General features: G+C 64.4%; 108 protein-coding genes (1 of these 108 only partly in view). 57 read left to right on the top strand and 51 right to left on the bottom strand.

All coding sequences use genetic code 11. The annotated features are described in order from the left end of the window. Both sodB and xseA read right to left on the bottom strand, forming a co-directional pair. Positions 1-426, bottom strand: partial view of a superoxide dismutase [Fe] gene (sodB, locus tag WBR68_RS21725; protein ID WP_050445200.1) — the 5' portion only. 153 nt of this gene lie to the left of the window's left edge; only the first 426 of its 579 coding nucleotides appear in the window; it begins with the start codon at positions 424-426; its stop codon lies off the left edge, out of view. Between the two features lie 109 nt (positions 427-535). Continuing rightward, positions 536-1903 (bottom strand): exodeoxyribonuclease VII large subunit, encoded by a 1368-nt coding sequence (xseA, locus tag WBR68_RS21720; protein WP_050445199.1) that lies wholly within the window; start codon positions 1901-1903, stop codon positions 536-538. 350 nt (positions 1904-2253) lie between these two features. On the opposite strand from xseA, the gene WBR68_RS21715 reads away from it, so the two are divergent. The 3 genes from WBR68_RS21715 to lpxK are packed head-to-tail and all read left to right on the top strand — an operon-like array spanning position 2254 to position 4327. Next, positions 2254-2877, top strand: a complete 624-nt coding sequence (locus WBR68_RS21715) for a MotA/TolQ/ExbB proton channel family protein (protein WP_050445198.1) — start codon at positions 2254-2256, stop codon at positions 2875-2877. Then, positions 2874-3287: an ExbD/TolR family protein gene (locus tag WBR68_RS21710; RefSeq protein WP_127185016.1), complete on the top strand. Its 414-nt coding sequence runs from the start codon at positions 2874-2876 to the stop codon at positions 3285-3287. The genes WBR68_RS21715 and WBR68_RS21710 overlap by 4 nt, the downstream gene beginning before the upstream one ends. Beyond that, entirely contained in the window at positions 3284-4327 is a 1044-nt protein-coding gene (lpxK, locus tag WBR68_RS21705) for a tetraacyldisaccharide 4'-kinase (protein ID WP_127185017.1), read from the top strand. Before WBR68_RS21710 ends, lpxK begins: the two co-directional genes overlap by 4 nt. On the opposite strand, the gene WBR68_RS21700 is transcribed toward lpxK, so the two are convergent. Then, positions 4324-6567 carry an IgaA/UmoB family intracellular growth attenuator gene (locus tag WBR68_RS21700; RefSeq protein ID WP_230695231.1) on the bottom strand — a complete coding sequence of 748 codons (2244 nt, stop codon included), beginning with the start codon at positions 6565-6567 and terminating at the stop codon, positions 4324-4326. The two genes, lpxK and WBR68_RS21700, sit on opposite strands and share 4 nt — an antisense overlap. A 190-nt stretch (positions 6568-6757) precedes the next feature. Here WBR68_RS21700 and WBR68_RS21695 point away from each other — a divergent pair, with 190 nt between their 5' ends. The 7 genes from WBR68_RS21695 to rpsT all read left to right on the top strand — a co-directional run bounded on the left by WBR68_RS21695 (position 6758) and on the right by rpsT (position 12738). After that, positions 6758-6937, top strand: a complete 180-nt coding sequence (locus WBR68_RS21695; RefSeq protein WP_050445385.1) for a Trm112 family protein — start codon at positions 6758-6760, stop codon at positions 6935-6937. Positions 6938-6947: 10 nt separating this feature from the next. Beyond that, positions 6948-7712 carry a 3-deoxy-manno-octulosonate cytidylyltransferase gene (gene kdsB, locus WBR68_RS21690; RefSeq protein ID WP_050445195.1) on the top strand — a complete coding sequence of 255 codons (765 nt, stop codon included), beginning with the start codon at positions 6948-6950 and terminating at the stop codon, positions 7710-7712. 90 nt (positions 7713-7802) lie between these two features. Beyond that, positions 7803-8459, top strand: coding sequence for an adenylate kinase (gene adk, locus WBR68_RS21685; protein ID WP_050445194.1), 657 nt, complete (start codon positions 7803-7805; stop codon positions 8457-8459). A gap of 135 nt (positions 8460-8594) precedes the next feature. Further along, on the top strand, positions 8595-9353 hold the full coding sequence (locus WBR68_RS21680; protein WP_050445193.1) for a 3-hydroxyacyl-CoA dehydrogenase: 759 nt from the start codon (positions 8595-8597) through the stop codon (positions 9351-9353). Positions 9354-9462: 109 nt separating this feature from the next. Beyond that, positions 9463-11022 (top strand): murein biosynthesis integral membrane protein MurJ, encoded by a 1560-nt coding sequence (gene murJ / locus WBR68_RS21675; protein ID WP_050445191.1) that lies wholly within the window; start codon positions 9463-9465, stop codon positions 11020-11022. Positions 11023-11213: 191 nt separating this feature from the next. Further along, entirely contained in the window at positions 11214-12185 is a 972-nt protein-coding gene (locus tag WBR68_RS21670; RefSeq protein WP_230695230.1) for a FecR family protein, read from the top strand. Positions 12186-12474: 289 nt separating this feature from the next. Continuing rightward, entirely contained in the window at positions 12475-12738 is a 264-nt protein-coding gene (gene rpsT / locus WBR68_RS21665; protein ID WP_025135824.1) for a 30S ribosomal protein S20, read from the top strand. A 103-nt stretch (positions 12739-12841) separates the two neighbouring features. On the opposite strand, the gene WBR68_RS21660 is transcribed toward rpsT, so the two are convergent. Then, positions 12842-13765: a LysR family transcriptional regulator gene (locus tag WBR68_RS21660; RefSeq protein ID WP_230695229.1), complete on the bottom strand. Its 924-nt coding sequence runs from the start codon at positions 13763-13765 to the stop codon at positions 12842-12844. Between the two features lie 114 nt (positions 13766-13879). Here WBR68_RS21660 and lysA point away from each other — a divergent pair, with 114 nt between their 5' ends. After that, complete coding sequence (gene lysA, locus WBR68_RS21655; RefSeq protein WP_127185019.1) at positions 13880-15112, top strand: diaminopimelate decarboxylase; 1233 nt, start codon at positions 13880-13882, stop codon at positions 15110-15112. 79 nt (positions 15113-15191) lie between these two features. Here lysA and garL read toward each other — a convergent pair whose 3' ends face one another. From garL to WBR68_RS21630, 5 genes are all read right to left on the bottom strand, one after another. Continuing rightward, entirely contained in the window at positions 15192-15959 is a 768-nt protein-coding gene (gene garL / locus WBR68_RS21650; protein WP_127185020.1) for a 2-dehydro-3-deoxyglucarate aldolase, read from the bottom strand. Between the two features lie 76 nt (positions 15960-16035). Next, positions 16036-17037, bottom strand: a complete 1002-nt coding sequence (locus tag WBR68_RS21645) for a Bug family tripartite tricarboxylate transporter substrate binding protein (RefSeq protein WP_230695228.1) — start codon at positions 17035-17037, stop codon at positions 16036-16038. A gap of 109 nt (positions 17038-17146) precedes the next feature. Then, positions 17147-18259, bottom strand: coding sequence for an Ldh family oxidoreductase (locus tag WBR68_RS21640; RefSeq protein WP_050445184.1), 1113 nt, complete (start codon positions 18257-18259; stop codon positions 17147-17149). A 55-nt stretch (positions 18260-18314) separates the two neighbouring features. Next, the gene (locus WBR68_RS21635) at positions 18315-19016 is read right to left on the bottom strand and encodes a FadR/GntR family transcriptional regulator (protein WP_050445183.1); all 702 of its coding nucleotides are present in this window, start codon (positions 19014-19016) and stop codon (positions 18315-18317) included. A 176-nt stretch (positions 19017-19192) separates the two neighbouring features. Then, the gene (locus WBR68_RS21630; RefSeq protein WP_050445181.1) at positions 19193-20122 is read right to left on the bottom strand and encodes a dihydrodipicolinate synthase family protein; all 930 of its coding nucleotides are present in this window, start codon (positions 20120-20122) and stop codon (positions 19193-19195) included. A 189-nt stretch (positions 20123-20311) separates the two neighbouring features. Between WBR68_RS21630 and WBR68_RS21625 the strand changes: the two genes are divergently transcribed. The 3 genes from WBR68_RS21625 (at position 20312) to WBR68_RS21615 (ending at position 23446) form a co-directional block, all read left to right on the top strand. Next, a complete protein-coding gene (locus WBR68_RS21625; RefSeq protein ID WP_230695227.1) occupies positions 20312-21313 on the top strand; it encodes a Bug family tripartite tricarboxylate transporter substrate binding protein in 1002 nt (333 codons plus the stop codon). A 73-nt stretch (positions 21314-21386) separates the two neighbouring features. Continuing rightward, on the top strand, positions 21387-22358 hold the full coding sequence (locus WBR68_RS21620; protein ID WP_127185023.1) for a Bug family tripartite tricarboxylate transporter substrate binding protein: 972 nt from the start codon (positions 21387-21389) through the stop codon (positions 22356-22358). 131 nt (positions 22359-22489) lie between these two features. After that, on the top strand, positions 22490-23446 hold the full coding sequence (locus tag WBR68_RS21615) for a 2-hydroxyacid dehydrogenase (RefSeq protein WP_230695250.1): 957 nt from the start codon (positions 22490-22492) through the stop codon (positions 23444-23446). Between the two features lie 151 nt (positions 23447-23597). Here the strand turns inward: WBR68_RS21615 and WBR68_RS21610 are convergent, their stop codons facing one another. The 3 genes from WBR68_RS21610 to radA form a co-directional block, all read right to left on the bottom strand. Next, complete coding sequence (locus WBR68_RS21610; RefSeq protein WP_050445177.1) at positions 23598-23834, bottom strand: hypothetical protein; 237 nt, start codon at positions 23832-23834, stop codon at positions 23598-23600. A 241-nt stretch (positions 23835-24075) separates the two neighbouring features. After that, positions 24076-24903, bottom strand: a complete 828-nt coding sequence (locus WBR68_RS21605) for a sulfite exporter TauE/SafE family protein (protein ID WP_050445176.1) — start codon at positions 24901-24903, stop codon at positions 24076-24078. A 51-nt stretch (positions 24904-24954) separates the two neighbouring features. Next, the gene (radA, locus tag WBR68_RS21600) at positions 24955-26316 is read right to left on the bottom strand and encodes a DNA repair protein RadA (RefSeq protein WP_127185025.1); all 1362 of its coding nucleotides are present in this window, start codon (positions 26314-26316) and stop codon (positions 24955-24957) included. Between the two features lie 182 nt (positions 26317-26498). Here radA and WBR68_RS21595 point away from each other — a divergent pair, with 182 nt between their 5' ends. After that, positions 26499-27083, top strand: coding sequence for a hypothetical protein (locus WBR68_RS21595; RefSeq protein ID WP_230695226.1), 585 nt, complete (start codon positions 26499-26501; stop codon positions 27081-27083). Between the two features lie 121 nt (positions 27084-27204). Next, positions 27205-27672, top strand: coding sequence for a homoprotocatechuate degradation operon regulator HpaR (hpaR, locus tag WBR68_RS21590; RefSeq protein WP_230695225.1), 468 nt, complete (start codon positions 27205-27207; stop codon positions 27670-27672). A gap of 8 nt (positions 27673-27680) precedes the next feature. On the opposite strand, the gene hpaD is transcribed toward hpaR, so the two are convergent. Both hpaD and hpaE read right to left on the bottom strand, forming a co-directional pair. Continuing rightward, positions 27681-28532 carry a 3,4-dihydroxyphenylacetate 2,3-dioxygenase gene (gene hpaD, locus WBR68_RS21585; RefSeq protein ID WP_230695224.1) on the bottom strand — a complete coding sequence of 284 codons (852 nt, stop codon included), beginning with the start codon at positions 28530-28532 and terminating at the stop codon, positions 27681-27683. Between the two features lie 22 nt (positions 28533-28554). Then, positions 28555-30021 (bottom strand): 5-carboxymethyl-2-hydroxymuconate semialdehyde dehydrogenase, encoded by a 1467-nt coding sequence (gene hpaE / locus WBR68_RS21580; RefSeq protein WP_230695223.1) that lies wholly within the window; start codon positions 30019-30021, stop codon positions 28555-28557. A 194-nt stretch (positions 30022-30215) separates the two neighbouring features. Here hpaE and WBR68_RS21575 point away from each other — a divergent pair, with 194 nt between their 5' ends. The 4 genes from WBR68_RS21575 to hpaI are packed head-to-tail and all read left to right on the top strand — an operon-like array spanning position 30216 to position 33674. Beyond that, a complete protein-coding gene (locus tag WBR68_RS21575) occupies positions 30216-31268 on the top strand; it encodes a fumarylacetoacetate hydrolase family protein (RefSeq protein ID WP_230695222.1) in 1053 nt (350 codons plus the stop codon). A 10-nt stretch (positions 31269-31278) separates the two neighbouring features. Continuing rightward, positions 31279-32034 (top strand): fumarylacetoacetate hydrolase family protein, encoded by a 756-nt coding sequence (locus tag WBR68_RS21570; protein WP_230695221.1) that lies wholly within the window; start codon positions 31279-31281, stop codon positions 32032-32034. Positions 32035-32054: 20 nt separating this feature from the next. After that, complete coding sequence (gene hpaH, locus WBR68_RS21565) at positions 32055-32858, top strand: 2-oxo-hept-4-ene-1,7-dioate hydratase (protein WP_050445167.1); 804 nt, start codon at positions 32055-32057, stop codon at positions 32856-32858. A 15-nt stretch (positions 32859-32873) separates the two neighbouring features. Then, positions 32874-33674, top strand: a complete 801-nt coding sequence (gene hpaI / locus WBR68_RS21560) for a 4-hydroxy-2-oxoheptanedioate aldolase (RefSeq protein WP_050445166.1) — start codon at positions 32874-32876, stop codon at positions 33672-33674. 95 nt (positions 33675-33769) lie between these two features. On the opposite strand, the gene WBR68_RS21555 is transcribed toward hpaI, so the two are convergent. Together WBR68_RS21555 and alr are read right to left on the bottom strand one after the other, a co-directional pair. Then, positions 33770-34489 carry an SDR family oxidoreductase gene (locus WBR68_RS21555; RefSeq protein WP_050445164.1) on the bottom strand — a complete coding sequence of 240 codons (720 nt, stop codon included), beginning with the start codon at positions 34487-34489 and terminating at the stop codon, positions 33770-33772. Positions 34490-34664: 175 nt separating this feature from the next. Continuing rightward, positions 34665-35792: an alanine racemase gene (alr, locus tag WBR68_RS21550; RefSeq protein ID WP_050445162.1), complete on the bottom strand. Its 1128-nt coding sequence runs from the start codon at positions 35790-35792 to the stop codon at positions 34665-34667. A 128-nt stretch (positions 35793-35920) separates the two neighbouring features. Here alr and hpnC point away from each other — a divergent pair, with 128 nt between their 5' ends. From hpnC to hpnE, 3 genes are read left to right on the top strand one after another with little or no spacing between them, the layout of a single operon-like run. After that, positions 35921-36751, top strand: a complete 831-nt coding sequence (gene hpnC / locus WBR68_RS21545; RefSeq protein WP_050445161.1) for a squalene synthase HpnC — start codon at positions 35921-35923, stop codon at positions 36749-36751. Between the two features lie 16 nt (positions 36752-36767). Continuing rightward, positions 36768-37631 (top strand): presqualene diphosphate synthase HpnD, encoded by an 864-nt coding sequence (hpnD, locus tag WBR68_RS21540; RefSeq protein WP_050445159.1) that lies wholly within the window; start codon positions 36768-36770, stop codon positions 37629-37631. After that, positions 37628-38950: a hydroxysqualene dehydroxylase HpnE gene (hpnE, locus tag WBR68_RS21535; RefSeq protein WP_050445158.1), complete on the top strand. Its 1323-nt coding sequence runs from the start codon at positions 37628-37630 to the stop codon at positions 38948-38950. The genes hpnD and hpnE overlap by 4 nt, the downstream gene beginning before the upstream one ends. Before the next feature lie 87 nt (positions 38951-39037). Here the strand turns inward: hpnE and crcB are convergent, their stop codons facing one another. Next, on the bottom strand, positions 39038-39430 hold the full coding sequence (gene crcB / locus WBR68_RS21530; protein WP_050445157.1) for a fluoride efflux transporter CrcB: 393 nt from the start codon (positions 39428-39430) through the stop codon (positions 39038-39040). 245 nt (positions 39431-39675) lie between these two features. Between crcB and WBR68_RS21525 the strand changes: the two genes are divergently transcribed. Genes WBR68_RS21525 through WBR68_RS21505 form a run of 5 tightly spaced genes read left to right on the top strand, consistent with a single transcriptional unit; the run spans position 39676 to position 44114 of the window. After that, complete coding sequence (locus tag WBR68_RS21525) at positions 39676-40302, top strand: PepSY-associated TM helix domain-containing protein (protein WP_050445155.1); 627 nt, start codon at positions 39676-39678, stop codon at positions 40300-40302. 28 nt (positions 40303-40330) lie between these two features. Then, the gene (locus tag WBR68_RS21520; protein WP_050445154.1) at positions 40331-40846 is read left to right on the top strand and encodes a DUF2271 domain-containing protein; all 516 of its coding nucleotides are present in this window, start codon (positions 40331-40333) and stop codon (positions 40844-40846) included. Positions 40847-40877: 31 nt separating this feature from the next. After that, complete coding sequence (locus WBR68_RS21515; protein WP_050445153.1) at positions 40878-41678, top strand: DUF4198 domain-containing protein; 801 nt, start codon at positions 40878-40880, stop codon at positions 41676-41678. A 47-nt stretch (positions 41679-41725) separates the two neighbouring features. Continuing rightward, entirely contained in the window at positions 41726-42736 is a 1011-nt protein-coding gene (locus tag WBR68_RS21510) for an FAD:protein FMN transferase (RefSeq protein WP_370641263.1), read from the top strand. Between the two features lie 4 nt (positions 42737-42740). Then, positions 42741-44114 carry a sulfite reductase subunit alpha gene (locus tag WBR68_RS21505; RefSeq protein ID WP_230695220.1) on the top strand — a complete coding sequence of 458 codons (1374 nt, stop codon included), beginning with the start codon at positions 42741-42743 and terminating at the stop codon, positions 44112-44114. 34 nt (positions 44115-44148) lie between these two features. Here WBR68_RS21505 and WBR68_RS21500 read toward each other — a convergent pair whose 3' ends face one another. Beyond that, positions 44149-45105: a tripartite tricarboxylate transporter substrate binding protein BugE gene (locus tag WBR68_RS21500; RefSeq protein ID WP_370641265.1), complete on the bottom strand. Its 957-nt coding sequence runs from the start codon at positions 45103-45105 to the stop codon at positions 44149-44151. After that, entirely contained in the window at positions 45105-46580 is a 1476-nt protein-coding gene (locus tag WBR68_RS21495) for an N-acyl-D-amino-acid deacylase family protein (RefSeq protein ID WP_230695218.1), read from the bottom strand. The genes WBR68_RS21500 and WBR68_RS21495 overlap by 1 nt, the downstream gene beginning before the upstream one ends. 89 nt (positions 46581-46669) lie before the next feature. Between WBR68_RS21495 and WBR68_RS21490 the strand changes: the two genes are divergently transcribed. Continuing rightward, positions 46670-47641: a LysR family transcriptional regulator gene (locus WBR68_RS21490; RefSeq protein WP_230695217.1), complete on the top strand. Its 972-nt coding sequence runs from the start codon at positions 46670-46672 to the stop codon at positions 47639-47641. Between the two features lie 13 nt (positions 47642-47654). On the opposite strand, the gene WBR68_RS21485 is transcribed toward WBR68_RS21490, so the two are convergent. Both WBR68_RS21485 and WBR68_RS21480 read right to left on the bottom strand, forming a co-directional pair. Beyond that, positions 47655-48485 carry a phosphoenolpyruvate hydrolase family protein gene (locus WBR68_RS21485; RefSeq protein ID WP_050445147.1) on the bottom strand — a complete coding sequence of 277 codons (831 nt, stop codon included), beginning with the start codon at positions 48483-48485 and terminating at the stop codon, positions 47655-47657. A gap of 11 nt (positions 48486-48496) precedes the next feature. After that, entirely contained in the window at positions 48497-49717 is a 1221-nt protein-coding gene (locus tag WBR68_RS21480; protein WP_050445146.1) for a Tm-1-like ATP-binding domain-containing protein, read from the bottom strand. Between the two features lie 165 nt (positions 49718-49882). Between WBR68_RS21480 and WBR68_RS21475 the strand changes: the two genes are divergently transcribed. Then, positions 49883-50530, top strand: coding sequence for a TetR/AcrR family transcriptional regulator (locus tag WBR68_RS21475; protein WP_050445379.1), 648 nt, complete (start codon positions 49883-49885; stop codon positions 50528-50530). A gap of 104 nt (positions 50531-50634) precedes the next feature. Next, entirely contained in the window at positions 50635-52278 is a 1644-nt protein-coding gene (locus WBR68_RS21470) for an S-layer protein (RefSeq protein ID WP_050445144.1), read from the top strand. Positions 52279-52373: 95 nt separating this feature from the next. On the opposite strand, the gene clpB is transcribed toward WBR68_RS21470, so the two are convergent. Next, positions 52374-54980, bottom strand: a complete 2607-nt coding sequence (gene clpB, locus WBR68_RS21465; protein ID WP_050445141.1) for an ATP-dependent chaperone ClpB — start codon at positions 54978-54980, stop codon at positions 52374-52376. A gap of 149 nt (positions 54981-55129) precedes the next feature. Between clpB and WBR68_RS21460 the strand changes: the two genes are divergently transcribed. The 7 genes from WBR68_RS21460 to WBR68_RS21430 all read left to right on the top strand — a co-directional run bounded on the left by WBR68_RS21460 (position 55130) and on the right by WBR68_RS21430 (position 59724). Then, entirely contained in the window at positions 55130-55579 is a 450-nt protein-coding gene (locus tag WBR68_RS21460) for a gamma-glutamylcyclotransferase family protein (RefSeq protein ID WP_050445378.1), read from the top strand. 98 nt (positions 55580-55677) lie between these two features. Further along, positions 55678-56406 carry a helix-turn-helix domain-containing protein gene (locus tag WBR68_RS21455; RefSeq protein WP_050445140.1) on the top strand — a complete coding sequence of 243 codons (729 nt, stop codon included), beginning with the start codon at positions 55678-55680 and terminating at the stop codon, positions 56404-56406. Between the two features lie 14 nt (positions 56407-56420). Next, positions 56421-57623 carry a hypothetical protein gene (locus WBR68_RS21450; RefSeq protein ID WP_370641262.1) on the top strand — a complete coding sequence of 401 codons (1203 nt, stop codon included), beginning with the start codon at positions 56421-56423 and terminating at the stop codon, positions 57621-57623. Between the two features lie 65 nt (positions 57624-57688). Next, positions 57689-58162, top strand: a complete 474-nt coding sequence (locus WBR68_RS21445) for an ArsR/SmtB family transcription factor (RefSeq protein WP_127185035.1) — start codon at positions 57689-57691, stop codon at positions 58160-58162. Continuing rightward, the gene (locus tag WBR68_RS21440) at positions 58084-58512 is read left to right on the top strand and encodes an SRPBCC family protein (protein ID WP_083447239.1); all 429 of its coding nucleotides are present in this window, start codon (positions 58084-58086) and stop codon (positions 58510-58512) included. Before WBR68_RS21445 ends, WBR68_RS21440 begins: the two co-directional genes overlap by 79 nt. A gap of 77 nt (positions 58513-58589) precedes the next feature. After that, positions 58590-59291: a DUF899 domain-containing protein gene (locus tag WBR68_RS21435; RefSeq protein WP_230695215.1), complete on the top strand. Its 702-nt coding sequence runs from the start codon at positions 58590-58592 to the stop codon at positions 59289-59291. Between the two features lie 46 nt (positions 59292-59337). Then, entirely contained in the window at positions 59338-59724 is a 387-nt protein-coding gene (locus WBR68_RS21430; RefSeq protein ID WP_230695247.1) for a hypothetical protein, read from the top strand. 92 nt (positions 59725-59816) lie between these two features. Here the strand turns inward: WBR68_RS21430 and WBR68_RS21425 are convergent, their stop codons facing one another. From WBR68_RS21425 to tssB, 13 genes are all read right to left on the bottom strand, one after another. Then, complete coding sequence (locus WBR68_RS21425) at positions 59817-60149, bottom strand: 2Fe-2S iron-sulfur cluster-binding protein (RefSeq protein ID WP_230695214.1); 333 nt, start codon at positions 60147-60149, stop codon at positions 59817-59819. 25 nt (positions 60150-60174) lie between these two features. Next, positions 60175-60771: an NUDIX domain-containing protein gene (locus WBR68_RS21420; protein ID WP_127185038.1), complete on the bottom strand. Its 597-nt coding sequence runs from the start codon at positions 60769-60771 to the stop codon at positions 60175-60177. Between the two features lie 108 nt (positions 60772-60879). After that, positions 60880-62133, bottom strand: a complete 1254-nt coding sequence (locus tag WBR68_RS21415) for an Hsp70 family protein (protein WP_230695213.1) — start codon at positions 62131-62133, stop codon at positions 60880-60882. A gap of 181 nt (positions 62134-62314) precedes the next feature. Beyond that, a complete protein-coding gene (locus WBR68_RS21410) occupies positions 62315-62605 on the bottom strand; it encodes a PAAR domain-containing protein (RefSeq protein ID WP_230695212.1) in 291 nt (96 codons plus the stop codon). Beyond that, positions 62606-63433: a type IVB secretion system protein IcmH/DotU gene (gene icmH / locus WBR68_RS21405; protein WP_230695211.1), complete on the bottom strand. Its 828-nt coding sequence runs from the start codon at positions 63431-63433 to the stop codon at positions 62606-62608. A gap of 1 nt (position 63434) precedes the next feature. Continuing rightward, positions 63435-64772, bottom strand: coding sequence for a type VI secretion system baseplate subunit TssK (tssK, locus tag WBR68_RS21400; RefSeq protein WP_050445128.1), 1338 nt, complete (start codon positions 64770-64772; stop codon positions 63435-63437). Beyond that, the gene (gene tssJ, locus WBR68_RS21395) at positions 64769-65839 is read right to left on the bottom strand and encodes a type VI secretion system lipoprotein TssJ (RefSeq protein WP_230695210.1); all 1071 of its coding nucleotides are present in this window, start codon (positions 65837-65839) and stop codon (positions 64769-64771) included. Before tssJ ends, tssK begins: the two co-directional genes overlap by 4 nt. Further along, positions 65836-67248 carry a type VI secretion system-associated FHA domain protein TagH gene (tagH, locus tag WBR68_RS21390; RefSeq protein ID WP_230695209.1) on the bottom strand — a complete coding sequence of 471 codons (1413 nt, stop codon included), beginning with the start codon at positions 67246-67248 and terminating at the stop codon, positions 65836-65838. The genes tssJ and tagH overlap by 4 nt, the downstream gene beginning before the upstream one ends. After that, entirely contained in the window at positions 67245-68264 is a 1020-nt protein-coding gene (gene tssG / locus WBR68_RS21385) for a type VI secretion system baseplate subunit TssG (RefSeq protein WP_050445374.1), read from the bottom strand. Before tssG ends, tagH begins: the two co-directional genes overlap by 4 nt. Further along, positions 68228-69994, bottom strand: coding sequence for a type VI secretion system baseplate subunit TssF (tssF, locus tag WBR68_RS21380; RefSeq protein WP_050445122.1), 1767 nt, complete (start codon positions 69992-69994; stop codon positions 68228-68230). Before tssF ends, tssG begins: the two co-directional genes overlap by 37 nt. A 26-nt stretch (positions 69995-70020) precedes the next feature. After that, positions 70021-70449 (bottom strand): type VI secretion system baseplate subunit TssE, encoded by a 429-nt coding sequence (gene tssE / locus WBR68_RS21375; RefSeq protein WP_230695208.1) that lies wholly within the window; start codon positions 70447-70449, stop codon positions 70021-70023. A gap of 12 nt (positions 70450-70461) precedes the next feature. After that, complete coding sequence (gene tssC, locus WBR68_RS21370; protein WP_230695207.1) at positions 70462-71934, bottom strand: type VI secretion system contractile sheath large subunit; 1473 nt, start codon at positions 71932-71934, stop codon at positions 70462-70464. A gap of 47 nt (positions 71935-71981) precedes the next feature. Continuing rightward, positions 71982-72491: a type VI secretion system contractile sheath small subunit gene (tssB, locus tag WBR68_RS21365; RefSeq protein WP_127185047.1), complete on the bottom strand. Its 510-nt coding sequence runs from the start codon at positions 72489-72491 to the stop codon at positions 71982-71984. Between the two features lie 283 nt (positions 72492-72774). On the opposite strand from tssB, the gene tssH reads away from it, so the two are divergent. Genes tssH through tssM form a run of 5 tightly spaced genes read left to right on the top strand, consistent with a single transcriptional unit; the run spans position 72775 to position 83045 of the window. Then, complete coding sequence (gene tssH, locus WBR68_RS21360) at positions 72775-75378, top strand: type VI secretion system ATPase TssH (protein WP_230695206.1); 2604 nt, start codon at positions 72775-72777, stop codon at positions 75376-75378. An 8-nt stretch (positions 75379-75386) separates the two neighbouring features. Next, on the top strand, positions 75387-76964 hold the full coding sequence (locus tag WBR68_RS21355) for a sigma 54-interacting transcriptional regulator (protein WP_230695205.1): 1578 nt from the start codon (positions 75387-75389) through the stop codon (positions 76962-76964). Then, on the top strand, positions 76961-77695 hold the full coding sequence (locus tag WBR68_RS21350; RefSeq protein ID WP_230695204.1) for a type VI secretion system-associated protein TagO: 735 nt from the start codon (positions 76961-76963) through the stop codon (positions 77693-77695). The genes WBR68_RS21355 and WBR68_RS21350 overlap by 4 nt, the downstream gene beginning before the upstream one ends. Further along, a complete protein-coding gene (tssA, locus tag WBR68_RS21345) occupies positions 77692-79176 on the top strand; it encodes a type VI secretion system protein TssA (protein ID WP_230695203.1) in 1485 nt (494 codons plus the stop codon). Before WBR68_RS21350 ends, tssA begins: the two co-directional genes overlap by 4 nt. 11 nt (positions 79177-79187) lie before the next feature. Next, positions 79188-83045 (top strand): type VI secretion system membrane subunit TssM, encoded by a 3858-nt coding sequence (gene tssM / locus WBR68_RS21340; RefSeq protein WP_230695202.1) that lies wholly within the window; start codon positions 79188-79190, stop codon positions 83043-83045. Positions 83046-83123: 78 nt separating this feature from the next. Here tssM and WBR68_RS21335 read toward each other — a convergent pair whose 3' ends face one another. Beyond that, complete coding sequence (locus WBR68_RS21335; RefSeq protein ID WP_050445111.1) at positions 83124-83462, bottom strand: hypothetical protein; 339 nt, start codon at positions 83460-83462, stop codon at positions 83124-83126. A 188-nt stretch (positions 83463-83650) separates the two neighbouring features. Then, on the bottom strand, positions 83651-83887 hold the full coding sequence (locus WBR68_RS21330; RefSeq protein WP_050445110.1) for a DUF3820 family protein: 237 nt from the start codon (positions 83885-83887) through the stop codon (positions 83651-83653). A 134-nt stretch (positions 83888-84021) separates the two neighbouring features. On the opposite strand from WBR68_RS21330, the gene WBR68_RS21325 reads away from it, so the two are divergent. Both WBR68_RS21325 and WBR68_RS21320 read left to right on the top strand, forming a co-directional pair. Continuing rightward, positions 84022-84447: a copper resistance protein NlpE gene (locus WBR68_RS21325; protein ID WP_230695201.1), complete on the top strand. Its 426-nt coding sequence runs from the start codon at positions 84022-84024 to the stop codon at positions 84445-84447. Positions 84448-84579: 132 nt separating this feature from the next. Further along, positions 84580-85317, top strand: coding sequence for a transporter substrate-binding domain-containing protein (locus WBR68_RS21320; RefSeq protein WP_050445107.1), 738 nt, complete (start codon positions 84580-84582; stop codon positions 85315-85317). 75 nt (positions 85318-85392) lie between these two features. On the opposite strand, the gene WBR68_RS21315 is transcribed toward WBR68_RS21320, so the two are convergent. Then, entirely contained in the window at positions 85393-85725 is a 333-nt protein-coding gene (locus WBR68_RS21315) for an FmdB family zinc ribbon protein (RefSeq protein WP_127185052.1), read from the bottom strand. An 11-nt stretch (positions 85726-85736) separates the two neighbouring features. After that, positions 85737-86966: a formamidase gene (gene fmdA, locus WBR68_RS21310; RefSeq protein WP_050445105.1), complete on the bottom strand. Its 1230-nt coding sequence runs from the start codon at positions 86964-86966 to the stop codon at positions 85737-85739. Positions 86967-87202: 236 nt separating this feature from the next. Here fmdA and WBR68_RS21305 point away from each other — a divergent pair, with 236 nt between their 5' ends. Further along, a complete protein-coding gene (locus tag WBR68_RS21305) occupies positions 87203-87571 on the top strand; it encodes a hypothetical protein (RefSeq protein ID WP_230695200.1) in 369 nt (122 codons plus the stop codon). A gap of 69 nt (positions 87572-87640) precedes the next feature. Here WBR68_RS21305 and WBR68_RS21300 read toward each other — a convergent pair whose 3' ends face one another. Then, on the bottom strand, positions 87641-89128 hold the full coding sequence (locus tag WBR68_RS21300; RefSeq protein WP_230695199.1) for an aminotransferase class V-fold PLP-dependent enzyme: 1488 nt from the start codon (positions 89126-89128) through the stop codon (positions 87641-87643). 92 nt (positions 89129-89220) lie between these two features. On the opposite strand from WBR68_RS21300, the gene WBR68_RS21295 reads away from it, so the two are divergent. Further along, complete coding sequence (locus tag WBR68_RS21295; protein WP_127185054.1) at positions 89221-89706, top strand: Lrp/AsnC family transcriptional regulator; 486 nt, start codon at positions 89221-89223, stop codon at positions 89704-89706. A 247-nt stretch (positions 89707-89953) separates the two neighbouring features. Next, positions 89954-91642: an ABC-F family ATP-binding cassette domain-containing protein gene (locus WBR68_RS21290; RefSeq protein WP_230695198.1), complete on the top strand. Its 1689-nt coding sequence runs from the start codon at positions 89954-89956 to the stop codon at positions 91640-91642. Here WBR68_RS21290 and WBR68_RS21285 read toward each other — a convergent pair. Beyond that, positions 91631-92299: a methyltransferase domain-containing protein gene (locus tag WBR68_RS21285; protein WP_230695197.1), complete on the bottom strand. Its 669-nt coding sequence runs from the start codon at positions 92297-92299 to the stop codon at positions 91631-91633. The two genes, WBR68_RS21290 and WBR68_RS21285, sit on opposite strands and share 12 nt — an antisense overlap. 226 nt (positions 92300-92525) lie before the next feature. Between WBR68_RS21285 and WBR68_RS21280 the strand changes: the two genes are divergently transcribed. The 7 genes from WBR68_RS21280 to WBR68_RS21250 all read left to right on the top strand — a co-directional run bounded on the left by WBR68_RS21280 (position 92526) and on the right by WBR68_RS21250 (position 100598). After that, complete coding sequence (locus WBR68_RS21280; RefSeq protein WP_050445098.1) at positions 92526-93038, top strand: winged helix DNA-binding protein; 513 nt, start codon at positions 92526-92528, stop codon at positions 93036-93038. A 9-nt stretch (positions 93039-93047) separates the two neighbouring features. Continuing rightward, complete coding sequence (locus WBR68_RS21275) at positions 93048-94901, top strand: ABC transporter ATP-binding protein (RefSeq protein WP_230695196.1); 1854 nt, start codon at positions 93048-93050, stop codon at positions 94899-94901. A gap of 55 nt (positions 94902-94956) precedes the next feature. Next, entirely contained in the window at positions 94957-96489 is a 1533-nt protein-coding gene (locus WBR68_RS21270; RefSeq protein WP_230695195.1) for an ABC transporter substrate-binding protein, read from the top strand. Between the two features lie 46 nt (positions 96490-96535). Then, the gene (locus WBR68_RS21265) at positions 96536-97459 is read left to right on the top strand and encodes an ABC transporter permease (RefSeq protein WP_050445093.1); all 924 of its coding nucleotides are present in this window, start codon (positions 96536-96538) and stop codon (positions 97457-97459) included. A 5-nt stretch (positions 97460-97464) separates the two neighbouring features. After that, positions 97465-98334: an ABC transporter permease gene (locus WBR68_RS21260; protein WP_050445092.1), complete on the top strand. Its 870-nt coding sequence runs from the start codon at positions 97465-97467 to the stop codon at positions 98332-98334. A gap of 72 nt (positions 98335-98406) precedes the next feature. Then, on the top strand, positions 98407-100146 hold the full coding sequence (locus WBR68_RS21255; RefSeq protein ID WP_230695194.1) for a peptidase M14: 1740 nt from the start codon (positions 98407-98409) through the stop codon (positions 100144-100146). Positions 100147-100160: 14 nt separating this feature from the next. After that, the gene (locus WBR68_RS21250) at positions 100161-100598 is read left to right on the top strand and encodes an acetyltransferase (protein WP_050445090.1); all 438 of its coding nucleotides are present in this window, start codon (positions 100161-100163) and stop codon (positions 100596-100598) included. Positions 100599-101077: 479 nt separating this feature from the next. On the opposite strand, the gene WBR68_RS21245 is transcribed toward WBR68_RS21250, so the two are convergent. The 5 genes from WBR68_RS21245 to WBR68_RS21225 all read right to left on the bottom strand — a co-directional run bounded on the left by WBR68_RS21245 (position 101078) and on the right by WBR68_RS21225 (position 104869). Further along, complete coding sequence (locus tag WBR68_RS21245; protein ID WP_050445089.1) at positions 101078-101260, bottom strand: oxidoreductase-like domain-containing protein; 183 nt, start codon at positions 101258-101260, stop codon at positions 101078-101080. A 9-nt stretch (positions 101261-101269) separates the two neighbouring features. Then, complete coding sequence (locus WBR68_RS21240) at positions 101270-101848, bottom strand: GNAT family N-acetyltransferase (protein ID WP_230695193.1); 579 nt, start codon at positions 101846-101848, stop codon at positions 101270-101272. A 143-nt stretch (positions 101849-101991) separates the two neighbouring features. Continuing rightward, complete coding sequence (locus WBR68_RS21235) at positions 101992-103443, bottom strand: lytic murein transglycosylase (RefSeq protein WP_230695192.1); 1452 nt, start codon at positions 103441-103443, stop codon at positions 101992-101994. Between the two features lie 287 nt (positions 103444-103730). Continuing rightward, positions 103731-104093: a sel1 repeat family protein gene (locus tag WBR68_RS21230; protein ID WP_050445086.1), complete on the bottom strand. Its 363-nt coding sequence runs from the start codon at positions 104091-104093 to the stop codon at positions 103731-103733. 56 nt (positions 104094-104149) lie between these two features. After that, the gene (locus WBR68_RS21225) at positions 104150-104869 is read right to left on the bottom strand and encodes a hypothetical protein (protein ID WP_230695191.1); all 720 of its coding nucleotides are present in this window, start codon (positions 104867-104869) and stop codon (positions 104150-104152) included. Positions 104870-105027: 158 nt separating this feature from the next. Between WBR68_RS21225 and WBR68_RS21220 the strand changes: the two genes are divergently transcribed. Both WBR68_RS21220 and WBR68_RS21215 read left to right on the top strand, forming a co-directional pair. Next, positions 105028-105963, top strand: a complete 936-nt coding sequence (locus WBR68_RS21220) for a LysR family transcriptional regulator (protein ID WP_127185061.1) — start codon at positions 105028-105030, stop codon at positions 105961-105963. Between the two features lie 76 nt (positions 105964-106039). Then, positions 106040-106990 (top strand): adenosine deaminase, encoded by a 951-nt coding sequence (locus tag WBR68_RS21215; RefSeq protein ID WP_230695190.1) that lies wholly within the window; start codon positions 106040-106042, stop codon positions 106988-106990. Between the two features lie 47 nt (positions 106991-107037). On the opposite strand, the gene WBR68_RS21210 is transcribed toward WBR68_RS21215, so the two are convergent. From WBR68_RS21210 to WBR68_RS21190, 5 genes are all read right to left on the bottom strand, one after another. Further along, the gene (locus tag WBR68_RS21210; protein WP_230695189.1) at positions 107038-107763 is read right to left on the bottom strand and encodes a DUF6708 domain-containing protein; all 726 of its coding nucleotides are present in this window, start codon (positions 107761-107763) and stop codon (positions 107038-107040) included. A 277-nt stretch (positions 107764-108040) separates the two neighbouring features. After that, positions 108041-108541, bottom strand: coding sequence for a DUF6708 domain-containing protein (locus WBR68_RS21205; protein WP_127186401.1), 501 nt, complete (start codon positions 108539-108541; stop codon positions 108041-108043). Positions 108542-108840: 299 nt separating this feature from the next. Continuing rightward, on the bottom strand, positions 108841-112134 hold the full coding sequence (locus WBR68_RS21200; RefSeq protein ID WP_230695187.1) for a T6SS effector BTH_I2691 family protein: 3294 nt from the start codon (positions 112132-112134) through the stop codon (positions 108841-108843). Then, positions 112131-113093 (bottom strand): hypothetical protein, encoded by a 963-nt coding sequence (locus WBR68_RS21195; RefSeq protein WP_230695186.1) that lies wholly within the window; start codon positions 113091-113093, stop codon positions 112131-112133. Before WBR68_RS21195 ends, WBR68_RS21200 begins: the two co-directional genes overlap by 4 nt. Next, positions 113090-113646, bottom strand: a 557-nt coding sequence (locus WBR68_RS21190; RefSeq protein WP_230695185.1) for a bacteriophage T4 gp5 trimerisation domain-containing protein, incomplete at its 5' end; no start/stop codon positions are given. The genes WBR68_RS21190 and WBR68_RS21195, both read right to left, overlap by 4 nt.

The following is a 113646-nucleotide window of genomic DNA, read 5'->3' as shown; positions in this document are numbered from 1 at the left end:
CGCGTTGCTGGTGTTGACGATGTCAACCGAGCCGTCGGCCTTCTTGACCAGCCAGGTCCAGCCCGAACCGAAGTTGCCGGCTGCCGACTTGTTGAACGCTTCCTTGAAAGCGTCAAAGCTGCCCCACTTGGCGTTGATGGCGTCAGCCAGCTTGCCCGAGGGTGCGCCGCCGGCCTTGGGGGCCAGGCTGTTCCAGTAGAAAGTGTGGTTCCAGATCTGGGCGGCGTTGTTGAAAATGCCACCCGAGGACTTCTTCACGATGTCTTCCAGCGACAGCGTTTCGAATTCCGTACCCGGGATCAGGTTGTTCAGGTTCGTGACGTAAGTCTGGTGATGCTTGCCGTAGTGGAACTCCAGCGTTTCCTTGGAAATGTGCGGAGCCAGAGCGTCGAGTTCGTAAGGCAGGGGGGGAAGAGTATGTGCCATGTGTGGGTTCCTTCTGTTGAGTGCACGATCAAGCCGGTCAATTGTATCGGCAACTAATGAGGATACCGCGTTAACCCCGGGCCTGCGCGGGGTTAACGCGACGCCTGCTTCAGCCGGCGTCGCGCGTCTTGCGGGTCTGGCGCACATCGACCTGCGCGCCGCCTTGCGCAAAGCTCAGGTCCAGCGTCTGACCCGCTTCCAGCCCGGCGGCGTCGCGCACGATGCGGCCGTCGGCATCACGCGCAATGGCGTAGCCGCGCGAAAGGGTGTTGCCCGGATCCAGCGCGCGCAATTGCGCCGTGGCCGAGGCCAGGCGGTTGCGCCCCTGCACCAGCAAGCGGGCATGCGCCTGACCTAATTGGCGCGCCGCGCTGGCCAGGCGGTCAGCCGCGCGGCGGGTGTCGGGTACCCGATGCGTCAAACGCTGCGCCAGCAGATTGACCCGCGCGGTACGGCGGTCTTGCGGGCCGGACCAGGCGGACGCCAGGCGAAAGCGCAGGCTGTTCAGGCGTTCACGCTGATGCTCCAGCCGTTGCGCGGGCGACACCAGTTGGCCGGCGGCACGATCCAGGCGCTGCGCGGCGCGCTCCAGGCGGCGCTGCTGGCCGCGCGCCATGGCCTGGGCAGCTTGCATGACCTGGCCCAGCAATTCAGAGCGAGGTACGCAGGCCAGTTCCGCTGCGGCCGTGGGCGTCGGAGCGCGCACATCAGCCACGAAGTCCACGATGGTGAAGTCGGTTTCGTGGCCCACGCCGCTGATCACGGGAATTTCACTGACCGAGACCTGGCGGGCCAGGTCCTCGTCATTGAAGCTCCAGAGGTCTTCGATGCTGCCCCCGCCACGCACCAGCAGCAGCGTGTCGACTTCGGCGCGCGCGTTGGCAAGGCGAACCTGGGCCGCCAGGCGGCTGGCGGCGTCCGCCCCCTGAACCGGGGCCGGATAGATGATGACCGGCACCTGCGGCGCCCGGCGAGCCAACGCGGACAGCACATCCCGCAACGCCGCCGCATGCAGCGACGTGATGACGCCGATTGCGCGTGGCAGCCGGACGGGTTCGCGCTTGCGGGCTGGGTCAAACAGGCCTTCGGAGGCCAGTTGCTCTTTCAGCCGCAGAAACGCTTCATACAGGTTGCCCAGCCCCGCGCGGCGCATGGCGTCGGCCTGCAATTGGTAATCGCCCCGGGGCTCGTAAAGGGAAACCCGGGCGCGGATTTCGACCTGATCGCCCGCGCGCGGCACGAAACCCACTGCATTGGCGCGGCTTCGGAACATGACGGCGCGCACCGAGGCCCGGCTGTCCTTGAGCGTGAAGTACCAATGCCCGGATGCCGCCTGCGTGAAGTTGGAAATCTCTCCACGAACCCACAACGCCGGAATGCTGCGCTCCAGCAATTGCCCCACTGCTTGGTTTAGCTGGGCAACTGTCAGGATATCCCGCGTGAATGCGTTGTTTGTGACTGCAAATTCAATTGTCATGAGGCTTTCCGATGCGTATCTGTCCACAGGCCATACGGAGCGGGCCGCAATGATACCTTTTCCAGCGAATTTTGCAGCGACCGCCCCGAAAGCCAATAAAAATTACGCAAGCAATTGATTTATATGGATTTTTTAATTAAATCCCGCTGCGCGATTTTGAAGCAAACAAGCGCAAGCCCTGTGCCCACAAGCGTTCCGGGGAAGTTTTGCACAGAATTATCCACAACTTCTGTGGATAATTCCGGGGCTTCCCCGCCTTGCCACAAAGCCCTGGCCCCGTTACAGTTTCGGCTTGATCTGATTCCACGGCGCGAGCGCTTCGCTGCCCTGGCCCCCGGGAGTTGAACGCTTTGCTTTCCATTTTGCGCGAGGCCGGCTGGCCTATCTGGCCTCTGCTGGCGACATCCGTGCTGGGACTGGCGCTGATCTTCGAGCGCTTTTTCTCCCTGCGCCGCAACCTGATTCTGCCCCGAGGGCTGAACGATCAGGTGGTGGACATGCTGCGCAACCGCCAAGACACCCCTGAAGCCATCAATCGCCTGGAACGCAATTCCCCCCTTGGCCGCGTGCTGGCCGAGGTGATGCGGCATCGCCATCTGCCCCGCGAAGAGCTGCGCAGTGTGGTTGAAGACACCGGACGCGCTGTCGCGCACGACCTCAGCCGCTACATCCCCGCCATTGGCACCATCGCCGTCGTGGCGCCGCTGATGGGTCTATTCGGTACCGTGGTCGGCATGATCGAGATTTTCGGCTCATATACGCCCGGCGGCGGCGACCCCGCCCAACTGGCGCGCGGCATCTCCATTGCGCTGTACAACACCGGCTTCGGCATCCTGATCGCCATTCCCGCCATGATCGCGCATCGCTACCTGCGCAGCCGGGTGGACAACTACCTCAGCCTTATGGAGCAATCGGCCTCGCGGCTTGTCCGCACCTTGTCGCCGATACCCGCCGTGCGCGAGGGGCGTTCATGAATTTCCGTGGTGCCCGGGGGGACCGCGACGAGCTGGACATCAACCTGATTCCGCTCATTGATGTGTTGCTGGTCATCCTGATTTTCCTGGCCGCCACCACGTCGTTCACGCGATTCACGCAGTTGCAGGTGACGCTGCCCGAGGCCTCGTCGGAACAAGACACGCCTCCCGCACTGGAAGTGGCTGTCAGCCAGGATGGGCGCTACGCGTTGAACGGCACGCTGATCGACGTTTCCACGCCGCCCGAAATCGCCGACGCGCTGCGCCAGGCCGCGGCCGGCAAACCCGATGCGCTTGTCATCATCAACGCCGACGCCCAAGCCACCCATCAATCCGTGATCAACGTCATGGAAGCCGCCCGGATGGCCGGCATCGGCCGCGTCAACTTCGCCGCCCAGACTTCACGGTGAGCACCCCGCGTTCGTCCCCTTCGCTGCTGGCGCGCCAGTGGCAGCACGGCGGCTGGCTATCGGCCCTGCTGCTGCCTTTGTCCGCGTTGACGGCGTGGGCGGTGACCAGAAAGCGCGCCGCCTATCAGAGTGGCGTCAAACGCAGCTACCGCGCGCCGGTACCGGTGGTGGTGGTGGGCAACATCTATGTCGGCGGTACGGGCAAGACGCCCGTGGTGATTGCCACGGTGCAAGGGCTGCGCGCACGCGGATTCACACCCGGCGTGGTCAGCCGGGGCTACGGCGTGAAGATTGGCGCACGCGCCAGGGTGGGCGTCGGCGCGCTGGAACCCGCCCGCTTTGGCGACGAACCCGCATTGATCGCGCGCGCCACGGACGCCCCGGTGTCCGTGCACCCCAAGCGCGCGCTGGCGGCCCAGGCCTTGCTGCAAGCCCACCCCGAGGTGGACGTGATTGTCTCGGACGACGGCCTGCAACATCTGGCGCTGGCCCGCGATGTCGAAATCGTGGTGCAGGACGAACGCGGCGTGGGCAACGGCCGGCTGCTGCCCGCCGGCCCCTTGCGCGAACCCGCCAGCCGCTTGCGCGAGGTGGATGTGGTGGTCACCAACATCGGCACGCCCAACGGATGCCCGGTCGACACGGGCAATGCCCACCCGCGCCCGGTGCGCATGTGGCTGGAGCCTGGCGACACCCGCAACATCGAAAGCGGTGCGATGCGCCCGCTGTCGGCGTACGGGGGGCAAGCGCGCATCGCGGCGGCGGCCGGCATTGGCAACCCGGAACGCTTCTTCACCACACTGCGCGCGGCCGGCATCACGCTGGACGCGACGCTGCCCTTGCCGGATCACCACGACTACGCCGATTCCCCTTTCCGGGCGATGACGGCGGACACCATCCTGGTCACCTCCAAGGACGCGATCAAGTGCGCCGCGCTGCACGACGCGCGCCTGTGGGAGGTGCCGGTGCAGGCAGCGTTTTCGGATCCCCAGCTGTTCGATTGGCTGGCGCAGGCATTGCGCCAGCCCGCCCAGGCTTAAAAGAACGCGGGCTTGGCCGCGCCACGGCGCTGTGCGTACTCCCGCAGCGCCTTGTCGCGCGATGCGGCGGCGCGTTGGCGGATCACGGCAAGCGGCGCATGCACCAGGACCAGCAGCGCGGCCAGCAGCAGCCATGCCATCCGGGCGGCGGATGGCCAGGGGTCATCCAGGCTGCGCGTGGCATCCACGATGATCCGCGGCGCGTCAGACGCCTCTGCGCCCACGTCCAGCACCATGCCGTCGACCTTGAACGCCATGGCGCCCTCGGGCAGGAACATACGCACTTGCTGGCGCCATTCGGCCAGGGCGTCCGCCACACGGGTCCGCTTGAGCTCGGGCAATGAGGCATACGGGCCCGGCAGCACATCCAGCACCACCCCGCCCTTCTGCGTGCCCATCGCAAGGTCCGACGCGCGGTTCAGCGCAGCCCGGACGGCGGGTTCGGCGCTGGCACGGGCCAGGCGCCGAGCCTCGTCAACGGAACGGGACAACATCAAGCCTTCGTCGCCGCGGCCTTTCTCCGTCAAGGCGCCCGCTTCCACCAGCTTGAGCAATTCGAGCCATTCGCGCGGCTCTTCCCTGGCCAACATAACGCTATCGACAAACGCGCGCTTAAGCCGATCGCAAGCGGCGATCGCCTCGCCCGACATGGCCTCGCAGGCCGTCTCGATACCGAGCACCGTCTTGCTCAGCCCGACCACGCTCACCACCGACACCGACCGCGAGTTGTACATCCCCATCGGGTTATTGCGCATCTGGCCCAGGACCTGGCCCCGGACCAGCATATCCATCATCGGGTTCGGCTTGGTCTTGAGAAAATCACCGGAATACAAACGCAATAGCGGCTCGTCAACCTCTAGCGGCGCGGCTTGGGGCTGGTCTCCGCCCCAGCGCAGCCGGCTGCAATCGAACCCCGCCCCGCCATCGACGGCGACGCCATCGGTTCGGACCAGCTCGCAACGTGCGCGGCCCTGCAACGACACCAACGTACCGAAGCCGGGTAGATCTTTCGCCAGGTCGGCGGCAGAGCCGTAAGAGCGCGGCTGGGCGCCGCTGAGCCACGCCTGGGTCAACGCCGCATCCGCTTTCAGGTTGTCGGCCATGAACCACACCGCCGCGCCGGCCAGCAGCCCCACCAACGTCAACGTTACATGCCGCCCCCAATGGGCACGCGGGAACAGGCGCTGCTCTTCGTCCAGCGAGTGACTGCCGCCCAGGCGCACGACGGAGTAGTCCTGCACCCGCATGTCCACGTCGACGCGGCCGTCGTCCGGCAGCACCAGGTTGCTGCGCCAGTGTTCCGGCAGTTTGATTGGCAGCTTGTCGCCCAGGAAAAGCTGGGTGGACACGGCCTGCGTGTTGTCCGGGTTGGTCAGCACGATGGCGTTCAGCTCACCGCGCGCACGGTTGACCTTCTGCGGTTCACCCGGCGCGCGGCGGCGCCATGTCAGCCACAAGGCCAGCACCGCCAGCACGCTTGCCGCGCCGGCAAATCCCACGCCGCCACCGGCCCCAGTCACGGCCAGGCAGATGAAGGCCAGCAACCACACCACCGACACCCAGAAGGCAATGCCGGGGTGCTGACGCTCGGCGATTTCCGCTGGCGTTTCGTCGCGCTGGCTCAGAATTTCCACCCGTACCGCGTCAGCCAGACTGGGGTCACCCGGTCCGCCGGGCGGTTCAGACTGCTGGCCAGACAAAACGGCGTCGGACTCTGGCGGCACCACGTCCTGCAATGCCCCCAGCTTGCCGCTGGACCATTGTTGGTCTTGTTTTTGGCGGCGCTGATCGCGTTCGCGGCCGCTGGCGATGTCGAACTCCCCGTTCAAGGCCACGACGACGGCGAATTTTTCGGTCATGACGACTTCGGCAACGTTGTCCTCGCGCAGATAATTGCGGGCGTCGTACGGCAACACCACGTCAACGCCGCCCAGCGTGTCATGCATGGTCGAGCCGCCCTGGCCGGTTTCAAGGCCGTGTCGTACGAACGCGCCTTTTAGCGGGAACACGCGGTCATTGACCAGCGTGGCCGTCTTCTTGGGGTTCGCGGGGTGCACCAGGAAGGGCTGCACCAAGGCGGCCTCTTCGGCCGTCATGGCCCGTAGCGCCTGCCCCTCGTGCTTGAGCTCGCGCAGCGCGCCTTTGTTATCGCTGCGCCGCATCATGTACGTAATCCAGCTGATCAACGACCAAACCAGAATGATCAGCATCAAACCCAGCTTGAGGGTATTGGAATCCATCTCGCGACCTTCCTCCGCATAGAACGCGGCGGATGATAGCGCTGATGCGTCCCATATTTTGAAACGCATGATTCAATTCATGACATTAATTAACAAAGCGCATGTGTGCGCGTTTCCGGCATCGAGAAAATCGAAGTTCTCCCAGGGCAAGCAAGTCTGGGGCCACCCAAACTGTTTTAGAATCGCGGTCATGGAATCCCGCCTTCTCGACATCCTCGTCTGCCCCTTGTGCAAGGGCCGCCTTGAACACGACCGCCAGCAAGCTGAACTGGTTTGCCGTGCCGACCGCCTGGCTTTCCCGATTCGTGACGGCATTCCCGTCATGCTGGAATCGGATGCCCGCGTGCTGGACGAGACCGTCTCATCCTGACCGCCGCACCGTGAGTTTCATCGCCCTGATTCCGGCGCGCGCCGCCTCGACCCGCCTGCCCGACAAGCCGCTTGCCGACATCGCCGGCAAGCCGATGGTTGTGCGTACCGCCGACCGCGCCGCCCTCTCGGGCGCGTCGCAATTGTTCATTGCCACCGACGACGTCCGCGTTCAGGCGGCCGCCCAGGCGCATGGCCTGAAGGCCCTGATGACACGCGGCGACCACCCCACCGGCACCGACCGGCTGGCTGAAGCCGTGGAACAGTTGGGCCTGCCCGATGACGCCATCGTGGTGAACGTGCAGGGCGACGAACCGCTGATCGAACCCGAACTCATTGACGCCGTCGCGGCCAAGCTGCTGGCGAACCCCCAGGCCGATATCGCCACCTGCGCCTGCCCGCTGGCCGACGCCGACGCGCTGTTCAACCCGAATGTGGTGAAGCTGGTGTGCGCCGCGGATGACCGCGCCATGTATTTCTCGCGTGCCCCCATTCCGTGGGCGCGCGACGCGCTTGCCTCGGGCGAACGGGTGCTGGCCGACGGCCTGCCCGCCTGGCATCACATTGGTCTTTACGCCTACCGCGTGTCGTTCCTGCGCCGTTTCCCGATGCTGCCGCAAGGCATGCTGGAACGATTCGAGTCCTTGGAACAACTGCGCGCCATGGAACATGGCCATCAAATCGTCGTACACCGCACGTTCAACCCTCCTGCTGCTGGCGTAGATACCCCGGCTGATCTGGAACGCGTGCGGCAGTTCTACAGCAAACAGATGTAAGGGTTATTCCCATGGCGCAGCCCCGCATTGGCTGCTGCGTTGCGGCATAATTCCCCGGATCACAAAAAATAAACCCCATCAGGAGCACTCATGCGTCTCATCTTGCTCGGACCCCCCGGCGCCGGCAAAGGCACCCAGGCCGCGTTTCTCACCCAACACTTCGGCATTCCTCAAATCTCCACCGGCGACATGCTGCGAGCCGCGGTGAAGGCAGGCACGCCCTTGGGTATTGAAGCCAAGAAGGTCATGGATGCCGGCGGTCTGGTTTCCGACGAGATCATCATCGGCCTGGTCCAAGACCGCCTGAAGCAGCCCGACTGCGCCGGCGGCTACCTGTTCGACGGTTTCCCCCGCACCATTCCGCAGGCCGACGCGCTGAAGAGCGCCGGCGTCAAGCTGGACTACGTGGTGGAAATTGAAGTGCCCGAAGAAGACATCATCGAACGTATGAGCGGGCGCCGCGTGCACCAGCCCAGCGGCCGCAGCTACCACGTGCGTTTCAACCCGCCCAAGGTCGAAGGCCGTGACGACGTCACTGGCGAAGAACTGATCCAGCGCGACGATGATCGCGAGGAAACGGTGCGCCACCGCCTGTCCGTATATCGCGAACAGACCCGCCCGCTGGTCGATTACTACTCGACCTGGGCGCAGCAAAGCGCCGCCGAGGCGCCGAAGTACCGCAAGATCTCGGGCGTGGGCGCCGTCGACGAAATCAAGTCGCGCCTGTTCGAAGCCGTCAAGAGCTGATTGGCGCTTGGTTGGCCCAAAGGCCTTCGGCGCCGGCTGGACGCAATGCGCTCCGGCATCGGCCCGAAGGCCTTGTCGCATTCGGCGCCTGCCGCGCCGCTTTCATCCCCTTTGAATTGAACTGGTGGTAGAGACATGGAAATCGCGAACAAGGTATTCATCGTTACGGGTGGCGCTTCCGGATTGGGTGCGGGCACCGTGCGCATGCTGGTGGAAAACGGCGCCAAGGTCGTCATTGCCGACGTGCAGGACGAACCCGGCCAGGCCCTGGCCAAGGAATTGGGCCAGCGCTACGTGCATTGCGACGTCACCCAGGAAGCCGACGGCAAGAGCGCCGTGGCCGCCGCGCAAGAACTGGGCGCCCTGTTTGGCCTGGTGAACTGCGCGGGCGTGGCGCCCGCAGCAAAGATCGTGGGCAAGAACGGCGCGCATCCGCTGGACTTGTTCCAGAAGGTCGTGTCGATCAACTTGATTGGCAGCTTCAACATGATGCGCCTGGCGGCCGAAGCCATGAGCGCCAACACGCCCGAGCCCACCGGCGAGCGCGGCGTCATGATCAACACCGCCTCGGTTGCGGCATTCGACGGCCAGATCGGCCAGGCGGCCTATGCCGCGTCGAAGGCCGGCGTGGCCGGCATGACCCTGCCGATCGCCCGCGACCTGGCCAAGACCGGCATCCGCTGCATGACCATCGCCCCGGGCATTTTCGGCACGCCGATGATCTTCGGCATGCCGCAGGAAGTGCAGGATTCCCTGGCCGCCAGCATCCCCTTCCCCGCCCGCCTGGGCCGCCCGGAAGACTATGCCAAGCTGGTCTACAGCATCGTCACCAACGATATGCTGAACGGCGAAACGATCCGCCTGGACGGCGCCATCCGCATGCCGCCGAAGTGATGTAGTACAAAGGCCGGCCCACAAAGTGGGCCGCCTTTTTATCTGACAGACTTCACGTTTCACGCAGTCGTTTCGGGCCGGCCCGCACTTTTTTACGTAGTACCCATCCATGAGCCTGTTTCGTTCGGCGGCCACCGTCAGCAGCTTTACCCTGCTGTCCCGCATTTCCGGCCTGATCCGCGACATCCTTGTCGCCCGCGCGTTTGGCGCCGGCCCCATCACTGACGCCTTTTGGGTCGCATTCCGCATCCCCAACCTGCTGCGGCGCCTGTTCGCCGAAGGCGCGTTCGCCCAGGCGTTCGTGCCCATCCTGGGCGCCGCGCGCAATCAGCGGTCGGAAGAAGAGGTTCGTGTCCTGCTGGATCGCGTGGCGCTGCTGCTGACCGCCGCCTTGATGCTGATTACCTTGATCGGTATCGTGGCCGCGCCCTGGGTGGTATCGGCCATGGCCAGCGGCCTGCGCGGGGCGGCCCGCGATACCGAATTCGGCGCTGCCGTCTGGATGACGCGGATGATGTTTCCCTACATCTTCTGCATGTCCCTGATCGCCTTCGCCTCGGGTGTGCTCAACACCTGGCGCCGTTTCGCCGTGCCGGCCTTTACCCCGGTGCTGCTCAACCTGTCGATGATCGCCGCCTGCATCTGGCTGGCCCCACGCATGGACGTCCCTGTCTATGCGCTGGCTATCGGCGTGATGATCGGCGGCGTGGCGCAACTGGCCGTACAGTGGACCGCCTTGGCGCGACTGGGCCTGACGCCGCGCTTTTCGCTGCGCTTTCGCCAAGCCTGGGGTGACGCCACGGTGCAGCGCATCCTCAAGCAGATGGCGCCCGCCACGCTGGGCGTATCGGTGGCCCAGATTTCCTTGCTGATCAATACCAACATCGCCACGTGGCTGACGCCGGGCAGCGTGACCTGGCTGTCTTTCGCCGACCGGCTGATGGAATTTCCCACCGCCCTGCTGGGCGTCGCGCTGGGCACTGTGCTGTTGCCCAGCCTGTCGGCCGCCCACGCCCGCGACGACCAGGGCGGCTACAGCGCTCTGCTGGACTGGGGCCTGCGCCTGGTGCTGTTGCTGGGCCTGCCTGCCGCGGTGGGCATGGCGCTGCTGTCGGATGGCTTGGTCGCCACCCTGTTCCATTACGGCGCGTTCGGCGCGCAAGACGTGCTGCAAACCCGGCTGGCCGTGATTTCCTACTCGGCCGGCTTGATCGGTCTGCTGGCGGTGAAGATTCTGGCCCCTGGCTTCTACGCCAAGCAAGACATCCGCACCCCGGTCAAAATCGCCATCGGCGTGCTGATTTTGACGCAGTTGATGAACTTGATGCTGGTGCCGGTCATGGCCCATGCTGGCTTGGCGCTGGCGATTGGGCTGGGCGCCTGCCTGAATGCGCTGGCCTTGCTGATCGGCCTGCGCCGCCGCGGCGTCTATCACCCCGGCCCCGGCTGGACGGTCTTTGCCCTGCGCCTGCTGCCGGCCTTGGCGGCGCTGGCTGCCCTGCTCTGGTATGCCGATGGCAAGATCGACTGGATTGGCTTGCAGGCCAATCCAGGCTTGCGTGCCGCCTGGTTGGGCGGGGTGCTGGCCGCAAGCGGCGCGGTCTACTTCGGAATGTTGTTACTCTTTGGGTTCCGGCTTAAAGACTTCGGACGTCGTCCAAAAGCCTGATTTCAACCGTGCGGGCGACATTCCCACCAAAAAGCCGGCTTCCCGCCGGCTTTTTGCATTAGATTCATCAAGAATTGACAAGTCGCCGGTAATCTTTGGTAAAAAACCTTTATTATTTACAAATTGCCATCGAAAGGATTCCCGCGATTTGCGGGCGGGAAGATGAAGTGAAGTACGCCCAAGGACAACCCATGGCGGACCAGGTGATCAATTGGTTGCTCTTGCTGCGCTCAGGCAAGGCAACCGCGCAGGACTACAACGACTTCCTGGCGTGGCGCGCGGCTGACCCCCTCCACGAGAATGCCTGGCAGCAACTGACCGGCACGCTCGCAGGGTCCACGTTCGGACGCCTTGGTGACGCGTACCCGGCAGCGGGTTACACCACCGGAGCCGCGCCCACCGCGCCGTCGCTGATCCCTCCGCCCCCGGCCATCGCGCCGCCCCGCCGCCGTTTTCTGACCGGCGCGTTGGCGCTCGCCAGTACCGGCGCCTGCGCGGCCTACATTGGCAATGCCTTCTACCCGCTCAACAACATAACCGCGGATGCAGCCACGGCCACTGGCGAACGCCGCCGCTATCTGCTGTCGGACGGCAGCCAACTGCTGCTGGACGCCCGCAGCCGGGTCGACCTGGACTTCACCCCCGCTTACCGCCAAGTCCGGTTGCTGGACGGCGCCGTGACCGTGGCAGTCGCCCCGGACGCGCGCCGCCCCTTCCTGGTGCAGACCGCTGAAGGCACCGTTCGTGCGCTGGGCACCCGCTACATGGTGCGCCAGCAGGCTCAGCGTACGGTGGTGGTGGTGCATGAACACGAAGTCGAGGTCGAAACCATGGCCGGCGCCCATGGCACCGTCCGTGCCGGCACCGGCGCCCGATTCGATGTGTCCCGAATGGACACCCCGCGCGCCGAACTGATGGCCGAAGCGGCCTGGGAATCCGGCTGGGTCGATGCCCGTGGCCGCCCGCTGGCGGAAGTGATCGCCGCGTTGCGCCCGTACCGCACGGGCACGCTGCGCGTGTCCATGGCGGCCGGTGGTCTGCCGGTATCGGGGCATTTTCCGCTGGACGACACCAATGCCGCCCTCGACGCGCTCCAACAGATGATGCCCATTCACGTGCGGCGTTTAACCCCCTGGTTCGTATCCATCAACGTCGCGACCTGACAACGCTGCGCTGCGCATCTGTGCCTGGCGCTCGCTTCGTTGTATACTCGGTACCGTATTTTTATCCAGTAGGCGCCGCGGGTTTTCCTCAAGGCTGTGGTTCAGGCTTAGCAGGGAATTATCCGAAAGGGTTCTCCAGCTAGGACTCTTTAGCCCAGGGACTTTTCTGCCCCAGCGCCCCCCGCCCGGTTGACGGGCGCTCCATCGACAGATCTGACATTAAAAGCTTGCAATCCCACGGGGACTTGCTAAAATGTTGGACTTTGCCGAATTCAACTTATATAGCAACATGGCCAATACCGCCCAAGCCCGCAAGCGCGCTCGCCAATCCGTTGAGCGCAACAAGCACAATTCCAGCCTGCGCTCGATGCTGCGCACCGCCATCAAGCGCGTTCGCCAATCTATCGCCGCTGGCGACAAAGCTGCGGCTGGCGACGTGTTCCAGAAGGCCTCGAGCGTGATCGATCGCGTGGCTGACAAGAACATCATCCACAAGAACAAGGCTGCTCGCCACAAGAGCCGCCTGGCTGCCGCCATCAAGGCGCTGGCCTAAGATTCTGCCGCCCCGCTTTTTGGGGCGTCATGAATACGGCAAATGAAGAAGGATGCCCTTGGGCATCCTTTTTTGTTTTGCCTGATTTTTGCCTGATTTTTGCCTAGCGCGAACCGGCATGCATATCCGCCAGTCTGGCCTTGATGGCGCAAGCGGCATCCGATAAGGACGCCATGAACCCATCCACCAGTGGATTGGCAGGCCGATGCTCCGGAAAGACCGCATTGACGCGAAAGGGCAATGATCGGCGCAACGGCCGAATGTGCAAGCCGCGGCCCACGAAATCCAATGCCGTCAGAGGGTTCACGATCGCCAGGCCCAGCCCTAGCCGCACGAACGAGCAGACCGACACCGCGGTCGGCGTTTCCACGATGGACCGCCGCAATACCCCCGCTTCCGCAAAAGCTTCGTCGATCTGTATCCGATACGGGTCGCTGGCCGACAGGCTGACAAAAGCGTGCCCCTCGAAATCAGCCAGATCTATTTCCGAGCGCGCCAGCAGCGGATGCCCGTCCGGCAGCACACACACCTCATCCACCTGCAGCAGTAGCCGCACCCGCGTGCCCGCCGGAGCGGCCTCGCGCTCGGTCAAGCCCAGATCGTAGCGTTGGGCAGTCAGCCACTCTTCCAGAAACGGTGATTCCTGCGTCTCCACCGACAGGCTTACCCCTGGATGCTCGCCATGAAAGCGCCGGAAAGCATCGGGCAGGATGGAATGCGAAAAAGCGGGCAAGGCGATCACCGACAACTGCCCGCCCCGGAACTCGCGCAGCCGCGCCGCGGCCGACACCACGCGCTCCAGGCCCGCATAGGACTGCCGGATCTCGTCGTAGAGCGCCAGGGCGGGCATGGTGGGCCGCAGCCGGCCATGCACGCGCTCGAACAGCGCAAAGCCAATGCCCTGCTCCATGCGGGCCAGTTCGCGGCTGACCGTGGGCTGCGAGGTGCTGAGGAGCTCAGCGGCCCGCGTGACGCCGCCGGCAATCATCACCGCCCGGAACACTTCAATTTGCCGATGCGTCAGCATGCGCACCTCATATCAAGAATGAATGGATGTTCAACATATAAGCATTTTACTGGATGCCTTGAACCCGGCATCATGCTGCCTGGTTTCAACTCATCCATTCAAGGTCCGCCCGTCATGGCATTCGATCCGCGCCAACTCACCCAACTCGCCACGCAGCACGGCACGCCTTTGTGGGTGTACGACGCCGCCGTCATCCGCGAACGCATCGCGCAACTGCGCCGCTTCGACACCATCCGCTATGCGCAGAAGGCGTGCTCGAATCTGCACATCCTGCGTCTGATGCGCGAGGAAGGCGCGGTGGTCGACGCCGTATCGTTGGGGGAAATCGAACGCAGCCTGGCCGCCGGCTTCGACCCCAAGGGCGAGCCTGAAGGCATGGTCTTCACGGCCGACCTGATCGACCACGCCACCTTGGCCACCGTGCTCAAGCATGGCATCACCGTGAACGCCGGTTCGCTGGACATGCTGGACCGCGTGGGCCAGGCCTCGCCCGGCCATCGCGTGTGGTTGCGCATCAACCCCGGCTTTGGCCATGGCCACAGCAACAAGACCAACACCGGTGGCCCGCAAAGCAAGCATGGCATCTGGATCGACGACGTGGCGCAAGCCGTGGCCATCGTACGCCGCCACGGGCTGAAGCTGGTCGGCATCCACATGCACATCGGCTCGGGCGTGGACTACGGCCACCTGTCCAGCGTCTGCGACGCCATGGTGGACGTAGTGCGTTCGCTGGACCATGACATCGACGCCATCTCGGCTGGCGGCGGCCTGTCGATTCCTTATCGCGATGGCGAACCCCGCATCGACTGCGACCACTACTTTGAACAGTGGGATTCGGCCCGCAAGCGCATTGAACAGTTCCTGGGGCACGACGTCCGGCTGGAGATCGAACCGGGCCGCTTCCTGGTGGCCGAAGCTGGCGTGCTGGTCACCGAAGTGCATGCCATCAACCACCGCCCCGAGCGCGACTTTGCGCTGGTGGACGCGGGCTTCAACGATTTGATGCGCCCGGCCATGTACGGCAGCTTTCATCGCATCTCGGTACACGCGCGCGACGGGTCGGATCCGCAGGGAGTGGCGCAAACGCGCATCGCCGTTGCCGGACCGCTGTGCGAATCGGGCGACGTGTTCACGCAGGAGGAAGGCGGCGTGATGACCGATCAGTTGTTGCCGCAGCCGCGCATTGGCGACTTCATGGTCATGCACAACGCGGGCGCGTATGGTTCGTCGATGTCATCGAACTACAACAGCCGACCGCTGGCGCCCGAGGTCTTGCTGGATAACGGCGAAGCGCGCCTGATCCGCCGCCGCCAGACCGTCAGCGAATTGCTGGCGCTGGAAGATTAAGCTGATCAGTCTGAACGAAAAAGCCTGAACCACACGCCCCGCCTTAATCGCGGGGCGTGTTGCATCAGACGCGACGCAATCAAGTCGGGAATGCGTCGCGCAAGGCGAACGTGGCCTGCTTGAACACACCCAGGTCCGTACCCACGGCAACAAAGTGCATGCCCATGTCCAGATAGCGGCGCGCATCCGCATGCACGGGCGCAAGAATCCCCACGGCCTTGCCCTGCGCCGTGACGCGCTGATGCAGATGGCGGATGGTTTCTTGCACTTCCGGGTGGCCGGGGTTGCCGATATGGCCCAGCGCGGCCGCCAGGTCCGACGGGCCGATGAAGACGCCATCCACCCCTTCCACGGAGGCAATCTCGTCCACGGCTTCGATGCCCGCGCGGCTTTCGATTTGCAGCAACACGCAGATGTTGTCGTTGATGGTTTGCAGGTAGTCCGGCACCGTGCCATAGCGGTTGCTGCGCTGTGCGCCCGCCACGCCGCGTATGCCCTGCGGCGGATAGCGGGTGGCGGCCACGGCCAGGCGCGCGTCCGCTTCGGACTCGATGAACGGAATCAGCAAGTTGTAGAAGCCGATATCCAGCAGACGCTTGATCTGCACCGGATCATTCCACGATGGCCGCCCCACAGCCGCACTGGCGCTGCCCTGCAAGGCCTGCAACTGCTGCAGGAACATGGGCACTTCATTGGGCGAATGCTCGCCGTCCAGAAGCAGCCAGTCGAAGTCCGCCAGCCCGACCAGCTCGGCCGTGATGTGGCTGGACATGCACATCCAGAATCCGATGAGCCGTTCGCGGGCAAGGATGCGCTGCCGGAAGCGGTTGGGTAAGGGAGAGTTCATTGCCACCTTCGTCTGTGCAAGATAAAAATCCGAAAACGGGAAAGCACAAGCCGGGCCAACGCCCGGCCGCCCCGCGTCAATCCATGCGCGCGCCCGATGCCTTGGCCGCCTTGCCCCACTTGCTGATCTCGTTATCGACGAACGCCGAGAACGACTTCGGGTCGTCGCCCACCACGACAAAGCCCACGCTTTCCAGTTTTTTCCGGATGTCGGGCGACGACAGCGCCTTGACCGTGGCCTGGTTCAAGCGCTGGATCACGGCTGGCGGCGTCTTGGCGGGCGCCGACAAGCCAAACCAGGATTCCGCCGAGAAGCCCGGATAGCCCGATTCCGCCACCGTGGGCGTGTCGGGATAGGCCGGGTTGCGTTTGGCGCTGGCCACGGCCAAGGCGCGCAATTTGCCGGATGTCACCTGCGGCAGCAGCGTGTCCTGATTCAGGAACATGACCGAGACGCGCCCGCCGATCATGTCGGTAATGGCGGCGGCGCCGCCCTTGTAGGGCACGTGCACCAGGTCGATCTTGGCGTCCTGCTTCAGCATTTCCATGGCCAGATGGCCTGACGAGCCGCTGCCCGAGCTGGCGTGCGTGTACTTGCCCGGGTTCTCGCGTGCCAGCTTGATGAAATCGGCGAACGTCTTGCCAGGAAACTCCATGTTGGCGACCAGCACGTTGGGGCCGGTGGCCAGTAGCGAGATATGCGCGAAGTCGCTGTTGCGATACGGCATGTTCTGGTAGATGGCATAGCTGATGGCGTTGGAGCCCACCCCGGACAGCAGCAAGGTATAGCCGTCCGGTTCGGCCTTGGCCACCACATCGGACCCGATGTTGCCGTTGGCCCCACCCTTGTTTTCGACGACGACGCTCTGGCCCAACTCCTTGGACAATTCGGCCGCCAACAGGCGGCCCACGGAGTCGGTGCTGCCGCCGGCCGGGAACGGCACGACGAGCTTGATCGGCTTGCTTGGCCAGGCGTCAGACTGCGCCATCGCCGCCGTGGGCAGCAGCGCCACGGCGCCAATCGTGGCCGCGGCCAGCATGGCAAGGCGTCTGCGCGCCGAAGGTTTGGGTTGTTGCATGGTTGTCTCTTCCGTATGGTTTTTTAGGAGGTAAGCCCGGTGACCGGGTCTGGTGTTATGGGTAAAACAATTCGGGCAAAACAAAGTCAGCGCAACCAAGCGCTTGCGATCAGATATCGTCCAGCAGATAGGGCGTGCCCGCGCGTTCGCAGATGCCGCGCAGGCGCTCGGCCAATGCAGCCGAAATGGGAATCCCGGCACGCAACCGCCGCGCGCGCTCGGCCGCTTCAGGCTCACCCGCCACCAGCACGGGCTCATCGGGGTTGGCGGGCGGCGTGTCGTGCAGCGAATCGATCATGTCGTCCATATCGGATTCGAACGAGCCTGCCGCGCGGAACGCATCGGGGTTCAGGGCCAGGAAGAAATGGCCCACGTCGTCGGGTTCGCCCGGCTTGCGCGTCGGTGCGCGGCGCGCCGCGAACGCGCTGCCGCTAAGCGTGCCGCCAAGAATCTGCGCCATCATCGCCAGGCCGTAGCCCTTGTGGCTGCTCATGGCGGGCGTGCCGCCCAAGGGCGTCAGCCCGCCTTCGGGATGCTTGAAAATGAATTGCATCGCGGCATCCGCATCGGTCACGGCCCCGCCCTGCCCGTCCACCGCCCAGCCCGGCGGCAGCGGTTTACCCAGGAAGTCATACACCTTGACCTTGTTCGCGGCGACGGTGGTGGTGGCCATGTCCAGCACAAACGGTTCGTTGTGCGCGGCCGGTGCGCCGAACGCGATGGGGTTGGTGCCCAGCATGGGCATCGCGCCGCGCGTGGGCACCATGATGATGCCGTTGGCGCTGCTCGTGACCAGCCCCACCACTCCCCGCTGCACGGCGATACGCGCATAGACCCCGGCCGCGCCAAAGTGATGCGAGTTGCACACCGACACCGCGCCCACCCCGTGTTCCAAGGCCTTGTCCACGGCCAGGTGCATGGCTTGCGCCGCCACCGGATAACCCAGCCCGCCCATGCCGTCGATCAGCGCGCTGGCGCCGCCGTCGCGCACCACCTTCGCACGCGCGTCCAGCCGCAACGAGCCGGCGCGCCATTTTTCCTCGTACGAAGGCAGCATCGAAATGCCATGGGAATCAATGCCCAGCAAATCCGTCTGCGCCATCAGGCTGGCCGTGGTGTGCGCCAGATCTTCTTCCATGCCCCATGCTTGCAGCACCTGCAAGATTTGTTCAAGAACCTGCTCCACCGGCACGTCCCTGGCTGTTGCTCCGTTGCCTTGCACTGGTTTGTCTCCGTTTGATGTTGTGGGGGGCTGGCCCACCCCGGCGGGCAAGCGATCAATCTCGGTCGCGGTCCACCAGCCGGTGGCGCGCCTGCCCCAGATGAAACTGCATGGCCACGCGGGCGCGCTCGCTGTCCTGTTCGCGGATGGCGTCCAGGATGGTGGCGTGTTCGTCCACCACACGCTGCGCGCGCTGGCGCGAACCGGTGCGCGTCAGGCTCAAGGTCAGCCGCATGAAACCGTTGATGGATTCGTGGATGCTTTCCAGCACGCCCAGATAAAAGTCGTTGCCGCTGGCCTCGGCGATGCTGGCATGAAAAGCCAGGTCGGCTTCGGGCGACACCTGGCCCTGCGCCAGGCTGTCGGCAAAGGCGGCGTGCGCATCGGTGATTTTCTTGAGCTGCTCGTCGGTGCGGCGCAGTGCCGCCAGCCGCGCGGCATCGCCTTCCAATGCCACGCGCACCTCTTGCGCCCGCAGATAGGCACTGACGTTTTGCACGTCGTTGAACGTCTTCAGGCGCGGCGCGGGTTGATGGCTGACAAAGGTGCCCAGGCCCTGATGCGCGGTGATGAGGCCATCTGCCCGCAAGCGCAGCAGCGCTTCACGCACCACCGGCCGCGACACCCCGAAGCGCTCCGAGATCTCGTTCTCGGACGGCAGCTTGTCGCCCACGTTCAATCCGCCCGACACGATCTGTTCAAAGATCTGCCCGTAAACCTGGTCCGCCAGCCGCACCCGATGGCCGCGTTCCAGCACATGGGAGCCGGGCGCGTCGGCCGGCTCTGGTGCTTGCGGTTCGGCTGACGTTGTTGTTTTGGATCGGGCCACGAAACCTCCTGAATGCGTAAGGCCTGTCCGCCTTTACGCGGACAGCGCCCATCGTACCGCCAACACGCGAAACGATGAGCGAAGCGCGGCCATGCCGTTCACGCTCAGGCCGCCACGGCTTCCTTGTCCCAGGCCGCCAGGGCGCGCGCCACCGGCGCCACGCGCTCGCGCTCGGCGCTGGAAATGCCGGTCAGCAGCGGCAGCATGGGGCCCATATCGGCCACGCCGGACAAGGTCACTGCGTCGTGCAGCACGCGAATGGGGCTGATGCCATCGCGGCAGTCTTCCAGGCCCAGATAGTGTTGGCGCACGGCCTCGGCCTCGTCGTAGCGGCCTTCGCGCAGCAACTGCAACAGACGCATTGACCCGCGCGGCGCCACGCAAACGGAGCCAGACGTGAAGCTCTTCAAGCCGAAGTCGCGATAGTGCACGATGGCCGGACGTTCGCCGATGCCGCTGACGATCCAGCGCGCATCCACCGATTCCAGCAGCGACGACAGATACGCATCCTTTGCCGGATTGTCGCGCACGACGGCGTACTTGAACGCCACGATGCGGCCTTCCTCGATCAGGCGGGCAGCGGTTTCCGGCGCCAGGTAGTCGGCCGACTTGATGTACATGACGGCGGGCTTGCCCAGCGCGTCGGTGAAATGGCGCACCCCATCGGCCAGGCCCGCGTCCGTATACGGGAACGACATCGGCAGCAGCATCGCGGTGGGAAACGCACGCGATCGCAGGATTGCCGCCTGGTCCATCATCTTGCCGTAGTCGGGCCCCACGGACGGCAGGATCCAGGTGTCCGAACCGGCCAGGCCCGCCAGCATGTCCACGATGCGCGCGTATTCGCTGACCCCCACGTTGTAGAAATTGGCGTTGCCGCCGTACATCACGTTGCGCACGCCGCCGGCTTCCAGATGGCCCAGCAGCGCCTTGTTGGCGGCCTCGTTCAAGGAAAGATCGTCATGGCGGGCCAAGGGCGGCACGGCAATGACCGAACGCTGCAAATCCTGCGCGGTGACCGGGGAAGTTTTCATGGGCGGGGCTCCTGGCTGATCCACTTGTCAGATAAGTAAGGTGAAAAAAGTATACTTGGTTGACAAGCATATTCTCAATACCTATATTTGTTTGACAAGTGAAACGGCATCACAAAGCGGGGTGCGTTGCGGCACCTTGCGGTTGAAAAAAGAAAGCGCGGTCACGCGCACAACCAAGGAGACAAGACCATGCACGCCCCCCTCGCGCGACGCCGGCTGCTCGCGGCCGCCACCTTGACGGCCATCGCCTTGACGCTACCCGCCGCCCAGGCCCAGGCCGACTACCCCGAACGCGACGTGAAGATCATCGTGCCCTTTCCCGCCGGCGGCACAACAGACATCGCCGCGCGCGTCGTGGCCGCCGAGCTGGGCAAGACGTGGAACAAGCCGGTGGTGGTGGATAACAAGGCGGGCGCGGGAGGCAACGTCGGCACGGCGGAAGCCGCGCGCGCCGCCGCCGACGGCTACACCTTGTTGATGGGCACTGTCAGCACGCATGCCATCAACCAATCCGTGTACAGCAAGCTGCCCTATGACCCGGTGAAGGACTTCGTGCCCGTGACGCTGGTGATACCCGTGCCGAACATTCTTGAAGTGAATCCCAAGTTCGCGGACAAGCACGGCATCCGCACGGTGGCCGACCTGATCAAATACCTGAAGGCGAACCCGGACAGCGTCAACATGGCCTCAACCGGCAACGGCACGTCCACGCACCTGTCGGGTGAACTGTTCCAGACCATGACGGGCACGCGCATGACGCATGTGCCGTACAAGGGCAGCAGCCCCGCGCTGACCGACGTGATGGGCGGTTCGGCCGACCTGATCTTCGACAACCTGCCCTCGTCCATGGGCTATATCAAGGGCGGCAAGCTGCGTCCGCTGGCCGTGACCACCGCCGCGCGCTCGCCCGCCTTGCCTGACGTGCCAACCATGGCTGAAGCGGGCGTGAAGGGCTACGAGGCATCCAGCTGGTTTGGTTTGCTGGCGCCGGCGGGCACGCCGCCCGCCATCGTCGAAAAGATCCAGCGCGATGTGGCCGCCGCCTTGCAGCAAGCGCCGGTGCGCGCGCAATTGCAGGCGCAGGGCGCCACGCCGTCGGGCAACACGCCCGCGCAGTTCAAACAATTCATGGCGCAAGAAACCGCCAAGTGGGCCAAGGTAGTGCAAGCCTCGGGCGCCAAAGTCGACTGACCCCACGTAGATTCGGCCCGTGCGCAACGCGTGAGCGCCGGGCTTTTCATCACCACGCGAACCAGGAGACAACATGAATAAACTGTTCTGCGCGGCCGCTGCGGCGGGCGCTGTGCTACTGGCCGGGCCGCTGGCCCAGGCCGCCGGTTACCCGGAAAAGCCGGTCACCATGATTGTGCCGTTCGTGCCGGGCGGCTCGTCCGACATCACGGCGCGCTCGGTCACGCCGATGCTGTCCCAGACCCTGGGCCAGACCTTCGTGGTTGAGAACAAGCCCGGCGCCAACAGCGCCATCGGCGCGCAGGCCTTGGCCCGCAGCACGCCGGATGGCTACACGATGATGGTCGGCTCCATCGGCACCTTCGCCATCAACGAGGCGCTTTACAAGAACCTGGCCTACAACCCCAGTAAGGACTTCACTTACCTGACGCAGGCGGTGCGCAACCCGAACGTGCTGGTGGCAGCTACCAAATTTCCCGCCAGCACCGTTGCCGAACTGGTGGCCTATGCGAAGAAAAATCCGGGCAGCGTGTCTTACGCCTCGTCCGGCACGGGATCGTCGGACCACCTGTCCGCCGTGCTGTTTCGCCAGCGCACCGGCAGCACCGGCGTAGACGTGCCCTACAAGGGCGGCGGCGCCGCCATTGCCGACCTGCTTGGCGGACAGGTCAACGTGTCGTTCCAGAATCTGGGCGCGGTGCAAAACCACATCAAGGCCGGCAAGCTCAAGGCCCTGGCCATCACCGGGGATACGCGCGCAACCGATCTGCCCAACGTGCCGACGCTGGCCGAAGCCGGCATCAAGGACATGGTGGTGTATTCGTGGCAGGGGTTCGCCGTGCCCAAGGCCACGCCACCCGACGTCGTGGAAAAACTGTCCAAGGCCTTGCAGGACGCGCTGCGCGACCCGAAGACCAAGCAGACGCTGCAAGGGCTGGGCTTTGAAGTCGTGGCCAACACGCCGCAGCAGTTCGCCGCGTTCCAGCAGGCCGAAGTGAAGCGGTGGAAGGACGTCATCCAGAAGGCCAACATCCAACTGGAGTAAGCGCCGGGCCGCCGGGCCGCCGAGCTCTCGGGCCGTCACGCGAGGGGGGATGCCTTGGGGCATCCCCTTAAGCAGCTTTCGAGCCTGAATCAAGTAGCATGACCGTTTTCGCCACCCACACGTACGACAACATGACCACCAAGCATCGCATCATCCAGGTCGGCTCGCTGGCCGGCTCCCCCTCCGCCAACCAGAACCTTGCCGACGGCTATGACGTCGTCGAACTGTGGAAATTTCCCGACCGCAAGGCGGCGTTGGCCGAATACGGCAAGGGCATCACCGCCGTCGTTACGTCGGCCAATTTCGGCGCCGATGCCGAACTGATCAATGCGCTGCCCGACCTCAAAGCCATTTGCAGTTGGGGCGTGGGCTACGAAACGATTGATGTAGAGGCCGCCAAGAAGCGCGGCGTACAGGTCAGCAACACGCCCGACGTGCTGACGGATTGCGTAGCCGATCTGGCCTGGGGCCTGCTGATCGCGGGCGCGCGCCGCATGGGCCAGGGCGAACGCTTCGTGCGCGCCGGCCAATGGGGCCAGGTGCATGGCAGCATCCCGCTGGGCCAGCGTGTCAGCGGCAAGAAGCTGGGCATCGTAGGCCTGGGCCGCATCGGCGAGGCCATCGCCAAGCGCGGCACGGGCTTCGACATGGACGTGCGCTATCACAACCGCAGAAAGCGTGACGACATCCCTTATGGCTACGAGGCATCGCTGGTGGACCTGGCCGCCTGGGCCGACTTCCTGGTGGTTGCGACCGTGGGCGGACCCAGCACGCGCCATCTGGTGAATCAGGCCGTGCTGGAAGCGTTGGGCCCCAAGGGCATCATCGTCAACATCGCGCGCGGCCCGGTGATTGACGAAGCCGCGCTGGTGGCGGCGCTGGAAGCCGGCAAGCTGGGCTGCGCCGCACTGGACGTGTTCGAACACGAACCCAAGGTGCCGCAAGCGTTGATCGATACCGACAACGCCGTGCTGCTGCCGCACATCGGCAGCGCCACGCTGGAGACGCGCCTGGACATGGAAAACCTGATGCTGGACAACCTGAAGTCTTACTTCGACACCGGGCGCGTGATCACGCCGGTGGAGTAAGCATCACGCGGATTGCGCGCATAGACCGCTTATCGCGCGCAAATGAAAAAGCCTCTCGGCGCCCATACCGAGAGGCTTTCGACTTTCCGGCCCACAGCGGGGCCGGCAGTCTTCCTGCAAAGGAACCAGCAGGGCTATAGAAGCCCCTGCCTTACTTCGCCGGCGTGGTGCCGGATTGGCCCATACTTGAAGCCGCGCCTGATTTCGCGCCCGCGTGTTTGGCGGATGCCTTGTCAGACTTGTGATGCTTGTGCTGCGCGTGGGTCTTGGAATCACCCGTCTTGGCTTGCGCATCAGCGCCCGCCGCGAACGCAGAAGGCGCAGCAGCAAGACCGAGGCACAAGGCCGAAGTGGATAAGAACGCAGCGATACGGGAGTGTGTCGTCATTGCATGAACTCCTGGATAAACAAGGCCGAAGCCCGTGCGGCAGTGGGCGGCAACATCGCCGCTTATGCCGTACTCCGTTTGAAGAGCAGACATGCGGAAGGTTCAATGCGGAACCAGAAAATTTCGGCTGCTAACGCCTGGAAATATCGCTGTCGATACGCTGTCAGCGCACTATCAGGGGGCTGTCGATGCGTTGGCAATGCGTTGTCGACGCGTTGTCGACGTCCGATCGACATCAGCGCTACGACTCGAATACCAACAAAGCGACAGTGGCGAACAGCAGCAGCGCGAAGCAGACTCTAAGTTTGCGTTCGGGCAGCTTGTACGCCAAGCGCACGCCCACAGGCACGAACAGCAAACTGCCGATGGCCATTGGCAGGCCCACCATCCAATTCGCCTGCCCGGCCCAGGCGTAGGTGATCAGCGCAATGGTTGAACCAGGAATCACCATGCACAGCGCCAAGGCCTGCGCCGTGGTCTGCGACAAGCGAAACACCGTCGTGATGATAGGCACGGCCAGCACCGCGCCGCCCACGCCGAAGAAGCCGCCCAAGGTGCCGCACAGCATGCCCAGCACGCTGGCGCGCCGTGGCGTAAGGATCGGGACCGGGCGCGGCGGCGCGTGCTTGTTCGAAGGATGTTCCGACCGCGCTTCCGACGGCCGCTCCGGCCGCTGACGGCGCGCTGCCAGACGGCCGGCGCGCCAGGTCTGCCAGACGTAGAACAACGCAACAAAGAACAGGAACACGGCGAAGCTCTGGCGCAGCACGCTGGAATCAATGCCCAGCGCCAAGCGCGCGCCCACCCAGGTGAACACCACCGCACCCGCGGCGCCTGCCGCGGCCACGCGCCTGTCGATGCGCGCTTGCTGGTTGTACTTGCGCACCGCCACGGTAATGGCGGGCAGCACCATGATCAGCGCGGTGCCCTGCGCCAACTGCTGCGACATGCCCATCAACAACACCAGCGCGGGAATGGCGATGAGCCCGCCGCCGATGCCCAGCGCACCGCCCATGAAACCGATCAAACTACCCGCGGCCAGGCAGACGGCAATAATCAACAGACTCACGTCTTGCTTGCTCCAGCAGTCCTTGTCTTCACGACCAGGAGAATCAGCGCGTCAGCGCAACTTGTCCAACGCGGCGTCCAGGCGGTCCACCGCCCAGATCTCCAGCCCTTCGATGGGCTGGCGCGGGGCGTTGGCCTTCGGGATCAGCGCAATCGAAAAGCCCAGCTTGGCCGCTTCACGCAAGCGCTCCTGCCCGCGCGGCGCGGGGCGGATCTCGCCAGCCAGGCCGACTTCGCCAAAGGCGATCAGGCCGCGCGGCAGCGGTTTGTCACGCAGCGATGACATGATGGCCAGCAGCACCGGCAAGTCAGCCGCGGGCTCGGTGATGCGCACGCCGCCCACCGCGTTGACGAACACGTCCTGGTCAAACGTGGTGACCCCGGCGTGCCGGTGCAACACCGCCAGCAGCATGGCCAGCCGGTTGCCTTCCAGCCCCACCGTCAGCCGGCGCGGGTTGGGCGCGTGCGAGCTGTCGACCAGCGCCTGGATCTCGACCAGCAGCGGGCGCGTGCCTTCCTGCGTGGCCATCACGCACGAGCCTGCCACCTGTTGTTCATGCTGCGAAAGGAACAGCGCGGACGGGTTGGCTACGCCGCGCAGGCCGCGATCGGTCATGGCGAAGACGCCCAATTCGTTGACCGCGCCAAAGCGGTTCTTGAACGCGCGCACCAAGCGGAACGAGGAATGCGTATCGCCCTCGAAATACAGCACGGTGTCAACGATGTGTTCCAGCACGCGAGGGCCGGCCAACGCGCCGTCTTTCGTGACGTGGCCGATCATGACGATGGCGATGCCGGTCTGCTTGGCCAGGCGCGTGAGTTGCGCCGCGCATTCGCGCACCTGCGATACCGATCCCGGGGCGGCGCTCAGTTCGCCGCTGTACAGGGTCTGGATGGAGTCGATGACGGCCACGGTGGGCTTCTGTTCCGACACCGCCGCCTGGATGGCTTCCAGCCGAATTTCGGCCAGCAAGTTGACGTTGCCGGTTTGCAAGTCCAGCCGGCGGGCGCGCAAGGCCACCTGTTCGGCGGATTCCTCGCCGGTGACATACAGCACGCTGGTGGTCTCCGACAAGGAAGCAAGCGCTTGCAGCAGCAGCGTGGACTTGCCGATACCCGGATCACCGCCAATCAGCACGACCGCGCCGGCCACCAGGCCACCGCCCAGCACCCGGTCAAATTCATCCAGCCCGGTGGGCTGGCGTGGCGTTTCGCGGGCTTCGATTTCGGACAGGCTGCGAACCGGGCTGGCCGAGGCCAGCGGCGCGTAGCGGTGCGCGGCGGCGGCGGGGGTGGATGACTCCACCGTCTCTTCCAGCGTGTTCCAGGCATTGCAGTGGGGACACTTGCCCTGCCACTTGGGGGTGGTGCCGCCGCAGTCGGCGCACACATATACGGTTCGGGATTTAGCCATGCGCGAAAGTGTACTGGCAACCCACTTTTCCCGGGGCCGGGGCCGAACGTTACATCATGGCAATCGGCGAAATTTACCTGCCGGAAATGCCGCGAATCGCGCATAATCGTCGAGTACAGCGCCCGCCTAAGGTCAAACGCGTAGGCGTCTTGCCCCCGGACGCCACCGTTAGGAGCACGCGCATGAGCATTACCTATCGCCCCCCTTTCGACGAAGACGATGCACGGGAACTGCGCGCCCTGTACCGCAAGCACGGGCCTGGCAGCAGCCCTGAACTGGACGCCGCGGTGCGTCGCAGTTGGCACCCCGGACATAGTTGGCACCCTGGCTGGGCTGCCGCCGCCTGCGCCACGCTGGTGGCCGGCCTGTTCGTCTGGACCAACATGCGCGAAGCCGTCCCCCAGAACGAGGCCGAACCGCAGACGATGACGCAGGCAATGACTCAGGCACTGAGCCAGGCAATGGCCCCGGCTGCGCTGCCTGGTACAACCCCGGCTTCGGCTCTGGCTACGGCCCCGCTGACTCCGCTGACCCCAGCCGTGGAAGCCGTCCCCACCGTGGCCGCTCAGGAAGGCGAGCCCGCGGCCGTGGAAGTGGCGGCGTTCAGCGAACAGGACATCGAGGCCCGCGTGGCGCATATCCGGCAACTGGTGCAGGACGACCAGCAAGACGCCGCTGTGCTTGCGCTGCGCGAACTGCAGCAGGGTGCCCCGGACCTGGTCTTGCCGGATGATCTACAGGAACTGGCTCAGCAAAATCCCGCCTGACGGTGCTTACCCAGCCCAGCGCTATGGCCGCCTGCATGGCAGTGCCCAGCGTGCTGTTGCGCGCATGACGCACTGAAATTTGTGGTCAAAAAATGGGCGGCTTCTTGCTAACATAGCCGCCATGAGTCCCAGCTTCCACCACCGCAATCTTCCCCACCTGCTGCTATACGCGCGCGAAACCCTGATGGCGCATTTCCGTCCCGTTTTGCACGCGGCCGGCGTCACCGAACAACAATGGCGGGTATTGCGCACCCTGAGCGAAACGGGCGCGATGGAACCCAACCAGATCGCGCGCAGTTGCCAGATCCTCAGCCCCAGCCTGACCCGCATGCTGGCCGGCATGGAAGAACAAGGGCTGATCAAGCGCGTACGGTCCAGCGCCGACCAGCGCCGCCAGGAAATATCCCTGACCCCCAAAAGCCACAAGCTGATCGACCGCATGCGCCCGCATGTGGATGCGAAATACCAGGAAATCGAGGCGAAGATCGGCAAGGAATTGCTGGACCGCCTATATCACGACGTCGACACCATGGTGGCGCTGATCAAGCGCGATGCGCCGTCGTCAGCGGAACCTGGCGACTCGGCCTGACGCAGGCCTCAGTCAGGCACCGGGAAGATCGCGTTGATCTGGCCCGTGCCGGAACTGGTGAAGTAGTCGGTCACCACCTCTACCGGCTTGTCGTAGCCGTCCCACCCCAGCAGGCCCAGCAACATGGCCGTGTCGTGCATGCCGCCCTCGCCTACGCAAAGCTCGGCGTAGTCGGGCAGCATGGCGCAGAAGGTTTTCCAGTCGCCCTGGCGCCAGAGCTCAACCACGCGCAAATCCACCTGCCGGAAAAATTCGCGGCTGATCTGGTGCATGGCGGCTTCGGGGCTGTTGTTGTCGTTGAAGCGATGCGACAAGGACCCGCTGGCCAGCACCGCCACGCGGCTGTCGCCAGCGTCGATGGCCTGGCGCAAGGCCGCGCCGAAGCGCCGGCTGTCGTCCAGCGCGTGCCAGGCGCACCACGCGGCCACCGACACCACCTTGAAGCGGCCGTCGCCATTCATGTAGCGCATGGGCACCAGTGTGCCGTATTCAAGTTCCAGGCTATCGATTTCATGGCTGCGCGTGCCCACGCCCGCCGCATTGGCGCATTCGGCGATGCGACGGCCCAGCTCGGGATTGCCGCCGTAGGCGTAGTCCATGTCCTTGATGAAATGCGGTAGCTCGTTGCTGGTATAGCGGCCCTTGAAGGCGTGGTTGGCGTTCACGTGATAGCCGCCGTTCACCAGCCAATGCACGTCCAGCACCACGATCGTGTCCACGTCCAGGTCCCGGCAACGCTGGCCGATCACGCGGTGGCCCTCGATGGCGGCCTCGCGGCAGCCATGGTGCCTGCCGGGTAGCTCCGACAGATACATCGACGGCACATGCGTCACCTTGGCCGCCAGTGCAAGCTTACCCATGATGCTTGTCTCCTTTACGCATTCACACACCCCACTTGGGGATGTGGTGGCTGCCCATCGACACGCACACGTTTTTGATTTCGGCGAATACCTCGTAGCTGTATTCCCCGCCCTCGCGTCCGGTGCCCGATTCCTTGGTGCCGCCAAACGGCTGGCGCAGGTCGCGCACGTTCTGGCTGTTGATGAACACCATGCCTGCCTCGATGCCGCGCGCCAAGCGGTGCGCGCGGCCAATGTCGCTGGTCCAGATGTAGGACGCCAGCCCGTACTTGACGTCGTTGGCCAGCGCCAGGCCTTCGGCTTCGTCCTTGAACGGGATCAGGCAGGCCACTGGCCCGAAGATCTCTTCCTGCGCGCAACGCATGCGGTTATCCACGTCGGCCAGCACCGTGGGCCGCACGAAATTGCCGCCCGCCAGGTGGGCCGGCAAGCCCGCCGGCTTGCCTGCGCCGCCGGCAAGGATACGCGCCCCTTCCTGTTCGGCAAGCTGGATGTAGCCAGTGACTTTTTCCCAATGCTGGCGCGTGATCATCGCGCCCACGTGCGTGGCCTCGTCAGTGGGGTCGCCCACCACCAGCCGTTGCGCGCGTTCGGCGAATTTGCGCACGAAACCATCGTAGATGCTTTGCTGCACAAAAATGCGCGAACCCGCCGTGCAGCGCTCGCCGTTCAGCGAAAAAATCGTGAACAAGGCGGCGTCCAGCGCGCGTTCGACATCGGCGTCGTCAAAAATCAGCACGGGCGATTTGCCGCCCAGTTCCATCGAATATTTCTTGATGCCGCCCGCGCTGGCCAGGATCTTCTTGCCGGTGACGGTGCCGCCCGTGAACGAGATGGCGCGCACGCCCGGGTGACGCACCAGCGCATCGCCCGCCTGGGCGCCATAGCCCTGCACCACGTTCAGAACACCCGCGGGGATGCCGGCTTCCAGCGCCAGGCGGCCCAACTGGTCGGCCGTTAGCGGTGACAGTTCAGACATCTTCAACACGGCGGTGTTACCCAAGGCCAGGCACGGCGCCGTTTTCCAGGTGGCCGTCATGAACGGCACGTTCCAGGGCGACACCAAGGCGCACACGCCCACCGGCTGGTACAGCGTGTAGTTCAGCATCTGATCGTCCACAGGATAGGTGTGGCCATTCATGCGGGTGCAGACTTCGGCGAAGAAATTGAAGTTCTCGGACGCGCGCGGAATCAGTTGCTTGCGGGTTTGCGAGATAGGCAGGCCGGTATCCCGCGTTTCAAGTTCGGCCAATTGGGGGACGTTGGCGTCAATCAGTTCACCCAGGCGGCGCATGAGGCGGGCGCGTTCTTTCGCGGGTGTGTTGGCCCATTTGGGAAAAGCCTGGGCGGCGGCGGACACGGCGGCGTCGATCTCTGCCTGGCCACCCGCGGCAACCTCGTCGATGGCTTCGCCCGTGGCCGGGTTATAGGTGACGAAGCGGTCGGCGCTGTCGACCTCTTTGCCGTTGATCCAATGCTTGATGCTCACGTGCGGCTCCTCGTTTTGGTCGTGGGCCGCGGCGTTTGGGTCGCGGCTTTTTAATTAACACGTTAACTTTATGCCGGCATTCTGACGCTGTCAACGGCCGGTTATCTCGTTCGCACTGCCCTACACATTCGTTGCCGCCGATCCGCTTTCCCGCTATTCTAATTAACATGCTAACAATTTTGTCGGATGACTCCATGCCCCATATCTGGATTGAGTATTCGGGCAATCTGGCCCTGGATACGCACGCACTGATGCGCACGGTGCAGGACGCCGCCGTTGGCGACGGCAGCCTGTTTCCCCTGGCCGGCGCGCGCACCCGCGCCCTGCGCGTGGACGACTGCCTGATCGTCGACGGCCACCCCGACAACGCCTTCGTCCATGTCGTGCTGCGCATCGGCCACGGGCGCAGCGACGCGCAAAAAGCGGCCTTGGGCGAACGCGTATTCAAGGCGCTGAGCACCGCGCTGGCGCCGCACATGGCCATGCGGCCGCTGGGCATTTCGATGCAGATCGAAGAGGCGGATCCAATACTGAACTACAAGCAGAACAACTACCGCGACTACCTGGCCGCGCGCGCCGCGCAAGCCCACGCCGCCTTGGCCGCCCTGCCCCGCACCGTGGTCGGCGCCGCGCTCAATACGCGCCAGTCGCTGGACGCGCTGGGCGCCAGCGTCAACGCGCCGCCCTACAAGGCGGCGCCCCGCGCGCCCGTGCTCTACATCAAACCGGCCAATACCTATGCACGCGACGGCGACACCATCGCCCTGCCCGCCGATGTGGATGACATCGAGGTCGGCGCGTGCCTGGGCGTGGTGTTCTCGCGCCGGGCCACGCGCTTAAGCGAAGCCCGTGCGCTGGATCATGTGGCGGGCTACCGCGTCGTGGCGGACTTGTCCGTGCCGCACGCCAGTTACTTCCGCCCCGCGCTCAAACAGAAATGCCGCGACGGTTTTTGCCCCATGGGTGACACGCTGACGCCGGTCTCGGCCGTTTCGAACCCCGACGCGCTGGACATCGAAGTGAGCGTGGACGGCGTGATGGTGCAACGCGCCAACACGGCTGACCTTATCCGCCCCGTGGCGCGGCTGATTGCCGACGTGACGCAGTTCATGAGCTTCGAGGCCGGCGACATGCTGCTGGTGGGCGCGCCCCACGACGCGCCGCGCGTGCGCGCCGGGCAACGCTACAACATCCGCATCGCGCAGGTGGGCACGCTGGGCAACATGCTGGCCGCCGCCGCAACCTGAGGAATCCACCATGAAACACGCACGCATCGCCTACGAAGGCGCCATCCACCGCGTCACCGAGGCGGACAGCGCGCCCAACCACGTCCTGCTGCCGGATGGACGCGTTCTGGCCGAAGACGCCGTCACCTGGCTGCCCCCCATCGAGCCCCGCACAACCTTCACGCTGGCCATCAACTACGCGGACCACGCCAAGGAACTCGCGTTCAAGGCGCCCGACGAACCGCTGGGTTTCTTGAAAGCCGCCAACACCTTCGTCGGCCATCGCGCGCGCACGCTGCGCCCAGCCGACGTCGCGTTCATGCACTACGAATGCGAGTTGGCGGTGGTTATCGGCAAGACGGCGCAGCGGGTCCCGCGCGCTCACGCCTATGACTATGTGGCGGGCTACACCGTCGCCAACGACTACGCGTTGCGTGACTACCTGGAAAACTGGTATCGGCCAAACCTGCGCGTGAAAAGCCGCGACGCCTGCACGCCGCTGGGGCCTTGGCTGGTGGATCGCGACGACGTGCCCGACCCCATGAACCTGAACCTGCGCACCACCGTCAACGGCGTTGAAACGCAGCGCGGCAACACGCGCGACATGGTGTTCGACGTGCCCGCGCTGATCGAATATTTCAGCAGCTTCATGACCTTGTCGCCCGGCGACCTGATCCTGACCGGCACGCCGGACGGCATCGTCAACGTCATGCCCGGCGACGAGGTCGTGACTGAAATCGAAGGAATCGGAAGGCTGGTCAATACCTTGGCCGCCTGCCCGACATAACACTCACTTTCGGACTCACCATGCTAGACACCCAAACCGTACGCGCCATTGCCGCGCGCCTGCACGAGGCCGAGCGCACGCGCACGCAAATCCGCCAGATATCGCTGGACCACCCCGACATCGACATCGCCGACGCCTACGCCATCCAGCGCGCCTGGATGGACATCAAGCTGGCGGCGGGCCGCGTCAAGCGCGGCCACAAGATCGGCCTGACCTCGCGCGCCATGCAGCAGTCATCGCAGATCGACGAGCCTGATTTCGGCATGCTGCTGGACGACATGTTCTTTGAAGACGGCGGCGCCATTCCGGCCGGCCGCTTCATCCTGCCGCGCCTGGAAGTCGAGCTGGCCTTCGTGCTGGGCAAGCGGCTGCAAGGCCCGAACGTGACGCTGTTCCAGGTGTATGACGCCGTTGACTACGTGATCCCCGCGCTGGAAATCATCGATGCGCGCTCGCACGGCATCGACCCCGACACCCAGCGGCCGCGCAAGGTGTTCGACACCATTGCCGACAACGCCGCGAACGCGGGCGTGGTGCTGGGCGGACGACCGGTGAAGATAGGCGATATCGACCTGCGCTGGGCCGGCGCGATCCTGTCGCGCAATGCCGTCATCGAAGAAACCGGCGTGGCCGCGGGCGTCTTGAATCACCCGGCCAATGGCGTAGTATGGCTGGCTAACAAGCTGGCCGCCCACGACGTGGCGCTTGAGGCGGGCGAGATCATTTTGTCGGGCTCGTTCACCCGCCCCGTGGCCGCCCGGCCGGGCGACACCTTCCACGTCGATTACGGCGTGCTGGGTTCCGTCAACTGTCATTTCAACTAACACGGCACGCCGTCCATGGACATCCTGACCAATACCTTCAAGCAAGCCTTGCGCAACCGCGAGCCCCAGATCGGACTGTGGGCCGGACTGGCCAGCGCCTATACCTCTGAGATCATTGCGGGCGCCGGCTTCGACTGGCTGCTGATCGACGGCGAACATGCGCCGAACACCTTGCAGACCACGCTGTCGCAACTGCAATCGGTGGCGGCCTACCCGGTGGCGCCCGTGGTGCGGCCGGCCTGGAATGACCCGGTGCAGATCAAGCAGATTCTCGACACGGGCGCGCAAACCTTGCTGGTGCCCATGATCCAGTCGGCCGAGGAAGCCGCCGCCGCCGTGGCCGCGGTGCGCTACCCGCCCGCCGGCATCCGTGGCGTGGGCAGCGCGCTGGCGCGGTCATCACGCTGGAACCGCATCCCCAACTACCTGGAACGCGCCAACGACCAGATGTGCGTGCTGGTGCAGATTGAAACGCCGGCCGGCATCGACGCACTGGACGACATCCTGGCCGTGGACGGCGTGGACGGCGCCTTCATCGGCCCGGCCGACCTGTCGGCGGGCATGGGTTATCTGGGGCAACCGGACCACCCCGAAGTGCTGGCCACCATCGACCAGGCCGTCGCCCGCATCGTGCGTTCGGGCAAGGCCGCCGGCATCTTGCATAGCGGCGTGGCGCAGGCCAAGCACTACCTGTCGCTGGGCGCAACGTTCGTGGCGGTGGGCGTGGACGCCGTGCTGCTGGCGCGCGCGGCGGAAAAGCTGGCGGGAGAATTCAAGGACGTGAAGAGCGTGGCGGCGGGCACGGGGCCGTACTAAGGAAAACAACTAAGGAAAATAACTAAGGAAAATAACCAAGGCAAAAAAATGGCGCACCGTCAAAACGTGCGCCATTTTTTTTCGTCCCCCTGCAATCAGGAACGTCCGCCCAGGCTGCCGCCGCCGTCCACCCCCAGCACTTGGCCGGTGATGAAGCCGGCATCGTCCGACAACAGGAAGGCAATGGCGGCCGCCACTTCGGCCGGCGTGCCCAAGCGCTTCATGGGCACCGAAGCCAGCGCGCGCTTTTCACCTTCGCTGCCGGCCGGGCGGGTGGCGCGGAACATTTCCGTTTCGATGGGACCCGGGGCCACCGCGTTGGCGGTGACGCCGTATTCCGCCAGCTCAAGCGCCCAGGTGCGGGTACAGCCCACCAGCGCATTCTTGGCTGCCGAATAGGCCGTGCGGTCCAGGCCGCCGTAGATGGCGCGGCTGACCACGTTCACGATGCGGCCGGCGCGGCGCACCTTCATCGATTCGATAAAGGCCTGCGTCACCTGCACAGCCACGCGCACATTCAGGTCCAGCACGTTGTACAACGTGGCCAGGTCGATTTCGCCTAGCGGCTGGGGCGATGCGATGCCCACATTGTTGACCACCGCGTCCACGGGAAACTTGTCGCGGATTTCTCGCAAGACCTCTTCGGTGCGGCCGGCATCGGCCAGGTCACAGGGGTAGAGGTAGCCGGGAAAATCCACGTCGCTGGTATTGCGCGCAATGCCAACCACATGACAGCCCATGTCGGACAGCCGCTGCGTGAGCGCCCAGCCGATGCCCTTGGTGGCGCCCGTTATGAGCACGCATTTATCCTTCATGGATTGAAACCTCGTAGTCAGATTGCTCGGTCAAAAACGGGCGCGTGGGCGCCCGGTGTTCCAAGTAGACACCATCCTGAGATGGCTGTCTTGTAAATTGCGTAGCAATTCTTGCGCACCGGACACCCGCCGAAAAAGGCTCGCGAGTGGCTCGCACAAGGCACAAAGGCGGTCTTCAGGCGTCGCGGCTGACCGGCACGCGCGGCGCCAGCGCGCACAGCAATTCATAGCCGATGGTGCCCGCGGCCTGGGCCACTTCGTCCACCGAGGGGCCGTCTTCGCCCCACAGCACGACCGGCGCGCCGACACCGGCGGCGGGAATCGGGTCCAGGTCAACGATCAGCATGTCCATCGACACGCGGCCAACCAGTTGGGTGCGAATGCCGGCCACGACGACAGGCGTGCCGGTGGTGGCGTGGCGCGGGTAGCCGTCGGCGTAGCCGCAGGCCACGACGCCCACGCGCATGGCGCGTTCAGCGCGGAAGATGGCGCCATAGCCCACCGAATCACCCGCCTTGAGTTCTTGCACGGCGATGATTTCGGAACTGAGCGTCATGGCGGGACGCAGGCCGAACGAGGTAGCTTCGGCGTCAGCAAAAGGCGAGGCGCCGTACAGGCAAATGCCGGGGCGCACCCAATGCGTTTGCGTGGGCGAGCCCACCGCGACGTCGGCAAAACGCAGCGTGGCGGCCGAGTTGCAGACGCTGATCGCGCCCGGCATCTTATGCGTCACCGAATTAAACAGCGCCAATTGCTCGCTAACGCCCTGGGGGCCGTCCGCGCAGGCGAAGTGGGTCATCTTGCCCACCGACCCCAGCGTGCCTTGCTGTTGCAGCATCAACGCGCGTTCAAACGCGGCGGGGTAGGAAGCCGGGCTGAAGCCCAACCGGTTCATGCCGCTGTTGAGCTTGACCATGACGTCCACGCGCCGCGTGAAGCGGGCACGCGCCAGCATGTCCAGCTGTTCACGGTTATGCACCGTGGTGCTCAGGTGGTAGCGGTCGATCAGGTCCAGGTCGGCGGGTTTGAAAAACCCTTCCAGCAGCAGGATCGGACCGCCCCAGCCCGCCTCGCGGCAACGCACGGCTTCGTCCAGGTCCAGCATGGCCAGCCCCTGCGCCTTGGAAAATCCGGTCACGGCCTGCTCGATGCCGTGGCCGTAGGCGTTAGCCTTGATGACGGCCCAGATGGAAGGCGCCAGCCCGGAGGCGGCCTGGGCCGTCTGTTCAAGGTGGTGGTGCACGGTGGCAAGATTGTGCGCAAGCGCGGAAACGGAAACGGTGGCGGATATGGGGCGCGGCATGGTGTGAGATCCTGTGGCGCTTAAGTCTAACTGATCACCGCTGGCATCGGCGCGGCATCCTGCGCCAAAAGCCGACTACTCTAAAATGGTGCGAACCCGCTCCGGGGCCGCCCTCTGCACCACGACCCATGTCCATCGATCACTACGAGAACTTTCCCGTCGCCTCGCTGCTGTTGCCGCGCCGGCTGCGCGGCGCCGTGACCGATATCTACCGCTTCGCCCGCGCCGCGGACGATATCGCCGACGAAGGCAGCGCCACCGACGACGAACGCCTGGCGCAGTTGGCGGCCTATCGCACCGAGCTGCACCGCATTGGCGCCGAACCCAACCACACCCCCCCGCCCGGGCTGCCGCCGCTGGCCGACATTTTCACGCCGCTGGCCCGCACCATCGCCCGGCATCAACTGCCCATCACCCCGTTCTACGACCTGCTGTCCGCCTTCGAGCAGGACATCACCGTCAAGCGCTACGAAGACTACGCCACGCTGGCCGACTACTGCACCCGTTCGGCCAACCCGGTCGGCCGCCTGATGCTGCACCTGTTCGACGCTTCCAGCCCGCAAGACGTGGCCGAAAGCGACGCCATCTGCACCGGTTTGCAACTGGTGAATTTCTGGCAGGATGTGCGGGTGGACTGGCACAAGCAGCGCGTCTACCTGCCCCAGGAAGACCTGCGCCGCCACGGCGTCACCGAAGAAGACCTGGCCGCCTGCCGCCTGACCCCGCAATGGCGCGAACTGATGGCCTTCCAGGTGGAACGCACGCGAGCACTGCTACACTTCGGCGCTCCGCTGGCGCGCCGCCTGCCCGGCCGCATTGGCCTGGAACTGCGCCTGGTGGTGCAAGGCGGGCTGCGCGTGCTGGAGCGTATCGAGGCAAGCAGCTACGATGTATTCATGAACCGCCCCGAATTGGGCGCCAAAGACTGGGCCATCATGCTGTGGCGCTCTATCAAGTAACAGGCCCTGCCTATCTATGACCCCTGACGAATACTGCCAGGAGAAAGCCGCCAAAAGCGGTTCCAGCTTCTACTACTCATTCCTGTTTTTGCCGCCCGAACGCCGCCGCGCGATCACGGCGCTTTACGCCTACTGCCGCGAGGTGGACGACGTGGTCGATGAATGCACCGACCCGTCGCTGGCCCGCATCAAGCTGGCCTGGTGGCGCACGCAGGTCGACCAGATGTACGACGGCAAGCCCGACCATCCGGTAACGCGCGCGCTGCAACCGCACCTGGAAAGCTGTTCGATCACCCGCGAGCGCCTGCTGGCCGTGGTGGACGGCATGGAAATGGACCTGGACCAGACGCGTTACCTGGACTGGCCCGGCCTGCGCAAATACTGCTGGCATGCGGCCGGCGTGGTGGGCGAACTATCCGCCGGCGTGTTCGGCTATAGCGATCCCAAGACGCTGGTCTATGCCGAAAAGCTGGGACTGGCATTCCAGATGACCAACATCATCCGCGACGTTGGCGACGATGCGCGCCGTGGCCGCATCTATATTCCGGTCAACGACATGCAGCAGTTCGAGGTCAAGGCGTCGGACATCCTGAATGGCGAATACTCCGACCGTTTCAGCGCCTTGATGAAATTCCAGGCCGACCGCGCCCGCGAACTGTATCGCGAAGCCATGAGCAATCTGCCCGAGGTGGATCGCCGTTCGCAACGCCCAGGCCTGATGATGGCGGCCATCTACCACGCGCTGCTCGATGAAATTGAACAAGACAACTGGCAGGTGCTGCACCAGCGCATCTCGCTGACGCCACTGCGCAAGCTGTGGCTGGCCTGGAAAACGTGGGTGGGCGGCGGACGCGGACTGGTCCGCCGGTTGGCGCGGTGAAGGCGGCGGTTATCGGTGCGGGCTGGGCCGGCTTGGCGGCCAGCATCGCGCTGCGTGAGGCCGGCGCCAAGGTCACCGTGTTCGAAGCCGGCCACACGCCCGGCGGCCGCGCTCGCCGCGTATTCCATGAATCGTTCGACGCGCCGCTGGACAACGGCCAACACCTGCTGGCAGGCGCCTACCGGCAAACGCTGGCGCTGATGCGCCGCGTGGGACGCAACCCCGACGCCCTGCTGATGCGCCGGCCGCTGCGGCTGGCCAGCCTGGACGGCCGCTTCCGTTTGTCCGCCCCCCGGCTGCCCGCGCCCTTGCACATGGCGGTGGCCATTCTGCGCGCACGCGGCCTGACCTGGGCCGACCGCTATGCCGCGCTGCGCCTGATGCGCGGCCTGAAAGCCATGTCATGGTCGCCCCCGCGCGACTGGACCGTGCTGCAACTGCTGCACTATCACGCGCAATCCGATGTGCTGATCCGCCAGCTCTGGGAACCGCTATGCCTGGCCGCGCTGAACACACCGTGCGCCACCGCCAGCGCCGCGCTGTTTGCGCGCGTGCTGCGCGATAGCCTGGCCGGCGCCCGCGAAGACAGCGACCTGCTGCTGCCCTGCACCGACCTGTCGGCGCTCTGGCCCGACGCCGCCGCGCGCCAGGTCACCATGCGCTACGGCAACACGGTGCGCCAACTGCACCCCTCGGATGACGGCATTGTGGTCAACCAGGAACGCTTTGATGCCGCCGTGCTGGCCGTGCCGCCCACCTATGCCGCCCGGCTGCTGGACGCGCCCTTGCGCGAAGCCGGCGCCATGGGCTTGCTGGAAGCGCTGAAGGCGTTCGACTACCTGCCGATCGCCACGCTGAACGTGCGTCTGGCCGACCCCTGGCGCTTGCCGGAACCCATGATGATGCTGCGCGAGGAAGCCGCGCGCGGGCACGTCGGGCAGTGGGTGTTCGACCGCGCGCAATTGGCGGGTGACACCAAGGCCGGCGAACTTGCCGTGGTGGCCAGCGCCGCCACCCGCATCGCGGAACGCAACCGCCGCCAGGTCATCGAAGCGTTGATCGACCAGGTTGCCGAACAGGCGGCGCGCCACCCCGCGCGCCTGCCTGCCCTGCCCGAAGTGACGGCAGCCGAACTGTTGATTGAAAAGCGCGCCACCTTCGCCGCGGTGCCAGGTTTGACGCGCCCGCTGAACACCACGCCGTGGCCCACCTTGGCGCTGGCGGGAGACTGGACCGACACGGGCTACCCCGGGGTGTTGGAAGGCGCGGTGCAAAGCGGCCTGATGGCGGCTCGCGTGTTGAATCCCCGCGCGCATTGATGCGCGGGTGCGAAGGCGCAGGACCGCGCGGGAACGCTTCCGCCGCGTTTTGCCCCTCGCGTTTTGCCCCCCGCGTACCCGGTTCTTTCAGCGCAATACATGCACGGTGGCGATGCCCGCCGCCGTCAACGCCAGCGACCCCACCAGGCTGATTCCCGCATAGCCCAACGCGGTGCCATAGGCGCCGCGTTCCAGCATCGATACCGTTTCGGCCGAGAACGTGGAAAACGTGGTCAAGGCGCCCATGAAGCCGGTGATGACACCCAATCTGATCCACGCGGGCCATTCCGGATGGCCGGCTAGCAGCGCGATCGCCACGCCCACCAAATAGCCGCCCGCCAGATTGACGGTGAACGTGCCCCAAGGCCAGGACTCGACGTTCAACCACATGCTGAGCAACCAGCGTGTCCACGCGCCCAGTACGGCACCCAGGCCCACGGCCAGGAAGTTCAAGGGGATCAAGGTTTGATAAACGGACATGGGCGTCGGGGCGTCCGGCAAAGGCCAAGGCGCAAGAAAAAGACCTGGAGCAGCATAACCTGCCCACGCGCGGACCTGGCTAAAACGCGGACGCCGCTTGGGTCGAATCCCGTCAACAAGCGCTACGGTCTTCGCCTCGCCCGCACGTCGAAATCAATTGAAATCACCTTGCGCGCGCGGGCTGTCCTTTTATAAGAGTAATTCTCATTAAGTGTTAGAATCCGCCGCTTCAAACCGAATCCCGCATGGACAGTCCACCCACTCCGAAGCGCCGGGCCTACTGGCTCAAGACCTTGCATCAATGGCACTGGATCAGTTCGGCGCTATGCCTGCTGGGGATGCTGCTGTTTGCCATTACCGGCCTCACGCTGAACAACGCCTCGCACATTGAATCGAAGGCCGTGGTGACCAGCCGCCAGGCGCACTTGCCCGAAGCCGTGCTCAAGCAGTTGACGGCGCCGCCCAAGCAGAAGAAGGCGCCCTTGCCGGCCCCCGTGGCGCAATGGCTGGACGACACGTTCGATGCCGGCGCGGCAGGCAAAACCGCTGAATGGTCGGCCGACGAAATCTATCTGTCCTTGCCCCGCGCGGGCGGCGACGCCTGGTTGTCCATCGATCTGGGCAGCGGCGACGTGGAATACGAACGCACCGACCGCGGCTGGGTTTCCTACCTGAACGATTTGCACAAGGGCCGCAACACCGGCCTTGCCTGGAGCTGGTTCCTGGACATCTTCGCCGTTGCCTGTCTGGTCTTTTCGCTGACCGGGCTGGTGCTGTTGAAGATGCACGCCGGCAACCGCGGCGCGACCTGGCCCATGGTGGGGCTGGGCGTCGTGATCCCCGTCGTCCTGGCGCTGCTCTTCATCCACTGATTCCTTCGATCCGCCCCTGGAGATGTCCATGCGCAAACTATTGTTGTCGGCCCTGCTGGCCGGCGCGATCGCCCGAACGGCCAATGCGGCCGACATCGGCCTGTCCATCGAGGTGCCGCGCCTGGATGTGGCCGAATACCACCGCCCCTACGTGGCGATCTGGATCGAGAACCCCGACCAGAGCGTGGCCACCGATCTGGCCGTCTGGTACGACGTGGCCAAGAAGAACAACGAAGGCACCGAGTGGCTCAAGGACATGCGCCAGTGGTGGCGCCGCAGCGGCCGCAACCAGCAGTTTCCCGTTGACGGCGTCAGCGGCGCGACCAAGCCGGTGGGCAAGCATGCGCTGAACTTCGACGCAGGTTCCAAGCCGCTGGCCTCGCTCAAGCCCGGCCAATACGCCGTAGTGGTGGAAGCGGCGCGCGAAGTAGGCGGCCGCGAATTGCTGCGCATTCCCTTCCAGTGGCCGCCGCAAAAGGCCGAACAACTGACTGCGCAAGGCGAACACGAACTGGGCGCCATCGCGCTCAACCTCAAACCCTGATGCCCACCCCTTGCCTTCAAGGAGCACGACCATGAAATCCGCCGCCAAACTGGCCGCCGCCCTGGCACTGTGCCTGCCCTTCGCCGTCCACGCGCATGATGTGTGGATGGTGCCGTCGTCCACCGTGCTGTCGGGCACTGATAGCTGGATCACCGTTGACGCCGCCGTCAGCAACGACAAGTTCTATTTCAACCACGCGCCGCTGCGGCTGGACGGCCTGGCTATCGTCGCCCCTGACGGCAGCAGCGCCGACGCCGAGAACATCAACCGCGGCAAGCTGCGCAGCACTTTCGATTTGCAGCTCAAGCAAAGCGGCACCTACCGCGTGGCGGTCGTCAACGACGGCGTGTTCGCGCGCTGGAAGGAAGACGGCAAGAACAAGCGCTACTTCGGCAAGGTGGAAGGCATGGCGCAAGCCGTGCCCGCCAAGGCGCAAGACCTGGAGGTGTCGCAAAGCCTGGGCCGCGTGGAAACCTTCGTCACGGCGGGCAAGCCCAGCACCATCAAGCCCGTGGGCCGTGGCCTGGAACTGGCGCCGGTGACGCACCCCAACGACTTGTTCACCGACGAAGCCGCCACCTTCCAGATGCTTCTGGACGGCCAGCCCGCCGCCAACCTGGAAGTGAACGTGGTGCCGGGTGGCAGCCGCTATCGCGACAAGGTCGGCGAGATCAAGCTCAACACCGACAAGGATGGCAAGTTTTCGGTCAAGTGGCCGCAGCCCGGCCTGTACTGGATTGAAGCCGGCATGGAAGACGCCAAGGTCAGCGTGCCGCAAGCGCAGAAGCGCCGCCTGTCCTATGCCGGCACCGTCGAAGTGCTGCAACCTTAAAGCAGGACAATCGCGTGCCGCTTGCTCCGTCCTACGCGCCTCGCGGCATGGCAGCCCCTACCGTGCGCGTGGCCTATGGCGCCATGCCCTTGCCGTCACTAACCCTGGCAGCGCTGGCTGGGGCGACCATGGGCACCACCTGGTCCGCGCGCATGGCCTTGCCCGCCGGGTGCCGCGACGATGCAGCGCGGCACGCCATCCAGGCCGCGCTGGACGAGGTGGTGGCGCAGATGAGCACCTGGGAATCGGTGTCCGACATCACGCGCTTCAACCAGTCCGCCACCGGTTGGCTGGCACTGCCGGATGGATTCTTCCATGTCCTGCGGCATGCGCTGGCGCTGGCCGAGGACAGTGGCGGCGCCTACGACCCCACGGTTGGCCCGCTGGTCAATGCCTGGGGCTTCGGCCCGCATCAGCGCGCCTTTGAACCGCCCTCGGCCACTGCCATCGACGCCGCCCGCGCGCGCTGTGGCTGGCAACGTGTGCAGTTGGATACCGCGCGGCAGGCGGCGTATCAGCCGGGTGGCGCGTATCTGGACCTGTCGTCCATTGCCAAGGGTTATGGCGTGGACCGCGCGGCGCTGGCGCTGGACGCGCTGGGCATCACGCAGTATCTGGTGGAAGTGGGCGGCGAACTGCGTGCGCGCGGCATGCGGCCCGACGGCCAGCCCTGGCGCGTGGCCATTGAAGTACCCGATGCCAGCGACAACCACGCGCTGGCCTTGCCCTTGCAAGACCACAGCATCGCCACGTCGGGCGACTATCGGCGCCACGCGGGTAGCGGCGACGCGCGCTATGCCCACACCATCGACCCGCGCACCGGTCAGCCGGTACGCAATAACGTCGCGTCGGTATCGGTGCTGCACCGCGAATGCATGCAGGCCGACGCGCTGGCTACCGTGCTGACGGTACTGGGCGAAGCGGACGGCCTGGCGTATGCCCGCCGCCATGGCCTGGCAGCCCTGTTCATCCTGCGCGACGCCCACGACTACCGCGTCGTTGCGACGCCGGCATTCCAGACGCTGACCCAAACACAGACCCAGACCCTGGCACGCTGAACCCATGAGTCCAACCCGCTTGATTGCCGCGGCATGCGTGATAACGCTATGGCTGCTGCTGTGCCTGTGGGCATGGCGCCGTACACAGCAGCACAAGGCGCGGCAGGCGCAGGCCCTGCAAACCCTGAACGCGCCCGCCGCCGACGATGCGCTGCTGGTCGCGTACGCCAGCCAGACGGGCTACGCCGAAACCCTCGCGGCGCAAACCGCTGAATCCCTGCGTGCGGGCGGCTTGACGGTGCGCGTAGCCGCGCTGGGCCAGTTGGACCTGACCCGCCTGTCGGGCTACCGCCGCATGCTGTTCGTGGTCAGCACCTATGGCGAAGGCGATCCCCCCGACTCGGCCGCCCCCTTCGCCAGCCAGATGCAGGCGCCGCCCACGCGCGCGCTGGCCGGCGCGCAAACCGCCGTGCTGGCGCTCGGTGACAGTGAATACGCGCACTTCTGCGGCTTTGGCCATCAGCTCAATGACTGGCTGCATGCGCAAGGCGCCACGCCGCTGTTCGACCTGGTGGAGGTGGACAACGACGACCCTGCCGCGCTGCGCCACTGGCAGCATCATCTGGGTCTGCTGACGGGCCGAAGCGACCTGCCCGATTGGCAAGCCCCGGTCTACGAGCCCTGGCGGCTGGCGACCCGCACGCTGCTGAACCCCGGCAGCCAGGGCAACCCGTGCTACCTGCTGACGCTGACGCCGCCGCCAGGCCAACCCGCGCACTGGCAGGCCGGCGATATCGCTGAAATTGGTCCACGCCTGAAGCGCAGCGGGCCGCTGCAAACGCACCGCGAATATTCCATCGCGTCGCTGCCGCAAGACGGCGCCATCCACCTGCTGGTGCGCCAGATGCGCAGCGCGGACGGCGGCCTGGGCGTGGGTAGCGGCTGGTTGACCCATGTGGCGGAGGTCGGCGAGCAGATCGACCTGCGCGTGCGAAGCAATCGCAACTTCCATGCGCCCGCCGATGCGCGCCCGATGATCCTGGTGGGCAATGGCACTGGCCTGGCCGGGCTGCGCGCGCTGATCAAGGCGCGGCGCGCGGCGGGCCATCGGCGCAACTGGTTGATATTCGGAGAGCGCAACGCCGCGCATGACGCCTTCTGCCACGACGACATCACCGCCTGGCGCGCAGACGGCACGCTGGAACGGGTGGACACGGTCTATTCGCGCGACCAGCCCCAACGGCGCTACGTGCAGCACGTGCTGCGCGAGCAGGCCGACGCCTTGCGGCAATGGGTAGCGGCAGGCGCCGCGATCTATGTCTGCGGCAGCCTGCAAGGCATGGCGGCCGGCGTGGAGGCCGCACTGGAAGACATCCTGGGAGACGAGTCCCTGCAGGCGCTGCTACACGCCGGCCGTTACCGGCGCGACGTGTACTAGGCCTGCTTATCCAAGCGTTCCAGGCCTGCCTGGCTTATTGCAGCTTGATCTGCGCCTGGTCAATCACCGTCTTCCAACGGTCGCGCTCGGTGCGGATCTGCTCACCGAATTCAGCCGGGGTATTGCCCAGCGGAAATGCGCCCGTCTCTTCCATCTTGGCGGCGGTGGCCGGGTCCCGCATGGCTTGTGCGAAGGCTTGCGCCAACTTGTCGCGCACGTCGGCCGGCATGCCCGCCGGACCCACCACGCCATACCAGGCGGTCACGTCGTAATCCTTGTAGCCTTGCTCGGCAAACGTCGGCACATCGGGCAGGCGCGGGTTGCGCTTTGCGCCGGTGATGGCCAGCGCGTGCAGATGCTTGCTCTTGATGTAGGGCAGCGACGATGGGAAGTTGTCGAAGATCACCGGCACCACACCGCCCACCGCGTCGGTCAGCGCGGGCGCCGAACCCCGGTAAGAAATGCTGTTCATCTTGCCGCCGATCAGTTGCAGGAACCAGATCATGCCCAGATCATTCACACCGCCCGCGCCAGCGTTGGCGTAGCCGTCCTTGTTTGGATTGGCGCGCACGTGCTCGACGAATTCGGCCAGGGTTTTGGCCGGATAGCTCGGATTGACGCTCAGGATGTTGGGGCTGGTGACCAGGTTGCTGATGGGGGTGAAGTCCTTGACCGGGTCATACCCCAGCTTGGGGAACAGGTGCGGCGCGGTGCCATGAGTGCTGACGGTGGCCAGCCCCACGGTGTAGCCGTCCGGCTTGGCGCGCGCGGTAGCCATCATGCCGATGGTGCCGGATGCGCCCGTGCGGTTTTCCACCACGATCTGCTGGCCCAGGATCTCGCCCGCTTTCGCCGCCGCCACGCGTCCGACGATGTCGGTGGGGCCGCCGGCCGAGAACGGCACGATCAAGGTGATGGGATGGTCGGGAAACGCGGCGTGGGCGGCGGGTAGCACGGTAGCCAACGCGACAGTGATGAGGGTTTCGCGCATCATGATGGGTGTATCTCCTTGGGGGTGTTGTTGTAAGCAGCTTCGCGCCGCAATATCTTGCCGGGCCGTGTCATGCCCGGCGTGGCGGGAAACACCGGCTGGCCATTGACCAGCACGTGTTCCACGCCAACGGATGGCAGCGTGGGCGCGTCCCAGGTGGCGCGGTCGGCCACGGTGTCCGCATCGAACACCACGATGTCGGCCCAGGCGCCTACGCTGAGCTGGCCGCGTCCGGCCAGGCCGAACACGCGCGCGGGCAAGGCCGTCATCTTGGCCACGGCCGCTTCCAGCGTCAGCAGTTGGGCTTCGCGCACATAGCGGCCCAGCACGCGCGTGAAGCTGCCCCACAGGCGGGGATGCGGATGCGCGTCATTGGGCAGGCCATCAGAACCGACCATGCAGCATTCGTGTTTGAAGATGCGCTGTACCTCGGCGTCGTCCATCGCGAAATAGATGGCGCCGGCAGGGCAAAGGCGTTGCGCGGCGTCGGTCTTGTCGCAGCCCCAGCGCGCCGCGATATCGGCCAGCGTTTCGCCGCTGCATTCCGGGTGCGGAACCGACCATGTGATGCGGATGTCGTCGATGCTGTCGGCGCGCTCGGGGATCAGGATGGTGGAGCTGCCAGGATACGGGTAGATGTCCAGCGCCACGTCGATACCCTCGGCGCGAGCCCGATCGATGTTGGCCAGCGTGGCGCGGCTTTTGCCCCAGTTGCGCGGCATCATGCATTTGTGGTGCGACAGCACCGTGGCGCACCCCGTGTTGCGGCCCACGGACAGCACTTCGTCCACCGCGGCTTCCACCTCGTCGCCCTCGTTGCGGATGTGGCTGGTGTGCAGCGCGCCTTGGGCCGCTGCCACGCGCGCCAGGCCGTCCAGTTCCGCTTGCTCGGCCACGCCGCCCGGCTGGTAGGCCAGCCCCGTGCTGAAGCCCACCGCGCCGGCCGCCAATGCATCGGCCAACATGCGCTGCATGGCGTCCTGCTCGGCGGGCGTGGGCGCGGCGGCGGGGTCGCGCATGGCGGCCAGGCGCAGGTTGGCGTGCCCGACCAGCGCCGCCACGTTGATCATGGGCTGCTGCGCGCGCAGGGTGTCGAAGTAGGCATGCATGTCGGCAAACAAGGGCGTTTCGCCCAGCAGCGCAAGCGCCGCCGCCGTATTGCCCGGCAAGGGCGCGGGCGCGCCGCTGACGCCGCAATTACCGACCACCACCGACGTGATGCCCTGGCTGGTCTTCCATTCCAGGCCGGGCTTTTCCACGAACATCAGGTCATCGTGGCCGTGCGTATCAATGAAGCCCGGCGCCACGATCTTGCCGTGCGCTGCCACCCGGCGCGCGGCGGAGGCGCCCGACAGGTCGCCGATGGCCGCGATGCGTTCGCCCACCACGCCCACGTCCGCGCGCCGCCTGGCGCCGCCCAGTCCGTCAATGACCCAGCCGCCTTCAATGATCAGATCCAATTGTTCCTGCCGCATGATCGTCCTGCCTGGATGAAGGCCCTAGTATCGTCGGCCCGATCAATCTGGAAAAATTGTTTTTATTGATCCATCTATCGTCGTTTGAAATGAATCGTCTGCCCAAGCACGTCACCCTGAAGCACCTGACCGCGTTCGTCGCCGTAGCGCAGGAGTCCAGTTTCACGCACGCGGCCAAGCGTCTTTTCCAGACCCAGTCTTCCGTGACCAGTCTGGTGCGGCAACTGGAAGACGCGCTCAACACCCAGCTCTTTGCGCGTACCAGCCGGCGCGTACTGCTGACCGCGGCGGGCGAGGAATTTCTGCCCCGGGTGATGCGGCTGCTTGCCGATTTTGATGGCGTGATCGAAGACGTGGTGCGTTTTGGCGCACTGGAGCGCGGGCGCGTGGGCGTGGCGGCGGCGCCATCGGCCATCACGCAGATCATTGCCCCGGCGGCGAAGGCTTTCGCGGCGCAATATCCCGCCGTGCGCCTTTACCTCAGCGACGATAATTCCGGCCGAATTCAACGCAAGGTGGCCGCCCGCGAGGTGGACTTCGGCCTGACCAGCCGCTGGGCCGATGCGCCGGGACTACGCTTTGACCCCTTGCTGGAAGACCGCTTCGGCGTGCTCTACCGCGCCGATGACGACAGCATGCGTTCAGGCCGCGACGGCACCATGCGCTGGTCGGACCTGGCGGCGCGCAAGCTGGTGGGGGTGGTGGACGAAACCGGCATCATGGCGCTGCTGCGCGCCCGCGCCGACTTGCCGATTGAGGCGGGCGCCCCCTTCTATGAAGCGTCCAGCACCACCTCGCAGGCCGCGTTGGTCAAGGCCGGGCTGGGGGTGGCGCTACTGCCCGCGCTGGCCGCCGAAAGGGTGCTGGAACCGGGCTTGGCCTATGCGCTGCTGGCGCGCCCGACCGTGGTGCGCACCGTGTGCATCATCCGGCACAAGGAATATCCGCTAAGCCCGGCAAGCCAGGCGCTGATCCGCGCCATCCACGAATACTTACGCGATGCGGTGCTGCCCGCGGGCTGCAAACGGGTGTCTGCCAGCCGCGGCCCCAAGCAAGGCTGAAGCCAGGCCCGGATCAAAAGCTCAGGTTCTTGAATTCGCGCGTGGCGGCGGTCAGCGCCTGTTCGGTGGGCAGGCGTTCCATGGAACTGGCGCCGTAGAAGCCGTGGCAATGCTTGCAGGCGCGCAACACGTGGGCGGCATCGTCGGGTGTCGCGATGGGGCCGCCATGGCACAGCACGATGATGTCGGGCCGCACGGCCAGCGCGGCGGCGGCGATGCGGTCGATGGCAGCCACGCAGCCGTCCAGTGTTTGCGCGGTTTCCGCGCCGATCGAACCGCCCGTGGTCAGGCCCATATGCGCCACGATGATGTCCGCGCCCGCCTGCGCCATGGCCACCGCGTCGTCCTCGTTGAACACATAGGGCGTGGTCAGCATGCCCTTCTGGTGGGCCAGGCGGATCATGTCGACTTCCAGCGCGTAGCCCATGCCGGTTTCTTCGAGATTGGCGCGGAAGGTGCCGTCGATAAGCCCCACGGTGGGAAAGTTCTGCACGCCCGAAAAGCCCTGGCGTTTCAGATCGTCCAGGAACACGTCGAAGTCGCAGAAAGGATCGGTGCCGTTCACGCCCGCCAGCACGGGCGTCTGCTTCACCACGGGCAGCACTTCGCGGCCCATGTCGACCACGATCTCGTTGGCGTTGCCATACGCCAGCAGCCCGGCCAGCGAACCCCGGCCCGCCATGCGGTAGCGGCCCGAGTTATAGATGACGATCAGGTCAATGCCGCCCGCTTCCTCGCATTTGGCCGATAGCCCCGTGCCCGCGCCGCCGCCCACGATGGGCGTGCGCGCGCGCACCATGGCGTGAAACTTGTCCAGCAGTTCGTTACGGTCAAAACGCGGCATGACGGCGGTCCTTAATGGCTAGTGGCGATTTCAAGAAATTGTTCGACCGCCGTCTTGGCGAACAGCGGATCGTTGATATGGCAGGGCACCCGCAGCAGGCGGCGGTCCGGCGTCTGCACAACGTGGCGTTCCAATGCGGCGAACAGCGCGGCATCCGCCTCGGGGTCCCAGAACGCCTGGCCCGGCGCATCCAGCGCCGACACGCCGCCTTCCGGGATCAGGAAACGCACGGGTCCATTGCATTGATTCAGCTTCGCGGCGATCCACTCGCCCTGCTGCGTGTTTTCCTCAACCGTGGTGCGCATCAACGTCACCTGCGGGTTGTGGGGATAGAACATGCGGCCCTGGTAGCGTTCGGGCACGCTGTCCATGCCGCCGAAATTCACCATGTCCAGCGCCCCGCACGAGCCGACATACGGCGCGCCCGTGCGGGCCACGGCGCCAAAGCGATCTTCGGTGCAGGCCAGCACGCCGCCGAAAAGAAAGTCGCAGACTTCGGTGGTCGTCAGGTCCAGCACGCCGGCAAGCAAGCCGCTGTCCAACAGCTTTTCCATCGACTGCCCGCCCGTGCCGGTGGCGTGGAACACCAGGCAGTCATACCGGGAATCCAGCAGGGGGGTCACCTGTTGCACGCAGGCGGTCGTGACGCCGAACATGGTGATGCCGACGGCGGGGCGGCTGTCGTCGTCGCCGGCGGCGTTGGCGGCAGCCATGCGATGCGCCCCTGCGATAGCGCCCGCCGCGTTGGCCAGGACGCGGCGCGAAATGCGGTTCAGGCCCGCCACGTCGGTCACGGAATACATCATGGCGATATCGGACGGGCCGACATAGGGCGCGACGTTGCCCGACGCCATCGTAGACACCATCACCTTGGGCGTGCCGATGGGCAGCGCGCGCATGGCGGGGGTGATCAGCGCGGTGCCGCCCGAGCCGCCCAGGCCCAGCATGGCGCCGATGCCGGCATGGCCGGCCACGTAGCGTTCGAAGGCCAGCGCCATGGCCGCGATGGCCGTGCCCCGGTCGCCGGTGAACACGGCGTCCACGCCTCCGGGATGGCTGCGGGCCACTTCCTGCGCCTGCACCTGCGCCGTGCTGGCAGCGCCTGAGGTGGACACATCCACCGACACCACCTCCAGCCCTTCGCGCTTGAGCAGGTTCACGACGTACTCGGCTTCCTGCCCCTTGGTGTCGAACGTCGCCGCAACAAAGACCTGCTGATTTGCATGCATCATGGCTCCTCCGCGGGCGGCTACACTCGGTGCGCGCCTCGATATGTGAGGCCTCAACCAGGCCTGTAGAATCTAGAAATGAGACGAAAGAATCATACTGAGACACAAGTCTCACGTCAAACTTCCCGCCCCGCTCGGCGTCCGTCGCCGCCGGACGCCGAGGCCCGCCTGATCGCGCCTGCCAGCCGGCAGGCCGCGGCCAGCGGCGAGCCACCGCACGGCCCGCGCGCGCGCATGCGAAAAATCTTGCTGGATGCCGCCCAGCAGTTGATGGCGCAGGGCATCACGCCGTCTGTCGCGGAACTGGCGGAACATGCCGGCGTTTCGCGGGCAACCGCGTATCGCTACTTCCCCAGCCAAAGCGCATTGATCGCGGCGGTGGTCGACGAAAGTCTGGGCCCCATCCTGGCTTGGAACTCCGATGCGCCCGACGCCGCCACCCGCGTCGATGAGTTGCTGCGGTTCGCCTACCCCAGGCTGGCCTCGCACGAGGCCCCGTTGCGCGCCGCCATCATGGTGTCGCTACAGCAACATGCCGAGGCCAGCGCTGGCAAGGCCGGCGCCGAACCCAGGCTGGTGCGCGGCCATCGGGTCGACATCCTGCGGCGCGCCATCGCGCCGTTGGCCTCAGAGCTGTCGGCGGCGCAGCAGGACCGCGTGGCGCAAGCCCTGTCCTTGGTTTACGGCACCGAAGTGTTCCTCGTCTTGAAGGACATCTGGAACCTGGACCTGCCTGCCGTGACGGACGTGGTGCGCTGGACCGCCCGGGCCATCGTCCAGCAGGCCCTGAGCGAGGCGCGAACGCCCAAACCGTAGCGGCCCGGCTGACGCGGCGCTGTCATGGCTGCGTCACCCGCCACCGGCATAGTTCGGCGTTTTGCGGCCTGCCTTCGTAGGCCGCCCGACGTTGGAGTGTGTCCATGCAGTTCGAAGTATCCCGCTTGCGCCGGGCCATCATGCCCCTGTCGCTGGCTTGCGTCACCCTGTTGAGCGCATGCGGTAGCGATGACGATGATGACGCCGTCGCCCAGCCCTCGCCCCCGATCGTCACGGAGCCTGCCCCCACGCCGGTCGAAACCGGAGCCTGGAGCGCGGGTGACCTGCACGTGCATACCTACCAATCGGACGACGCGCAAGTCAGCCTGGAAAGCGCGCTGGATCAGGCTTTCGACCGCTACAAGCTGGATTGGGCCGCGCTGTCGAACCATTTGCGCCTCTCTGCGCGCGACCATACCGGCACGACGCTGGCCGGCGGCCCCATTGCGTTTTCCACCGGCATGGCCCTGTATGAAGTGCCCTTCATCAAGACCGCGCAGGCCGCCGGCCGCTACGCCGGCAAGATCATTTTCTCGTCGTTCGAATGGGACATGCCGACGCATGACCACGTCAACATCGGCATCGGCACGGATGACCCGCTGTCAGCCAAGTCATTGGAGGCCGTCGCCGAATTCGAATACCTGTTCACCAACCGCGCCCCCGCGCTGTTCGACCCCCTGCTGGTGTCGCGCCTGTCTGGCGAAACCCGCGCCTACACCACGCATGCGGATTCGCTGGCGGCCTTGAAGTGGCTGCGCGACAAGCATCCCGACAGCTACATGCTGCTGAACCACCCGTCGCGCTATGCGGGCAAGTACACCGTGGGGCAGTTGCGTGAAATGAATGACCTGGCGCCCAACGTCTTCTTCGCCATCGAAGGCATGGTCGGCAATCAGATGGAACCGGATCGCGGCGGCTACGCCGAGGCCTACACCGCCGGTTTCCTGCCCAACCGCACTTATGGCGGCGTGGACTATCTGGTGGCAAATCTGGGCGGAACCTGGGACGCGCTGCTCGGCGAAGGTCGGCGCATCTGGACGGTAGCGGATTCCGACTTCCATTTCCGCACGGCCTCGGGTCTGTATAGCTCGGGCTACGCGCCCGGCGAATACGCCAAGACGCACGTATGGAAAGACGGCGACAACATGGCGGCGGTGATGGCCGGCCTGAAAAGCGGTCGCGTGTTCGGCGTGTTCGGCGACCTGATCGATGCCTTGGACTTCCAGGCGCAAGGCGCGGCCGGCACCGTGCACATGGGCGGCGAGTTGCAAGCAGCGAAGGGCGAAAAGGTGGAAGTCACCATCCGCTTTCGCAGCCCGGACAGCAACAACTACGAATACCCCATCGAAAGCGGCAACCCCACCTACGTCAAGCCCACCGTCAACCACGTGGACTTGATCGTGGGCGACGTCGGCCCGCGCGCCGCCGCCGGCACGCCCGATTACGACGTCGACACCAACCCGTCCACGCGCGTGCTGGCCCGCTTTACGCGCGCCGACTGGACGGTGGACGCCGACGGCTACAACGTCATCAAGACCACGGTGACGGCGGACAAGAGCCAGTACCTGCGCCTGCGCGGCACCAATCTGGGCGTGGACGTGGCCGGGGAAACCGCGGCCGGCGAACCGCTGCCTGACGCCAAGGTGGACCTGGCCGATAACGTTGCGCGCTTCAACGCCATCAATGCGCGCAACTACAACGACCTGTGGTTCTATTCGAATCCGGTGTTCGTGACCGTCGCGCAGTGACGTAAACCCCGTCGGTAAACCCGCCGCCCAGAACGCGGCACAAAAAAAGCCTGGCATTGAAAAATGCCAGGCTTTTTGCTTACCGCGGGTTCTGCTTACTGCAAGGTTCGGGTGAAGATGAATTCGCCGTTTTGCCAATCCACCGGCACCACATCGCGAGGCCCGAACTTGCCTTCCAGAATCAGGCGCGCCACCGGGTTTTCGATCTGCTGCTGGATCGCACGCTTCAAGGGGCGTGCGCCAAACACCGGATCGAAGCCGGAGCGGGCCAGTTCGGCCAGCGCCGGTTCGGTGACCTCCAGCCGCATTTCCTGCTTTTCCAGCCGCGCGGCCAGCCGGCGCAACTGGATGCGGGCGATGGACTCGATGTGCTGCGCTTCCAGCCCGTGGAACACCACCACTTCGTCGATGCGGTTCAGGAATTCGGGGCGCAGGGTTTCCTTGAGTTCGCCCCACACCACTTCCTTGACCACGTCATACGGCTGGCCCGCCAGGCTCTGGATGTGATGCGAGCCCAGGTTGGACGTCATCACGATCACCGTATTGCGGAAGTCCACCGTGCGGCCCTGGCCATCGGTCAGGCGGCCGTCGTCCAGCACTTGCAGCAGCACGTTGAACACGTCCGGGTGCGCCTTTTCAACTTCATCCAGCAACACCACGCTGTACGGCTTGCGGCGCACGGCTTCGGTCAGGTAGCCGCCCTCTTCGTAGCCCACGTATCCCGGGGGCGCGCCGATCAGCCGCGCCACCGAATGCTTCTCCATGAATTCGCTCATGTCGATGCGGATCATGTGGTCTTCGGAGTCGAACATGAATTCAGCCAGCGCGCGCGTCAGCTCGGTCTTGCCCACGCCGGTGGGGCCCAGGAACAGGAACGAGCCATAGGGCCGCGACGGGTCCGCCAGACCGGCGCGTGAACGCCGGATGGCGTCGGACACCAGGCGCACGGCCTCGTCCTGACCCACCACGCGCTTGTGCAGGAAGTCCTCCATCTGCAGCAGCTTCTCGCGTTCGCCCTGCATCATCTTGGACACCGGAATACCGGTGGCGCGCGACACCACTTCGGCGATCTCTTCCGCGCCCACGCGGGTGCGCAGCAGACGCGGACGGCTACCGTCGCCCTCGGCATTTTCAGCGGCCTGCTCGGCGCCCACTTCGGCGGCCTTCAGGCGCGATTCCAGGTCAGGCAGCTTGCCGTATTGCAGTTCGGCCAGCTTGTCGAACTGGCCCTTGCGTTGCAGTTCGGCCATTTCGGCACGCACGCTGTCAATCTCTTCCTTGATGGCCTGGGTGCCTTGCACGGCGGCTTTCTCGGCCTTCCAGATTTCCTCGAAGTCGTTGTATTCGCGTTGCAGCTTTTCCAGCTCGTCTTCGATGACGCCCAGGCGACGCTTGGAGGCGTCGTCGGTTTCCTTCTTGACGGCCTCGCGCTCGATCTTCAACTGGATGATGCGACGGTCCAGCTTGTCCATCACTTCCGGCTTGGAATCGATTTCCATGCGGATGCGCGCACCGGCTTCGTCGATCAGGTCGATGGCCTTGTCGGGCAGGAAGCGGTCGGTGATGTAGCGGTGCGACAGCTCTGCCGCCGCCACGATGGCCGGGTCGGTGATTTCAACGCCGTGGTGGATTTCATAGCGTTCCTGCAAGCCGCGCAGGATGGCGATGGTGGATTCCACATCGGGTTCGTCGACCAGCACCTTCTGGAAGCGGCGTTCAAGAGCTGCGTCTTTTTCGATGTACTTGCGGTATTCGTCCAGCGTGGTCGCGCCGATGCAGTGCAGTTCGCCGCGCGCAAGCGCCGGCTTGAGCATGTTGCCCGCGTCCATCGCGCCTTCGGCCTTGCCCGCGCCGACCATGGTGTGCAGCTCGTCGATGAAGACGATGTTGCTGCCGTCGTCCTGGCCGAGTTCTTTCAGCACGGCCTTCAGGCGTTCTTCGAATTCGCCACGGAACTTCGCGCCGGCCAAGAGCGCGGCCAGGTCCAGGGACAGCACGCGCTTGCCGCGCAGGGTCTCGGGCACTTCGTCGTTGACGATGCGCTGCGCCAGGCCTTCGACGATGGCGGTCTTGCCCACGCCCGGCTCACCGATCAGGACCGGATTGTTTTTGGTGCGGCGTTGCAGGATCTGGATGGTGCGGCGGATTTCGTCGTCACGGCCGATCACCGGGTCCAGCTTGCCCTGGCGAGCGCGCTCGGTCAGGTCCAGGGTGTACTTGGACAAGGCCTCGCGGTTGGACTCGCCTTCGGCGCCCGACACGTTTTCGCCGCCGCGCACGGCGTCGATGGCGGCTTCCAAGGCCTTTTTCTGCAGGCCCGCTTCACGCAGGATGCGGCCGGCCTCGCCTTTGTCGTCGGCCAGCGCCAGCAGGAACAGTTCACTGGCGATGTAGGTGTCACCCCGGCGCGCGGCTTCCTTGTCGGTGCGGGTCAGCACCGCGTTCAAGTCGCGGCCCACCTGCACGTTGTCGTCGCCCTGCACTTGCGGCAAGGACTTCATGGCGGCTTCCAGCGCGGGCTGCAGGCGGTTCACCGCCACGCCGGCGCGCGCCAGCAGGCTGCCTGCGCCGCTGTCCGGATCGGACAGCAATGCCGACAGCACGTGCACGGGCTCGATATAGGGATGATCGTTACGGGCGGCCAGACTTTGAGCGTCGGCCAGGGCTTGCTGGAACTTGGTGGTTAGTTTGTCGAATCGCATAATGGTCGTTTGGCTTGTTGAAGAGCCTGACCGATACGTGCCGGCTGGCTCGATATCCTGAATATGCGGCCGGATGAGAAAATTTCAACACCTGCCGCCCCATGGTTTGCTTCGACGTGCTGGGCTTTTACGGCTTGAAGAACCGATTTATGAGCATATACGTTTTTGTATACGGCACCCTACGCGCAGGCGAAATCAATGATCTGGCGCAAGCCGCCGCCCGGCGCGGGCTGCCCGCGGCCCAATGGCTGGGCCGGGCCACGGTGCCGGGCATGCTGGTGGATTTCGGCCAGTGGCCGGGGCTGATTCCCGTGGCCGACGGGCGGCGGGTGCGCGGCGACGTCTATCGCGTGGACCCGGCCCTGATCGCCCTGATGGACGACATCGAGGAATACGTCCCCGGACAGCCGTGCTGCTTCGTGCGCCGCGAAATCACCGCGCGGCTGGAAACGCCCCTTGAGGGTACCCGCGAGGATGCCCGCGAGCTCCGTTGCCAGTACTATCCGATTGATCCAGCGCATCGGGCGTCGGCCGTGGACATTTCGGAAGACGACTGGATCGCCTACCGGCAAGCGCGTCCGGCGCCCCCCGGCACGTAAGACACCCGTAGTAACAACCGACTACAATGGATTTTGTCTTCACGCTTGTACACCCGTGCGCGCCTTCCCGGCGCGCCGGGCACTATAAAGGTCATCGTATGCAAAAACGGGTTCCTGTCGCCCCGGATGCCGCCCACTGTTCCACGTGTATGTTGGGCCACGTGTGCGTGCCCGTGGGCATGGCTGCCGCCGAAGTGGAAAAGCTGGACGAACTGGTGCAAGAGCGCGTGCGCCTGGAAAAAGGCAAGATGCTGTATTCGCTGGACCATCCGCTTGACGCCGTCTATGGCGTGCGCTTTGGCAGCATCAAGACGCAGTTGGAAGATGCCACTGGTCAGATCCAGATCACCGGTTTTCACCTGCCCGGCGAAATCGTCGGCATGGACGGCATGCTGGAAGGCAAACACGTGTCGGCCGCCGTGGCGCTGGAAGACTCCGAGGTGTGCGTCATCCGCCTGAACGAAGTGGACCGCGTCGCCTCGCACCTGCCGTCGTTGCAACAACAGTTCCGCCGCCTGATGAGCCGCGAAATCACGCGCTCGCATCAAATGCTGGCGTCGCTGGGTTCGATGCGCTCTGAACAGCGCCTGGCGGCTTTCCTGCTGAACCTGTCGCAGCGCTATGCCTCGCTGGGCTATTCGTCCACCGAGTTCGTGCTGCGCATGAGCCGCGAAGAAATCGGCAACTTCCTGGGCCTCACCCTTGAAACCGTCAGCCGATTGTTCTCTCGTTTTGCGCGCGAGGGCCTGATCAAGATCAATCAGCGCGAAGTCCGCATCCTGGACCTGCCCGCCTTGAAGCAACTGCTGGGCCAAGAGAGCTGCTGAACGCCCGACGCGCCATGCACCGCGCGCCCGCTTCTTTCTTGTCCCACACTGCGGCAGAGGCCACGCGCCCGGCCCCTGCGCGGCGTCTTCGCGCCGCCTTGGTGCTGGCCGCCATGCTGGCCCCCTGGGCCGCGCATGCCCAGACCCCCCTGCCCCCGCCCTACGACTACGACGAGCCCGTGCCCACCCCGCAACGAGCCGCGCCCTTGCGTTGGCAAACGGTGGAACTGGGCAAGCCGGGCCGTCGCTACAAGATCCCGGTCTACGCCAATCGCAACCTGGCGAAAGACGAGCTGCGCGACATCAAGCAGGTCGTGATCGTCGTGCACGGGGTGAAGCGGGATGCCGACCGCTACTACGAAACCGTCGCGCAATTACTCGTGCACAACCCGGACCGGGCGCGCAACACACTGATTTTGGCGCCGCGCTTCTCTGGCTCGATCGACTCCGGGTTTGGCGGCATGGTGGCATGGCGCAAAGCCGGCTGGGAAGACGGGGGCGAAAGCGTCAAAGCCAGCGGGCGGCCCGCCCCGGTTACGTCCTTTCAGGTGCTGGATGATCTGCTGGGCAGTCTGGACGACCGCAAGCGCCTGCCCACACTGGCCGGCATCGTGCTGGCCGGCCATTCGGCAGGCGCCCAATTGGTGCACCGCTACGCCATCCTGAACAATATCGACGGCACGCTGCGGCGCGACGGCCTGTCGCTGCGCTACGTGGTCGCCAACCCATCGTCCTACCTGTACCTGACCAACGAGCGGCCGCGTGCCGACGGCAAGGGCTACGCCCGCTACGAACGCGGCATCTGCCCCACCTACAACCAATACAAGTACGGCACCGACAAGCTGCCCGCCTATGCGGGCGATGCCGACGACAGCCGGCTGTTCGTGCGCTATGCGGCGCGCGAGGTCACCTACCTGTTGGGCGGCGCGGACAATAACCCCGAACACCGCCTGCTGGACAAGACCTGCGGCGCCGAGGCGCAGGGCGCCACCCGCCTGGCCCGTGGCACCGGCTACGTGCAATACGAACATGTGCTGGCCGCCCGCGGCGCCAAGCCCGTGCCGCTGCATCACAGCAGCTTCGAAGTAGGCGGCGTGGGGCACGACAGCAAGCGCATGTTCGGCTCGGTCTGCGGGGCGCAGGCGCTGCTGGGCTTCGGCGCCCAGACGAGCGAACGCGCAGCCGCCTGCGACATCATCAAGCCGCGCGGCAAATAGACCTAGGGAAATTCCTGACGTCACCGTCTTGACGCCCGCTTTGTCGCGGGCCGATACTTAACCTTATGGTTAACTTAAATGACGACACGCTGGATAGCGTCTTCTCTGCCCTGGCCGACGGCACTCGCCGCCGCGTGCTGGCGGACCTGGAACAGGGCACCGCGACGGTAAGCGAATTGGCTCGCCCCCACGCGATGTCCCTGCCGGCCTTTCTGAAGCACCTGCGCGTGTTGGAAGACGCGGGCCTGATCGCACGCGCCAAGGACGGCCGCGTGGTCAGTTGCACCTTGTCGCCCCAACCCATGCAGGCGGCATCCGACTGGCTGGCGCGTTACGAAAAGTTCTGGACCGGCCAACTGGATTCACTGGCCCGCTACCTGTATCACGACGAGGAGATCCACCCATGTCCACCGCCCCCGGCCACAACCCAAGCCCCAACGCCGCCCACGGCAAAACCCCCATCGAGCTCCGGCTCACCCGACGCTTCACCGCCACCGCCGACCGGCTCTGGCGTGCGTGGACCGACCCGCAAGCGCTGATGAAATGGTTTGGCCCCGCCGGCACCCAGCGCGTGCTGCAGGCTGACACCGATGTACGCGTGGGCGGCGCCTATCAGGTGGGTTTTGTGACCGAGGACGGCCAGGCGCATTACGCCAGCGGCGAGTACCGGGAGGTCGAACCGCTGCGCCGCCTGGTGTTCACCTGGGCATGGCGCGATACGCCGGATGAAACGTCGTTGATCACGCTTGAATTCACCCCCGTGCAGGGCGGCACCGAGCTGGCCTTCCTGCAAACCCCGTTTGTCGATCAAGCCACCCGCGACGGCCACGAAACCGGTTGGGCGGGCGCCATGGATCGGCTGGCAGGCCACCTGGCAAGCTCGGCCTGACTGGCCGCTTGCCCCACAGACGGGTCGCAAGGCCCGCCCCTTGGCGGGACTCAGGGCCCGTCCCTTGGAGACGCACCATGCATACTGATCACGCCGTTGTATCCCGCCCCGAATGGGAAGCCGCCCGCGAAGCCCTGCTGGCCCGCGAAAAAGCCTTGACCCACAGCCAGGACGCGCTGATGCGCGACCGCCTCGCCCTGCCCTGGATGCGGGTCGAAAAGCGCTACCAGTTTCAAGGTGAACAGGGGCCGCTGGGCCTGGCCGACCTGTTCGGCGGCAATAGCCAGTTGATCATCTATCACTTCATGTATGCGCCCGACTGGGACGAAGGTTGCGTGGGGTGCTCATTCCTGGCCGACCACCTGGACGCCGCGCTGGTGCATCTGCGCCATCATGACGTGAGCGTGGTGGCCGTATCGCGCGCGCCGCTGGCCAAACTGAACGCCTTCAAGCGGCGCATGGGCTGGCGCTTTACCTGGCTGTCTTCCGAAGGTTGCGACTTCAATGGCGACATGCACGCATCGGTGCCCCAAGCCGACGGCAGCATTGAAGACCGGCCCGGCGCCAGCGCCTTTTTCCGCGATCCGGGCGGCGACATCTTCCTGACGTATTCCGCCTTTGAACGTGGCGTGGAAAAGTTGGTGGGGGCCTATAACTATCTGGACTTCGCCCCGATGGGCCGCAACGAAAACGGTCCGAACTTCAACTTGGGCGATTGGGTGCGTCATCATGACCAGTACGATCACGCCTCCTCCGCGAACTGCCACGCCTGCGGCTAGGCGACTGCGGGCGATAGCCGGCCCATGGCTTGCCTGCGTGGCGGCCATGCTGATCGGCCTGCTGATCGACACCCGTCACACCCCCGCCGCCTTGCTGGCCAGCGAATGCGGCGCGCCGGGCGGCTTGCTGGACATGGCGTGGCGGCATGCCGTGCTCATGCCCGTCACCAGTGCCGCCATGGCGCTGGCCGCCCTGGCGCCCTGGCCCGGCGCGCCGCCGTTGACCGAGCGGGTGCTCTGCGCCGGGTTCATGGTCGTCGGCATGATTCTGGGCGCGAGGCTGGGCGTGGTGATGGCGATGGCCCAAGGCGCGGGCGCGCCGATATTTTCCGGCCTGGTGCTGGGTATGACGGTGGGTATGGCGGTAGGGATGGCGGCCGCGCTCTTGCCCCTGGCCGCGCTTGGCCCGGGCCGTGCTCAGCGACGCGCTTAGTGGCGAATCCAGTGGCGAATCCAGTGGCGAACCTAGTGCCGAACCGAGTGGCGCATCCATCCGTGCATCTGGTGGCCAACCCCGCGCAACGTTTAGCGGCGTGCCCCGGTCAGCGGGCGCACAACCGGCGCGGCGGGTGCTATCGGTGCGGCTAGCGGCGCCTGGATCGTCAGCGCGGACGTGGCCTGCGCCACGCAGGGCAAGATCCAGCCCTCTTCCTTTTCATCCCGCGACAGCCCCGGCCATTCAACGGAATACGTCACGGAGCCTTCCAGCATCAAGCACATACAGGCACGGCAGGTACCGTTGCGGCAAGAACTGGGCAGCTTGATGCCGGCCGCCTGCGCCGCAAGCAGCACCGAACTGCCGGCTTCCGCGTCAATGCGCAGGCCCGCCGGTTCGATCAGAATGGAAAACACGGCCATGATGACGACGGGTCCGGACGACGCCCTAGGCGGCGTTGTCCTGCCAGTCCAGCTTCCAGGCGCCTGACAGCACGTTCTGCATCCACAGCACGCAGGTCAGCGTCTTGGCGTCGGTGACCTCGCCCTTGCTGCATGCCGCCAGCAGCTCGGCGGGGTCTGCGCTGATCACGTCCAGGAACTCGTCCTGATCCAACTGCCGCGGTCCGGCACGCAAGCCGCGCGCGAAAAAGATGTGGATGATTTCAGTGGAATAGGCGATGGCCAGGTGCAGGGCGCCGGCATGCGCCCATTGGTCGGCGGTATAGCCGGTTTCTTCAAGCAATTCGCGCTTGCCGCACACCAGCGGATCTTCGCCCGGATCCAGCTTGCCGGCCGGAAACTCCGTCATGACGCGCCCGATGGGATAACGGAATTGGCGTTCAAGCAGCACCCTGCCATCGTCCAGCAAGGGGATCACCACGACGGCGCCTGGATGCACGATGTATTCGCGCGTGGCGGTGTTGCCGTTGGGCAGGCTGACGATGTCGCGGCGAACCTTCAGGAAACTGCCTTCAAACGGCGCTTCGCGGGTCACCAGCGTTTCAACAAGATGCGTATCGCTTTCAGCGGATGGGCGGGTCATGACGGCGTCTTAGTCTATTGAAAGAGGCAAGCGGCAGGCCGCCTCGGGCAAGCCTTGCAGCTTACCATCGCCGCTGGACGCCGCATGGCCGCTTGCCCTGCCGATGGCTCAATCGAACTTGCGCTTGGCGTCCAGCGCCAGGCCGGCGCCAATGCTGCCGAACAGGTCGCCTTCCACGCTACGCGCGCCCGGCACCAGCGCCGATACGGTCTCGCGCAAGCGCGGCACGCGGCTGGAGCCGCCCGTAAAGAACACCGTATCCACATCCGCGGTGGACACGCCCGCATCGCGCAACAATGCGCCCACCGTGGTCTCGACCTTTTCGATCAAGCGGCCCACGCAGGCATCGAACGACGGGCGCGTCACGTCCACCGCCAATTCCGGCGCGATCCGCGACAGATCGATGCGCGCCGACGGGTTTTCCGACAGCGCGATCTTGGCCTCTTCCACCTGCACCGCCACCCAGTGGCCGGCGCGCTGCTTCACCAGGTTCAGCAACAGGTCGATCTTGTCGCGGTCGCCGGCTTCGGCACGAATATACGCAAAATGCTCCGCGGCCTTGCGCGTGTACGCCTGGTTGATGGTGTGCCAGCAGGCCAGGTTGCCGTATTGGGTTGACGGCACATCCTTGCCGCTGCGCAACTGGCTGCCCAAGCCCAGCAGCGGCATGACGTGCGCCAGACTCAATTGCTTGTCGAAATCCACCCCGCCGATGTGCACCCCGCCGTAAGCCAGGATGTCGTCTCGCCGATCGGCCTTGGCGGCGCGGCCCGGCCCCAGGCGGATCAAGGAAAAGTCCGACGTGCCGCCGCCGATGTCGATAACCAACACCAATTCCTCGCGGTCAATCTGCGATTCATAGTCAAACGCGGCTGCCAAGGGTTCAAACTGAAACTCGATGTCGGTGAACCCTACATCGCGCGCGATTTCGCCCAGCGTGTCCTGCGCGGTCTGGTCGGCGGCCGTGTTGTCATCAACGAAAAACACCGGCCGGCCCAACACCGCCCGCGTGAAATCGCGACCGGCGGCTGTTTCGGCGCGCCGCTTCAATTCGGCGATGAAGCGGGTCAAGAGCACGCGAAACGGAATCGAACGCCCCTGGACTTCCGTAGACCCGTCGATCAAGGAGCTGCCCAGCAGGCTCTTCATCGACCGCATCAAGCGCCCGTCATAACCCGCCAGATAGTCGGAAATCGCGGCGCGGCCATAACTGACTTCCGCGTCTTCATCGTGGAAAAAAATGGCCGACGGCAAAGTGGTCTTGCCGTCTTCCAGGGCGAGAAGCGCGCGCTGGTCGGGGCGGCTCCAGCCTACGGTGGAGTTGGACGTGCCGAAGTCGACGCCGCATGCAGTGGAGATCATGGAGAATTCTGGGGCTGAAAGCAAAACGGCGGACAAGTGTACTCGCTTCGCCGAGGCGGGGGCGTCATGCGTGGTCCAAGGGCATCCGGCCCTTCATTCGGATGCCTTCTTTCAGAGGCCCTCATATAGGTGCCTTGATATAGGCGCCTTCATTCGGGTCACTTCGTGTAGAGGTCATGGGTCACTGCACATTGCCCTTGGGCCCCGTCGCGATCAAACTCGCGCCGCAGGCCGTCTTCATGCCATTCAATGCGACCGGCTTGCCGTTCAGGTTCGTGTTTTCAAACGCCTCCAACACGACGCCGCCATGCGAGGTGGGGTCCCCCGGCCGTGCGGCACGCCACGGACTGCTGCTGGAAAATGCGCCTATCGGAAAACAGGGCCGCGCGCGCCAAAGCGGGCTCGACCACGGTTCGATAGCCCACGCGCCGAAACCCGGAGGTGCCTTGGTCGAACGCAGGCAGCGTTTCATTCAGTTCTTCAAGATGCCGTCCAGCGAATGCAGGACGATTTCCGTTGTACTGCCCAGGCTCAACGCAAAGGCCGCATAAACGCCCGCCAGCAACAGCGCGGCACCGGCCCACGGAGTCCACCATGGCCATTGGCGACCCACCCGATAGCGGCGCGACGCGACGTTGGTACTGGCGTCTGTCAGGGTTTCCGGCGTTTCGCCGCGCAACTCGCGCAACATGCGGTGCAGCTTCACGATGATGACCTGCAAGGCCTCGTTCTGGTTGTGCTGTAGCCCGTACTTGCCCTTGAAGCCCAGGCACAGGCACAAATACTTGAACTCAAGCACGTCGCGGTACCGGGCTGCGTCCATCATCATGCGCGACAGCACGGTGAAGAACTTCTCGCCGCCCCAGGTTTCGCTATGGTTGATGCTCAGCAACGAGCGCTCAGCCCATGGCGAATGCGCCCCCCAAGCCGTTCCCATCACAGCTTCGTCGATAAACGTGCACAGTGCGTAGCGGTAGGCCAGTTGTGTGGCGCCGTCATAGCCGTACTGCCGGATCTCCTCGGCAAGCGTCGATATCTGGTCGCGCACGGTGGCATACAGGTGTTGAATGTCGCGGTACTCAGCCAGCCCGCGCAGCCGGATCACCAATCCGAACAAAGGCAGTGCCCCATCCACCAGCGGGTTGTAGCCATGCCCGCGCAGCTGAAAACCCAGGTCTTCGTCCCGGTCGATATGGCCGATGGAGTCAAAGCCGATGCGCGCCTTGTCGATCACCTCGGCGGTGGCGCCGGTTCGGAGGAATTGGGCCTTAACGCGCTCGGCGGTGGCGGGAGTATTCATCTCATTGGCTCCTGATGGCCCACAGTTGCAATTCCATCTCGGGGTAGTCACCGGCGATGTGCAGGCCGAAGCCCGCGGTGTCCCGCAGCATTTGCCAGGAAGGATGGCTGCGGTCGAACTGGAAATAGGTGAACCCCGCGTGGAACGGCAGATGGCGCGGCGCCACCGGCAGCGGTTGCAAGGGAATGCCGGGCAACTGCAGGCTGACGAGTTCACCCAGCTTTTCCATCGATGCCACCTTGGTTTGCTGCATGAACTGCTGGCGCAGCCTGTCCAGCGGCATGCGCGCGCGCACGGCCAAAACGAAGTCCGCGTCGGCGTACAGGCTGCGGTCGTGCACGGCGGCGGTCAGCACGCCATATTGCTGACGTTCGATAGGTAGCGACACCGCCCGCGGTTGCAGCACCGTACTGAGCGCTCGCCGCAGCGTGTCTTCCAGCATCCGGAATGACTGCCTGGGGTCATCGTGCTGGTAGGCCGGAAATTCCTGCGGCAAGCGCCCCTCGTCAGTAAACGTCACCAACTCGCCGCAAGCCTGGCTGAAGGCGACGTAAAGCAGTTCGGGGTGTACGTGTCGCAACCGCGACAGGTGCGAGAACCACGGATGTAGCCGGTTAAGCACCAACAGCAAGTTGAAGTCGGTCACGTCCGCCACGCCTGCCTGGCCGGGCGAGCCAATGCGTTCCGCGATGTTCTTCGCACGCTCGCGCATCAGGCCGGCGATCTCGCCCAGGTAGCGCTTGAGCGGCGGGATGGCGTTGAGCGACATGCCGGTGGGGTAGAAGGCGTCGTCCAGCAGCAGGCTGCCATCGGGCCGGCGGTCCATCAGCCGGCACAGCGCCACGCCCGTAAACGCGCTGCGGTCTTCGCGTTCAAGCGTCAGTTGCAGGTTGGGCGCGGCCAGGTCCATGGACACGTAGTCGCCTTCCTGGCTGTGCGTATCGCGCACCTCTTCGCTGCGCGTCACGTAGCGGGCCTTGGCGTAGGTGTCCGGCCATTGCACTTCCAGCACCCCGTCCGAACGCAGCGGCAGCGTCAGGTAGACGGTCTGGTTGACGGACGAGGTGTCGGTGACGGCCAGCGGCACGGGCGGCGGCTGATCATTGGGAATGTCGAACACCGTGCCGTCCGGCATCACGCCGCGAGCGCGCACAATGGCGATCTTGCCAAAGCTCAGGTATTCCTGATTAAGCTCCAGTTCGCTCAACCCATAGAGATGTTCGCTAACGCCGCCAATGCGCTGATTGGCATGGTGTTCGAGGGCGCGGGCTTGCTGCTGGAAATGCTGAGGCTTGACGAACAGCCCCTCGTTCCAGATGACGGGATTGCGTGTAGTCATGGTTGGGGTCTCGGTTGCGGCGGGCGGTAGCTTTCGTCGACGATGGCGACGCGGTTGCCGTGCAGCGTCATCAGCAGCGCGTAACGGCGGCCGTTGGGCTCCAGCCTGAATGCCTGCTTCCACACCGCGCCGTTCTGGTCGTGAAAATCAGCCACGATCGCGACATAGCGCGTGGCCTGGTCGATGCGGGCGAAGTCGATGAATTTGAACTGGCCAGGCTGAAGCACGTAGTCCTCCTCGGTGATATAGGTGCTGCCCAGCGCCTTCTTCAGGTCCTTGGCAAGTTGCACCGGATCAACGTTGAGCAGCAGCGAATCATCTTTAAGCTGCAGTACCTTGAAGGCGATGGGCGTGGCGGCGCCGCGCGGCGGCGGCGCGGGCTCGTCGGGCGGCAGGTTGTGAGCCCGGCTGTATTGGCCCAGGCCCAGGCCCGACCCCGGATCCGATCCCGATTGTTCCTCGGCGGAAACGTCATGCCTGCCTTGCGCCGCCGGCGCCGCCCGCCCGCCAAGCACCGGCAAGGGCACCCCCGAGTATCCTTGTTCGATCACTTGCCGGTCCGAACCGAACTGGCGACCGGGCAGGTAATCCTTGGACACGCCCAGCTTCAGCGTCAAGTCCCGCGTGACGATGGCTTCCTCGGCGGGCGGCGCCGGCTCTGCCTCGGACGGATCTCGCAAGATCGTGGACGGCCCCGTGTCCACCCGCCGCAATGGATGCAGGGATGGGCGCCCTTCTTCAAGTTCCTCCAACAGCCCGCGCAGGCTCTCGATCAGATCCTGACGATCATCGCCTTTGAGCTTGACCTCGTAAGGACCGGCTTCACGGTTGGACGGCGCGGCGGCGCTGGTGGCGGCTTCGTCATCGTCGGGCATGCTGGCGGGGTTGGGGTTGACGTCCGGCGCGGCGTACAGACTCAAACCCACCAGCGATGGGTGCTCGTCCGGCGGCCCGATAGGGATGGAAGGATCCATCAGGATCTGGCCGGTCTTGGTCAGCACATCGCCCACCGAGCCGCAAGCCGCCAGCAGCGACGTCAACACCAGCAGGGGAAGAAGCCGCTTCATTCGGCCTCCGCCCGCAACACGCGGTCATAGGCCTGTTCAAAGACATCCCAGAACAGTTTTTCGAAGCCGCGCTGGCGTGTCGAGGCCAATTCTTCGTAGTAGTGCGTGTACATCTGCCAGGCCCTGTCGTTGGCGTTGGCGTTGGCCTGCGGCTCGTGCTCGGGGCGGTAGCGTTCAAAGCGTTGCAGCAGCAAAGCGGGCGACAAGCTGCGCAACACCGCTTGCAGGCCGGCTTCGATGGCTTGCGTCATCGCGCCATGGTGCGCCCGCAGTTGCGCCAGGCTTTCGTCCATGGCGGCCTTGGGCGATAAATGCACCACGCTGCGGTCGCTGGCGAACATCGCCCGCACCGTTTCGGGGTAAGCCAAACCCAGCCGCAGAGGATTATCTTCAATGGGCTGCAGGTTTCTGCCCAACAACCGGCGAGGTTGCGCGTCGCCAGCCTGCGCCGCGTAGACCTCGGTGATGCCCTTGATCGCCGCGCTCAGCGCCTGTCCGGCTTCGCGCAACAGCGCCTGTCCCGCCTGCCCGTCCAAGGGGCCCAAGGGCACCTCAAGGCCCTGCATCAGCAGGTCGGTCGCCTCGCTTGGGTCACCGACCATGGCTTGCCTGTTGTTCAGGCGATAGGCGGGGGTCGACGGCTTTCCAGCTGACTTCGGCATGGGAGATACTCCGGAAAATGGCAAGGGCGAACCCGTAAAGGCTTCGAATCGGGTCGTGGCAAGATCGGCTTGGATGGGCGCTGTGGCGCCACCACGCCGCACGTCCCAGGGTTCCATCAGTACCGGGGCATGCGCGGCCGCACGGTCCGCCTCATCCAGCGCACGCAGGGGGTCGTTGTCGGTACGCATATCGAACGGCGCGCTTAGCGCCACGAACGCGCGATCCGACACAAGGGGCTCGGGATCGGCGTCAAGGGCATAGGACCCGGCGGGCAAGCCATCATGGCCGCCCGAAGTGCCTTCCAACAATTCATCCAGCTCGTACTGCGCCAGATGGCGCGAGGCCTCAAGCTGTTCCTGATGCGGGCTGTCCAGGTGCACGGTCACGCGGTAGGGGCCAATGTGCAGGACATCCCCTTCCCGCAGCCGGGCGCCGACCATTAGTCCCAGCGGGGCGTTGGCGGCGTTCACGCGGGTCATGCCACTACGGTCCACCACGCAGAAGGCGGCATCCTCGTAGACGATTTCACTGTGAATGGCATCAACTCGGCCCGCTTTGTCCGTCAGTGTCCAGTCGGCGCCCTGGTCGCCGATGGTGCCACCCGCGGCACTGAAGCTATGGCGCGGCGTACTGCCGTGCTCGAGCGCGCCGGGGTTCGCGACGACCAGCGCCAGTCGCGGTTGCGGCGCCTGCGGCGACGACGAATGGTTTGGATCATGAGACGGCGAAGCTGCGTGATAGGTCATAGACGGGCCTTGATTCGGACAGTGAACGGCCGGCGCACCGCCGTGTGCTGGACGAAGCTGGTCCAGCCCAGGTGGGCGCCGGTATCGCGCCCCAGATTGAAGGGCGGCACCTGGTCATGCCGCAGACCCAGTTCCAGGTCGTAGGCAGCGGGGTCGCGCAACAGGAAGTCGATCAGCTTGCGCAGTCTGTCGAAGTTCTCGCCGCTGGGCAGGAATTCGCGGAACCGGGATTGATCCAGGTTGCCGATGACGATGGAGAATTTGCTGTAGCGCGTGCGCACCCGCGCGCCCACCACGAAACTGTCACCCAGGACGCCATTGCGCCGCCCCAGACGCAGCTGCTGGCCGGTCGCCACATGCATGTAGCGCAGTTCGAACTCCCGTACCCGCACCTGCCTCAGGTCAAAGCAATGCGCAACGATGCCTGCCACGACTTGCGGTGAACGACTACGGCTGGCGATCACGCCGGCGTAGCTCAGCAGACGGCTCCAGGGAATGGGGGTTGCGCCGCGCAACTCGACATCCCCCAGGCCCACCATCGAAAAGACATAGCGCGAGAAACGGTCGTGCGCCTCGCGGCGAAAGCGCACGTAGTAGCGGTATTTGCGCCACGCCTGATGCAGCAGCGTCAGCAAGCGGTGGTTGAAGAAGTCCAGGAACGCCGGGCGTATGCCCACGCCCTGGCCGTACTCATAGGCCAGGCGGTCCAGGTAGTGGCCAGGCAGTGGGGAATCGGGGCCGTGCAGGCCGAAGAACGTCGCCTGTACGTGGTAGTCGGTGTGGGCGCCAGCCGGCATGCGCTCGGCCACCGCCACGTCGGACGCGGGAAAGCCCAAGCCTGCGTAGCTGCTCAGGCGCACACGCTGGCGCTCGGGCTCGTGGCTGTCCCGGGATTCCAGGTCGTCGTCGTGCAGGCCGTGCAGTTGCTCCAGCAACCGGAAGAAGTCGTAGTTCTTCGCATCGGCCAGCAAGCGATCCGCTAGATCAGCGGTTGTTTTCCGGTCTGCAATGGCCATTCGTAGTGCTCGTTGTTACCGGTATTGGTGGCTTCCAGCAAGTGGAAGGAATTGATGCTGGCGTACAGGGCAAAAAAATGGCTCAACACCGTACCGAACAGGTACAGGTCGCCTTCGCAAAGAAAGGCGGACGGGTCCAGCTTCAGTTGCGTCTTCAGCCCGCGGATGGGCAGGCCCTTCATCAACAGATCGGTGGGTTGCGTGACGGCGTCGCCGATGCCGTCCAGCCGCTTGCTGCCGGCGCGCGCATGCTGGATGTCGTGCAGCGCCGCGAAATCGTAGGCGCGCAACACCGCCTTCAAGGGCTCGGTCGACAGCAAGGACAAATAGTTCAGCGACAGGTTCGAGATCAAGGTCCACTGCAGCGCGCCATCCAGCACCGGCCGGTACGGCGGGGTTGGACGCACGATGTTGCTATAGGTGGCGAAGGTGGGAGTGGTCTGCGTTTGCACGCAGATGTCGCCCACGCCCAGCGCCAGGGGCAGGTCACGGTTGGTGCAGGTCAGCGCCAGCGATACCGTTTCGTCCTCGTCGATGTAGTCGGTCTCGTCGCCACGAATGAACGCAATGCGATGCGCCACGCCATCTTCGCCGATGGCGTTTTCGATCCGGCTTCGGTAATACAGCACGTTGCGGCCGCGTGCATGTTCGATCTCGTGTTGCAGCGACTCAAACGGATGGAAGGTCCGCAGAAATCTGCCGCGCTGCCCCTGCGCGATGCGCTGCCACCCGGTGACCTCGTCGATGCTGAATATCTCGCAAGCGTCGCCACGATGCCCACCCGGCATGAGCCGTTGGTCCACGGCGCGCCCGTTCAAATTGATGGGTTCGGCATCCTGCTCGAACAAGTTGACCGCTGGTGCGCAGTACAAGGCAAGATCACCAATACGCAGACGAATGTCCGCGGGCATGGGGCGAGTGAAATGGAATTCGAAGCGCACATCCTGGGTGGTTCCTTCGGGCCACAACGAGCGCAGACCGCTCAGGCTGAAGAACAGGAAACGGCGCGGAAAAATAAAGTATTCCTGAAGGATGCGATAGCCGTCGAACACATTCTTCGGATAAGGCAGCAGTGATTCTTCAGGAGAAAATCCGGGAAATGTCACCTGGCGTGGCGCGATCAGGCGTGTCTGGCCATGAGCCTCAAGCCGGACCTCGCCCAGATAGCGTGACAGCCACAGATACAGCGTCATGGCGGTGGTGTCGTCGCCGCTCAAGTGAAAATCCAGCCTGTCGCAATCGAACGAGTCGATTGCGTTGCCGGCCAACGGCGCAAGGTCGATGCGCATGATGGACTTTTCGCGCGTGTGCGCGTCGCTCACGTCCGTGATCTCCAGCGGATAGATCACCACGTCCGCGCTGGTGCGGAATTCGCACCGTGTTCCGTCGACCGGCAAGGAATGCACGCGCGTTCCCTTGGGTATCACTTGCCTCGTCGTGATGGCCCGTTCAACCGGATCGAAGCGCATGATGGTTACGCTGGGCAAGGGCCTCAAATAATTTGGCCACAGCAGTTGCAGCAACGAATGCGTCAGTTCGGGAAGATCGTCTTCAATCTTCAGACGCAACTTGGCCGTCAGGAACGCAAAGCCCTCAAGCAGCCTCTCCACGTCAGGGTCGGCCGCCTCGTCGCCAAGAAACTGCGACAACTGCGGATTGTCGCGCGCAAACTCGCGCCCAAGCCGCCGAAGATAGTCGATCTCTTCGCGAAACTTTCCTCGCAGCGGCATGTTTTCCCGTCTCCGTGGCACCGCGGTCAAACGACCCACGTATACCGGTCTTGATGGTGAATCACCAGGTCTATCTCTACCTGTTCTTCCTGATTGAAGACAGGCACCAGACACTCAAGCCTGAAGTTCAGGCTAAGCGGCTGGGCTGGGTCAGGCCGTGAATGCACACTCAGCACCTTGACCCTGGGTTCGTAAGCGGCCACCGATGCGCGGATGTCCTGGCTGACGTGCAACAGCAGGTCGGCACTGCCCATTGCCGCATCGTTGAAATCGTGCAAACCCAGGCCAGGGCTGCTCATTGAGCAACCCCGCCTGCTGTTCAAGATGCGTTCCAGGTGGCGCTTGATGGCGTGGATACGCTCGGCCGCAAGCTCGTGCCGGCTGCGGGTGCGCCTGGGCGCGGCGTGCGGCACCAGCCGTTCGAACAAACTGCCTTGTCCCCGCGACCTGGGCATGTTGTGGGCTCCTTATTCCTTGTCGAGTCGACCAACAAGCGACAGTTCGAAGTTGGCGCCCATGTACTTGAAGTGCGGACGCACGGCCAGCGACACCTGATACCAGCCGGGATTGCCCTCAACGTCCTGCACCATCACTTTGGCCGCGCGCAGCGGACGGCGGCTGCGCACGTCGGCAGACGGGCTTTCCTGGTCAGCGATGTACTGCCTGAGCCACGTATTCAGCTCGCGCTCAAGATCCTGGCGCTCTTTCCAGCTTCCGATCTGCTCGCGCTGCAGCACTTTCAGGTAGTGCGCCAGGCGGTTGACGATGAACATGTAGGGCAACTGCGTGCCCAGCTTGAAGTTGGTCTGCGCGGCCTGGCCTTCAGGGGTCTTCTGGAACAACTTGGGCTTTTGTACCGAGTTGGCCGAGAAGAACGCGGCGTTGTCACTGTCCTTGCGCATGGTCAGCGCGATGAACCCCTCTTCGGCCAGTTCGAATTCCTTGCGGTCCGACACCAGCACTTCGGTCGGGATCTTGGCCTGCAGTTGGCCCAGCGATTCGTACAGGTGCACGGGCAGATCGTCGACCGCGCCGCCCGACTGCGGCCCGATGATGTTGGGGCACCAGCGATACTTGGCGAAGCTGTCGGTGATGCGGCTGGCCAGCAGATACGACGTGTTGCCCCACAGGTAGTTTTCGTGGGCGCCGTCGATCGTCTCGCGGTAATTGAAACTGGTGACGGGGTTTTCCAGGGGATCGTAAGACTGGCGCAGCAGGAAGCGCGGCATCGTCAGCCCCAGATAGCGCGCGTCTTCGGATTCGCGCAGCCCGCGCCACTTGGTAAAGCGCGGGCCTTCGAAGATGTCGCGCACTTCCTTCAGGTTGGGCAGTTCCTGGAAGCTCTTGATGTTCAGGAATTCGGCGCCCGCGGCGGCCAGGAACGGCGCATGCGCCATGGCGCCAACCGACGCCACATAGGCCAGCAGCTTGATATCCGGAGAAGAGGGGCCAAACGTGTAGTTGCTGACGATGGTGGCAACCGGTTCGCCACCAAACTGGCCATAGCCCGCCGTATATACCTGCTTGTAGAGGCCGCTGCGCGTGATGTCGCCCGAGCTCTCGAAGTCTTCCAGCATCTCTTGCTTGGTGACGTGAAGAATCTCGATCTTGATGTTCTCGCGGAAGTCCGTGCGGTCCACCAGCAGCTTCAGGCCACGCCACGCGGACTCAAGCTCTTGCAAGGGCGCCTGGTGCAGAATGGCGTCCATCTGCAGACCCAGCTTGCGGTCGATCTGCGCGATCATCTGGTCCACCAACTGCTTGTTGACCTGTTGCTGCGGTTCTTGCGTGCGGAGTATTTCCGAAATGAACGCCGCGACGCCGCGTTCGGCCACCGCGTAACCTTCGTGGTTGGGTTCGATGCGGGTCTGGGCCATGATCTGCTCCAGCAACCCGATCGTCTGTTTGTCTTCCAATTTGGCGGCGGCTTGGGCCTTCATGCTCGTATCCTTTTATTGCGGGTTGGCATTGCGGATGGAATGACGGCTCAGGCGGCCGGTTTGTCCAACACGAGGTTCAATTCCTTGGCCAGCGCGATGCGCGCCTTGTCATCGGCCAACAGCGTTTGCAGTTGCTTGCGAAACGCCGGCACGTTGCCCAGTGGCCCCTTCAGCGCCACAAGCGCTTCACGCAATTCCAGCAGCTTGTTCAATTCAGGCACCTGTCGCGCAATGGCATCGGGCGCGAAGTCGTTCATGCGCTTGAAATTCAACGACACGTTGAGCGTGTCGTCTTCCTGGCCTGCTTCGCCCAGGCGCGACGGCACCTGCATCGTCAAGGCCAGGCCGGCTTCTGCGATCACGTCATCGAAGCTGTCCTTGTCGATGCGCACGGTCTGCCGCTCTTCCAGGGCGGTTTCCTCGGCATGGCCCTTGAAGTCCCCCGTGACCAACATTTTCAAAGGCAGTTCGATCTCTGCCTGCTGGTCGCCAGTTGCGGGCACGTACTTGATGTTGATGCGTTCCGGCGGGGCGACGGAGACCATTTTCTTCGACATGAAAGCTCCTGTTGTGACTCAAGGGAAGCCGCGCTGGGCTGCCGCGACAAGTGGAGCAAGGATGCTAAGAGGGCTGGCTGAGTGGTCGCAATAGGACGACTTCGAAAACGGCAAAACATTTGTCAACGCACGCAAAGGAACTCAGTATTCGCCGCAATTCAAGCGGCTTTCTGATTCCTCCTATGGATAAAAACGACGAGGCATGGTGTCGTTGCGGATTACCGCTTTGTTCGAAAGTGTGCGCATCATGATCAGAATTGATCTCTCTTCCCTGATAGATCGTTTGAACCCAATTTGCCGTCAGGCCGTAGAGGAAGCCGCCAGCCTGTGCATCAGCCAGCACTGCGCGGAGATCACCGTTGCACATGTGCTGTACAAGCTGGTCGACGCGCCCTTGTCAGACATGCGCGTGCTGATCTCGCATGCCGGTCTGGACACCGACACGGTGCGACAGGCGCTGTCTGCCGACAAGCCGTATCGCGACCACGACGCCGCGCCTGATCAGTACCCGACGTTCTCGCCGCTATTGATTGAATGGTTGCAAGAAGCCTGGCTGCTCGGCTCGCTGGAGCTAGCGCAGCCGCGATTGCGCGGTGGCAGCCTGGCGCTGGCGGCGCTGCTGAATGCGGGCCGCTACCTGCCCCTGCCCGCGATCACCCTGTTCGAACACGTCAACCGCGAGGGGCTGCGAAAGTCGTTCCAATCGCTGTTTGCACAAACCGCGGAATCACCTGACACCGAGCCCCACGCGCCCGCGGCATCAGCGGACCCGGTGAATACGGCGCTTGCGAAATACGGGCACGACTTCACTGCCCAGGCACGCGCCGGCAAGATCGATCCGGTGTTGTGCCGCGACGCGGAAATCGACCTGATGATCGACATCCTTTCCCGGCGGCGAAAAAACAACCCTATCGTCGTGGGCGACGCGGGCGTGGGCAAGAGCGCCGTCGTTGAAGGGCTGGCGTTGCGCATCGTGCAAGAGCGCGTTCCCGAGCCGCTACGCCACGTTGCGCTCTGGGGGCTGGACCTGGGGGCACTCCAGGCGGGTGCGTCGGTCAAGGGAGAATTCGAAAAGCGCCTCAAGGGCGTCATCGATGAGGTCAAAGCGTCGGCGCAGCGCATCATTTTGTTCATCGACGAAGCGCACACGCTCATCGGCGCCGGCAACGCGGCGGGCGGCAGCGACGCCGCCAACCTGCTCAAGCCGGCCCTCGCCCGCGGCGAACTGCGCACCATCGCCGCCACCACCTGGTCTGAATACAAAAGGTACTTTGAAAAAGACCCCGCCCTGACACGCCGATTCCAATTGGTGAAGCTGGACGAGCCCACGCAAGAGCAGGCCATCCACATCCTGCGCGGCCTGCGCAAGCTCTACGAACAGGCGCATCGCGTTTACATCGGCGACGATGCCTTGCAGGCCGCCGTCACCCTGTCGGCGCGCTACTTGTCCGGCAGGCAACTGCCCGACAAGGCGATTGACGTGCTGGACACCGCCAGCGCCCGCGTCGCCACCGCCTTGGCCGAACCGCCACGCCGCCTGACGGCGCTGGAACACGAGCACATGCAGATCGCCGCCGAACTGACGCAACTGCGCCGCGACGCGCGCGCGGGCCGCGAGCCGAATCCACGCCGGATGACCGCGCTTCAAGCCGACGGCCAGGCCGTCTCCGAACGAATTGCGCAACTGCGGCAAGCGTGGGAACACCAGAAGGCGCTGGTTGACCAGATCCTCAGCTTGCGGGCCGCATTGCCGGATGACGCTGAGGACGAAGCTTGCACACACGGCGCCCAGGCTGGAGCCCACGAACCTGCCCACGAACCTGCTGACGAAGGCGTCCACGAACTTGCCCGCAAGGTGGCCGAACTGTCGGACTTGCAACGCGACGGCGCCTTGCTGCACGCTGATGTTGGCCACGAACAGATTGCGCAGGTCATTGCCGACTGGACCGGCATTCCCGCCACCACCATCAACCGCGGCCAGATGGACCGCCTGACGCAATTGCCCATCGTGCTGCGCCAGCGCATCAAAGGCCAGGACATGGCCATTGACCGCATTCACAAGCACCTGCTGACGGCCACCGCCGACCTGCGCCGCCCTGGCACACCGCTCGGCGCCTTCCTGCTGGTAGGCCCCAGCGGCGTCGGCAAGACCGAAACCGCGCTGGCCTTGGCCGACGCGTTGTTCGGCGGTCGGCAGTTCCTGACCACGATCAACATGTCCGAATTCCAGGAACGGCACACAGTGTCGCGCCTGCTGGGCGCGCCGCCGGGTTATGTGGGCTACGGAGAGGGCGGAGTCCTGACGGAAGCGATCCGGCGGCAGCCTTACTCCATCGTGCTGCTCGACGAGGTCGAGAAGGCACACCCCGAAGTCATGAGCCTGTTCTACCAGGCCTTCGATAAAGGCGAGCTTGCCGACGGCGAAGGACGCCCGATCGACTGCAAGAACGTCCTGTTCTTCCTGACCTCCAACCTGGGCTTCGACGACCAGGACGGCTACCTTGCCGATCTGACCGAAGACTCGCTGCGCGCCCGCTTGGCCACCTTCTTCAAACCGGCGTTGCTGGCGCGGATGCAACTGGTTCCCTACCGGTATCTTGACGAAGACGTGCTGGACCAGATCATCCACGGCCGCCTGGAACTCCTGCGCGCGCAATTCGCCACGCGTTTCGACGCCCCCCTGATCATTGACGCCAGCGCCCGCGACGAACTGCGCAGCCGTTGCACTCGTCATGAAAACGGTGCGCGCCTGCTTGACGCCTGCATTGATGGCGAACTGCTGCCGCCCTTGTCACTGGCGGTGCTGCAGCAACTGGCCGCTGGCAAGGCGTTGGGGAGTGCCCGGCTGCATTGGGTCCAGGGCGCATTCGTCGCCCATCTGGGTTGAGGTGCGGCATGGACGCGCTAACCGTGGCGGATACTGCCCGCAGCATGGCGATTGCCACCCGCCCAGATGCCTTGGCAAGCACCTTCGCGGCCGCTTGCGCCGCTTGGCTCGGGGCAGGCTCGGCCTGCCTGTATGTCCGCAACGCCACGGGTGACAAGCTGGTGGCGTTGGCCGTGGCGGGCGCGGCCAACGCCGCTGGCGATCCTTTACCGGAAATCAGCATGGACGCGCTGGACGACCCGCTGGTGTATGCGCTGACCAGCGGCAAGCCCTGCCAGGTTGAACAGATGTCCGCGCTGGTTGGCGTGGGCGTGGGCTTTGAACGACTGCGCGACCACCTGGGCGCGCAGCACGCGCTACTGGCCATCCCCATGCTGGATGCGCGGCGGCTGCCCTTGGCGGTACTGGCCTTGGCTGGGCAGGCCGCCACCTTGTCACGCTGGCGCGCCGACCCTGTCTGGCGCGCCCTGCAAGTTGCGCATGAATCCTTGTTCGCCGGCCTGCATGCCCGGAGCCATGCCGCCGACGACGCACGCTACCAACGTAGCCTGCGGCAAACGCCCACGGCTGACGCTGGCAGGCAGCGCGCGTCGCGTCTCTTGGCGGCCGAATTCATTGGCGTCAGCGCGGCGGCCAGAACCATCCGGGAAGACATGCTGCGCTTTGCCGATTCGACGCTGGCCGTTCTACTGACCGGCGAGACAGGCACCGGCAAGGACCATGCCGCGTGGCTGATTCATCAGGCCTCGCCGCGCAATGGAAAGTTCGTGCCGCTCAACTGCGCGGCCATTCCGCAAGAGCTCATCGAGGCCGAGCTGTTCGGCAACGTTCGAGGCGCTTTTACCGGCGCCGTGCAGGCCCGCACGGGGCTGGTTGCCGAGGCGGACGGCGGCACCCTGTTCCTGGACGAGATCGGCGACATGCCCATGGCGCTGCAGGGCACGCTGCTGCGCCTGCTCAATGAAAAAAAATACCGACCGCTGGGCGCCACGCGCGAGCACGGGTCGGACTTCCGACTGATCTGCGCGACTCATCGCCCTCTGCCGCAATTGATACGCGACGGACGCTTTCGCGAAGACCTGTACTTCCGGATCCGGCAATTGACACTGGCGTTGCCGCCGCTGCGCGCGCGTCCGGAGGACATTCCCGCATTGAGCTACCACACAGTGCTGCAGCACAATCGCGAGCGCCAAACGCGTGTCGCCGGCCTTGCACCCGACGCGCTGGCGCTGCTCGTGGCCCATGCTTTGCCCGGCAATGTGCGCCAGCTTCGCAGCCTGGTGCTGGTGGCCGCTGAAAGAACGCCGCAAGGCCAGCCCATCCGCGCAGACCTGCTTGACCTGTCGCAGGCTGACATGCCCCCCCTGCCCCAACGCAGTGCTGGCGCCGATCTGCTGCATGGCCTGCTGCACACCGACAACCTGCCCCAAGCGCTGGACACCTTTCAAAGCCTGGTCATCCGGGCGCGCCTGAGACAGGTCAACGGATCTCGCAGCCGCGCCGCACAAAGCCTGGGCATCCCCAAACGTACGTTGGCGCGCCGCTGCCAGGCGTGGAATCTGGACCGGGAGGACCACACTACATGAAACCCGCTACTACCCTGCTTGTGCTGCTGATGACTGCACCGGCCTGCCTTGCAGCGCTGGCCGCCGATACCCCTGCTCACCATTGCACCCAGATCATCTCCGGCGTCGAACGGCTGGCCTGCTTTGACGCGGCCGCGGGTACGCCGCCCGCCCTGGACAGCGGCCCAACGCGCGCCACCGCGCGGGATGCCGCTTTGGCCAGGCCTGCCACCACCGGCAACGCCGCTTCCGATCCCATCGAGGCGGCCAAGCTGCTGCCGCCATCGGCGCGCGCGTCGGACATCATCCGGCACAACGAATCGTCTCGACCCGATGGCGACTCGACTTTCCTGCTGACGGATTCCAACGAGCCGCCTGCCGGCCAACAACGTGTGGTGATTTCAGCACCCGCGCTGAACACGCGGCCGCCCGTCTACTTGGCCATCACATGCCTGTCCAACATCTCGCGCTTGCAGCTATTGGCCGAGAAGCCCTTTGAACGCCACCAGATGACCGTTCAGCTTTACATGGATGACCGGCCCTTGTCGTCGGCGCGACCGTGGCGCGTGCTGGACGAAGGCAATGTTGCGGACGCCGGACGGGGGCTGGTCGCCATTGACCAATTGCGGCCCTTCGTCGCGGGCCAGCGCCTGCGCATTGAGAGCGACTACGCACAGCTCAACGGACTGACCTTTGACGCCAGCGGCTTGCAAGCGCTGTTGTCGCGCCAACGCGAGGCTTGTCACTGGTGACCCACTACGCCACGCTCGACATCGAGGCCTTGCTGGCGCCGCTGGACGCGCGCCAGCCGGCCGGCCATTTCGATGAAGAAGACGAGACCTTTCAAGCCATCGACCACGAAATGATCAAGCTCGGTGGCCTGCAAGAGGCCCGCCTGGACTGGCTTTACGTCGACGAAGCCGCGCGTCAATATCTGGGCGGGCAGTGCAAGCATTTCCGCGTGGCGGGGCATTTGATCACCGCCCGGCTGAAAGCAGGATCGTGGCAGCGTTGGTCGGAGGCGGTCGATGTGCTGGCCGGCATGGTCGACCACTACTGGGAGACCGGCCACCCCAAGCCCGGCCCCACCGGATACCTGGGCAAGCGTCGGCTGGTGGCGTTATTGGCCGATCGCCTGCGCGACGCCTTGGACGCGTTGCCGCCGGACAGCTACACCAAGGCGAACCAGGCACGTGCGCAACAGGCGCTGGACCGCCTCCAGGGCCGCGTGCAAGACACCAAGCTTGATCCGGCGCTGCTGACTCGGCTGGAGGCGCAGTTTTCGCGCTGCGTCGAACAGGCCCGCTTTCCCGACCCGAGCGCACAGGGCCACTCCGCCGCCGGGCAACGCAGCAAGACCCAAGGCCAATCAGGCAAGCAATCCGCCACGCAGACCATCGATGAGGCCTTCTTCAACGCCCCCAACACGACGTTGAAGCCCGGTGATGAACGGGAGAATCGGCGCTCCCTGCTGAGCGTGGCCGAATTTATCAATCAACAAGACGCCTATGACCCAACCGGCTATCAGCTACGCCGCTTCGCGCTGTGGGCACACCTGCATGCCGCGCCCACCACCCGCAACGGCATGCGCACCGAATTGATGGCGGTGCCCCCAGACATTGTTGACGGCTACGGTGAAGCGCTGGCCGGCAATGCGGTCAGCCCCGCCCTGTTGCAGCGTGTGGAGAAAAGCGTGGTCGCGTCGCCTTACTGGATACGGGGCAGCTTCCTGGCCGCGGGCATCGCCGCCCGCCTGGAGATGAAGGACGCCGCCGCCGCCATCCGCCTGGCCACGGAACGCTTCGTGCGCCGCATTCCGGCCTTGCGGGATCTGTGCTTCAGCGATGGGCGCGCCTTTGTCGACAGTGAAACCTTGGCGTGGCTGAGCGGCGCCGATGGCAACACGGCAGGCGCCGCCCCCCAGCAGGCCTTTGCCGAATTGCGTGAGGAACTGATTGCGCAACTGGACGGTGACGGTGTCGAAACCGTGTTGCATCGTCTGCAGGACAAGCAAGGCAATTCGGAATCGCCGCGCCAGCGCGCGTACGCCACGGTCATCGCGGCGGACCTGCTGGCGTCACGCGGGCTGTCCTGGTTGGCCGAAAACCTTTATTCGAACGTCGCCATCACGCTGCGCGCGCTGCCTGCCCATGAATGGGAACCAGAGCTTGCCGAACAATTGAACAAGTACATGCCCATGCGCCCCGCCGTCGACGCGGACCGCAAGGGTTAAGGAGTCATGCGATGAAAAATATCTGGCCCATCATCAAGCGCTACGGATTGCCCGTGGCGGGTCACTTCAAGAGCGCGATGCCCATCCTGGCGCTGTTGGCCATTGTGTTCCTGCTGATCGGCGTCTGGTGGCTGGGACCGCACTGGACCTGGCATGAGCAGCAGCCCCTGGCGGACCTGACCCTGCGCATTCTGTGCACCTTGGCCATTTTGATGGTGCCCGTGCTGGCCTGGCTCTGGACGCTGCGACGCCGCAACCTCCGCCTGGAAGCGGAACGCGGCGCGGTGGCGCAACGCCTGGACGATCCGTTGTTGCGCTTCGTCCAGGCGCAGGAACGCGCGCTGGATCAAAGCCTGGCCTTGCTGCGCGGCAATCTGAAAGGGCGCAACGCGCTCTATGAACTGCCCTGGTACTTGGTGCTGGGCCAGGAGAACACCGGCAAGACCAGCTTCATCAACCGGTCCAGCCAGAGCTTTTCGCTAAGCAACGAAAGCAAGGCGGGAGTGCGCCGCGGCTTCGCCGACCCTGATTTAGCGTATGACATTGATTGGTGGATGGGCGACGAGGCGGTGCTGATCGATCCGCCCGGAGAACTGGTCAGCCAGGCCGATTCCTTGCCCGCGCCAGAGGCACAGACCGACGCCACCCCCGACCGGGACGCAACCGTCCAAGCTGGCGCCGCCGCCCCCTCCGCGGTCTCCGCCACTGCGGCCGTTCCCGAGGTCACGCGCACGGCGGCGCGCATGCCATTGCCACCGGGCGCGCACGCGCGCTTGTGGGCCGGCCTGGTGGACTGGCTGGGACGCAACCGCAGCCGACGCCCGCTGAATGGCGTGGTGCTGATGGTGGACCTGGTCACCCTGTTGAACCAGAAGGCCAGCGATCGCAAGGCGCTGGCCATTCTGCTTCGCACCCGCCTGGCTGAACTGAGCCGACATCTGGGCACCCGGCCTCCGCTGTATGTGGTGTTGAGCAAGTTCGACTTGCTCAACGGCTTTGAGCCATTCTTTGCTCGCCTGCCCCGCGCCGTGCGCGAGGACATCTTCGGCTTCACTTTCACGCTGGACTCCGTCCATGACTACGACGCCTGGCTCGAGGAATTGGCCGAGCGCTACGACGGCTTCATCCAGCGCCTGAATGAGCAGATTTTCGACGCCATGGGCGAGGCCACCACGATGCAGGCGCGCGAGGCGCTGTTCTCTTTGGTGCGCCAGCTGGCCGGCATGCGCCCCGTTCTGCTTGGCTTCCTGGAAGAGGTGCTGGGCAGCGACCGCTACATCACGCCCGCCCTGCCGCGTGGCGTGTACTTTTCATCGGTCTATCAGCAGGGGCTGCTGTGCGACGCCTTCATCAACGCCGCGTCGAAAACTTATGGCCTGACCGAACCGTCCGCGCACGCCAAGCCCAGCGGCCGCTCCGTCGTCTATTTCGCGCAACAGGTGTTCCAGCGGATCATCTATCCCGAGGCGGGCCTGGCGGGTGACAACCTGAAGGTGCTGGCCGACAAGCGGCGCACACTGATGGTGGGGTTTGGCGTTGCCGCGCTGGGCGGCCTGTTGCTGGCCGGGGGCTGGTATCACTACCACGGCGTGAACCGAGAGATGGCGATGTCAGTGCTGGAAAAGAGCCGCGAATTCAGCGCGCACAAGATCGACGGCAGCAGCGACCCCACCGGCCGCAACCTCCTGCAGCCGCTGGACCAGATCCGCAGCGCCGTCGCCGTGGTTGGCGACTATCGCAAGGCTTGGCCCGTGGTGTCGGAACTGGGCCTGTACCAGGGCCGCAAGATCGGCCCCAAGGTGGACGAAGCCTACCTGCAACTTTTGTCCAGGCGCTTTCTGCCGGAGTTGGCGAACGGCGTCATGAACGCCATCAACGGCGCGCCGTCCGGCAGCAACCAGCAACTGGCGGCGCTGCGTGTCTACCGCATGCTTGAAGATCGCGCCAACCGCCGTTCGCCCATTGTGGAAGACTGGATGACGCAACAATGGCAGGCGGCCTTTCCCGGCCAGGGATCGGTGCAGAACGGGCTGATGCGCCATCTGGACTACGCCATGAAGTATGCCGATGCCGAACTTCCCGAAAACCGGGCGCGCATCGCCGAAGTGCAGCAACGCCTGCGCCAGATTCCCATGCCGCAGCGCGTCTATATGACGATGCGCGAGCAGGCCGGCAAAATCCTGCACTCGCCGCTGGACCTGCGCAATGAAGTGGGCCCGGCGTTCGACATCGTCTACAAGGATCCCACTGCGCCGGCCGGCCAGAACGGCGTGTCCACCCGCATCGACCCCTTGCTGACGGCGGCCGGGTATCACGGCTATTTCGCGGCGCATGGCAAAGACTTCACCGACCTTGCCATGATCGACCGCTGGACATTGGGCGAACGCCAGCGGATTGATTATTCGGAAGCCGACAAACAGGTATTGGCCGAACGGGTGCGTGCGCTCTACAGCAGCGATTACATCGACACCTGGCAACGCAGCCTGAACCAATTGGAGATCGTGGACTTCAACGACCTGAGCCAGGCCGTGACCGTGCTGGGCAATGTGATCAGCCCCGCCGCGCCGCTGCGCCGGCTGGTTGAGACCGTGCGCGACAACACCGTGTTGAGCCCGCCGTCGCCCGGCGTCGCCGTGGCCGGCCAGCCGCGCGACAACGCCGAGCCCTTGACCGCCAACGCCATCACCGGCGCCAACGTGCCGCAAGTGGCGGCCATTGCGCGGCCATTTGCGTCACTGTCCGAACTGCTGGTGGCCAAGGGCGACAAGCCGTCCTACCTGGACGAAAGCATGACCGCCATCAGCCGTGTCCACGACACCCTGAAAACCGTGCATGACAGCCCCGAACCCGGTACAGCGGCGCTTGCGGTGGTGATGGACCGGTTTGCGCTCAAGGGCGCCGACCCGATCGGCAACCTGCAGCGCGTGGCCGCCGGCTTGCCCGAACCCTTGAACCGGCAAGTAAAGAAGCTGGCCGACGAATCGTCGCAAGTGCTGCTGATCGAAGCGCTGAAAGAGCTTGAGCGGCGCTGGGAGACCGACGTGTACCGCTACTACCAGGAACGCCTGGCCAGCCGCTACCCGTTCAACCCGAAGAGCCGCATCGACGCCTCGCTTGAGGATTTCACCGCGCTGTTCGGCCCGCAAGGCAGGTTGGCGCAGTTCAAGGATCAATACCTGAAGCTGTTCTTCGACGACAACCTCGAGGCCCTGTATTCGGAACGCCGGGGCGGCTATCTGGTGCGGATGGACGTGCTGGAGCAACTTGAAGCCGCCGACCGCATCCGCGACGCCTTCTTCAACAGCCGAGGCGCGCTGGGCGTGCAGTTCAGTATCGAGCCGCTGGGGCTGACCTCCAGCCGTCGCAGCAGCGTTCTCAGCGTCGAAGGCCAGTTGATCAGCTACAGCCATGGCGCCAGCAACAGCGTTGGGCTGATCTGGCCGAACAACCTGGGGGACTCCACGGAAAGCCGCATCACCCTGGTCAGCGCGGCCGGCACCAGCAGCGGACTGGCGTATCGCGGGTCTTGGTCGATGTTCCGCTTGCTGAGCCAGGCGCGGCTGGACAGCGCAACGGCCAACAGCGTTGATTTGAGCTTCTCGGCGAACGACGGCGCCATGCGCTACCGGATCACAGCCGAAAAAGCCAACAACCCGTTCACACAAGCCAGCTTCGACGGCTTTGCGCTGCCCGAGACCTTGCTGGCCGAGGCATCCAAACCCCCACCCGCGCCACCCAAATCGGTTGTGGCGCCCCCGATTCGCCCCAAGGCGCCGGCCTTGAAGGGCCCGCCGCGATCACCGCCGAAGGCAGCCGCAGCGCTACCCAAGCTGGCTTATGGGCCCGCGGCGGGGGCAGCACTGCAGTGATCTGGAACCGGGTTTGGAACCGGGTTTGGAACCGGACCTGCAACCGTGTCTGGAACCCGGCGGCGTTCGGCGTGCGCCCTATTGCTGGCGGCGTTGCTCCAGCTCTTTCAGGCATTGCGCCACGCCGGCTTGCATCTGTGCGTTCGACACGGCGGCGCGATCGGACACCTCGCGGCAGCGGACATACTCGGCCTGGCTGGCCGCTGAATCCCGGATCACCGCGGGGCCGGTGCCGGGCGCGGGCGTGACCGTCATGCGCAGGGTCGAGGGTGGCGATTGGCTGCCATCCTTGGACGGCATGCTGGGAAATTGCATTTCCTGCGTGGCCGGAGCGGCATTCTGTGCCTGCGCGACGCTGGCGGCTCCCAGGGCGCATACGGCCGCAAGCAGGCAAGCAGGAACGGAATATTTCTTCATAAAGACCTCTCTCTGGAATGGGCGGGCGCCCCGTCGGGCCAGCATACTGGCAGGCCAGCTTGACGGGGGCCAGCTTATCGTAGCGCCGCCCGCGCCAGCCCGGCGTGCCAAGACGCTACCGGCCGGGCCGCAGATGTTTCTCGTGGTTTCTCAAGGTGTCTCGCGCCATTGGGCGCAGGCCACCAGCGCTATCGCTTGGGCGCCGCGCCTGGCCGCGAGGCGCGCAGCGGCGCCAACAAGGACGACAGGCCGTTATGGTCCAGTTCATGCATCAACGCCAGCAAGCGGCCCAGTTCGCCGGGTGGAAACCCCTTGCGCGCAAACCACGCCAGGTACGGGCCGGGCAAATCGGCGATCAGCCGTCCCTTGTACTTGCCGAACGGCATGTCGCGGGTCACCAACAGATTAAGCAGTTCGGGATCCATGGCGCGCAGTCTACCTCAGCGCAATACCAGAACCCGGCTGGCGTGCCAGAACCACGCGGCGCACCTTACATCCCGTTTCAGCAGCCCCCCATTACTGTCCGTATCGTGAACCCGTTTACCCACAGGAGCTCGCCATGATGAAAACCACCCTGACCTGCACCCTGAGCCTTGCCCTGCTTGCCGGCTGCGCCCCCTTTGCGTCGCATGATGCGCGCGATACGCCCGCCGACGGCCACACGGCGCGCAATGCGCTGGACTGGCCGGGCAGCTACGAAGGCACCCTGCCCTGCGCCGATTGCCCTGGCGTCAAGACTCGGCTGACATTGATGAAGGGCGACCGCTACGAACGCCAGACCCAGTATCTGGACCGCGAGCCGCAACCCGAAATCGTCACCGGTACGTTCAGTTGGGAGTCCGACGGCAGCACCATCCGGCTGGATGCCTCGGGAGATAGCCAGCGCTACTTCGTCGCCGAAAACCAGGTGATCATGCTGTACCGCGACGGCACCCGCCCTACCGGTCCGCTGGCCTCTTACTACGTGCTGCGTCGCGCCCAATAGGGCGTGCCAGGCCGCGCGCGGGGCCGCGCCGGCGTCGCGGTTGCGACTGTTCCGGCCATTGCGTTCCGGCTATTCTTGAGGAAAACCGCGCCGCCCGTGCCCCCGCCCCGGCGCTTCATCCTCAAGGAAACCATGAAGACCGACCACGAGCTGCTTTCCGCCTTCGCCCCCACCGGCACCCTTCGCGCGTCCATCAATCTGGGCAACCCCATCCTGGCAAACGCCGACCCAAGCACCGGCCAGCCCGGCGGCGTGTCCGTGGACCTGGCCACGGAGCTGGCACGGCGCCTGGACGTGAAGCTGGATCTGGTGGTGTTCAAGTCAGCCGGCGAATCCGTCAACGCGGTGGCCACGGAGCAGGCCGACGTGGGATTTTTTGCCATCGACCCGCTGCGCGGCGAGCAGATCGCGTTCACCGCCCCCTATGTCGTCATCGAAGGCGCGTACCTGGTGCGCCAGGACTCCCCCGTCACCGCCATGGATCAGGTTGACCGCGATGGCGTGCGCGTGGTGGTTGGCAAAGGCAGCGCCTACGACCTTTACCTGACGCGCGAACTCAAGCAGGCCGAGATCTTCCGCGCGCCCACGTCGCCGGCCGTCGTCGACACTTTCCTGCAGGAAAACCTGGAAGTGGCGGCGGGCGTGAAGCAACAACTTGAAGCCGACGCCGCGCGCCTGGGTGGGCTAAGGCTCCTGGATGGCCACTTCATGCTGATCCGCCAGGCCATGGGCGTGCCCAAGAGCCGTGGCGACAAGGCCAGCGCCTACCTGGCCGCCTTCGTCGAAGCCATGAAGAAATCCGGTTTTGTGGCCGAGGCCCTGGCGCGCCACAAGATCCAGGGTGCAGCCGTGGCGCCGGCTCAGGCCTGAAGCCGGCCACGCGCAAACAAAAAGTGCCGACCGATGACGACATCGGCCGGCACTTTGCCTTTCACGCAAACGTCATCAGTGACTGATCATCCAGGGCCTCGCGCCCGCGAATGATTTCGCGCCGTCGGCGCTGGTGCGCGTCTTTCCCGACGTTCGCCCGCCTCCACAACAACCACAATTAATGCCATGGCCCGACCGCGAACTGCGCGGCTCGTTCGCGCTGCGCTCATTCACGGCACGCGCGCGGTTCAGGGCGGACGACAGTGCGGAGATTGCCGGCGCCCCGCCGATGATGCGGCCAGATGCGGCGCCGCATTGCGGGCACGCCGCCGGATCACGCCATTGCGCCAGCGGCCGCAAGGCGGCAAAGTCGCCGCACGCGCCGCAGGAATAGTCATACATGGGCATTGCAGCGCTCCTTAGCGATCGCGCGAGAGCGGCATGTCCACCCCGCCCTTGATGTGCTTGACCGGCCCCGACGCCGACGGCTGGATGTCAAAGTCGAAGATCTCGGTGGGCAGCCACAGCGTGGCGCAGGAATTGGGTATGTCCACCACCCCGCTGATATGGCCCTGCACTGGCGCGCAGCCCAACAAGGAATACGCCTGCGCGCCCGAATAGCCGAACTTCTTCAGGTATTCGATGGCGTTCAGGCACGCCTGCCGGTAGGCGACGTTCACGTCCAGGTAGTGCTGCTTGCCTTCTTCATCCACCGAGATGCCTTCGAAGATCAGGTAGTCCTTGTAGGCGGGCGTGATGGGGCTGGGCTTGAAGATGGGATTCTTGATGGCGTATTTTTCCATGCCGCCCTTGATGAGCGACACGCGCATATGCACCCAGCCCGCCATTTCGATGGCGCCGCAAAAGGTGATTTCACCATCGCCCTGCGAGAAGTGCAGATCGCCGACCGACAGGCCACCACCCTGCACATACACCGGAAAAAACACGCGAGCGCCGCGCGACAAGTCCTTGATGTCGCAGTTGCCGCCATGCTCGCGGGGCGGCACGGTGCGGGCGCCTTCGGCCGCTGCGCGATCCCGGTCAGCGCCTTGCAAGGCGCCCATGTGGGCGGTCTTGGGCGCGGGCGGATTGGCCAGCGGCGGCACCCGGTTGGGGTTGGTGTCGATCAGGGCCTGTTCGCGCCGGTTCCAGGTGTCCAGCAGTTTTTTGTCTGGCAGGCAGCCTATCAGGCCGGGGTGGATCAGCCCCGCGAAGTTCACGCCGGGAATATGGCGTGACGACGTGAACATGCCGTGGAAATCCCAGATGGATTTTTGCGCGTGCGGGAAATGTTCGGTCAGGAAGCCGCCGCCGTTGTTGCGGCTGAAGAAGCCATTGAACCCCCACAGGCTGTCGGGCTTGGCGCCGATGTCCAGCAGGTCAACCACCAGCAAGTCGCCGGGTTCCGCGCCTTCCACGCCCACTGGGCCGGAAAGAAAGTGCACGGTGGAAAGGTCTACGTCGCGCACATCATCGGCGCTGTCGTCGTTCTTGATCGCGCCGCCCGTCCAGTCATAGGTTTCCAGCACGAAGTCATCGCCGGGCTTGACCCAGACGGCCATCGGAATATCCGGATGCCAGCGATTATGGATGTGCTTGTTCTCGTAGGGGGACTGGTCCAGATCGACCTTGATGAGGGGTGTGGTCATTCTCTTTCATCTCCAACGTGACGTGTTGATAAAACAGAACTTCAGCCGGATAGGCAGGCGCCCGAATCCATTGCGGTTCGGGTCTTTTGAATCAGGGAACCGTGGTCGATGGTAGACCCGTTGGCGGGAATCGCCATACTGGTTTTCCATGCAGTGGCAGACGCGCGGCGCGCTTTTCCCGTGGCCGCCTTTCGCACCAGTTATGATGCATCCCACGCCACACCTGGGTTTTTCGCATGGCAACAAAGCATCGTCGGCCGCTGGCCGTTTTTTTGATTTTGGCGGCCTGCACCGCCGCGCCGGCGCGCGCTGGTGGCGACTGCGTTGCGCGCATCGACGCGGCAGAGGCCAGTTTGAAGCGCAAGCAAGACGTGCAGCGCACGCACGAAGCCGCCAACAACCTGGAGCTGAACCGCGCGCTGTGCCAAGGCCGGCTGGACCTGCTGGATGCGCGTTACGCGCTTAGCGATGATTTCGAGGCGTGCCGCCGCAAGGGAACGGCGTTTCCAGACGCCGTCGTGCGTCGGCTGACCCAGGCATCCGATGAACTTGCCGACATGAAGGCCGCCTGGATCCGAACCTGCGCCAGGCAGATGCAAGATTGACACCCGATGTCTGATGCGCATGCCTGGCGCCGCCACGCCATGGACAGGCGCGGCGGCACTATGGCCTGATCAGATGGACATTTCCATCTCGGTGTGTTGCGGAAAGAAGATGGCGCGGCTGGGATCGAAGCCGTAACGGGCTTCGAACTGGCTGGCATCGGCCGCCAGCGCCAAAACCGATTCAAGAATGAAGTCGGCCTTCGCATCCGACAGCAACACGCTGAAATTCAGCCTGACAAAACCCGGCTTTTCAATCTCGCGGCCATCCAGAATGGCTTGACGCATTTGCCGCGACTGGGCTGGGTCAATGTCCAGCAACCGATGCACGTACGGCCCCGCACACGCGCAGCCGCCCCGCGCCTGAATGCCGAAACGGTCGCTCAGCAGGCGGGTCACCAATTGCTGATGCACGAATCCGCCCTTGCCATTGCGCACGCGGAACGAAAAAATGGGCAGCCGCTTGGCGCTAAGCGAACCCAGCAATTCCAACTGATCTGAGCCCTGCCACGCGGCCAGCGCGCGCTGCACGAAATGGTCGTTGCGCTGCCGCATGAAATCCGCGCCCAGGGCATCCTTCACCAACAAGACCAGCGCGGCGCGAATATCGCCCACCACGTTCGGCGTGCCGGCTTCTTCGCGCGCTTCCAGGCTAGCGCTGTAATCGTGGCTTTCGGGCGACACGAACTTTACGGTGCCACCGCCCGGCCAGGTCGGCGTGGTGTCGAGCACCGCGTCGCGCCGTACGATCAGCACGCCCGATGCGCCCGGCCCACCTATGAACTTGTGCGGTGAAAAAACAAGCGCGTCGATGTGCGCGTCCGCAGCGGGCGACATCTGGATCGGCAGGTAAGGCGCACCGCCCGCGTAGTCCCACAGCATTTTCGCGCCCGCCGCCTTGACCTGCCGGGTAATGCCGGCCACGTCCGCCACGATGCCGGTCACGTTGGACGCGGCCGACAAGGAGCAGATCACCAGCGTGCCGGCGGGCGCGGTCAGCGCCGCGTCCAATGCAGCCAGGTCGGGGCCGCCTTGCGCGCTTTCAGGCACTTCGACGATGTCCGCGCCGCATTCACGCCACGGCAAGATATTCGAGTGATGTTCGTAGGGGCCGATGATGACGCGGACCGGCTTGCCCGCCGCCACCGCCGCATCCACGCCGAACAGGTGGACCAGGCGGTTGATGCCCGCCGTTGCGCCCGAACCGGCAAAGATCACCGCGTGCGCATCGTTGGCGCCGCAACACCGGGCGATCGCGGCGCGGGCCTCGCGGCGCAAGCGCGTAATTAAGCCGCCGCAGTAAGACGCTTCGGTGTGCGAATTGGCGTAGTACGGAAGCACCTGTTCCAGGATGAAGCGCTCGACCTGCATCAGGGCGCGGCCCGATGCAACGTAGTCGGCGTAGACCAGGGGCTTGCGGCCAAAGGGGCCGTCGATAAAGGCGTCTTTGCCGATCAGACCATCGGCAAGCGCGGCGGCAACATCGCCGGTGTTCAGGCTGTCTTGAAACTGCTGCAACGGTCCTGCGGTGCCGGAGGCCGTGGCGGTAAGCGTAGTCATGATGGTCTTCCAATTGATCCGAAATATCATACGATGGAAGCCGACAACAAACATCACCGTAATTTTGCGTAAATCTGCTGAAAGTGAGTCAAATGAACGATAGGCTGGAAAAAATAGACAAACTTGATCTAAGCATCATCTCTTGCCTGCAAAAAGACGGTTCGCTGTCGCAGCGCGAACTGGCCGATCGGGTGGGCCTTTCCCAGAATGCGTGCTGGCGTCGGCTTCAGCGCCTGAATGCCTGTGGCATCATTCGCGGCACCCGTGCCGAAGTCAGCCTGGTGGCGTTGGGGCTGGACCTGACCGTGTTCGTGATGATCCGCACCAGCCACCACGCCAAGGCCTGGGCCGACGGTTTCCGCCAGCACGTTGAGCGCCTGCCTGAAGTGACGGAGTTCTATCGCATCGGCGGCGACTGGGATTACCTGATCAAGGTGGTCTGCCGAGGCATGGCCGGCTACGACCGCTTCTATCAAAAGCTGATCACCGATTTTGAACTGTCGACCGTGACGGGTTTCTTCAGCATGGAAGCTATTATCGAAAATCGTCCGCCAGATCTTCGCCTGCTGGAAAGCTGAGGCGGGAACTTTCACGTACGATGCGGTTCGAACGGCCATGCTGCGCCTCGATGGCGGCCCTTGTATCGACAGCCCTCGTGTCTGCAGCCCTCGTGTCTGTGGCCCTTAACGCGGCACCCTTAGAGCGTTGCCCCCCCTGGAGACCCCCAAGGCCATGATTCTTTAAGCCCTCCTGCTGATTCCCCTTTGCCCCGCAGCCCCCTGGCGTCCGGCGCGCAAAGCGTTTCATTATTTCGGAGAGCTATTCATGGCCCGGTCATCCAGCGCGCCGCCGCCGGCGCATTCTTCTACACAATCCGCGCCCCTCTTTCTTGCTTTGCAGCATGTCAGCCTGGCCCTGCCCGACGGCCGCATGCTGTTTGATGACCTCAGCCACGACTTCACCACCGCGCGCCATGGCGTCATCGGCCGAAATGGCGCGGGCAAGTCGCTGCTATTGCAGGTCATGTTGGGCGCGCAGCCCGCACAGTCGGGCCATGTCGTGCGCCATGGCCACCTGGCTTACGTGGCGCAGACGCTCGCCTACCCCGTCCGCGCCACCCTGGCCGACGTCGCGGGCTTAGGCCCCGTGTTCCGGGCCTTGTCCCATATCGAAGCCGGCAGTACCGATCGAGCGGACTTTGATTTGGCCGAAGGTCATTGGCGAATCCATCAGGACTGGGCGCGCATGCTTGCCGATGCCAGGCTGCCGGACTGGCCGCCCATGCATCCCGCCCGCGCGGCCAGCGGCGGCGAATTGACTCGCTTGGCGCTGGCGGGCGCCTTCCAGCAACACGCCGACGGCCTGTTGCTGGACGAGCCCACCAACCATCTGGACGCCCGTGCGCGCGATTGGCTGACCCAGAAAATCCACGCATGGCGCGGCGCGTTGATCGTCGTCAGCCACGACCGCCACCTGCTGGAGGCTATGGACAACATTGTCGAACTGGCGCGCGGCACGCTGAGCGGCCATGCTGGCAACTACAGCGCCTGGCGCGCCCAACGCGACAGGCAGAACGCAGCCGCCGACGCCGTCCTGGCGCATGCCCGTCACGAGCGCGCCGCCGGCCTGCGGGTGCTGCGACAACAGCACGATGCGCAGCAGCACCGCAGCGCGCGCAACAGCCGCAACGCCCGCGGGGCCAATCAGGCACCCGTTTTGCTTGGCGGCAAGAAGGCCAGCGCACAAGCCCACGCGGGACGTGATCGCTTGCGCCGTGAGCAAGCTGCCGCCACCTTGGAAGAGGCTGTCAGGCTGGCCGCGTCGCAAGCGCCAGCCACGGCAGGCACGGTATTGGCCTTGCCAGACACCACCGTGCCCGGTGGGCGGCGCGTCCTGCATCTGGAAGCCGCCCGGCCCCCTTGGCCGCCCCACGCGCAACCGCTGACCTTGACCCCGGACGGCCCATTCCGGCTGGCGGTCCAAGGGCCTAACGGCTGTGGAAAAAGTACCTTGCTGGCGATGCTGGCGGGCGATCTTTCCCCGCGCTCAGGCCGCTGCGATGTGCGCGTGCCCACCGCGATGCTGGGCCAAGGCGCGGACGCGTTGGCGACGAAGGCGTCGATCTTGGAAACCTTGGAAACGTGCGGCTCGACACTGTCCCAGGGCGAACTGCGCAGCCGGCTGGCGCTGCTGGGTCTGGGTCCCGCCCAGGTCCAGGCGCCCGCCACCACCCTGAGCGGCGGCGAACGCGTCAAGGGCGCGCTTGCTTGCGCGCTATGGCGCAGGCAACCCGCGCAATTGCTGCTGTTGGACGAGCCCACCAACCATCTGGACATGGCATCGGCGCAAGCGTTGGAAGATGCGCTGGCGCAATATCCCGGCGCCCTGGTGGTGGTCTCTCACGATGCGACATTCCTGGAGCGGATCAGTCCCACGCATTGCTTGGCCTGCACCGACGACGGCGCCTGGTCACTGTGGGAAGGCGGACCCACCGCGCGGCGCTTAATGCACTGAGGCGGCGTCCGCCAGTTCGGTGCGGAACGCCGGGCGATCTGAAGCCTTTGCCTTTCTGAGAAACACGAATACGTGCTGAAAGCCGTCATCAACCCGATGAACGTGGCCGTCCACACCGGCAATCGGCGGCTCGAACAATTCGAAGAACTCGCGCAACACGGGCAAGACAGGGAATGGGGCGCGATCGGGGCGGTCGTTGTACCCAATCACGAACAGCCCCCCTGGCTTCAATACCTTTTTGCATTGTTCCAGCAGGCGCCTGAAATCAGGCTCGGTGTTCACGCCGAAACCCAACAGCCCGTTCGCCACCACCACGTCAAAGACATCATCACCATAGTGATCCGCCATTTCCGTGGCGCTGCCGGTCCAATGCCTGCCAGGCTGACCATAAACCGCCTTGCGTTCCTCGATGTCAAGGGAATGGAATTCGGAATTCAAAAGGCGCGGGTAATGCCAATTGTGCTTGTCGATACCCACAAACAAGGTCTTGCTGTCGTCGGACGAGGCAGCCGCCGAATCATTCAGATAACCAAACACTGATTCTTCGAGAAAGACGCGGTTCGGCGCATGCAGCCTGAAATCGATATTGAGACGTTCCGCAAACCTTGGTGACAACTTGAACAGAGCCCGCTTTAACAAATAACCCGGATTACGCACGCCTTGTTCCCTCTCATTTCGAAGCATTCAGGGGCTTTAGCACCGACTGACCGCGTGTTCAGCCTGAATTAAAGCAGGGCACAAATAATACCATTTGTGACATAAATATCGTAATAATTCGAATTTTCGCAAATCTGACCAGGGTTATCCCGAATGCCTGCTTATCGACAAATCGTCAATAATTCGCCAACGTTTTGTCATTGAACTGTCTTCACTCCAGCCGTACATGCCTGCCTCCCCCCGGGACGCCATCGTTTCTTCCGCGCATCTGGCCACGTCCGCCCCGCAGTTATCCGAGGTGGAGTTCGGCCTGATCATCGCGTCGCACGCCTTCAATCGCTGGATGGTGCGCTGCATGGCGTGCGCCGGCCTGCCAGATCTGACCTCGCTGGACATCCTGGTGCTGAACCATGTGTTTCATCGGGGACGTGGCAAGAAACTGGCGGACATCTGCTTCACGCTGAACGTTGAAGACACCCACCTGGTGAACTATTCGCTGAAGAAACTTGAGCGGCTGGGCGTCGTGCAAAGCGCCAAGACGGGCAAGGAAGTGATCTACACCACCACCGACGCCGGCGCCGCCGCCATTGCGCGCTACGCCGAAGTGCGCGAGCAGTGCCTGGTCCAATCGTTCATCGACTCCCCTGCCGCGGACGAGGCCAGCCACCAGTTGGCCAACACCCTGCGCGCCCTCTCGGGCCTGTACGACCAAGCTGCCCGCGCCGCCACCTCGCTGTGAGAATTCACGTTGTCTAGCACTACCGCTTCTACACCCGCCCCGCTGTTGTCCGTGCGCGGCGTATCGGTTGACTTCAATACCGACAACGGCGTGTTCCGCGCTGTCGACAGCCTGGACTTCGACGTCAAGCCCGGCAGGACGCTGGCCATCGTGGGTGAGTCCGGGTCGGGCAAGTCGGTGACGTCCATGGCCATCATGCGGCTGACGGACTACTCCAACGGCCGCATCGCCACCGGCCAGATCCTGTTTCGCGACAACGATGGCCGCGAAACCGATCTGACCCAGGCCAGCGACGAGCAGATGCGCGCCATACGCGGCAACGACATCGCCATGATCTTCCAGGAACCGATGACGTCGCTGAACCCGGTGTTCACCATCGGCGACCAGATCGTGGAAGCCATCATGCTGCACCAGCAACTGTCGCGCTCTGCCGCGCGCCAGTCGGCCCGCAAGCTACTTGAAAAAGTGCGACTGCCGGACGCCGAACAATTGCTGGACCGCTATCCGCACCAGTTGTCGGGCGGCATGCGCCAGCGCGTGATGATCGCGATGGCGCTGTCATGCCAGCCGCGCCTGTTGATTGCCGACGAGCCCACCACCGCGCTGGACGTCACCATCCAGGCGCAGATTTTGAACACCATCCGCGAATTGCAGCGCGACCTGGGCACCGCCGTCATCTTCATCACGCACGACATGGGCGTGGTGGCGGAGATGGCCGACGACGTGGTCGTGATGCTGCGCGGCAAGAAGGTCGAGCAAGGTACTGTTGATGAGATCTTCAACGCGCCCAAGCACCCGTACACGCGCGCCCTGCTGGCCGCCGTGCCGCGCCTGGGCAGCCTGACAGGCCGCGACCTGCCGCTGCGCACGCCGCAAACCGTGCTGGACGGCGACACGCTGCGCGAAGTGGGCGAGACCCGCGAACAAGACACCGCCCGCTACGACGAACCCGTGCTGCGCGTGGAAAAGCTGACCACCCGTTTTGACGTCGGGCACAACCTGTTTGGCCGCGTCACGCATCGCGTGCATGCGGTGGAAGAAGTCAGCTTTGATGTCTACCCCGGTGAAACGCTGGCGCTGGTGGGCGAATCGGGCAGCGGCAAATCCACCATCGGCAAGACCTTGCAGCAACTGGTGGCGCCGACCTCGGGCGCGGTGCGCTACAACGGCCAGGACATTTTTTCGATGGACGCCGCGGGCCGCCAGCGCCTGCGCCAGGAAATCCAGTACATCTTCCAGGACCCCTACGCATCGCTGGACCCGCGCAAGACGGTGGCCTTCAGCATCGCCGAGCCCATCCGCACGCACGGCCTGTTGCATGGCGAGGACGCCATCGCCCGCCGCGTGGGTGAACTGCTTGAACAAGTGGGCCTGAAGCCCGAACACGCCAAGCGCTATCCGCATGAGTTCTCGGGCGGCCAGCGCCAGCGTGTGTGCATCGCGCGCGCCTTGGCCAGCAACCCCAAGCTGATCATTGCCGACGAATCCGTCTCCGCGCTGGACGTATCCATTCAGGCGCAGATCCTGAACCTGCTGATGGATCTGCAAAAAGACCGTGGCCTGTCGTACCTGTTCATCACGCACGACATGGCGGTGGTGGAAAAGGTGAGCCATCGCGTGGCGGTGCTGTACCTGGGCCAGATCGTGGAACTGGGCACGCGCCGGCAGATCTTCGAATCACCGCAGCATGCCTACACGCGCAAGCTGCTGGCCGCCGTGCCCGTGGCCGAACCCGGCCGCCATATCGATACGTCGCTGATCGAAGGTGAAATCCCCAGCCCGGTCCGCCGCGTCGGCGACGAACCCGCCATCATCCCGCTGATTGAATTCGCGCCCGGCCATCAAGTGGCCCGCGCGGCCTGAAGACCGCCTTTCCTTTTTCCTCGGTGTGACCCGAGTTCCCGTTCCTGGAGCGACCATGCAATTCTTCCGCACCACCTTCACCGCCACCGCCCTGACCCTGGCGTTGGGCGGCGCGCTGCCCGCCGTCTTGTCGACCGCGCATGCCGCGGGCACGCTCAGCGTGGCCATCAACCAGGACCCGGGTAGCTGGGACCCCATCGACACCTTCGTGACCTTCTGGGGTTCGGTGGGCGGCAACCTGTACGACGGCCTGACGATGCGCGGCGCCGACCTGAAGCTGCAGCCGGGCCTGGCCACCAGTTGGGAATACCTGGACGAGAACAAGCGCCTGCGCTTCAAGCTGCGTGAAGGCGTCAAGTTCCACAACGGCGAGCCCTTCAACGCTGAAGCCGTGAAGTTCACGTTTGAACGCCTGCTGGGCGCGGAAGGCGCCAAGGGCCCGCAAAAGTCCAACTACGACTCCATTGGCGAGATCAAGGTGGTGGACGAATACACCGTCGACTTCATCCTGAAGCAGCCCGACCCCGTGCTGCTGACCAAGCTGGCTGGCTACGGCGCCATGATCGTGCCGCCCAAGTACATCAAGGAAAAGGGCGAGGACTACTTCAACACGAACCCGGTCGGCACCGGCCCGTTCAAGTTTGAAAGCTATCAGCCCAAGGTCAACGTGACCCTGGCGCGCAACGACGAGTACTGGGGCGGCAAGCCCAAGCTGGACAAGGTTGTGTACCGCTTCATCAGCGAACCCGGCACGCAAGTGGCCGAGCTGCAAGCCGGCCGCATCGACATCGCCACGCTGATCCCGCTGGGCCTGATCGACACCGTGAAGAAGTCCGGCAACGCCGACGTCATCTCGACGGGCGGCCCGGTGGCCTTCGCGCTGCGCTACAACACCAAGGGCGGCATCACGCAGAACCGCGACGTGCGCCGCGCGCTGATCATGGCGGTCGACCGTGAAGCCATCGTCAAGCAGTTGCTGCTGGGCCAGGCGAAAGTCATCGCCAGCTTCCAGGGCCCGCAATCGTTCGGCTACAACCCCGAGCAAAAGCCCCTGCCGTTCAACCCCGCCGAAGCCAAGAAGCTGCTGGCCGCCGCCGGCGTGAAGCCGGGCGCCACCGTGCAGATCGACGTGCGCGGCAGCGATTCGAACTTCCGCGAAGTGGCCCAGGCCGTGTCGGGCTACCTGCAAGGCGTAGGCGTGCGCGCCACCATCAAGCCGTATGAAACCGGCGTGCTGTTGAACGACATCATCCCGGGCGGCAAGACGGGCGAAATGTGGCAGAACCAATGGGGTGGCTGGACGTATGACTACGACAACACCGCGTACCTGATGTATCACACGGGCCAGAAGTGGAACCCGTATGACAACGACGCCAAGCTGAACGCCATGCTGGAAGCGCAACGCACCGTCTATGACGTGAAGAAGCGCGAAGCCATGCTGCAAGAAATTGCCACCTACGTTGCCGACCAGGCGCTGGAAATGCCGCTGTACAGCCTGAACACGATCGTGGGCGTGAACAAGCGCGTGAAGAACCTGGAAGTTCCGGGCGACATTCGCTTCCGTTTCCTCAACGCGACCGTCGAGTAAGCATCAACCCAACGATCCGCCCCGGTGAAAACCGGGGCGGCGCCTCATGACCGGATTTCTCATCAAACGCGTGTTGCAGGCGGTCTTCGTGATCGTCGCCGTGACACTGCTGGTTTCCTACGCCGTGCGCCTGACCGGCGACCCCGCGCTGATGCTCAGCCAGGGTTCGGGCAGCGTCACCGAACAAGATCTGGCCAACATCCGCCAGGCGCTGGGGCTGAACCGCCCCTTCCACGAGCAATACCTGTCGTACATGCAGGGCCTGTTGCACGGCGATTTCGGCCGCAGCTTCATGGGTGGCACGTCGGTGTCCAAGCTGATCGGCGACGCCCTGCCCGCCACGCTGATGCTGGCGTTCACGTCGTTGATCGTATCCATCCTGATCTCGCTGCCGCTGGGCATCCAGGCCGCCATCAAGCGCGGCAAGCCCACGGACCAGGCCATCCGCATCCTGTCGCTGGTGGGGCTGTCGTTTCCCAACTTCTGGCTGGCGCTGATGCTGGTGCTGCTGCTGTCGATCACCTTCCCGCTGCTGCCGCCCTCGGGCTGGAGCGGACCGGCCAGCCTGGTGCTGCCGTCCCTGACGATGGCCATCATTCTTAGCGCCACCAACATCCGCCTGGTGCGCACCACCATGCTGGAAACGCTGTCGGCGCAATACATCATGGTGGCGCGCAGCAAGGGCCTGAAAGAGCGCGTGGTGCTGTACAAGCACGCGCTGCGCAACTGCGCGATTCCGCTCATCACGTATCTGGGCCTGCAATTCGGCGGCCTGATCGGCGGCATCGTCGTGATTGAAATGGTCTTCAACTGGCCTGGACTGGGCACGCTGGCGTTCGACGCCATTTCGGGCCGCGACTACCCGGTGCTGCAAGGCACGGTCACCGTGCTGGCCGCCGTCATCGTCCTGGTCAACCTGATCGTCGACATTGCCTACGGCATCGTCGACCCCCGTATCCGCACGCGTTGAGCCTTATGCAGACCACTTCCTCCACCGCCGCCGCGCCCAAGCCCGTCAAGCCGCGCAGCCGCTACCGTTCGCTGGAATTCGTGCTGGGCGCGATCCTGACCGGCGTCATGATCCTGTTGGTGCTGACATCCGGCTGGCTGTTCCCCGATGGCGGCGAATCCATGGACCTGGCCTCGCGCCTGATGGCGCCGTTCGCGTCGCCCGCGCACCCCTTCGGCACCGACCCCTTGGGCCGCGACGTGCTGGCCCGCGTGATCGTGGGCGGCAAGATCTCGCTGATGGTGGGCTTTGCGTCCGTCATCGGCGGCGCGCTGCTGGGCATCGTCATGGGCCTGATCGCGGGCTACTACCGTGGCTTCTGGGACATGGTCGTCATGCGCTTTGCCGACGTGCAACTGGCGCTGCCGTTCATCCTGGTGGCCATCACGTTCATCGCCATCCTGGGTGGTGGCCTGTTCAACGTGATCTTCTTCATGATCGTGTCGCAGTGGGTGCAGTACGCCCGCTTGGTACGCGCCCAGGTGCTGGCGCTGCGTGAGCGCGAATTCGTGCTGGCCGCACGCGCCTTTGGCGTGCGCGACCTGGCCATGATCCGCCATCACATCGTGCCCAACCTGCTGGGTCCGCTGGTGATCCTGATGACCTTGAACGTGGCCAACAACATTCTGCTGGAAAGCAGCCTGACCTTCCTGGGCCTGGGCGTGGACCCGATGATTCCCAGTTGGGGCGGCATGCTGGCCGATGGCCGCACCTACATGCAAACCGCGTGGTGGGTCAGCGTCTTCCCCGGTCTGGCGATCATGCTGACCGTGCTGGGCCTTAATCTGCTGGGAGATTGGTTGCGAGACCGCCTCGACCCCACTGGAAAGGTGTAAAAGATCAGATGCCCCGAAAGGGGCATTTGTCTCTTTGCCGGATGCCGCAAGAACCCCGAAGGAAACCAAAGCATGTCTTTGCTTGAAAAATCATTTGACCGCACGCTGGACGCCTGGACCCATTCCTACCTGGCGCCCGTGTGGCGCGGCGCGGTGGTGGAAGGCTGGCTGTTTGAAGGTGTTGACGCCCGCCGCGCGGCAGAGGCGCGATTGGCGCAGGCCGGCGTCACCGCGCGCTTTCGCAGCGCCTACAAGCCGTTGCTGCACTACTTCCTGGAAGACGTCGATCGCCAAGGCCTGGTGTCGGTGCTGGTGCGCTATCCGCTGCACGAACACGCGCTGGCCAAGCGCTTCACTCTTGAGGCCTACCCGCTGGTCGCGTTGCTGGAAGGCGTGCGCGTGGTAATGCAGGAAGGCGCGTCAGACCTGCACTATGACGTCACCTTGACCTACGCCGATGGCCGCAAGGTCGAGTCCCGCGTGTTCGCGCCCAACGTGCTGGGCGCGGCACAGGATGGCACGCCCGAACTGTCGCCCACCGGCTGGCTGCGCGTGCGCGATGCCGATGGGGTGGTGCAGACCGACGGCGCCCAAGCCACCGAATACCAGCAAGTGTTCCGCAGCATCGTAGACACCGTGCGCAATCACGCCTGGGGCGCGCACGAACCGTATTTCGACCGTCTGGAAATTCGGGTGGACCTGCCCGGCATGGACTTCGCGCTACCGGTGGACGAGGAAATCGTCAGCACCTTCGAAGCCCTCCACGAAGACGTGTACTTCACGCTGCTGGAACATTTTCAGCATCACTCCGGCCGGCCGTCGGGCGACCGCGGCTTGCAGCCCGGCCAGATCATTCCCGACATCCGCCGCCATGACGGCGCGGCGCGCGTGCAGATATCGCTTGAACCGTTTGCGCCGGTCGCGCCGGTTACCCCGGCGTTACCCGATGGGCCGCTGGCGCAACGCCGCGAGCCGCTGACGGCCGCCCAGATTGCGGGTTGTGTGGCGGCGTTTGGCGGCGACACCTTCCAGGCGGTGTCGCGTCAGGGGCGCCCGGTACTGGGCACGTATGTGCGCGGACCCGGGCCGGCCGTCTTCATCTCGGGCGCGCAACATGCCAATGAAACGTCCGGCATTGTCGGCGCGCTGCGCGCAGCGCAGACGCTGGCGGAACGCGGCAGCGCGCACTTTGCGCTGATCGCCGCCGAAAACCCCGACGGCTACGCGCTGTTCAACCGCCTGCGCGAACATCACCCCCGCCACATGCTGCACGCCTCGCGCTACAGCGCGCTGGGTGACGACATCGCCTACCGCGAACATGCGCCGTTCTTTGAACGCGACGCGCGTCATCAAGCCCATGCGATCAGCGGCGCGCAATTGCACATCAACCTGCACGGCTACCCCGCGCACGAGTGGACGCGGCCCCTGTCTGGTTATCTGCCACGCCATTTCGAACTATGGACCATACCGAAGGGATTCTTCCTGGTGTTGCGCCATCATCCGGGCTGGCGTGAACGCGCCCGTCGGCTGATCGAAGGCGTCACCGCGCGCTTGGCCGCCAAGGTGGCCGGGCTGGTGGAATTCAATGCCCGCCAGTTGGAGCTGTTTCACGCACATGCGCTCGAAACCGGCTTTGATGTCATGAATGGCATTCCGGTACAGATCACGGAGACGGATCGCGAAGATTTGCCACTGGCCTTGATTTCGGAGTTTCCGGATGAAACCGTCTACGGCGACCGCTTTGTCTTCGCGCATACTGTGCAAATGGAAACCGTCCTGGCCGCGACAGAGCTGTATCGATCCGGGCTGTAAACATCAACAAGAACATGAATATCCGAGAACGCAACCACGGCGACGACCTGGCTTTGGCGGACATCTGGCTCCGCTCGGTGCGCGCCACACATTCCTTCCTGACGGAAAAGGAAATACAAGCCATGTACCCGCAGGTCCTGAACACCTATCTGCCATCGGTGCGGGTGTGGGTGTGCGAGGACGTAGACGGCGAGATCGCCGGCTTCATGGGGCTGTCCGGCAACAAGGTAGAGATGCTGTTCGTGGACGCCAGCAAGCGTGGCAAAGGCGCGGGCCGCCGCCTGCTGAATTTTGCGCGCTCGCTGCACGGCACCCTGCTGGTCGACGTGAATGAACAGAATCCGCAAGCGCACGGGTTCTACAAGCACTACGGTTTCGTCGACACCGGCCGCTCGGCCCACGACGACGCCGGCCGCCCGTTTCCGATCGTGCATATGAAGCTGGCAGGTTGAGGGGCGAGTATTGGGGGAGGCTGCTTGATGGGTTTGCGCGTTGAGCGTCTGCTTTCTTTTATTTAGCCGTGCGCGCGGCACCCATCCTACGTTTCGCTGCATGCCCATTCGTAGGATGGGTGGAGCGCGAACGACTGGCCAACAGAACACGCCCGGACAACGCGCGTAACCCATCAGCCGGCGTTGGATGCTATTCAAATGCGACCATCGCGGGAGGCTGCTTGATGGGTTTGCGCGCTGAGCGTCTGATTTCTTTTATTTAGCCCTGCGCGCTACACCCATCCTACGTTTCGCTGCATGCCCATCCGTAGGATGGGTGGAGCGCGAACGACTGGCCAACAGAACACGCCCGACAACGCGCGTAACCCATCAGCCGGCGTTGAATGCTATTCAAATGCGGCCATCTCGGGAGGCTGCTTGATGGGTTTGCGCGTTGAGCGTCTGTTTTCTTTTATTTAGCCCTGCGCGCTACACCCATCCTACGAACCTTCCATTTCATGCCGTATCCGCCACGCTTTCAAGGCTTGGCGGTAATTTTCCATGGCTTCGTCGTACATGTCGTACACGCAGGGAATGCAGCCGCTGTTGCAGCATTCTTCCGGCGCGGGGCGTTCGGGAGGGACGGGCTGAGGGTCGTCGTCGGGAATCGTGGGGGTGCTCATAGCCGAATGTTAACGCCGCGGCTGCCACGCGTGGTCGTCGGCCTGCCCCTGTTGCACCCGCCATTCCGCGCGGCGGATCTCGTAGCGCACTTTCACATCGACGCCCTTGCCCGCCGCTTCTCCCACATAGCGCATACCGATCTTTTCCAGCACGCGGCGCGACGCCGTGTTGGATTGAATCGCCACGGCGCACAACACATCGACCGGCAGCAACTTGAATCCCAGCGAGATCAGCGCCACTGAAATCTCCACGGCATAACCACGGCCCCAGCATTCCGGTTCAAACGCATAGGCAAGCTCAATGGCGCCTTGCTCATCGGACACCGTGTACTTCAAACCGGCGCGTCCAACCACCGCGCCCATTTCCCGATCTTCCAGCACGTACATGCCGTAGCCGTGATCCGTCCAATGGGCTTCGTTCTGCGCCAGGTACAGCCGGCTGGCCGCCGCGTCGCGCGTGCCGCCCATCGTGGCCATGACATCGGGGTTGGCGTGCATTCGCTCGATGAACGGCAGATGCGTTTGCCCCATGCGCTGCGCGCGCAGCCGAGGCGTCAGGAATACGTCAGGAAAACCAGCGGACGACATGACATTCTTAATATTGGTGGGACGGCTCCATCATAGCGGCGCTTGGCCGCGCATGACATCCGCCGTCCCATCGTTGGTGAGTGCCGTGAACACCGCGCCGGTCAGGCGCGGATGTTGGCTCCGCCTGGGGGCACGCCGCCGCCTTACTGGGCCGGGCGCGCGCGTAACGCGTCGGGCTTGTCGGCTCGCAACGCGTCCAGAATGCGCTTGCCCACGCGCCCATCTTGCGGCAGGCCACGGCGCTCTTGTTCCGCGCGCACGGCATCGCGGGTCTTGGCGCCGGGAATGCCGTCCGCCTCGCCCACGTCGTAGCCACGTCCGTAAAGCGCCTCTTGCAATTCTTTGATCTCGGCACGCGACAGCCCCGGGTCATCCGTCGGCCAGGCTGCAATGATGCCCGGACGGCCCTGCAAGCGGTTCAGCAACAACGACACCGCCAAGCCGTAACGGCGCGACTGGTTGTAGTGCAGGATGGCGTCGAAGTTGCCCGTGGCCAGGAAGACCGGCCCCTTGGCGCCGGTGGGGGCAAACAGATAGGCTTTTTCATCGTTGCCCGACGGCAGCTTCAAGACCGAACCGTCACCCTGCTTCAACCCGGCCTGCGCCCACTGCGCAATAGTTCGGCGGTCTTGCGAGCCCACGTATTCCGCGTCGGGCTCCGGCGGAATCGCGGCAGCCACGTCAGCGGGCACGCGCACTTCCACCACGGCGGGCAGGCCGTGCGTCCACTTGGCGCGGCGCTTGCGCAGGTGGTTGGCGGTGGAGGCCAGCGCATCGGGCAGCGAGTTGTAGAGGTCGATGCGGCCATCGCCATCGCCGTCTGCCGCCAGTTCATAGAAAGACGTCGGAATGAACTGCGTCATGCCGAACGCGCCGCTCCAGGAACCCACGAAGCTATCGGCCGGCACGGTCCCGTCGCGCAACAGGCGCACCGAGGCATAGGCGTTCTTTTCCCACAAGGTCTTGTTCTCGGTGCAGGCGCGCGTCAACCAGGCGTTCAGCACGTCGGTCTTGCCGATCTGGCGACCGTAGTTGGTTTCGATGCCGAAGATGGCGACCAGCGTCGCGGGGTCTACCTGGTATTGCTGGCTGATGGCGGACAACTGCGGCCCCACCTTCTTCATCACGGCCAGGCCGTCGTTGACGCGCTCATCGTCAACGGTCTTGGCAATGTAGTCCCACCAGCTTTCACGCCCTTCCGGTTGGCCCTTGGCAGACGCCACCGTCGTGGGCAACAGCTTGGCATTGGCGGTGTACTTGTCCCAATCCGCCACGGTCAGGCCATTGGCGGTGGCGCCGTTGCGCAACTTGGCGATACACGCCTTGGTGTCCAGCTCGGTCGGGATGATGACGGTCGGGGCTGCGGGGGGTGCGGCGGGTGCGGCGGGTGCGGCAGCGGCGGCTGAGCCCGAAGGTGCGGTGGCGGGCGTTGCCGCACCCGCGGAAGGCGCAGTTGCCGGAGCCGGCGCGGCGGCCGCGGGGGTAGCTGCCGGCGCACCGGATTTTGCCGCTTCCTGCGCGGCAACCACATCGTCAAAGCTGCGCTTAGGCGTCAAGGCCGGTTGCGGCTGTACCGGCGCGGGCGTTGTCTGCACGCGCGATCCCGTGGCGGACGCGGGCGATTGCGCCTGGGCTGCGGTTGCGGTCGCAGCCGCAATGCAAGCCGCAAGCACAACACGGGAAAGGGAATCGATTCGAGGGCGTGATGAACGCTGACGCATGGTATTCCTGAATAATCGAAGTCAGCCAGGATCGTACCGCGACCGGCTGCCGAAATCGAACTCGCGGGCTCGAACCTGCAGCCGGTCGTAACGTTGCGCTACCGCTTCCTACCTAAGCAGGCGGGTCTGGTGGAAGACTCCGCCAGCGCGCTATGCCACGCCTACCGAACCGCCGCCTGCCCGCGCAGTTGCGCCAGGCGCTCGATGGAAGCCTCATGCCCCTGGGCGGCCGCCGTTTCATACCAGCGCAACGCTTCTTTCATATCCACCTGTTCCAGCATCAGGCCCTGCATGAACTGCGCCTCGGGGTTGCCGCGTTGTGCGTCGGCTAGCAAGGCTCGCAGGGCTTGGGCGTCTTCGCGTGGCGACTCGCCATAGACGTGCGCGTTGCTGCCCACCGGGTCTTCGATCAGCCCGCGCAGCGAAGGCGGTGTGTTGGCGAACTGATGGCGCCAGAACAATGCCACAAGCAGCGTGAACACAATCAGGAGCAAGGTCGAGATAAACAGGCTTTTACGTGTCATGAGTCAGAAGCTAATCGGCAAGCCGCCGCCGCGGCGTCACCTGGTGAAAAAAAATATCAGCGGCCAACCGGTGCGAACCAGTACTGCGACACGCTGCTCTCGTTGGAATACCACGGCAACATTCCAATGCTGTCCGACTCGCGTTGCACGGTTACGAGCAAGCCGCCGGCTTGCGGACGGAATATTGCCACGTGGCGCCTGACGCCCATCGATTCATGCTGACGCCAGTCGTGCCGCACGCTGACCCACAGCCGGCCTTGCGTGCAGCCCGTGTAGCGGCGAATGTCGTCGGGCAGATAGAAGCCGCCCTCGCCGGACTTGGCCGCCGGATCCTCGCCGCCATCCAGCATGGGCAAACGCGCCGCTGAGCGTGCGCCCTGCCCGTCCAGGGCCAACACGTTCCACCCCTTGCCGTCGGGCGACAACGACACCGTCGCGGCGGGCGTCGAGCGCCATTCCGGCAGGAGCGTGTCACGCATGCCGGGCAGCGCCAAGGGATACAGGAAAAAAGTACGCAGGTCTTTCAGGGCGTGGGATGGCTCGCCCGACCGCAGTTCACCCTGGGCGCGGTAGGTACCGCCCAAGTCCGGGCATTGCGCCGGGTCCGAATGCAGGACCACCGGCGTCACGCTCTTGAAAGACGGCCACTTCACCGACACCTCGTCCACGCGGGAAACGCCGCAGCCGCTTAGTGCAAGCGCCATCAGCCCGGCCCCCGCATACTGGGCAAGCCGCCGCGCGCGGGGTGTGGAAATAGTCGATAGGGATGAATGCATGTTGTGCCTTTCTTGCCGCCGCACACGCGGTCAACGCAGGGAGCGGCGCGATGGGTTCGAGGCCTCGCTTGGCGACGAACTATATCTGAATCCCACACCGCCGTTGCCAAGCGTTGCGCGGCAGAGAATAATCGGCACATCGCCATTGGCCGCTTCCCATGACACCGTTCCGAGGCAAACTCCGCATCCGGCACCTGGAAATCGTGCTGACCGTCTCTGAATTGGGCAACCTGTCCAAAGCGGCGGCGCAGTTGCACAGCACGCAATCGGGCTTGTCGCGCGCCATCGCCGAGATTGAAGAACTGGTGGGTGCGCGCCTGTTCGAGCGCACCGCCAAGGGCACGACCTGCACGCCGCTGGGCGACGCCATGTGCCGCCATGCCCGCCTGCTGCTAACCGACTTCCGCAAGGCCGAGATCGATCTGGCCGCCGTGTCGCGCGGCGACGAAGGCAGCCTGACGGTCGGCTGCTTTTCCATGTTCGCGGGCTGGCCGGTGGCTGAAGCCGCGCGTTCGTTCCGCCTGGCCTATCCCCGCATCACGCTTACCATCGAGATCGGCACACACGAGCGCTTGATCGAAGACCTGGACGCCGGTGCGGTAGACGTGCTGATCAGCCGTTTTTCGTCCACGGTCAACCCGCAGGTTTACCGGTCCACCACGTTGCTGGAAGACCCCGTCGTGCTGGGCTGCGCCCTGGATCACCCTTTGGCGAGGCTACCGAACACCACGCTGGCCGACTATGTGGCTTACCCCTGGATTACCGCGTTGCCCGGCAGCCGCATCCGTGGCGAACTGGAAATGTCGCTGCGCCAGGCCGGTTTGGCAATTCCGGATATGATCGGCGCCCTGTCCCTGGAGTTCGGCCGCGAGATGTTGCTGGACGGGCACTACCTGTGGATGCTGCCCGGCAGCGTGGCCGCCGTCCGCCAAGCGCGCGGCGAACTCATCGTGCTGCCCGCGCGCCCCGCCATCAAAAAATCGCCCTTGGCCGCGATATGGCGGCGCGACCGCCCCAGCACCCGCCAGGCGCGCGCCTTTGCGGCGCACCTGGAGCAAGCCATCCAGGCGGATCAGACCGCGCTGGCCGCGTAAAGCACACGCTTAACCTCCGCGCTGAAGCCCCAGCGCTTAATCCTCATTGATCACGCCCCTTTTTATCGGAGCACCTATGTACGACTGGCTCAACGCATTGCCCAAGGCCGAACTGCACCTGCACCTGGAGGGCTCGTTGGAACCCGAGCTGCTGTTCAAACTGGCGCAACGCAACGACGTTGCGCTGCCCTGGACCGACATCGATGCCCTGCGCGGCGCCTACAACTACGGCAACCTTCAGGAATTCCTGGACCTGTACTACATGGGCGCCAACGTCTTGCGCACCGAACAGGACTTCTACGACCTGACCTGGGCCTATCTTTTGAAGTGCCGCGAACAGAACGTGGTGCACACCGAACCCTTCTTCGACCCGCAGACGCATACCGATCGCGGCATCCCCTTCGCTGTCGTGCTGGAGGGCATCAACCAGGCGCTGGAAGACGGGCGCAAGCAACTGGGCGTCTCCAGCGGACTGATCCTGAGCTTTCTGCGCCACCTGCCCGAAGAACAAGCGATGCGTACGCTGGATGAAGCCCTGCCCTATCGCGACGCCTTTGTCGCCGTCGGCCTGGACAGCAGTGAAATGGGCTTTCCGCCGCGTCTGTTCCAGCGCGTCTTCGACCGCGCCCGCGCCGAAGGCCTGCCCGCCGTGGCGCACGCGGGCGAGGAAGGCCCGCCCGAATACATCTGGGAAGCACTGGACCTGCTGAAGGTGCTGCGCATTGACCACGGCGTGCGCGCCGCCGAAGACCCGAACCTGATCGCGCGCCTGATCGACGAACAGATCCCCCTGACCGTCTGTCCGCTATCCAACACGCGCCTGCGCGTGTTCGAACACATGCGCGATCACAACATCCTGAAGCTGTTGGACGCGGGCGTGAAAGTCACCGTGAATTCCGACGACCCGGCCTACTTTGGCGGCTATGTAAACGAGAACTTCCATGCGTTGTACGAGCATCTGGGCATGACGCAGGAACAGGCCAAGGCGCTGGCGGACAATAGCTTGGACGCGCGGATCGTGAAGTAAGGAGGTGGGGGTGCGGTGGAGGTCAGGTTGACGCCTTACACCACCCATCACGGCGCACTCCGAGATTCGGCATCCATCGCCTCTGGCCATTCAACCCTTGGCGCCCAACGCAGCGCCAGGTTGTATGCCGGCACGTCATTCGCGTCACGCGGTTCGATGTCGCACGTTGGCAAGGCTTCCGGGCCTTGCTGCATGTAGGTGCAGACGTAGGCCCAGAGATTGTCCAGGTCTTGGTTGTAGGTGCTGAGGTGGAAACGTTCGATGACGTCGTTGGTGCCGGGTTTGACGATGGCGAGTGATACGCCCCACTTGATGATCAGGCTTCCACTGGATGAGGCGCCCCATTGTTCCCAGACTTCGGCTCGAACGTCGTCCCAGTCGTAGCTGGCGGTAGTGACGTACCAGCGTGAGAAGGGTTTCCACCAAACCATGTGGAAACCGTAGACGTAGATTTTTCGGCGGGCGCGGTTGAAGCGGATGGGGAGGTCTCGGGGTTGCGCGACGTCTGTCCGGTACATAAGCGCGCTGGTCCAGGCGCATAGCGCCATCATGAACAGCCCAGAAAACACCAAAAAAAAATGAGATGAACTAAAACTCGCACGGTCGGCGAACAGCACACTCAAAACGATGCCAGGAGCTTCAATGACGGCGCAATAGCCGATGAAGGCGGCAACAAAGAGCAAAATTCCGCGTATGGAGGAAGAGCGTCTGGACAGTTCCAAGTAGATGTCGTCAATGTGATTCGGCCCATCCTCTTTTACGTTTGGCGTCACAAGGGGAGTTTCATTCGGCCCCGGCAAGTCGCGCTGCCATCCTGGACACGAAGGAACGAGTTTGGACCGCGCCATCACGCCACCTCCGTCATTGTGACGCTGGCATATCCGGCAAGATCGTCCTTGTCACACCAATAGATGTCGGTCACCACAAGCGAACCGACGACGTCCATAGGCCCTGGCACAAGCGTTGGACGGTGATCAATCCACGCGCGTCCCGAAATACGCCTGCGGCGAGAATCTATCAGCACTGTTGGAACACGCTCGATACATCCCATCACGGCGCACTCCGAGATTCGGCATCCATCGCCTCTGGCCATTCAACCCTTGGCGCCCAACGCAGCGCCAGGTTGTATGCCGGCACGTCGTTCGCGTCACGCGGTTCGATGTCGCACGCTGGCAAGGCTTCCGGGCCTTGCTGCATGTAGGTGCAGACGTAGGCCCAGAGATTGTCCAGGTCTTGGTTGTAGGTGCTGAGGTGGAAACGTTCGAGGACTTCGTTCGTGCCGGGTTTGACGATGGCGAGTGATACGCCCCACTTGATGATCAGGCTGCCACTAGATGACGCGCCCCATTGTTCCCAGACTTCGGCTCGAACGTCGTCCCAGTCGTAGCTGGCGGTAGTGACGTACCAGCGTGAGAAGGGCTTCCACCAGACCATATGGAATCCGTAGACGTAGATTTTTCGGCGGGCGCGGTTGAAGCGGATGGGGAGGTCGCGGGGTTGAGTTATATCGGTCCGATATATAAGTACGGTGATCCATGTGCATAAGGCCATGGCCAAGAGCGCAGACGCCAGGATAAAAAGATCAATAGATTTGAAACTCGATAGTCCATCGAACAACTCGCTGAAAATCATGCGGGGCATTTCAATAAAGGCCCCGTAGCCGGTGAACGGGATAGCAAATAACAAGGCTCCGCGAATGCTAGACGAGCGCCTGGAGAGTTCCAAGTATGTGTTATCAACGTGGTTCGGCGCACTCTCTTTCAGACTTGGCATCACAGTGTGCATTTCATTAGGACCTGGCAAATCGCGCTGCCATCCAGCGCACTGCGGAGTGAGGTGAGATCGCGCCATTACGCCTCTTCCGTCATGGTGACACTGGCAAAACCCGCGAGGTCGTCCTTGTCGCACCAATAGATGATGCCAACCGTAGCGCTCTTGATTCTGTGCAATGGCTCGAGCCAAAATTTGCAAGCGAGCACTGGCGCTTCTTTCGTAGGCAACACATAGCCTTTAGGGGTCAACCCGCTAAAGCCGCGCTGAGCGGGTGCAAATACTTCGCTGTTGTGGTGGACGGCCTCAAGGACACTCTCCACCAGAACTGGAGTATGTCGTCCGACTTTATCTACCGCGAAGCACTCTACAAGAAGCCTAAATTCGTAGCGAGACACTTCCGGGTCAAAGCCGGGCAGTACGATTCGATAGCCGAGTTCCAGTCCCGCTTCCACCCCGCCCGTTGCCTGAATCTGCAATATGTCGGCCGCCAAGAGCGAATCGAAGTCCATAGTTCGCTGGGCAGAGCGAAAGCCAACGACCACTTCCATACCGATAAGCGCGGCATTCAGTTCCGAAATTGCTGCACCCATTTGATCCGCCGTTGCCCAGCGGGAGCTTTTTCCCGCCCGACCGAAATAGGAGCGACGGGCCCACATCTCCAAGGCATCCGATTCTCGTTCTTTGGCGACCTGTGCGAGCGCAAATCCTATAAGTCCAGCCAAAATGCCAATACCCAGCGGCCCCATCAATACTGCGCCGGTTGCAGTGCCATATAAACTAAACGGTGCCCCTGCTAGAGAGACGAATCCGCCAATTGCGTATGCCTTGCTTGCACCAGCATCTCCCACCGCATCCGCACGTCTCGCCGCCGCAAACCCTCCCACCCCATCCGCCACTCCCCCCAAAGCCGCAATCGCGCCACCCGCTTTTACCAACCCCTTCCCCAGCCCAATCGCCTTCGCAACCATCCCGGCCTCAGCACTCGCCACCCGGCGCATGAACGGCTGCACTGTCTCTCCCGCCACACTAAGCGCCAACCCACCCGCCTCCACACCCGCGCCCAGCATGCCGATGCCTGCCCCATACAGCGCAGCCATCGCCTCCGCGTGCTCCGCGCCTACCGCCTGGCGTGCGGAATCCAGGCTGGACCGCACACTGTCATGCAGAAAATAGAGGCTGACCAGCGATAACCCGCCATATCCCGCACCAATAGATAAGCGCTTCAAGCTGGTGAAGCCGTTCTTGGCGAACTCCCGTGCGTGCTCCGCGCTGAGTTCCAGACCGATGAGCAGTTGCGACGCAGGCGATTCCAGGTGTTTGATGCCCACTGACAGCTTGCGCACCGCGCTACCAGATATGCCGCGCGCGCTGTGTGTCACGCCGCCGATTGCCTCCTGCACGTCTTGCATCACGTTGCCAGCCACGCTCGCCGCGCCGGTCTTCAGTTCTTTTATTCGCTTGGCGATCTGTTCCGCGCTGCCTTCCATCCAGATCGTCACGTTGATCAGTATCTTGTGCAACGCGGGGTCCGGGATGCTGATCAGGCCGGAAAAGATGAAGGCGCGTACTCGGCGGCCGGTGTCTTGGTTCAGGGACGCGCCGACACGTTGAAGTTCGTCGGCGTAGATTCCTAGCAACTCGCTGACAGTCATCTGGATCACGACCTGCGTCATCTGCGCGCCACGGTACAACCATGCGCCGCCGACGTGCACGGCATCGATCGCCGCGCGGGAGCCTTCGTTCAGAAGATCGTGCAGCCGGCTGCTCGCGCCGTGCATGGCGGCCAACAGTTGATCTGCCGCGTCCGCCGCCAAGCCTTCACGCCACACGCCGATCTCTTTGCTGCTGACCACGCCTTTTACCGCGTCGAAGTATTTCTTGGCGGCGTCGTTGGCCGCGGCCCCCGCGCCCGCGCTGAACAAGGGCAGAAAGCTGGATTGCAGATCGCTGCGCTGGCCGTTCAACGCCACATAGACCGCGCTGTGCGGATCGGACAACAGCTCCTGCCATGCCTGCGACGTAGGACCCAGATTGGGGGCAACCGTCGGTGCGCCCGTTCTGCTGACAACAGGCGCTTGGACCGCGTCGGTAATACCGCCGTCCAGGCACGCGCTGACCATCAGCAAGCGCAAACGGCGTGATCGTTCGTCAAGGTCGCTGTAATCCAGATCGACTATCCGCTGCCAAGCGGCGCCGCGCACAACTTGCGCCCAGTCTTCGCCATAGGCATCGATGTTGTCCTCCAGGCGTTTGCATTCCTTGTCATAGCTCGCTTGAAAGCTGGCGCGGCCCTGGCGGCTTCGCTCGGACGGCGGGTCGGTTTCCCAATAGCGTTCCTTCAGTCGACCCATCCGCCGTGCCACCTCGTGCGCCACGCGTTCGCGGCGCTCCTGCGCGGGGTCCCAGAAACTCGGCGCCATGCCGGACGCGCTGGGTATCAAGTCCCGGATGTAGGCGGGGCTCTGCGGCATCTCGGCATCGGCCTGGGCGGCGTAAAGCTGCTCAATGCCCAGCAAACATTGCGACGTCAGATAGGCATAGCGCCTCTGCGGCTCTTCGGCCCACATCCGCTTCTGCGTGTACGCGGCCAATCGAAAGTTATTCAGTTCCTGCGCCATGCCCACCGGGTCTGGCAATATCAACCCCGGCACGCCTTGCGGCAGGCGATGCTGGCTTTCCATCATCTTCAGATAGTTGCGCATGCCCGTGGCTTGCAGGGCGCGCGAATGCCAGCCATGCACGCTGCCGAAGTCGCGCACATCCGAGCTGTACTCCGCCACGTGCGTATGTAGTGGATGCGCGTGCTCCAGTGCCAGTGCGACGCCGCCCGCCGTGGGATCTTGCCGCAGGGTAATCAGGTCGACGATCACGAAGCGCAACGGGTGGGCGGTTTTCCGCGCCTGAGCCGCTGCCGTGGCGCCAGACTTGTACGCATCCAGCACAGCGGTGGACCACGGGTCTTGCGCATACGCGATCCAGGCGGTCTTGTACTTATCCACGTCAATGCCGATGAAGGACGCCGGCAGGTCATGGGCATGCTGCACGCACCGCTCGGACAAGGGTTTGGGTGCATCCCTGCCCATCTCGTAGGGGTCGAACAGGCGTAGGTGACCGGCGTCGGTGACCTGATAGGCCTGCCAGACATTGCCGTCCAGCAGCACGTACACATAGCCGCTACGCAGCACGCGCAGCGTCTGTTGCAGGCCGGGATGGGTCAACGCGCCGTGCTTGTTCAGGGCCGGCGTCCAGGGAATGGCGGCCTCGCGCAGCAGCAAGATGGGGATGCCAGTGCGCGCGCAGGCTTTGCAACTGCCCAGCGGCAAGGGCAGCATCTCCTGGACGGTGATGCCGAGTTGGGAGCTGAGTGTCATGAGGGGGTTTCCGCCAGGTTCAGATGATGGGCGATGCGCTGCCAGGCCATGTCGCCATAGGCCGCCAGCACGGCGGCGGCGCCGCCGGGGGACGCGTGGATCAAGGCCTGGCGCAATGGCTCATAGCGCAACAGCCGCGGATGTATCGCCTCTTGATGCAGCGCCAAGACGATGATGTCGCGGTTATCCGTCAAGCCAATCTCTCGCGCCTGCCGGATCATGCGAAAGGCTTGCGCGGCGGCCTGGGGTGGCAGTGGCGTCTTGCCTTGCCAGCGCCTTGGCGCGTAGGCCAAAGGCTGTTGCAACGACCGCCGCCATGCGGCCAACAGCGTTGCGATCAGCGGCGCGTCATGTTGCGTCTGGCGGGCTAGCGTCGGCAGAATATCGGCCTGAGCGCTTGAGGCGTCCGCCGGTCCACCCGGTGCGCCATTCACGATGGCAAACGAGCCCCAACTGGTGGGCAGCATCCACGTGCGTATTGGCCAGAGCTGACGGCCCAGCGACTCCCGGGACATCGAGGCGGCCAGCAGTTCCAGCCGCAACGGCTCGAACCATGGCGACATGCCGCCCACGGCGCTGCCTGAAAATTCCATGCAGCGTGCGGCGACATGGTCGGCCAGGGCATCGGCGTCGAAGGGGCTGAGCAGCAGGCCGCAGATATAGCGTCTGCGGAGCACGACGTCGGCCAGTGCGTGTTGCGATATCTGAAGGATAAATGCCGCGGCAGGCTCCTGGCCGGGATCCGCCAGGCGAATCAACACCGGGCAGGCGCTTGGCGTGTGCGCAAGATCAGGTCGTGCCACCGTGGTCAAGGCGTCAGCGCCGAATGCCGCCGTCAGCGACGCCAGGCTAAGGGGCTGCTCTGGCGCGCAGTCGGCCAGCGGGTCCACCAGCAGATAAATGGCATCTGCCGCATGACGGCGTTCGGTGATCAGGCTGGGCATGACGGCAGCGGTCATCGCGTGCGTTCCATGCAGTCTTCTATCAGTCCCTCGACCACGTCGCCTGCCATCGACAGCGAATTGCCGCTCCCGTTCGCCTGCGCGACGGGGCCTTTGAGGTTGATGGCAAGCGCTTCCAGCGTGATGCCATCCCCATCAATCGTGATCGTGCCCCCCGGCCCTTGGATCACCACGCGTTGCGCTGCCTGCAATTCCAGCGTGACCGTCTTGCCGTCGATCCGCTCGCCGGCATGCACCTGGAAGTGGCCTTGCACCTTGTGTTCAACATGGCCGCCGGTTTCTATCCAGTGGTTCGCGGCGGTCTTGTCGCGGCGGTTGTTGCCCACGTCTTCCGTGCGGTCGCGCCCGGTGGCTATGGTGTGGTTGCGGTCGATGGTCAGGCAGTCGTCTTGCGCGATGACGTGACGCCGGTCTTGCCCGATGTTGACCTGTTCGTCGTTGCCCACCGCTTCGCTGCGGTCGTGGCCGATGGCGATGGTTTCATCGTGCTCAACCTGTTCGCTACGGTCGTTGCCAACGAAGGTGGTTTCGTTGTGGTTGACGTGGATGT

The sequence above is a fragment of the Achromobacter sp. JD-1 genome (genome assembly GCF_038594925.1).
Lineage (GTDB): Bacteria > Pseudomonadota > Gammaproteobacteria > Burkholderiales > Burkholderiaceae_B > Achromobacter > Achromobacter spanius_C.
Note: the sequence above shows the minus strand (reverse complement) of the source record. Positions and strands in the feature narration are given on the sequence as shown.

Excerpts from the sequence above, each read along its gene's own strand:
- xseA (WP_050445199.1), bottom strand. The coding sequence starts at position 1,903 with ATGACAATTGAATTTGCAGTCACAAACAACGCATTCACGCGGGATATC.
- WBR68_RS21710 (WP_127185016.1), top strand. The coding sequence starts at position 2,874 with ATGAATTTCCGTGGTGCCCGGGGGGACCGCGACGAGCTGGACATCAAC.
- WBR68_RS21700 (WP_230695231.1), bottom strand. The coding sequence starts at position 6,567 with ATGGATTCCAATACCCTCAAGCTGGGTTTGATGCTGATCATTCTGGTT.
- WBR68_RS21695 (WP_050445385.1), top strand. The coding sequence starts at position 6,758 with ATGGAATCCCGCCTTCTCGACATCCTCGTCTGCCCCTTGTGCAAGGGC.
- adk (WP_050445194.1), top strand. The coding sequence starts at position 7,803 with ATGCGTCTCATCTTGCTCGGACCCCCCGGCGCCGGCAAAGGCACCCAG.
- WBR68_RS21680 (WP_050445193.1), top strand. The coding sequence starts at position 8,595 with ATGGAAATCGCGAACAAGGTATTCATCGTTACGGGTGGCGCTTCCGGA.
- murJ (WP_050445191.1), top strand. The coding sequence starts at position 9,463 with ATGAGCCTGTTTCGTTCGGCGGCCACCGTCAGCAGCTTTACCCTGCTG.
- WBR68_RS21670 (WP_230695230.1), top strand. The coding sequence starts at position 11,214 with ATGGCGGACCAGGTGATCAATTGGTTGCTCTTGCTGCGCTCAGGCAAG.
- rpsT (WP_025135824.1), top strand. The coding sequence starts at position 12,475 with ATGGCCAATACCGCCCAAGCCCGCAAGCGCGCTCGCCAATCCGTTGAG.
- WBR68_RS21660 (WP_230695229.1), bottom strand. The coding sequence starts at position 13,765 with ATGCTGACGCATCGGCAAATTGAAGTGTTCCGGGCGGTGATGATTGCC.
- lysA (WP_127185019.1), top strand. The coding sequence starts at position 13,880 with ATGGCATTCGATCCGCGCCAACTCACCCAACTCGCCACGCAGCACGGC.
- garL (WP_127185020.1), bottom strand. The coding sequence starts at position 15,959 with ATGAACTCTCCCTTACCCAACCGCTTCCGGCAGCGCATCCTTGCCCGC.
- WBR68_RS21645 (WP_230695228.1), bottom strand. The coding sequence starts at position 17,037 with ATGCAACAACCCAAACCTTCGGCGCGCAGACGCCTTGCCATGCTGGCC.
- WBR68_RS21630 (WP_050445181.1), bottom strand. The coding sequence starts at position 20,122 with ATGAAAACTTCCCCGGTCACCGCGCAGGATTTGCAGCGTTCGGTCATT.
- WBR68_RS21625 (WP_230695227.1), top strand. The coding sequence starts at position 20,312 with ATGCACGCCCCCCTCGCGCGACGCCGGCTGCTCGCGGCCGCCACCTTG.
- WBR68_RS21620 (WP_127185023.1), top strand. The coding sequence starts at position 21,387 with ATGAATAAACTGTTCTGCGCGGCCGCTGCGGCGGGCGCTGTGCTACTG.
- WBR68_RS21615 (WP_230695250.1), top strand. The coding sequence starts at position 22,490 with ATGACCACCAAGCATCGCATCATCCAGGTCGGCTCGCTGGCCGGCTCC.
- WBR68_RS21610 (WP_050445177.1), bottom strand. The coding sequence starts at position 23,834 with ATGACGACACACTCCCGTATCGCTGCGTTCTTATCCACTTCGGCCTTG.
- radA (WP_127185025.1), bottom strand. The coding sequence starts at position 26,316 with ATGGCTAAATCCCGAACCGTATATGTGTGCGCCGACTGCGGCGGCACC.
- WBR68_RS21595 (WP_230695226.1), top strand. The coding sequence starts at position 26,499 with ATGAGCATTACCTATCGCCCCCCTTTCGACGAAGACGATGCACGGGAA.
- hpaR (WP_230695225.1), top strand. The coding sequence starts at position 27,205 with ATGAGTCCCAGCTTCCACCACCGCAATCTTCCCCACCTGCTGCTATAC.
- hpaD (WP_230695224.1), bottom strand. The coding sequence starts at position 28,532 with ATGGGTAAGCTTGCACTGGCGGCCAAGGTGACGCATGTGCCGTCGATG.
- WBR68_RS21575 (WP_230695222.1), top strand. The coding sequence starts at position 30,216 with ATGCCCCATATCTGGATTGAGTATTCGGGCAATCTGGCCCTGGATACG.
- WBR68_RS21570 (WP_230695221.1), top strand. The coding sequence starts at position 31,279 with ATGAAACACGCACGCATCGCCTACGAAGGCGCCATCCACCGCGTCACC.
- hpaH (WP_050445167.1), top strand. The coding sequence starts at position 32,055 with ATGCTAGACACCCAAACCGTACGCGCCATTGCCGCGCGCCTGCACGAG.
- hpaI (WP_050445166.1), top strand. The coding sequence starts at position 32,874 with ATGGACATCCTGACCAATACCTTCAAGCAAGCCTTGCGCAACCGCGAG.
- WBR68_RS21555 (WP_050445164.1), bottom strand. The coding sequence starts at position 34,489 with ATGAAGGATAAATGCGTGCTCATAACGGGCGCCACCAAGGGCATCGGC.
- alr (WP_050445162.1), bottom strand. The coding sequence starts at position 35,792 with ATGCCGCGCCCCATATCCGCCACCGTTTCCGTTTCCGCGCTTGCGCAC.
- hpnC (WP_050445161.1), top strand. The coding sequence starts at position 35,921 with ATGTCCATCGATCACTACGAGAACTTTCCCGTCGCCTCGCTGCTGTTG.
- hpnD (WP_050445159.1), top strand. The coding sequence starts at position 36,768 with ATGACCCCTGACGAATACTGCCAGGAGAAAGCCGCCAAAAGCGGTTCC.
- crcB (WP_050445157.1), bottom strand. The coding sequence starts at position 39,430 with ATGTCCGTTTATCAAACCTTGATCCCCTTGAACTTCCTGGCCGTGGGC.
- WBR68_RS21525 (WP_050445155.1), top strand. The coding sequence starts at position 39,676 with ATGGACAGTCCACCCACTCCGAAGCGCCGGGCCTACTGGCTCAAGACC.
- WBR68_RS21520 (WP_050445154.1), top strand. The coding sequence starts at position 40,331 with ATGCGCAAACTATTGTTGTCGGCCCTGCTGGCCGGCGCGATCGCCCGA.
- WBR68_RS21515 (WP_050445153.1), top strand. The coding sequence starts at position 40,878 with ATGAAATCCGCCGCCAAACTGGCCGCCGCCCTGGCACTGTGCCTGCCC.
- WBR68_RS21510 (WP_370641263.1), top strand. The coding sequence starts at position 41,726 with ATGGCAGCCCCTACCGTGCGCGTGGCCTATGGCGCCATGCCCTTGCCG.
- WBR68_RS21505 (WP_230695220.1), top strand. The coding sequence starts at position 42,741 with ATGAGTCCAACCCGCTTGATTGCCGCGGCATGCGTGATAACGCTATGG.
- WBR68_RS21500 (WP_370641265.1), bottom strand. The coding sequence starts at position 45,105 with ATGCGCGAAACCCTCATCACTGTCGCGTTGGCTACCGTGCTACCCGCC.
- WBR68_RS21495 (WP_230695218.1), bottom strand. The coding sequence starts at position 46,580 with ATGCGGCAGGAACAATTGGATCTGATCATTGAAGGCGGCTGGGTCATT.
- WBR68_RS21490 (WP_230695217.1), top strand. The coding sequence starts at position 46,670 with ATGAATCGTCTGCCCAAGCACGTCACCCTGAAGCACCTGACCGCGTTC.
- WBR68_RS21485 (WP_050445147.1), bottom strand. The coding sequence starts at position 48,485 with ATGCCGCGTTTTGACCGTAACGAACTGCTGGACAAGTTTCACGCCATG.
- WBR68_RS21480 (WP_050445146.1), bottom strand. The coding sequence starts at position 49,717 with ATGATGCATGCAAATCAGCAGGTCTTTGTTGCGGCGACGTTCGACACC.
- WBR68_RS21470 (WP_050445144.1), top strand. The coding sequence starts at position 50,635 with ATGCAGTTCGAAGTATCCCGCTTGCGCCGGGCCATCATGCCCCTGTCG.
- clpB (WP_050445141.1), bottom strand. The coding sequence starts at position 54,980 with ATGCGATTCGACAAACTAACCACCAAGTTCCAGCAAGCCCTGGCCGAC.
- WBR68_RS21460 (WP_050445378.1), top strand. The coding sequence starts at position 55,130 with ATGAGCATATACGTTTTTGTATACGGCACCCTACGCGCAGGCGAAATC.
- WBR68_RS21455 (WP_050445140.1), top strand. The coding sequence starts at position 55,678 with ATGCAAAAACGGGTTCCTGTCGCCCCGGATGCCGCCCACTGTTCCACG.
- WBR68_RS21450 (WP_370641262.1), top strand. The coding sequence starts at position 56,421 with ATGCACCGCGCGCCCGCTTCTTTCTTGTCCCACACTGCGGCAGAGGCC.
- WBR68_RS21445 (WP_127185035.1), top strand. The coding sequence starts at position 57,689 with ATGGTTAACTTAAATGACGACACGCTGGATAGCGTCTTCTCTGCCCTG.
- WBR68_RS21435 (WP_230695215.1), top strand. The coding sequence starts at position 58,590 with ATGCATACTGATCACGCCGTTGTATCCCGCCCCGAATGGGAAGCCGCC.
- WBR68_RS21430 (WP_230695247.1), top strand. The coding sequence starts at position 59,338 with ATGCTGATCGGCCTGCTGATCGACACCCGTCACACCCCCGCCGCCTTG.
- WBR68_RS21425 (WP_230695214.1), bottom strand. The coding sequence starts at position 60,149 with ATGGCCGTGTTTTCCATTCTGATCGAACCGGCGGGCCTGCGCATTGAC.
- WBR68_RS21420 (WP_127185038.1), bottom strand. The coding sequence starts at position 60,771 with ATGACCCGCCCATCCGCTGAAAGCGATACGCATCTTGTTGAAACGCTG.
- WBR68_RS21415 (WP_230695213.1), bottom strand. The coding sequence starts at position 62,133 with ATGATCTCCACTGCATGCGGCGTCGACTTCGGCACGTCCAACTCCACC.
- WBR68_RS21410 (WP_230695212.1), bottom strand. The coding sequence starts at position 62,605 with ATGAAACGCTGCCTGCGTTCGACCAAGGCACCTCCGGGTTTCGGCGCG.
- icmH (WP_230695211.1), bottom strand. The coding sequence starts at position 63,433 with ATGAATACTCCCGCCACCGCCGAGCGCGTTAAGGCCCAATTCCTCCGA.
- tssK (WP_050445128.1), bottom strand. The coding sequence starts at position 64,772 with ATGACTACACGCAATCCCGTCATCTGGAACGAGGGGCTGTTCGTCAAG.
- tssJ (WP_230695210.1), bottom strand. The coding sequence starts at position 65,839 with ATGAAGCGGCTTCTTCCCCTGCTGGTGTTGACGTCGCTGCTGGCGGCT.
- tagH (WP_230695209.1), bottom strand. The coding sequence starts at position 67,248 with ATGACCTATCACGCAGCTTCGCCGTCTCATGATCCAAACCATTCGTCG.
- tssG (WP_050445374.1), bottom strand. The coding sequence starts at position 68,264 with ATGGCCATTGCAGACCGGAAAACAACCGCTGATCTAGCGGATCGCTTG.
- tssF (WP_050445122.1), bottom strand. The coding sequence starts at position 69,994 with ATGCCGCTGCGAGGAAAGTTTCGCGAAGAGATCGACTATCTTCGGCGG.
- tssE (WP_230695208.1), bottom strand. The coding sequence starts at position 70,449 with ATGCCCAGGTCGCGGGGACAAGGCAGTTTGTTCGAACGGCTGGTGCCG.
- tssC (WP_230695207.1), bottom strand. The coding sequence starts at position 71,934 with ATGAAGGCCCAAGCCGCCGCCAAATTGGAAGACAAACAGACGATCGGG.
- tssB (WP_127185047.1), bottom strand. The coding sequence starts at position 72,491 with ATGTCGAAGAAAATGGTCTCCGTCGCCCCGCCGGAACGCATCAACATC.
- WBR68_RS21355 (WP_230695205.1), top strand. The coding sequence starts at position 75,387 with ATGGACGCGCTAACCGTGGCGGATACTGCCCGCAGCATGGCGATTGCC.
- WBR68_RS21350 (WP_230695204.1), top strand. The coding sequence starts at position 76,961 with ATGAAACCCGCTACTACCCTGCTTGTGCTGCTGATGACTGCACCGGCC.
- tssM (WP_230695202.1), top strand. The coding sequence starts at position 79,188 with ATGAAAAATATCTGGCCCATCATCAAGCGCTACGGATTGCCCGTGGCG.
- WBR68_RS21335 (WP_050445111.1), bottom strand. The coding sequence starts at position 83,462 with ATGAAGAAATATTCCGTTCCTGCTTGCCTGCTTGCGGCCGTATGCGCC.
- WBR68_RS21330 (WP_050445110.1), bottom strand. The coding sequence starts at position 83,887 with ATGGATCCCGAACTGCTTAATCTGTTGGTGACCCGCGACATGCCGTTC.
- WBR68_RS21325 (WP_230695201.1), top strand. The coding sequence starts at position 84,022 with ATGATGAAAACCACCCTGACCTGCACCCTGAGCCTTGCCCTGCTTGCC.
- WBR68_RS21320 (WP_050445107.1), top strand. The coding sequence starts at position 84,580 with ATGAAGACCGACCACGAGCTGCTTTCCGCCTTCGCCCCCACCGGCACC.
- WBR68_RS21315 (WP_127185052.1), bottom strand. The coding sequence starts at position 85,725 with ATGCCCATGTATGACTATTCCTGCGGCGCGTGCGGCGACTTTGCCGCC.
- fmdA (WP_050445105.1), bottom strand. The coding sequence starts at position 86,966 with ATGACCACACCCCTCATCAAGGTCGATCTGGACCAGTCCCCCTACGAG.
- WBR68_RS21305 (WP_230695200.1), top strand. The coding sequence starts at position 87,203 with ATGGCAACAAAGCATCGTCGGCCGCTGGCCGTTTTTTTGATTTTGGCG.
- WBR68_RS21300 (WP_230695199.1), bottom strand. The coding sequence starts at position 89,128 with ATGACTACGCTTACCGCCACGGCCTCCGGCACCGCAGGACCGTTGCAG.
- WBR68_RS21295 (WP_127185054.1), top strand. The coding sequence starts at position 89,221 with ATGAACGATAGGCTGGAAAAAATAGACAAACTTGATCTAAGCATCATC.
- WBR68_RS21290 (WP_230695198.1), top strand. The coding sequence starts at position 89,954 with ATGGCCCGGTCATCCAGCGCGCCGCCGCCGGCGCATTCTTCTACACAA.
- WBR68_RS21280 (WP_050445098.1), top strand. The coding sequence starts at position 92,526 with ATGCCTGCCTCCCCCCGGGACGCCATCGTTTCTTCCGCGCATCTGGCC.
- WBR68_RS21270 (WP_230695195.1), top strand. The coding sequence starts at position 94,957 with ATGCAATTCTTCCGCACCACCTTCACCGCCACCGCCCTGACCCTGGCG.
- WBR68_RS21265 (WP_050445093.1), top strand. The coding sequence starts at position 96,536 with ATGACCGGATTTCTCATCAAACGCGTGTTGCAGGCGGTCTTCGTGATC.
- WBR68_RS21260 (WP_050445092.1), top strand. The coding sequence starts at position 97,465 with ATGCAGACCACTTCCTCCACCGCCGCCGCGCCCAAGCCCGTCAAGCCG.
- WBR68_RS21255 (WP_230695194.1), top strand. The coding sequence starts at position 98,407 with ATGTCTTTGCTTGAAAAATCATTTGACCGCACGCTGGACGCCTGGACC.
- WBR68_RS21250 (WP_050445090.1), top strand. The coding sequence starts at position 100,161 with ATGAATATCCGAGAACGCAACCACGGCGACGACCTGGCTTTGGCGGAC.
- WBR68_RS21245 (WP_050445089.1), bottom strand. The coding sequence starts at position 101,260 with ATGAGCACCCCCACGATTCCCGACGACGACCCTCAGCCCGTCCCTCCC.
- WBR68_RS21240 (WP_230695193.1), bottom strand. The coding sequence starts at position 101,848 with ATGTCGTCCGCTGGTTTTCCTGACGTATTCCTGACGCCTCGGCTGCGC.
- WBR68_RS21230 (WP_050445086.1), bottom strand. The coding sequence starts at position 104,093 with ATGACACGTAAAAGCCTGTTTATCTCGACCTTGCTCCTGATTGTGTTC.
- WBR68_RS21225 (WP_230695191.1), bottom strand. The coding sequence starts at position 104,869 with ATGCATTCATCCCTATCGACTATTTCCACACCCCGCGCGCGGCGGCTT.
- WBR68_RS21220 (WP_127185061.1), top strand. The coding sequence starts at position 105,028 with ATGACACCGTTCCGAGGCAAACTCCGCATCCGGCACCTGGAAATCGTG.
- WBR68_RS21215 (WP_230695190.1), top strand. The coding sequence starts at position 106,040 with ATGTACGACTGGCTCAACGCATTGCCCAAGGCCGAACTGCACCTGCAC.
- WBR68_RS21205 (WP_127186401.1), bottom strand. The coding sequence starts at position 108,541 with ATGGCCTTATGCACATGGATCACCGTACTTATATATCGGACCGATATA.
- WBR68_RS21200 (WP_230695187.1), bottom strand. The coding sequence starts at position 112,134 with ATGACACTCAGCTCCCAACTCGGCATCACCGTCCAGGAGATGCTGCCC.
- WBR68_RS21195 (WP_230695186.1), bottom strand. The coding sequence starts at position 113,093 with ATGACCGCTGCCGTCATGCCCAGCCTGATCACCGAACGCCGTCATGCG.